We start from the raw sequence: 115,343 nt of genomic DNA, 5'->3' as shown, positions 1-115,343 counted from the left end.
TGAATGGCGGCTATTGTAGCACTATTCATGGTGCTTTTTTTCGCAAAAAAAGCATTAATTCACTAGTTCTGATTTGAAGTTTTAATTTGATAAAAAATATAAGGCTATTAGAATAAGAAGAGTTAAATGAAGTATGGTTGTCCAAATAAGAAAAGACTTTTAATAACTTAAAAAGAAAACAGGATGAATATGAAGAAAAATATTGGCTTATCACGTGCACACTATGTTGTGGCTGCGATCACGGTACTCGACGCGATTTATATGATTTACCATTACATGGCATTAAATGACCCTATTCCTACATATTTACTTGGTGGAATTATTGGAAAAGGGGTAGTTATTGGACTCCATATATATGCTGCTAAAAGAGTTTTAGATGGCACAAAAAATTCTAGATATATTTCTCTTTTTCTAACGATATTTTTACTTTTCGCGTTTCCTATTGGAACCATTCTTGGCGTGATTATGCTGTTTTTATTATATAAATGGGAGAAAGAGTTAGATTTCATTAGCGTCATTAAATAAAAGCAATAGGAGCTGTTTTACTGGATTGACTATAAGCTCCGATAAATTTCTTTGCATGGTCATCCAAAATTATCAAAAAAGTATTAAAGTACTATGCAACAAGTTGCAAAAAATTATTGGGACGCAGCATGACAAGTTACGCCAATTTATTAAAACCATTACATTTAGGCTTTACCACTATTAAAAACCGTGTGGTGATGGGATCCATGCATACGGGGCTTGAAGACCGTTTTTACAATTACCCAAAACTAGCAGCTTATTTTGAAGAGCGTGCAAAAGGTGGAGTAGGTTTAATTGTGACAGGAGGTATTTCTCCGAACCGTCAAGGGTGGTTGGCTCCAGCTGGCGGTACTATGAATAGCTTATTTGATATTCCTCAGCATCGCCTAGTAACGCATGCCGTTCATAAGCATGGCTCAAAAATTTTAATGCAAATTTTGCATGCTGGGCGTTATGGTTATCAACCATTTGTGGTGTCTTCAACAGCAATTAAATCGCCCATTTCACCATTTAAACCGCGTCAGCTTTCTGAAAAAAATATTCAGAGCACAATTGAAGATTATGCACAATGTGCCGACATTGCCAAAAAAGCAGGCTACGATGGCGTTGAAATTATGGGGTCAGAAGGATATCTGATTAACCAGTTCTTAAGTCGCCATGTAAACCAGCGTACTGATCGTTGGGGCGGTGAAATCGAAAACCGTATGCGTTTTCCGGTTGAAATTGTCAAAGCGATCCGCGCAAAAGTTGGCGAAAAATTTATTATTTGCTTCCGTCTATCGCTACTCGACCTTGTGCATGACGGTAACACCATGCAAGAGGTGGTGACTGTAGCCAAAGCTTTAGAAAAAGCAGGAGTGACTTTATTAAATACCGGCATTGGCTGGCATGAAGCTCGTGTGCCGACCATTGTAACATCTGTGCCTCGTGCAGCTTTTGTCGACTACACTGCTCATGTAAAACAATATATTTCTATTCCGATTATTGCGTCAAACCGTATTAACATGCCTGAAACTGCCGAAGAAATTTTGGCAACTGGCAAAGCAGATATGGTTCAAATGGCGCGTCCTTTATTGGCCGATGCATTTTGGGTAAATAAAACTGCGACTAACCGTGTTGATGAAATTAATACCTGTATTGCATGTAACCAAGCCTGTTTAGACCATGCTTTTAAAAATAAGCGTGTATCTTGTTTGGTTAACCCACGTGCAGGCCATGAAACTGAACTGGTCTATTTAAAGACTAAACAACCTAAGCGAATTGCAGTTGTGGGCGGCGGAGTAGCGGGTATGTCGGCGGCAACTGTTGCGGCAAGCCGTGGCCATGCAGTGACGCTGTTTGAGGCAACTTCTGATGTAGGTGGCCAATTTAACTTTGCCAAAGTTGTACCAGGTAAAGAAGAATTCCATGAAACGATTCGTTATTTTAAAGTCCAACTGGAAAAAACTGGAGTAGACGTACGTTTAAATACTCGCGTAAATCGTGAGCAGCTTGAACGTGAAGGTTTTGATGAAGTGATTGTTGCAACAGGTGTAATCCCTCGCGCATTAAAAATTGAAGGAAGCGACGCACCACAAGTCCTTTCTTATGCTCAAGTTTTAAAAGGGGCAGAAGTCGGGCAAAAAGTTGCAGTGATTGGTGCAGGTGGTATTGGTTTTGATGTATCTGAATTTTTGCTTAAACCGCCACATCAACCTCAGCCTCAACCTTTAGCCGAGTGGCAACGTGAATGGGGTGTTGACCCAGATCCAAACTACATTTCTGAAGGGGGAATGCAGCCGCCAGTTGTTGAGCCAGCAATCCGCGAAATTTATTTATTGCAACGTAAAACAACACCACTCGGTATTGGCCTTGGCAAAACTTCGGGCTGGGTCCATCGTGCACAGCTTAAAAAGCATGGGGTCCGTATGCTGCGTGGTGTGCAATATAAAGCAGTCACTGATGAAGGACTTTGGATTGAGCATAATGGTCAAGACCAACTTTTACGTGTAGACACGGTAGTGGTGTGTGCAGGGCAAGAGTCGGTAAAAGACTTGATGCCAAAAGAAGATGAGTCGACGATCGCGAACTACCATATTATTGGTGGTGCAAAGCTCGCAGCAGAGCTAGATGCGAAGCGTGCGATCAAAGAAGGAGCAGAATTGGCTGCTCAACTGTAAAATTGATGAAACAATATGCACTTGAACACAAAGCGATGATATTTTTCTTGAATAAAATGAATAAGCTTTGTATTCTTACGCACATGGAAGCGTGGCAGAGCGGTTTAATGCACCGGTCTTGAAAACCGACGAGGGTGTGAGTCCTCCGTGAGTTCGAATCTCACCGCTTCCGCCAAATTCGAAAAGCTCCTGTTAATAGCAGGGGCTTTTTTTTATTTATTGTTTATCACTCAAATCAATTTTAATTTGCAAGTCTAATATGTTGATGCTAATCAGCATGATCAACAGATAACGAATTTCTGTGAACTCGCATTCAAGTGCCAAGATGTGCCATATGCCAAAAGGAAAATAAGCTTTCCAGTCACTATATTTGCTATGACTGGTAGATAACCATCTGCTGTGTATAAGATTTTAATTACAAGCTCTAATACTCAAAATCTGACGATTTAATTCAATAACAATTAAAGCGCAGATTCTAGAGCTGTTAGAGCCTGTTTTTTTATTTAACGGTTGTGAGCAACATAATGTTGAGGAAAGATTTAGCTTTTGAGCGAAAGTGTGTACATGGGCTCTCATCAACTAGAGAGGTGGCCATGATACCTTCGAGAGAAGCAAATATGATTTCAGCCATGTCTCGCTCTGTTTCAATAGTTTGAGGTGATTCTTTTTTTGCTTGGCATAAAGTATCTTCTAACCAATCGATATTCTGTTTGGCGAATAACCTCAATTCACTTACACATGGCTCTTGTTGGAAAGAGGCTTCTCTCACCATTACCATATATAAGCATAGACGTTTTTCGTCGTTCAGCATCTCGGCGAAAAGTTCAGAATACGCATGCAGTTTTTGGGTTAAGCCATTCAGTTTTTCAATTTCCTGTAATCGGTAGAATTGCTCTTCTCTGTAGTGTTGAAGTGCAGATCGTGCCAGATCATCTTTAGACTCAAAATGGTAGTAGAGACTAGGCGCCTTTATTTGTAAGCAGTCAGCGATTTGTCGCATGCCTAGTCCGCTGAATCCATGCTGTTGAAACAGATGAATTGCGGCTCCTAGTATTTTTTCTCGCGTCAAAGGTGTATGGTTTTTTGTAGAGGATGTCATAATATTATTCCGTCAGTTCAATACCGCCATGATGAGTAATGAACAAGAGAGTGTTCTCTACGGCAAATGCCTTATGTTCGTCAGTACCTTGAACTTGTAACACATCTCCAGCCTGCATTTCGACATCATTGAAGCGAATCACACCTTCTAAAACAATGATCTGTTCCCATCCAATATGAGTGTGTTTGGGAAAACTTGTTCCAGCCTGAAATTTTGCTAAATAGCTTTCAATACCATCTTCACTAATCCAAGTTCGACAGGTTTGAACTCATGGGATATTACTATCAGTCCAAGTGCGATCTTTTTGACTAACTAAAATCATTTATAACTTCTTAGATAATTGAATTTTAAACAATCTAACTAACGTTTGTTAGAAAGTCAATGTGAACTAAATTTTTAGTGAAGAATAGTAGATATTTATGAGTGTTTTTATGGAGTGATCTCAGAGATATTTGAACAAATTGCTAGATTCTATGACTTAAGTTCGTAAAGTTTTTCTTAAATAATAGATTGAAGACTTCCAGAACTTTATACTAACAAAATTAGGGGGAGAGCGTTCTCTGGTTAATCTTAAAAAGTATTGAGATATAGTATTTTAAAATGTTGATATAAATGGCATTCAAGTTCTACTTAAGTGTAATAGGGTATTTTTTTAAGATTGTTTTGGTTCGGGAAAAGTTATATTTAGGTCTACCTAAAATAATAAGAGAATAATTTTTCATCATTGAGTTTTAATTGGTATTAATTAGTTTATATTTATAATATGCTTTTTAGTAAATTTTATCTAAAAAATTATTTGAATATATATTGTATTTTCTCATCAAATCATTACAGTAGATATTGTTAAGCTCTAATTTTTACTATTTCAGGCTCAGTGGTTTTCACTAGACCCATTTCAAATTTTTGGAATGGGTTTTTTATTATAAAAATTTTAAAAATGTCTTTTGAAAATTTATTTTGTCTCAGCCTAACTAACTGGTCAGATTAAAATCAATTCGTAAAGTATTTAGTAAGGATGAGGTGATCAGCGTTACCTATAAAGATGTGCAATATCGAGTTGATGATTGGTTATATTTGAACATGAAATTAATAAAACCAGTAGATTTACTGGTTTTACTTTAGGTAAATATTATTTAACACTTGCCGTAACCATTACTTCTACTAATACTTGCGGACGTGCCAAATCTGCTTGAATAGCCGCGCGCGCTGGTGCTGCTCCATCTGGTAACCATGCTTCCCAACATTCATTGAACACTGCAAAATCTTTGGCAATATTTTTAATCCAAATTTGTGCAGTTAAAATACGGCTTTTATCACTACCAGATTGTTCCAGTAAAGCATCAATTTTTGCCAGAACTTCTAAAGTTTGCTGCTTGGCATCAGCATCTAAATTCGTTGGAACTTGACCGGAAACATACACTAAACCGTTATGAAGCACGCAACCTGATAAACGTGCATTCGTATCAATACGTTGAATATCATGACTCATTTTATTTCTCCAGAGATAAACCATCTAATATAATTGGCGAGGTTGCTTGGCTAATTAACTGACTAATGACCATGGCACAACCAGCAGCTAATGTGAAACCTAAACTACCTTGGCCAATATTTGTCCATAAATTCAAATATTTCGTACGACCCAAAATGGGTAAACCTGTAGGGGTGGATGGACGTAAACCACTCCATTCTTGTGCAGTATTTACACCCAATAAATCGGGAAATGTTTTTCGTACCGTATCTTTCAATGCATTTATTCGCTCTTTTCGAATGTAGATATCTTGATAGCCAATATCGACCATTGCGGCAATACGAAGCTGATTCCCCAATTTTGCATATACAATTTTATTTGCATAATCGGTTACGCTCATATTGGGTACAACGTTGGCTTTTTCTGGGAATGGTAGAGTTAGGCTATATCCTTTTAATGGATAAACTGGGACTGAAATACCTACCATATTAAAAAGTGCAGTACTGCCATTGCCTGCAGCAACGACAAATTCATCTGCTTTTATACGTTCTTGATTTGTTTCAATCGCAGTAACTCTATTATTTTCTACAAAAAAATCTGTCACTTCATGTGCATATAAACATTTGAAGTTACTACTCTTTTCTAGTGCTTTATACAAAGCTAAACAAAATTTGTAGCAATCTGCTGTTTCATCATCTGGTGTATAAATTGAACCCACTAATGTAGATCCAATACCTTTCAATGCAGGTTCAAGTTGAACGGTTTCTTCCGGTGAAAGCACTTTTTGTACAGTTGGATCTATCGTTAATGCTGCTTTTTTAAATGCTTTTTCATTGCGATGAATAATCATTTTTCCTGATTTTACCCAGTCAAAATCATCAATTTCATCACGCCATTTAGACATAATACTTTGACTATATAGGGATAACCGTAAAATATGATTGCCGTTCACAATATTGTCTTTACGATTACATGCCATGAGGAATTGGAATAACCAAGACCATTGAAGAGGTGAAAAATTCAATTTAAAGTTTAAAGGCGAATGGGCTTTTCCTAACCATTGCAGCGCCTGAAATGGAACGCCTGCATCCGCTAAAGGTGCAACATAGCGATAACTGAGTTGACCACCATTTGCAAAACTTGTCTGGCAACCAATCTGGTCTTTTTCTTCAACTATTGTAACTTTATGACCTGCTTGAATAAGTGCATAGGCCGTACTTAAACCAATGACTCCACCACCAATGACAACGACATGTTTTTTCATTCTTCCATGCTATATTTGCAACACACATTTGTATTAAAGAAGAAGAAAAAGGGTTAAACAAATGAGTTTTTACATAGTACTCATAACTTTTGGTTAATTGATGGCGTCATCGAAGCAATTTCTCTTTTAATCAATTCAATAAAATCTTCAGTCGCTTTGGTCGTACTTACATTGGCATTTTTTAAAATATAAATTGTGGTATATAAACTTGGTTTTATTTCATGAATCATATGATTTGGTAAGGAGTGTGCAGCAGTATAAATATCGGTAATGCTACACCCTAAACCTTCGCGTACCAGTTCACTCGCCATATAGTAAGTTTGTACATTCACAATACTTTTATTAAATGTTCTGTACTTTTTTACGACTTGCAGGAGGGAATCTGAGTAGGGTTGAATCCACCTGTTTTCATCAATTAAATGAATATCTTGATTTGAATCAATAGGCTGAGAATCAATATAAACCAGAGGAATTTCTAGAACAGGTGTGGCAATAATGCCATGCTGAGTATGGGGCTGGAACGTCACCGCAATATCAATTTCACGTCTTAATAATTTTTGCTCTAATGCTTGAGTATGATCTGTGCCAATATTGACAAAAACATCAGGGTATTTTTTTAGAAATTTTGCAGTTAATTTGGGAATGAGGCTCAAACCTAAACTGGGTAAACATCCGAGTGTGATTTGACCTTGAGTATTTCTTGCCAAATTATCCGTCAACTTATTTAGTTCATTTATTTTTTCATAAATTGGCTTAATTTCATCATATAAAATATAGGCTTCTTTCGTGGGTTGTAATTTCCCTTTGACCCGTTTAAATAGAGCAAAACCAAGGCGTTGCTCTGCATGTTTTAGTAATTTACTGGCTGCTGGCTGTGAAATGCATAACGATGACGCTGCTTCTGTGAGTGAACCAAAAAGCATGACTAAATAGAATATTTCTAGGTGTCGAAGATTCATAAATGAGCACATAACTATTAGTTATAGGTAATCTATTAGAATTCATTATTTAATGTCAATGAACCCTTGTAAATTGGTGTGAAATTCAATGCCCAATGATCAAGGAGTGATACATATGTCAGTTGAGCAATCTTCTATAACAATACCAAATATAAGGACACCTAAAAATATTGCCCTTATCACCATTATTATTCTTAGCTTTGCTTTAGCATTTTATGCAAAAGGCCTACCAGTAGAGGAGGTCGGTTTAATTGGGTTATTGCCCATTTTTGCCTTGGCGCTCTTAACTGTTATTGGTCTCGATATTGTTCTGGCAGTTATTATTGCTATTGTCATTAGTGTGATCATGACATCCACCAGTGTATTTGAATTGGGTGGAATTCTTGCAAAGTCTACGGGCTCATTTATTGCGACTGTCGGTCTTATTATTATGTTAGGTGCTGGGGTTGGTGAAGTTGCCAACCGAACAGGTGCAGCGAAAGAATTGGTCAAATTTATTGTCAATAAAGTTGGGCTTTCAAGTATTCCTCGCGTCAAACTTGGCATCATGATTTCATCAGTTGTTATTTGTGGTTCATTGGGTACTATGGCAGGTGGTAATGCCATTATTGTTGCTGTCATTATTCCCATTGCTGCTGCAGTTGGTTTAACGCCGCCCACCGTTGCATTACTTTTGATGACAGCAGGTTCTGTCGGTCTTTTTATAGGACCTTTTACACCAAGTACAGTGACTATTTTAGAGTTGGGTGGCTTAACTTACCCGCAATATTTGAGCACTTGTGCCATACCTATGAGTGTTGTCACACTTCTCACAGGTTGGTTCATGTCTGGCTATATCCAAAAGTGGACTTTTGGAAAATATACCTATAATGAAAATTTCTCAGAACTTTCTGAAAAAATAGAAAGTGCCTCTGAATTGAAAAGAAGTAAACGTGCGGCGATTGTATTTATTGGCACAATTATCGTGATGGCAATTCTTGGAATTATTTTTAAAGCAGGCTTTAGTTTTGCAATTATTGTGATGCTTACTGTTGCCACATTAACTGGGTTAGTGGCGGGGTTTAGTCCTAAACAAATTTTGGAAGCACTCTATGAGGGATGTGGTAAATTAGTCTGGATGTTTATTCTTTACTGGTTATACAATCCAATTTTAGTTCTTGTTGAAAAACTTAATGCTTACCAAACACTATTAGATAATGCGACACCGTATTTGGTCGACTTAAGTCCTGCTATGCTGTGTTTTGGTATTTTCTTATTTAATATTGTGGGGCATATTCCAGGGGCAGCTGTTGCACAAATGACCTTTACCAATAAAATTTTTGGACCAATTTTACTGGCAAATGGCGTTCCACCTGTTGCGGTTACAGCAGTTTTATTATCAAGTTCCCAAGTAGACTGGTTTGGTCCTTTTCCATCTTCTGATATGTTTGGTCAAATGGGCTTAGCACGTTCAAGTCAACTGAAATACATGCTTTATGGTGGTTGGGCCATAGTGATCGCAAATATTCTACTCTTTGCAGTATTGTTTCAGATTTTGAATTAGCCCCTACAAATTAAAGCTATTTCTTATTTAAATAAATTTCAAAAGCCTCTTAATCTAGAAAGTTTAAGAGGCTTTATTTTTACGACGATAACAACTTAGCCCAAGCTAAGTAAGATTTCAAAATTTAATCTATTCGCTTTTAATAAGAAGAGAACTCTTTACAGTCCAATCTAATCAATATTTTTAAAAATTATAATTTCTGATATTTTTTAAAAGGTAATGATCTTTATTTTTCTCAATTATGAAATTAAAGTTAGTTTTTCGCATGGAATTTTTTTTTAAGGTTTGGACTATTTCATAGGGAATAGGAGAATATTTCTTAATACCATTAATTTCATAAAACCCTTTCGACTTTCCATTATCTGTTTTTATACCATCTAACTCTCCATAAACTATTGTGAGTTCTCTTTTATATTCCATTAAAAAACGCCAAATCGATGATGAATAAAAGCTATAAGGTTTGGAAATTTCATCCTTAAACTCATTTCCATATATTTTTTTGACTGCTTGATCTGAATATATCGCTGGACATAACAAAATCAATCGATCAATTTGAAATTTTTTAGCTAAATTAATTGCAATATAACCACCTAAGCTATATCCAATAACGATATCCACTTTTTTTAGAAGACTATAAAAAACCATACTTTCATGGATGTTTTGATATACGGATGATTTCGTTTCACTCGTGTTATTTAAGCCACTTAAATTGAATGAAAGCGTTCCAATATTTTTACTTCTAAGCAGATTTTCTAAAGGACTTAAAGAGCTCAAATCAGAGTTGCCGCCATGTATCAGTAAAGCTATTTTCTGTGGAAAACCATCACAATAATTAAATTTAGCTTCTAATTCATAAGTACCAAAATCATGGAGAAAGAAGAAAGAATTTTCATTTTCAGTAGGATCATTTTTTAGCTTATGTATTGGAAAATTTGTTAGATTAAAAATAGGATTAGAAAAATATCTATCTACAATCGATATCATGTCTTGCGTTTCCATAACTCATAATTCCTATTAATCGTGTTAATAAGATTCGTTTGTATAAAGTACAATTGAAATAATGATTACTTCATAATTTTATTTTAAAAGTATAGCTCATAGAATTTTAATAAATAAAAAATCTGCTTAAAAATTAGAAATTGAACCAGAGGCCTAGGCCTATCTAAAAGATATATTCTGTATAGATTTGCCAATGCAACCAATAAAACTCAAATGTTATATTTATTTTTGTCTCTAGGTCATTGGTTTATTTAAACTTTGCCATATTTATTAAAAGATAGAACTATGTTGATATAAAAAAACCTTGATTAAAAATCTGTTTTATAACTTTTATAGACTTATTTAATACTTAATGCTGTGAAGTTTTTACCTACATGATCTAAAAGAGTTTTTAGAAGCAATATTATATCCAAAATAGTTATTTTCGTTAAGTTTATGCAACAGCGATTTAGCTACCAAGAATATGTAAGTAATAGGATAAAAATGTTAGAAACTGATGTTTTAATTGTTGGAAGTGGTCCTGCTGGTTCTTCTGCTGCACTTATGTTAAGTACTTATGGAATCAGAAATATCATAATAACTAAATATAGATGGCTGGCGAACAGTCCGCGTGCTCATTATATCAGTCAAAGAACAATGGAAGTTATTCGAGACTTGGGGATATCTGATGAAGTAATAGCGAAAGCAGCACCCAAGGAAGTTATGGGAGATGTTGTTTATTGCACATCTTTAACGGGTGATGAAATTGGACGCTTTCCTTATGGAATGAATCATCCAGAAAGAATGTCAGAGTATGCTAAAGCAAGTCCTTGTGAACAGTGCGATCTTCCTCAACATCTATTTGAACCTATTTTACTTTCAAATGCAGCATCACGAGGGAGTCATCCAAGATTTGATACGGAATACTTATCTCATGTACAAGATGAAAACGGCGTAACCGTCACTGTTTTAGATAGATTAACTAAACAAACATACTTAATTCGTTGTAAGTATTTAATTGGAGCTGATGGTGCAAGTAGCCAAGTCGTAAAAGATTTAGATTTACCTATGGCAGGTAAAATGGGGAAAAGTGGCAGTATCAGTATTATTTTTAAAGCCGATTTAACAAAATACGTTTCACATCGACCGGGATACCTGTGGTGGATTATACAACCTGGAGCAAACATTGGTGGGATTGGCCTAGGATTGTTGCGTATGGTCAGACCTTGGAATGAATGGCAGATTGTCTGGGGATATGACATTGAAAAAGAAGAACCATCTCTTACCGATGATGAGGCGATTGCAATTTGCAAGCAGCTTATTGGTGATAACGACATTGAAATAAACATAAGTAGTAAGTCGTTATGGACAGTAAATGAAATGTATGCAGAGCAATATTCGAAAGGTCGAGTGTTCTGTATTGGTGATGCTGTCCATCGTCACCCACCTTCGAATGGATTAGGTTCAAACTCATCTATACAAGACGCTTATAACTTATGTTGGAAATTAGCATTTGTATTAAATGGCAAAGCGGGTAGTGGTTTATTAGACAGTTTTAATGAGGAAAGAGCACCTGTTGGTGAGCGAATTGTTAAACGAGCAAATCAAAGTGTTAGAGAGTTCTCTACAATATTTTCTGCTTTAGAGTTAGATGGAAAGTACAGTACAGAGACGATGCAAGGAAGTATAAATGCCTTAAGCGAAGGTAATGAAAAAGGTGCTGTTAAACGCCGTGATTTAAGATCTGCAATTGAATATAAAGCTTATGAATTTGCTGCCTTAGGCGTAGAAACTAACGTACGTTATCATTCATCTGCAATTATTGGGGCAGAACATAATATTGAAAATGAATTAGATTCTAGTAGAGATGAAGATCTTCATTATTATCCTTCATTTACCTCTGGCCATAAACTCCCTCATGTATGGCTAGTCAAAAATCATAAAAAAATATCAACCTTAGACTTAATCGGAAATGGAAAGTTTACGCTGTTCTGTTGGTTACAAGGTGACAAATGGAAGTGGGTTGTAGACCAACTTAATAACCAGCTCAACTTGGATATTAAAGTTATACAGGTAGGTCCAAAAAGAGACGTTGAAGACTCTTATGGAGAACTTTCTCGCTCTTGGGGTAATGATGAAAATGCTTGCATTATGATCAGACCAGACGGCTATATTGCTTGGCAAAGCAACAAAATTGAATCGGCGGAAAATGAATTGCACAAAGCAATGACATCAATACTTAGTTTGAATTAGGATTTCACCGCTTCCGCCAAATTCGAAAAGCCCCTGTTAAAAGCAGGGGCTTTTTTATATCTATTATTTTACCCCTCATTCTACCCCACATAAAAATTTGGATTGCGTTAGACAGATTTTGATTTCAGTTTAATTTTATATTGTGTAGTTAATGCACCATCATAATGGTCAATATCTTGTAATTGTTTGATGAATTCTTTCGGGGCAACTATTGCTGCTATATGTATAATTATGGGTAGAATAGCTCCTTATAATACTAATCCCTTTGCATCACTAACTTGCAAAGTAAAATTGACTGATATGTACCAAATTTAAATTAAGAGATATGGATAATTCATGAATTTAATAAATCACTGTAGTAAGTTATTTCTTGCAATTTTTCTTATGATAAATCTTTCAAATACGTATGCAGCAAAAATACAGGCTGTAGATGCTGAAGTACAGGAGAGTGCTGGAGACGCAATGGAAGCTGCTGGAGCAGAAGCTGTAGAGGCTGGTGGAGGGGAGACTGCATGCCGTGCTGACGAGGCGTGTGATGTTGTATCTGCTGTTTCTGAGGATGAAATGTACGGTGGTATTCAACAAGAATATGTCGTAAAAGGCTGTAAGGTAACAATCTACAACGATGGGCCTGTGAAAATGGTTAATGTAAAGACGGATCAACCATGTGATGCTCCACTTCCTAAAGACCATAAATTTTCTAGATAGACTTTGTGAGCCTATAAATTATTTTGTGCGCCTTTCTGTTTTTTCTCAAAATCATGAACCATTTGAATACGCTCTTTGGTTGCAGGATGAGAGGATAAAGTATCAAGAACAGCTGTAGATAACTTATTAGCTGAAGATTCTTCTTGAGAAGTTGGTGGGTTGGACTGATTTTTTTTATCGATACCTTCTTCTGTTGTATCGCTTAAACGCTGTAAGAAATTTGCGAAGTGCGAGACTTCGATATGTTTCCTATCCATTAGCTGTAAAGCATATAGATCGGCTTCGGACTCAAATTTACGTGAGTAATTTGCACCAATCATAGCAGCTGGTAATGACGTAAATAAGTCTGAACTATCTCCTGTCATTGCAATGTATAATATACTTAAGCCTAAACTAGTTAACCCTTGTTGCAAACTATGGCGATAAACCAAATGGCCTTGTTCATGGGCTAATACGCCTAAGATTTCCTGATTCGTATGTGCCAATTTGATCAGTTCATCTGTGATAATAATCGTATTATTGGGTAGCGCTACAGCATTTGCCCCTAACTGATTACCTTTACGGAAGACTAATTTGGCTGGTTTGTTTTCAGCAACAGTATTCAAATACTGTTTAGTAATTTGATCTTTTTGAGTTTGTGCTAATTGGCTGGTTGCAGTCCAATTATTTAATACATAATTCTCGGCTTCATCACCTAATTTCTTTAAAGTATTCTCAGGTAACTGAAAAGCAAGATAATGGGACGTTGCTGGAACCCCCCATTTGACTAGACTGATCGCAAAAGTAATCACAAAAATTACACTAAAAAGAATAAGACCCGGAGAGCGTTCAAATTTCCAGATCGAATGTTGAACCTTTTTAGTTGTGTAATTAAACCATTCAGGTAATGCACTATGAAATTCAATCCGTGCATCATCAGATAATTCAATTACTGGGTGTAACTGTCCCAGCGCACCAATCAATTTCATATCAGTATATTGATAATGACGCTGAAGTTCTAATTGTTCACCATACCGAATTAGAACTTCAGATTCAGATTGAGCTGAAATCTGAGCAGGGTATGGTTTAGACACTAGGCCATCATAGAAAGTGATATCTACTGCGTGGGACATAAATTATTAAACTCAGATTGTTATAAAGAGATGTCGATATCAAAAATATCACTGATTTCTTCAGCTAAAGCACTTTGTTCTTGTTGAGCTAGATTCATCATTTGATCTGGATCATCTAATAAAATTAAACTCATCGATTCAATCTGGTATTTATGAATACGAACTGCAGCCCAAGCAGACATTAAACCTATTGTTAAGATTTTTACAATCCAGTTCGATGCTACAATCCATGCAAAACGCCATTGGTTACAGTCTGTTTTAAATTGACTGTTTCCAACTGTAGTATTGTTCCATGTCGTAATAAAAATACGTGCAGCAATTAATGGATAAATAAATAATCCAATAAATGCATATACCGTAAATATTCCGAAGAATATAGCGTTTGGTGAGAACCCAGAAATTGTTCCTGCCATAGCAAAGTAAATGATTGAAAAAATAGCAATTATACCAATTGCAATAAAAACTGGTATATAAACTGCAGCCATATATGCAGACCATTTCGCGTTTAATTTAAAATTTAATTGTCCAGCATATAAGTTGTTAAGATAATATTTTTTATATAGCCAAATAGCTACAGGTGTAAAGATTCCTAAAGTAAAAATATATACCAATATACTCAAAAGAAAGACTTTATAAGATTCTTTTATTGTTCCACCAAAATAAAAACGTGCGTTGCCGAACTTACTATTTCTTGCAGTAAAACGCAAAGTAGCACGAATTAGCCAAGGTACTGCTGCATATAATGCAACTAGTCCAACCACAGTCGCAATCATTGAATACTGTGATGAAATTGCAAATATGACGTAAATTCCTAATGCAATTAAACGTCCAATCAAAATCTTGGTTGGAATGCCTGTAAAATCAAAGCGGCGTTCAAAAAATTCTGTATTACCATAGAAATAGCGTAAGCGACGAACTTTAGCCCAAGGCGCATATAAGCTTAAGGTAATAATAGTCAAAAGAATATTAACGATCCAGATTCCAAAATATTCTGAGGCATTCCCATGAAACTTAAAATGATGAATTCCTGAGTGTGAAATTGGTGGAGTAGTAATATTTTGCTCCTCATTTACATCTTGAGGAAGAGAGGTTAAAGCTTGGTCTTGCATTTTATTCTCTTTATTGAAAATATATGATCTTGATTGAATGTAATAGATAATTAGAAAACTATTGAGAATATTATATGTTTTTTATAAATTGAAATAAATAGAATGAAAAGCAAGCAACTATTTTACCATTATATTCTTATTGAGTTGTTTCGAGCAGAAAGCTTATCGCGAGAAGTATAAATAATAGGTTCAAAGGCATCGGTGACTTATTGTGATTGTAAATTTAGTAGTAATTCTAAGAAAAACTTTCTACATCATTAATTTCATCATTTACCATTTTTTATATTCTAATCTTACCTGTTAAAACTAATATATCTATATAAAATTCAATCCCGTTATAAACCCCAATTTAACAATAACTCATTGATTATTTATCCTTACTTTTTAATGATCTAATTTAAAACAAATGTCATTTTGTGTGCTTGACTGTAAGAGAGTTGAATACTATTCTTCGCATGCTGGCCACATTGCCAGTCGGTTGTCGCAGACCGGGAAAACAAAGTCGATATGCAAAATTCTTATTTTGTGTGTCGGGAACTCGTTCGCCCCCTTTTTCTCTACGGTAGGGCGGAAGGGGGACACCTTCGGGTGTGCTGGTTCCTTTGTTTCCAGTCTGCGAACCCCCTTTCGTTCTGCCACCATAATTTTAATGATTTGGCAGAACTCCCAAAATCAGGAGTTGGCTATGCACATCCATTATTTCTTGGTACTCAGTGCCAAAAGCTATAACGACACCACTTAAAAATTTACAGCAGCTTGGAGTCTATAAGGTTTTCAGGCTTTAGTCATTTTTACTTAAAACTTAGCAAAACAAAACTTGAGATGTGCCAAGCACCATCTTACGGCTTTGCTGTGCCTTTTTTTCTCCCAGAAAGGGCACAGGCTTTTTATCTCATTTAGAAACAACAAGAATTTATAACGGTAAAACTATGCCAACTTTAGAAATATCTTCCAAAAAATTACAGGTGGTTCAAACCGCTATCCAACTTTTTACCACGCATGGATTCCATAATGCAGGCGTAGACCTGATTATCAAAAAATCCAAAATTCAAAAAGCCACGTTTTATAACTACTTTCACTCAAAAGAACGTCTTGTTGAAATGTGCTTAATCTTTCAAAAAAGCCGACTCAAAGAAGAAGTTCTGGCAATTGTCTATTCACATCGCTACCCAACCGCAGCCGATAAACTCAAAGAAATTGTCCGCTTACATGTCGATGTTAATAGCCTTTACCATCTTTTGTTTAAAGCCATTTTTGAACTAAAACTGCTTTATCCTCGAGCTTACCGCATGGCGATTGAATATAGAAAATGGCTACTTAAAGAGCTTTTTGATTTGATATTTAGTCTAGAAAGTTGTGGCTTAAAACCTGATGCAAACATGATTTTATTTATGATTGATGGCGCAATCATCCAACTTTTAGATCCTAATAAAGCGGAGGAAAGGGAGAAGTTGTTGGATTACTTTTTAAATGCTTTGGAACGAAGTTTGGTGACTGTATGAATAGGAGTATAAAAATTATATTAGTTATATTAATAATATATTCTATATCAATAATTATATTATTTAACTTTTATTAATTTGTGCTTAAGCTCTTGTAATTGTAGTGATTTATTTTTACTTTTTTATGGAATGGTATTTTGTAAGATATTGATTTTTAATTTTATTACATACATTCTAGGAAGTTATTATTTGTAAAAGGGTAGATTTGAAAATAGACAAATCTGTCTATTTTTTATAAAATATAGTAGTTTATAACTCAGATTTATAAAAAAGTGATGTTTAATAATATCTTTCAAATTTTAGAGAATTTTGGTTTTCTCTCAAAACATCGTTCGGTATACCTTCAATTTTCAGATGCATCCCTGAATAGTCAAGTTTTTTTACAACGTATAGATGGGCAACATTATCTTAATCAGGGCATAACTGCAGATTTGATTTGTTTATCAACCAATGCTCACCTTCCACTTAAAAAATTTATAGGTGTACAGGTTGCTGTTGATCAGGTGACAGATCAAGGACAATTATTTCGTACTACAGGTATTATTACTGGAGCATCACAGGGGCAAAGTGATGGTGCTCTAACTTTATATAAGCTCACAATAAGTGATTCAACTTATCTTTGGCATAAACGCAGAAATAGCCGTGTGTTTATGAACAAGAGTGTGAAAGAAATTAGTGAAATTCTTTTTCAAGAATGGCAAGGGAAAAGCCCATTATTTGCTGCTAGCCTTACACTAGATTTGAGTGGGTTAAAACAGCAATATGATACTCGTCCTTTCGTTATGCAGTTGAACGAAACTGACTATGACTTTCTAACTCGTTTATGGCGAAGTGAAGGTATTAATTGGCTGATTGATGAAGCGGAACTGATTGTACCGAATAATACAGATCATATTCAGGCACAAAAATTACGTCTCATTGATGATAATAACCAATTTCAAGCGCTGACAAGAAGAACGGTTCGTTACCATCGAAGTCATGCAACTGAACAGTTTGATAGCATGACTAGTCTAATCGCTGGTCGTAGTTTACAGCCGACTTCTGTGTATGTGCAGCGTTGGCAGTCAGATGTATTACAACAAACAGATGGGGCTGGCAATGTACAAAGTAAACATCAACATAGCAGTAATTATGACAATCAGAGTTTAAGTCTTGAAGATGCTTGGCATTTTAGCCCAGCATGGATGCAAGATTTGAAAGGTGAAGATGGTGCAACACCAGCAAGTGGTCAGCAGCTAGAAAAGTTCAATCAAAACTTAAGTGTTTATCATGATGCTCAATCTAAGCAGTTTGTTGCTCAAACTACTGTACGGGATACACAAGTCGGCTATTGGTTTGAACTTAATGAGCATCCGGAAATTGATCTACATAGTGGAGCAGACAAAGAGTTCTTAATTATTGGTAAGAGTTACTACAATCAGAACAATTTACCCAAAGATTTAAATCAGCAAATTCAAGCTTTGGTTCAACAAAGCGATTGGCAGATGGGTAACACAGAAGAACGTCAGGGTAATGAACTGATTTTACTACGCCGCAATATTAAAATTGTGCCTGAATATCAACCATTACAAAATCGGCCTAAAGCTTCTCCTCAACGTGCGCGTGTCGTTGGTCCAGCGGGTGAAGAGATTTATGTTGATCAATGGGGACGTATTAAAGTTCGTTTCTTGTTTACAAGAAGTGATGACCATAACCACGATGGTGGAGCGGGAAGTAATGACAATGACACTGATTCGGCTTGGGTCGATGTTTTAACCCCTTGGGCTGGAAAGGGGTATGGTGTACGTTTCTTGCCACGTGTTGGAGAAATCGTTGCTATTAATTTCTTTGATGGTAATGTCGATCGCCCATTTGTAGTTGGATGCATTCACGAGGCCGAACGTCATCCAACCCGGTTTGACCAGAAAGGACAGTTACCCGATACCAAAAAACTAAGTGGGATTCGTTCAGAAGAGGTGGGTGGAAAAGGCTTTAACCAGTTACGACTTGATGATACGACTGGGCAAATTAGTGCACAGTTACAAAGTAGTCATGCTGTTAGTCAGTTAAACCTTGGTAATTTGAGCCATCCGAAAGAAAGTGCGACAAGTGAAGGTCGTGGTGAGGGGTTTGAACTCAGAACAGATCAATGGGGGGCTATTCGAGCTGGTAGTGGTTTACTCATTACTACTCATAAACAGGATCAAGCCCAAGGTGTGCATCTTGATGCAAATAATGCCGAACAACAAATAGAGGGTAGCCTCAACAATGCCAAAGCACTTAGTGAAGTTGCTAAAAATCAGCAAACCGATCCATTAGAAGTGCTTGAAAATCTAAAAACTTTTTTAGAACAAATTGAACAGCAAGATAAAGATAAAGCAGCTGTATTTAAGCAAGCTATTATGGTGTTAAGTGCACCAAATAGCGTGGCTATAGCCAGTAACGAAGATATACATTTAAGTGCAGATGGCCAATTAAGCCAAAGTGCTGGAGATAGTATTAATTTAAGCACTCAAAAAAACATAATTGCACACGCACAAAATAAGATCAGTCTTTTTGCAGCCCAACAGGGAGCTAGGCTCTATGCGGGTAAAGGGAAAGTTGAGATACAAGCCCAAGCTGACGGAGCAGACTTAATTGCACGTAAAGGCGTTCAGATTATTTCTACAGAAGATCGAATTGAAATTACTGCCTCTAAAGAAGTTGTAATCACATCTGGTGGTTCCCAAATTAAGATCAATAGTTCGGGAATTTTCCCCGTCACAGGAGGGAAGTTTGAGGTGAAAGCTGGGCAGCATTTATTTACTTCTGGAGCAAGTGTGAGTGCAAATACTCCACAGTTACCTGTGTTGGGAGAGCTAAATCAGCATAATTTGCGGTATCTTTTGAAAGATAAAGAAGGTATTCCGTTTGCTCATCATAAATATATTGCTTTTATGCCAAATGGGAAAAAGCTGGAAGGTATCACTGATGAGAATGGATATACTCAGTTAATTAAAACAGTACGTCCAGAAGAAATATCTATCCACTTGTATAACAATGAAGAAATTAATATAGATTAGCCATGACAAAATTCTATCCATACGTTGTCTTAAAAACAAATGTTAGCCCTAAGTTGTTAAAATATAATATTTATATATACAACACAGTACTTAACCAAGCTGAGACAGCTATTCTTTTTAAAGATACTGCTTTTAAGAAAATAGGTAATGAGCTCTATCAAACTAAATCGATTGAAATTGATAGTTCAAAAATAGGGTTAGAAAGACTAAGAGATTGTGTGATTATTCTTAATTTATATCGACTAAGTACTTCTGGGCAAGAAAGTTTAGTAATGAGTCGCTATATTATTCCAGATAAAATTGAATCTTATCCTTACCAAAATCATGAAAAGAATAAAAATATTCCCGTAACAAAATACGTTGAGTCTACCGCTGTCACTAAAGTTGTTAAAGGTGATGTTTCTAAAAATAATTTTGAACTCGCTTTAAATCGAAATCGAATTTTCCAGTGTATCGACCCTGGGTGTAAACCTGGAGAGCCTAAAGATCCTTTTTCTAAGGCCCAAATTGAAGCAGGTTTGCAATCGAGATTAAATGAGCCACTGCCAAACCAAGATTTTACATCATTATGTGGACCAGCAGCTTACTTTTTTTGTCTAATAAACTTAAGTCCCTCTAGATATAAATTAGCAGTAAAACAGCTATGGGAGAAAGGTCAAACAGAAATTGGGAAGCTTGTGATTAAACCATCATTGGATGGAAGCAGGCGTGTAAAGAATTATTTTCATATAAAAAGTGGTGATCCCAAAATTCCTCCAATTGATTGGATCACGCTTGCAAGCTTACGCGAGTCTGAAAATATTATTTTAACACTGAAAGATCCGTCTCAAGAAGTTGCCGGAATTACACCTTGGCCCGAATTGAGTAGCTGGTTTAAAAAAACAGGCTTTAAAGGAGTGAAAGCTTACCCCTTTTATTTTAATGGTTATAGCCCTAGTTTAATAAGTGAAATTAACCGATACGCTGGAGATGGTTATTATGTAATTACCTTAATATCGGCTAGTCTTCTTAGTCGTGGCAGTAGCTCTGGTACTCAAAGTTTTCCAGATCACTGGATTGTTTGGACTGATAAATTAAGAGATACAAAAGGACAGCCGATAACAAGTTCTTCAGATCCTTATAAATCCGAAGTTCGACTGAAAATGTTTACGTGGGGGGAGAATACCCAAAGACTCGGTGCAGGCATATCTCTATATAATTTCGAAAAGAAAGTATTTTTTGCTTTAATTGTTAAAAAGGAGAAATTCTAATGAAAATTAAACTTATCGCTATTTTCTCAATTTTATTGATGCTTACAGGTTGTGGTAAAAAATATACGATTACTCCTGATAGTTTGCCAATAGCTCACGTTAATCAAGAATACAAACAAACTATAGAAATATCAGGAGGAAAAGTTGTCGATCATTATGCTAAATTAGAAACAAATATTCCTAAAGAATTAGGAATAACAGTTCAACCTGCTAATGATCTAGATGGTTATAATGTTATTGAGGTCAAGGGAACTCCAAAGTATAAAGGTACATTTACAATTCATATTTGGGTCGGATTTTATGCTGGTGGCGATAATGAAATCGATAAAACCTATGCTTTTACAGTTCAGTAAAAAGAGACCTTAACTTTTAATAAGTGAAATTTCTATCCATTTAACAGGAAGAAGAGAGCCTAATAGTGGTGAAATCTAAAAACTATATTTGCTCTATTATTTTCTCAATTTTATTGATGCTTACAGGTTGTGGTAAGAAATATACTATAACTCCTGATGTGCTTCCAACAGCTCATGTGAATCAAGAATATAAACAACTCATTCATATTTCTGGAGGTAAGGTTGTAGATAAAAATGCTGAATTAACTACAGATATACCAGAGGATCTTGGTATCACAGTCAAGCCAGAAAATGATTTATCGAGATACAATATTATAGAAATTAAAGGAAAGCCAAAATATGAAGGAACTTACAGTATAAGTATTTATGCTGACTTTTTTGGCGGTGGTAATAATGAAATCAAAAAAACCTATACTCTTAAAGTTGAGAAATAAATATTTTAAATTTTAAGAAGTTCCAAAATTAACTTAGTACTCTTCCCAAAAAAATAGTCTATTATTTATAGGCTATTTTTATTTGTAATTTTTATCAATGCAAATTTAACAATAAATTTTAATATTTGAAAGCTTGCTTAGTCGCGGTAGTTAATTACGAAAAAAGTATTTTTTGCTTCAATTGTTAAAAAGGAAAAATTCTAATGAAAATTAAACTTATTGCTATTTTCTCAATATTATTGATACTTACAGGTTGTGGTAAGAAATATACGATTACACCTGATGAGTTACCCGTTGCTCATGTCAATCAGAGATATTATCAAGTGATTCATATTTCAGGTGGTAAAGTCGTTGATACAGATCAGCCATTGAACACAAATATTCCTGAAGATTTAGGAATAACAGTTCAACCTGCTAATGATCGAGATGGTTATAATATTATTGAGGTCAAGGGAACCCCAAAGTATAAAGGTACATTTACAATTCATATTTGGGCTGGTTTTTATGCAGGGGGGAATAATGAGATCAATAAAACTTATAATTTTACAGTTCAATAAAAGAGATTTAACCTGTAATAAGTTATATGAAATTTCTATCCATTTAACAGAAAGAAGATGGTCTAATGATGGGGAAATCTAACAACTATATTCGCTCCATTATTTTTTCAATTTTACTGATACTTACAGGCTGCGGTAAAAAATATATGATTACACCTGATGTGCTTCCAACAGCTCATGTGAGTCAGGAGTATAGACAACTTATTCAGATTTCTGGAGGTAAAGTTGTAGATAAAGAGGCTGAATTAACTACAGATATACCTGATGATCTGGGTATTACAGTTAAGCCAGAAAATGATTTATCTAAATACAATATTATTGAGATCAAAGGAAAACCAAAATATAAGGGAACATTTTCTATAAAAATTTGGGCTGGGTTTCATGGTGGGGGAAGCTCTGTAATTGAAAAAACCTATACTTTTAAAGTTGAATGAAAAGAAACATCATTTAGTATCTATACTTTTATGTGCGCTTTTATAGAAAACTTAAAAATATAGTAATACATGGTATTTTAATTATGTTTGATGGTGCTAATTTTGTAGGACTTGCAGCAACAATAAAGACTTGATAAATAATTGAATTATGGCTTCTTATTGCTGAGTTAACTATATATTCCTTTATTATTTTGAGCCAAACAACTTGTTTGGCTCATATTTTGAGGTTAATCCCTATCTATTCAGACTGAGCTAAGTCACGTTCACGGCATGATAATTCATAATAATTACCTTTTGGCAGAGAACGAATTTTAAAGCCATAGTAATCACTCGTCGACTCTATAGGAGCGACACTACATTGATTTGTTTTCGCAAATTTTTCAATCAATTTTAAATTAGAAGTTTGCTTAAATATGGCTCCCCAACCTTCACTCACACAACAGCCCACATATTCAGACATATATTCATCTGAAATGAGTACAACGTTTTGTCCCATAAATTCATAAGGCTTTTTCAGTTTGTATATATCGTTATAGTCTGCTCGTGAAATATTAGGTTTCTTGGCTAAAAAGCCTTTTTGTTTGAGTATTTGGAACTTTAAAAAATTCTGAGGCCCAGTACCAAGTCCTCTATAAACCGAATTATTATCTTCTGCAAAGCTATATGAGCTAAGCATACTGACTAAACTTAAAAATAATATTTTTCTCATTTTAAATTTCAAAAGTTATATGAGGCCGTAATTCTTTCATATCTTATGAGTAGCGTAAAGTAAATGACTGATTTTTACAGTCTACACATAAAATATAGTGTCGATAATAGTTTGTTATTAAATTAAGTTTTCTTTGAATTAGATGAGGTAAGAGAGGGAGGAAAGCAATCAAAAATGCTTACTTTCCTTACTTTAAAATAAATTAAACCTGAGCTTAATTTATATAAATATTACTTCTTTTGCTTAAAACGGTATTTACATTTTAAACAGCGATAATCTTGAAAAATATTCTTGTCGATTATTACGCCAGCTTTCTTACCAAAAATATTACCAACTACACCGCCAGTAATTCCTGCACTAATGGCACCAACAAAAGTTCCTACAGTTCCGCCAACAATTACACCTAAAGGACCAGCAACAGTACCAATAGCTGCTCCAACAGTAGCACCAGTCGCAGCACCACCTACAGTGCCTGCCGTTGTGCCGGCAGCTGTGAGTAAAACACCGCCAGTTGTTCTAAGTAATTTGTCATGGTCACGTGCTTCAATTTCTGTAGAACCACACTTAGGACATTGCAGAGCTTTTTCCATAAAATTTCCTGTCTTTCATCATTGAGTGACACAGTTGAAGGCTAAATCAGTAAAGTGGGTAAAGAACCTGTCTTGCGATACAGTATCTTTTGCCTATTGAGTGATCGTAACGATAAACTGGTCTGTTTTGATTTTAGCTGAACATTGACACAAATATTTATAGATCATGTAAACACTTGTACTTTAATAATTATCTCATTAAATACCAATGTTTAGAATGACTAAGGCTTATATATCCATGTGTCTAGTAGAGAACAATTTAATAATGATGAATAGAATGTGAATGGTTTTTCTAAAGTTACTTAGAGTGACAAGCTGATAAATGATAAAAGGCCTATTCTGTTTGAATAAGCCTTTTTTGAATATTAGAGTGCTTTTTTCCAACTCAGAAATTTATATAATCCAAACATGAATATAATCCAGATTGGAATTAAAATCACAGATTTTTCAAACCCTTTTGTCCACATGATATATAAAATCATGCCAATAAAAATCAAAACGATATAGTTACTTAAAGGTGAAAATAGAGCAGGGAACTTGGCAACTTTGTCTTCAAGTTTCATGGCACGTTTAAACTTTAAATGAGTAAAGCTAATAATTGCCCAGTTTAAAACCAGTGCAGCCACGGCCATGTACATGAGATAGCTTAAAGCTTCTTCTGGAATAAAGTAGTTCAGCAATACACAACCGAAAATCAGAATAGAAGAAAAGATAACAGCAGGTGTTGGAACCCCTTGTTTGCTGACTTTTGTAAAAATTTTGGATGCATGGCCTTGTACTGCTAGACCATATAACATACGACTGTTTGCGTACATACCGCTGTTATAAACAGACAGTGCGGCTGTTAAAATAATAAAGTTAAGCAAATGCGCTGCCCAACCAATCCCAAGCTGGCTAAAAATCATCACAAATGGACTTTTATCTAAACCACCGAGGTCAAGCTGATTCCATGGAATGAGTGACATGATGATAGCAAGCGAAGCCACATAGAAAACCAAGATTCGAAAGATGACTTGGTTAATGGCTTGTGGAATACTTTTTTCTGGATTTTCAGCTTCAGCAGCAGTCATTCCAATTAGTTCAATACCGCCAAAAGCAAACATTAAAAAGGCGAGCATATAAAATAGGCCCGAGAACCCATGCGGGAAAAATCCGCCATGCTGCCATAAGTTTGCAAAGCTAGCGATAGAATCACTACCCGCGGTGAGCAATAAATATAAGCCAAACACGATCATGGCAATGACCGCCGCAACTTTAATAATAGCTAACCAAAACTCAGATTCGCCATAAAATTTAACGTTGCCTAAGTTCAAACATGTGACCAAAACAAAGAAAAATAAGGCTGATATCCAAGCAGGAATGTGGGGCCACCAGTAATGCACATATTTAGCAACTGCTGTCAGTTCGGTCATCGCGACCAGAATATAAACCACCCAATAGTTCCAGCCCGATAAAAAACCAGGGAATTTCCCCCAATATTTTTGTGCAAAGTAACTAAAGGAACCAACCACAGGTTCTTCTACGATCATTTCACCCATTTGGCGCATAATTAAAAATGCGACCAAACCGACAATGGCATAACCTAAAATAATAGAAGGACCAGCAGACTGGATGACTTGTGCAGAGCCTAAAAATAAACCTGTCCCGACAGCACCACCCATAGCGATCAACTGGATATGGCGATTTTTAAGTCCGCGTTTTAATTGGGAAGATGAGTTGCTCAAAATATATGCGCTGAATAAAAAAGCTGGCGCTATTGTAATAGATTGGTTAGGGATAACCTAGTTTGAAAAGGATTTTACTCAGCTAAATAAAAAGGATCCGTACAAAGCTATACGGATCCCTTTTTGAAATCAGTTATTTTAATAAATTAGAAAGATACCATTTTGCCCGGATTAATCATTGCGCCAATGCCATACATACTTTTTGCGAGTGGAATAACCACGGGTGCAAGGGTACGACCAAAAATAATATTTTGATGATCAATTTTAGATAACATTTCGAAGTCGTTAGATTGCCCAACAAAGTCATTCGCGATGGCTTTACCAATACGTACCGTCTGAGCAACGCCGTGACCACTCCAACCATGAACAGCATAAATGGGGAATTTATTGCCAAACTTACGGCTATCGACTGCACCATTTACGGTTAAATCTGTCGTGCCACTCCAGACAAAATCCATCTCTAGATTTTTAATTTGAGGGAAAACAGTGTGAATTCGATGTTCTAGATAATTTAATGTTTTCTCTGGACCCCAGCAGGTTCCCGTACCTTGGCCACCAAACAATAAGCGGTTGTTAAATACGGGGCGATAGTAATCAATTTGGAACTGAGTATCATAAACTGGATGCCCAAATGGCAGTAGCTCTTTCGTATCAAGCTCTAGCGGGGCAGTCGTCGCAACATAGGTATAAAACGGAATAGTGGTATTGTTTTGTTCTGATAAAAGTTTAAACGAAGCATGGTGTACTGCTAAAACTACAGACTTTTTAGCTTTCACGACAGCATTTGCAGTTTGAACATAAATACCATCTGGTTTTTCTTCTATTGAAATGACTTCTGTTTGTTCATAGACAGAACCGCCGTTTTGGCAAAAGCCATAAATTAAGCCACGGTTCAAAGCTAAAGGATGGATTTGTCCTCCCAACTCATCAATTAAGCCACCTGTATAGTAATCCGACTTAATATAGTCCATGAGTTCATGTTTACCCACAATGCGGGTATGGTCTTCACCTAAATATTTTCGTGCGTCGGCGCCTTGTGTTAAGCCAACTAAATGTCCTTCATGAACGGCGGCAGTAATGTGACCATATTTTCGGTCAAAGTTAAGTTGGTATTTTTCCGAGATGTCATCAATGAGTTGCATCGCTTCCGTAGAGGTAAAATGCCAGAGTTTTTTGGCATCTTCATAGCCTAAGCGATCGGCCATTTCTTGAGCTTCCCAGCGAGCTAAACCAGGGGTAAGTTGTCCGCCATTTCGGCCAGAAGCTGCACTACCTACACGGTTTTTTTCTAATAAAACAGTCTCTACGCCTTTTTCAGCTAAATGTAATGCACTCGATGAACCTAATAAACCACCGCCAATAACCACGACATCACATTCAATATCAGCTTTTAAACTGTCAAAAGTATGCCAATCAGAAAGTGAGCTTTCATAGTAGTTTGCTGGATTATCTGCCGATGCACCTTCTACAGTTGTTGCGTCAAATTTTGCATGCTTTGGATTTAACCAACTCCATTCTTTGCCCACTTGTAGAGATTTACTTGGTTTATATTCCACGTCTTTTAAAAGTTGAGGTTTAGAAATAATTTTCATGACGAAGTTCCTTAAAAATTAATAAGCATTACTGATAGCAATACTTTGTTTTTTAATCGTTTTATAGATAAATAGGAGAATGCCCAAAGCTAACCAGAAACATCCAAAAATCAGTGAAGATGAGTCAAGATTAAGCCAGAGGCAAATAATGCTGAACACAGAAATAAGCGGTAAAAATAGGTTTAGAAATTTGTTTTTAAAACCTGCGCGCTGTTTATCTTTAATATAAAACTTCATAAAAACAGAGAAATTTACGGCTGTAAAAGCGACTAGGGCACCAAAGCTGATGAGGCTTACGACTTGGGCTAAATCTAGAAAAACCGCAGACATTGAAATAAGACCAACAAACAAAACCGAAAAAAATGGTGTACCTAATGAGATATGAATTGTCCCAAAATACTTTTTAGGGAAAATATTATCGGTACCCATTATATACAGTAAACGTGAAGCACTGGCATGAGAGGCAAGGCCAGAGGCGACAGTGTTCATAATTTGTCCGCATAAGAATACAGATTGGAAAAAAGCACCACCCACGTAAAGCACAATTTCAGGCAACGCTTCAGATGGATGCTGAAAGCGTAGATTGTTTGGAAAATAAAGTTGAATAAACCAAGCTGCTGTGAAGAAAATAAGTCCACCCGCAAGAGTTGTTAACATGACTGCGCGGGGAATATTTTTGGTGGGTTGTTTGGTTTCATTAGAAAGCGTGGTAACCGCATCAAAACCTAAAAATGAAAAGCACAAAACTGAGGCACCCGCAACGAGGGGGAGTAAAGATTGGTGCTCGTGCCAAAGTGGCGCCAAAGTAAGCACATGCTCATAACCTTGAGTCGAGCCAATACCCTTAATCACTAAATAAACAAAAATGACCATGAGTATGATCGGTGCAAACACAAACAACAGGCTTAAATTGGCGAGCAACCGAATGCGGAAACAATTCACTAAAGTGACTAGGCTTGCCGATACAAGCACCCAGAACCAGTAAGGCAGGCTTGGGATAAGGGCTGTGAGATAAATCGCAGCTAGCAAAACATTAATGAGGGGTAATAACAAATAGTCGAGTAGCGAACACCAACCGACAAAAAAACCACTTTTAGGCCCTAAACTTTCAGCGGTATAACTATATGCCGAGCCTGATTTTTCTGAATTTTGACTAAATCTTGCATAGCTCCAAGCGGTGAGTAGCATGGCGCCAAGTGCGAGTAAATATGCCAGTGGTACGTGTCCATTGGTAATTCCAGAGACAATACCGAAGGTATCAAATACCGTCATAGGGGTCATGTAGGCAATACCAATAATCGTGACTTGCCAAAGAGACAGTTTTTTTAAGGAAGACGTTTTATTTTCCATGTCATTTCAACCTCAAATTCGTTGTTTTGCTTTTCATCCGGAAAAGCGATGCTATTTTTGAGCCAAAACTTCCCCTAGACCTGAATAAACAAGTCTGTTTGGAGAAACTTTGAACAAAAGCTAGGGGCTGTTTCGCTTTAGTGATGCCCTAAAGCAAGATCAGATATTTATATTTTCGGCTTCACTCTAGATCACGACCAGTTGAAAAGATTGACACGGTCGTGAGAGAACCTGCTCATGGCTTTGGTCTTTAAATAATGTGCCTGTTCTGATGGTGATGTCATTTGAAGTAATCACTCGAGAAGAGTCGTTAATCACAATTGCTTTTTGCTTAATATTCTTGAGCCTCGGCATAAGAAGTTTTTCGAGTGCGGAAACTAAAATATCGGTAGCAATTACACCGATAAATTGATCACGAATCATGACCGGATGAGCAAGGGTGATGGTGTATGCACCATTGCAAATATAGTCGACATAGGGTCCATGGATGCACGGACTTTTGTTTTGAGCAGGTTTATGGAACCATTCGAAAGAGCGAAAATCTAAAAATCGCTGAGCATTTTGATAGTTTTCAAGTTTGGCTTGCTGTAACTGATCTTCTTTTTTATACCACCATTCGAGTGTCCAATAATCCTGTTCTTCTTGCGTTGCAGGGCTATAACTTGCAAAACCAATGCCTTGACTGTAATGGCTTTCCTGTAATGCCTTTTTAATTTCCTTTTGCAAAGCTGTACGTTCTGAACCTGAAAGCTTAACGTCTTTTGTTTTTTCAGGTTCATGTTTCGAAAGAATTTTGCTCGCTTTAGTTGCCAGCTTTTCTGTAATGGCTGTCGTTTCTTCAACCACCGTCTTTAACAAATTTTGAAGCTCTTCTATATCTAAATGTTGGGTCATTCCTATAACTCCTAAAATTCCGTATTTCTCACTCGATATTTTATAAGTGCTCTACTTTATTGTTTTTATTCAATAGATAACTTATATCGAAGCATTTGGTCTGTTAGCATCGAAATGATTTTTCGCGCTTGAATAACAGCATCATCTTCATTGCCTTGAACAAAAGATGATAAAAGTTGGTGGTGTTGAGCGACGACCAGTTGATGAAATTGATCATCTTGATAAAGCACTGCGATGAGCGGCGCCCATTCGGCTTGTATAGTTAACTCTTGATTTGCCAAGCGAGCTGATTGAGCAAAAGAGGTGAGTGTGAGCAAGCAACGTAAATCAAGTTGGGCACGAGTGTCTGCTTCAACGGCCTGTTCAAATTGATCGATAAGTTCTTTGATTTTGCCCAGTTCATATTCAGTGGTTCTTTGTGCTGCCAAATATGCAGCATGACTTAAAATTGCACTATGAAACTCGCCTAAATCAGCTAGATATTCATTGGAAGCTTGACGTAGAGGATGCTTATTTAAAAGTAAATCTGAGGGCAACTCACAAACAAAGCTTCCGCCGTTTCGCCCGCGTCGTGTATCAATCAGACCCTTTACGCGTAAAGTATTTAACGCTTCACGGACCGTAATGGGTGACACTCCCATTAAGCGAGCTAGATCCGCCTCGTTAGGAAGCTGTTCATTGCTTTTGAGCAATCCAGAGATAATTGCATTTTCCAAGCGTTCCACAACTTGTTCCGATCGAGTTGCCTGAGCGATAGGTGCAAAAATTATCGTATATGCTGACATGGCGAATTCTCTAAAAGCTAAGTCAGAGACTTAGCTTAATGAAACGGATAAATGATTAAAACACGCCATATTGATGGACGGCCTGTTCATCTTCAGGCACAGCTGGTATTGCATCCCAAAGTTCAACAATTTTGCCATTATCCACACGCCATAATTCAAAATAGGCATGTCGATTTCCGGCAATACTTCCTTCGGAATGTGTCAAGACAAATTGACCATCAGCAATGGAGCGATGCGTTTTGGAGTATACCAAACCTTGTCCTTCATTACGGATATTGTTCAAAAAATCAATGACTGCTTTAACACCATCACCAATGTCTGGACTATGTTGAATGAACTGATCATTGTGAGTATATTCTTTAAATGCCTCATAATTGCCATCAATTAAAGACTTCTTAAAGAACGAGGTCACAATCTCACGATTTTCCTCTGGGTCATGGTGAGTGACGATTTCAGTCGGACCATCTAATTGAGTTCTACCACTCACATTTGGCGCGGCTTCTGCCACCAGACCATCCCAGTGTTCAACAATTTTGCCATCTTTCACTCGGTAAATATCAAAACCAACTAAAGGGTTTTCATCAAGGCCCTGAAAGCGGCCATGAATTGCAACCAAGTCACCGTCTGCCAATACACGCACAGCTTCGTGTTGCATGTCGGGGCAGTCTTCTACCAGTTGGCGAAGGCCCGAAAGACCATTTGCAACGAGTGGTGAGTGCTCTATAAAGTCTTCAGAAAAATAACGATCCAGAGCAGTGGTGTCGTGCAAATTAAAAAGCTCGTGATGGGCTTTAGTCACCAAGTCTTTCATTTCTTGCTTATTCATTTTGATCTCCTTTCAAAACTCATTGTTATTATTCGTTTGAACTCATCACATGTTTAACGCGAGTATATTCTTCAAAACCGTAGCCAGATAAATCTTTACCATAACCTGACTTTTTGAAGCCGCCGTGTGGCATTTCTGCGGTTAAAGGAATATGGGTGTTAATCCAAACTGTACCGAAATCGAGTTCACGAGACAGACGAGTTGCGCGAGCATGATCTTTAGTCCAAACACTTGAAGCTAGGCCATATTCAACATCGTTGGCTTTTTCAATCGCATCATTTTCATCTGTAAATTTTTGAACGGTAATCACTGGTCCAAAAATTTCATTTTGAATGGCTTCGTCGTGTTGTTTTAAACCACTAATAACAGTTGGTTCAAAATAGAAGCCCGGACGGTCTGCTTGTTTCCCGCCTGTTTCAACTTTGGCGTGAGCAGGTAAGTTGTCGATAAACGCTTTAACGTTTTTCAATTGGTTGGCATTGTTAAGTGGGCCATAAAGTGCGTCTTGATCATCGGGTTCACCAAAACGGGTATTTTTTGCAGCTTCAACTAACTTGCTTAAAAATTCATCATGAACAGATTCAGCCACAATTACACGCGTTGCTGCAGTACAGTCTTGGCCTGCGTTGAAATAACCCGTTAAAGCAATCATTTCAACTGCTTTGTCGAGGTCAGCATCTTCAAAAACCACTACAGGCGCTTTACCACCAAGCTCAAGATGCGCTTTCGCTAGATTTGCTGCGGCAGAAGCTGCAACTTGTAATCCGGCACGAACTGAGCCTGTAATAGAAACGAGTGCAGGGGTCTTATGTGATACAACTTTTGAACCGACTTGTGCTTGGCCTAACACTACGTTAAATGCACCTTTAGGGAAAAATGGTGCAGCAATTTCTGCCAGTAAAAGCGTACTTTCAGGAGTTGTATCACTTGGTTTAAGTACCACTGTGTTACCTGCGGCTAAAGCTGGAGCAATTTTCCAAACAGCCATCATGAGTGGATAGTTCCACGGTGTAACTTGTCCAACTACACCGACAGGTTCGCGGCGAATAGAAGAGGTTAAACCTTCTAAATATTCACCTGAAGCAGTGCCATTGAGTAGGCGAGCAGCACCTGCAAAGAAACGAACCTGATCTGCTGATGCACCTACTTCCTCAGATGCGATTAAATGTTTTAACTGACCCGTATTACGACTTTGTGCTTCAATTAAACGCTCCGCATTTGCTTCAATAGCATCTGCTAAATTCAGTAATGCTTTTTGACGAGTCGAAGGTGTACTGCGTCCCCAAATTTTAAATGCTTCTTTTGCAGCGGCATAAGCTGCATCAACTTCTGCCTCGGTTGCATTCGGTGATTGTGCATAAACTTCACCAGTCACTGGGCTGACCAAATCGAAATAATCATTTCCTTTGCTAGCAACATATTCGCCGTTAATGAAGTGTTGTAGTTGAGTTTTAGCCATTTTTTATACCTTGTCCTTAGGTTTTAACATATAACATATAATACTATATGTATTATGTTTTAAATTTTCTGTCAAATGCTTTGATGAGGGGATTGAGTGAAAAAAGTTGGAATTTAAATCAAATTGTATTTTAAGTTTTTGAATTGATTATTTAAAAAATATTAAAAATTTATTGAAGATTTTTAATTGTTCTCTATTGATTCACTACTACAAGATAGTTCTGAACCTTTTTAGAGAGGGGAAGATGCAAGTTTTTGGAAAGGTAACATCATTTTCAAAAAGTTAAGTGAATTACTTCAGCTTTATATTTTAACTTTGTAGTTTTATTCAAAGGTATCTTATATTTTAATGAGGATAATGAGTTAGAGATTCATTTAAATTCATATGATAAAATAAGTTCAGTAAAGAATTCTTTCTTATTAATAATTTATTGAAAGAAAAAATATCATTTTAAATGAGAATAATATATGGAAACTATGTATTTGGTATATCATGTTAGAGATAAAATAAGAAAAGATCCTAATTATATAAAAAAAGTTCAGGCTTTAACTTTGAATGAATTAAGACCAATGCATGGATTGAAAGGCACATATGGGCTATATGGTTCGCTTGAGTGGTTAAATAATTTAGAGTCGGGGACAATTCCACGTCAAGAAATATCAGGAACAATTCGGCGTATTTATACAACTGATATGGATAATGGCAACATACCAGACACTATGGATATTGAATTAAAAGATATCGGCAAAATTATGAAGCAAGGTATTTTTTTAAATAATGAATCCGATATAAATCTTTTTATTGTAGGGAGGAGGATAGAGATTATCTATTATATAGAGGATATGAAAGCAATTGATCATGCAACTGGTGAAAATGTAAAGCATGAGTTTGTTCTTGAAATGAAAATTTCAAACTGATCATAGATAGTCTTTCAATATATTCTACAGAAAGAGATATCCTATTCTGTAGAATAATATATTGAATATGTTTGTAGGTTATTAGCTTGAAAAAATAAGAAAACTATTAATCTCAGGTCTTATGACTCGCAAGCAGAATGCTGGTTTCACTGTTATAAATACCTGAAATATTCCTGATTCTTTCTAATACTTTATCGAAGTTTTCTAAAGTGTCAGAGCGTAGCTCAACCAAAATGTCCCATTTGCCATTGGTTTTATGCAAACATTCCACGGCACTTTCTAGGCGTAATTCTTTAATCACAGACTGCGCTTTAGTGCCTTCAACCATAATGCTCATCCATGCACGGATGACGTTGCGTTCTGCATTGGGTTTAAACCGTACTGTATATCCAGTAATGATGCCCGAAGACTCTAAATATTCGATTCTCTTTTTGACCGTTGCCCGTGAAACGTGAACTTTTTCGGCTAACTCGGTAACAGACATCCGTGCGTTATCTTTAAGCAAACCTAAAATAATTTGATCAATGTTATCCATATTGTAATTGTCAATTATCAAATTGGTAAAAAATAATTCATTTTTGACTGAATTACAAATTTTGTGAATCAATTTGATTTTGGATAATAGGGTCATCAGTTAAGCCTAATAATTCAATTTAATGGACTAGATAAGATGAATAATTTTGCAGTTTCTCGTAATGACTTTAACGAGTGGATGGTTCCAGTTTTTGCACCGGCAAATTTCATTCCAGTACGTGGAGAGGGTTCACGTATTTGGGATCAAGAAAATAAAGAATATATCGATTTTGCAGGCGGGATTGCAGTAAACGCATTAGGTCATGCGCATCCAGTGGCAGTGAATGCTTTAACAGAACAAGCAACAAAACTTTGGCATGTAGGCAACGGTTATACCAATGAACCTGTTCTACGCCTTGCAAAACAACTCACTGAAAATACATTTGCCGATAAAGTGTTCTTCTGTAACTCAGGTGCAGAAGCGAACGAAGCCGCATTAAAACTGGCTCGTAAAGTTGGGCTAGACAGTGGTGTAGCTGGTAAAAGCGGCATTGTGGCATTTAACAATGCTTTCCATGGCCGTACCTTATTTACCGTTTCGGCGGGTGGTCAACCTAAATATTCACAAGACTTTGCACCTCTTCCAAATGGTATCAACCATGTTGCCTTTAATGATTTAGAAGCTGCAAAAGCAGTCATTAATGAACAAACATGTGCAGTCATTGTTGAGCCGATCCAAGGTGAAGGCGGTGTTATTCCGGCTGATATCGAATTTTTAAAAGGTTTGCGTACACTGTGTGATGAGTTCGGTGCCTTACTTATTTTTGATGAAGTACAAACTGGTGTTGGTCGTACGGGTGCACTGTATGCCTACATGAACTCTGGTGTTATTCCAGATGTGTTAACGACTGCAAAAGCACTAGGTGGCGGTTTCCCAGTCGGTGCAATGTTAACAACCGATAAGTTTGCTCCGCATTTTTCAGTGGGTACGCATGGTACGACTTATGGTGGTAACCCATTGGCCAGTGCGGTTGCCGGGGCAGTATTTGAGTTTATTAATACGCCTGAAGTACTTGAAGGTGTAAAACATCGTCATCAATATTTCCTAGATGCATTAAATAAATTAAATGAAAAATATGAAGTCTTTAAAACGATTCGCGGTGAAGGTTTATTGATAGGTTGCGCTTTAAAAGACAAATTTGCTGGTAAAGCAAAAGACATCAATAACCTTGCGGGCGAAGAAGGTTTACTGAGTCTTATTGCAGGTCCAAATGTTGTACGTTTTACGCCGTCTTTAATTATTCCATTTGCTGACATTGATGAAGGTTTGCAACGCTTTGAACGTGCGCTTGCTCGCTTTGTGGAAATTCAAAAGGATGTACAAGCAGCATGATGATTATTCGCTACATTGAACCTAAAGATGTTAATGACCTTTATATATTGGCTCAAAAAGCGGGTTTTGGTTTGACATCTTTGCAGCCAAATATGGAAAAACTTGCTGCTCGTATTGAACGGGCGTGTAAAACAGTAGCAGGTGAACTCCCAAAGGCAGATCAGGTTTACTTATTTGTTTTAGAAGATACTGAACTCAACAAAGTTGTCGGTGTTTGCGGTATTGAAGTTGCACTTGGTTTAAAAGAGCCTTGGTATAACTTTCATGTAGGAACACAAGTTCATGCTTCTGAACCCTTAAGTGTTTATAACGCTTTACCTACTTTATATTTGAGTAATGACCATACCAACTGTAGTGAGCTTTGTACTTTATTTTTAGACCCTGACTATCGCTTAAATAAAAATGGCAAATTTTTATCTAAAGTCCGTTTCTTGTTTCTCTCAGCATTCCGTCAATATTTTGAAGAAACGATTGTTGCCGAAATGCGTGGATACTCTGACGCCAATGGGCAGTCACCATTTTGGAATGCGGTAGGTCATAAGTTTTTTAATATTGAATTTACCAAGGCCGATTATTTGAGTGGAGTCGGGCAAAAGGCTTTTATTGCTGAGCTGATGCCGAGACATCCACTTTATGTCGATATGCTGCCTGACGATGCGAAAGCTGCGATTGGCATTGTTCACCCAAATACTCGACCAGCCTACAACCTCTTGCTTGAAGAGGGACTACGCTACAAAGGCTATGTCGATATTTTTGATGGTGGTGCAACGCTGCAAGCGGATATCGAAAATTTACGGGCGATTAAAGAAAGTCAGTCTGTAACGGTACAAATCGAACAGCCTCAAAATATCGCTGTAGGGGATGAGTCTTACATTGTGGCCAATGATGATTATGAAAATTATCGCGCCATTCTTGTGTATAGCAAACCTCATCAGAACATATTGCAGTTAACAAAAGAACAGGCAAAACAATTGAATGTCGAAAATGGCTCTTTAGTTCGTGTGCTAAGTGTCCATGTTAAACAGGTTTCGAGTCCAGAAGTGAATAAACTCAAAGAGGTTAAACATTTGCGAATGGTTGTTAATTAAGCGGGAATTACTATACATTTCACCAAATTTAAGAAGGAATACTATATTATCGCTAGCGCAAGATGGGTATATGGATAAATACAATCTTGCTCGCTGAGCTGAGATTAATTAGTCTGTTTTTCTTTATAAAAGTTAAATCAATAAAATATTTGATTAGTTTATATATTTTAAATGTTTATCGAAATTATGTTTTGGAAATCAGGCTAATATAATAATGAAGGAAAGGAATGATGAATAATTTTTATTGTTATAGGTGATGGCTTTTAAAAAGGAATTTATAAGGTCTTAAGTGATTTAATAATATTTTAGAATGGTTTAATGGACTAAATTAATAATCATATAATTTGTTTATTATTAAAGCATTTACGACGGTTGCTATAAATTGGAGTAAATATTACATGAGTAAGAATAACGGAAAGCAGTTCCTGGAAGGAGATCTTCTTGGTAGTCAACATATGACTGAGCAAGAAGAAGAGAAATTGCAGCGCTCATTGACAAATCGTCATATTCAAATGATCGCAATCGGTGGTGCAATTGGTACTGGATTATTTATGGGTTCCGGGAAAACATTAAGTGTTTCGGGTACTTCAATTGTTTTAACCTATTTAATTATTGGTTTCTTCTTTTTCTTTGTGATGCGGGCAATGGGCGAATTGCTGCTCGCGAACACCAATTTTAAAACATTCGCTGATTTTGCAACAGCTTATCTCGGTCCATGGGCGGGGTTTTTCCTTGGTTGGTCCTATTGGTGTAACTGGATTATTACTGCGATTGCCGATGTAATTGTAATCGGAGGGTACATGCAGTTTTGGTATCCCGATTTACCCGTCTGGATTCCAGCATTTACATCATTGGCCATCTTAACCATACTTAACTTTGTGGCCGTTCGATTGTTTGGAGAACTTGAGTTTTGGTTCTCACTTATCAAAATTACTGCAATTATTCTATTTATTCTGGCTGGTATTTATTTAATTGGTACGGGGTTCACTTCTCCAAATGGGGTTAAGGCCTCAATGAGCCATTTGTTTGAAACACAATCTATGTTTCCTTATGGTGTAACAGGTTTCTTGGCTGGTTTTCAAATTGCCATATTTGCATTTGTGGGTATTGAGCTTGTCGGTACAACTGCCGCTGAGACCAAAGACCCGCATAAATCACTTCCAAAAGCGATTAACTCTATTCCTTTACGCATTTTATTGTTCTATGTGGGCGCGTTGGTTTGTATTATTGCCGTCACATCTTGGGCAAAAGTTTCACCAGAAAAGAGCCCATTTGTAGAAATGTTTACTTTGGTCGGGTTACCAATTGCGGCAGGTTTAATTAACTTTGTTGTTGCGACTTCGGCTTTATCTTCTGCAAATAGTGGGATCTTTGCGACCAGTCGTATGTTATACGGTCTAGCGTTAGATAATGATGCACCTAAAAGCTTTAGTAAGCTGTCAAAAAGAAAAGTTCCAATTCGCGGACTTGTATTTTCAATGGCGTGCGTAACGGTTGGAACATCTATTTTATTTATTGTGCCTAATGTTATGACGGCATTTACGATTATCTCAGCGCTTACTTCAATTTTATGTATTTTTACGTTTATGTTGATTGTGCTTTCATATATTTATTATCGTAAGAAAAGTCCTGAACTACACATCCAGTCAAAGTATAAAATGCCGGGTGGGCTATTTATGGCATGGCTGACCATGTTATTTTTAGTGTTTACTATCGTCATTTTGGCTTTGGACCATGATACTTTAATTGCACTTGAGTGTTCACCAATCTGGTTTATTGGTTTATTTATTGCCTATAAATATAAAAAGAAAAAGATGTTGCAGCTTGATATCTTGAAAGCTCAAAAGGTTGATTATATTTAAGCTAGAAGATGAAACATTTTGAAAGCTAGACGGGAGTCTAGCTTTTTTATTTTTAAAATAATAATTTTTAGTTAAGATAATTTGTTTATGTTTCCAATATTTAGTAGCAAACTTACTCAGAAAATTTTTGTAAGGTCTGAAATGTTTTTCAGGATTTTAAATATAGTCATAAATATTAAAATGAATTAAATTGATTTTAAAACTAAAGATTACAAAGTAAAAGGAATAGTAATCCCATGATACTTAAGTGTAATGATAGTAATTTGTACGATTTTACTATGGGGAAAAGATATATCTGTTTTGGGATGCAATTTAATGAATATCGAAATGAAACAAAAGTATCTGTTCGCCGCGATTCAGATGGTACCCCTGTTATTGTAGAAATTTCTAAATTTGAAATAATTAATCCCAGTATACCTGAAGGTTGGGAAATTTCATTTTATAAGCAGGAAGATACTATAACTACGACTATTGAACCTAAAGAATTTAGTGGAGAATTTTGGGATGACTATCATGATGGGAACCCTAAAATGGAAAAATTATTTGAAGATACTTATTTAAAGATCTGTAAATTTCATAATTTTTCTATTACGTCCGGTTGATTAATTAAAAGCCAATAAAAAAGCCTCATTACGAGGCTTTTTTTATATTCATTATTTAATACTTGGATCACCTTTTTTCAAGAAAAAGCGAATCGCTAATTTTTGTAGGAATGTTCCATAAGGAGGGTGGAAAAGCTGAGTTGGGAAGAACCGATGGCGAATAAAAACCGTTTTAGCATGTGAAAGTTCACGGAAACCTTCCTCACCATGATATGACCCCATGCCTGAATTGCCGATACCACCGAAAGGAGCATCATGATTGACTACATGCCAGCCCCAGTCATTAATGGTCACACCACCCGAATGAGTTTCACGTAAAATTCGGTCGCGTTCTACCGAGCTATGTGTAAAGAAATAAAGCGCTAAAGGTCGTTCGTCCGATTTCACATAGGTAATCGCATCATCTAAAGAATTATAAGCCACCACAGGTAAAATAGGGCCAAAGAGTTCTTCTTTCATAATGCGCATATCTGGCGTGCAATTCAGCACAATCTGTACAGGCATCCTGCGGCCTTGTTGGTCAAAGCTATAAGTATCGCAAGGAATAATACGGGCACCTTTTTCTTGTGCATCGGTCAAGATATCTTGAATACGTTTTAAATGGCGGTCGTTCACAATGGAGGTGTAATTTTCATTATTTTCAATGTTTTGACCAAACATTTTTATAAAGCTTGATTTTGCAGTTTCAACAAATTCATCAATACTTTCTTTTGGAACCAACGCATAGTCAGGCGCTACACAGATTTGACCACTATTAGTTGCTTTACCATGGGTAATACGTTTTGCAGCATCGGCAAGCGGATAATTACGGCTCACAATGGCCGGTGATTTGCCACCTAACTCAAGTGTAACAGGTGTTAGATTTTCAGCAGCAGCTCTCATGACGACTTTGCCAATAGCTGGAGAGCCAGTAAAGACAATATGGTTAAATGGCAAAGTGGTGAATCTAGCTGGATCTGTAATTTCTTCACCAAACACGGCCACTTCATCTTCATTAAAAACTTCGGCAAGCATGCGTCGAAGCATGGCATTAGTATTCGGTGTAATTTCAGGCAGCTTAATCATGACTCGATTGCCCGCAGCCAAAGCGGCAATGAGGGGGCCAAGTGCTAAATAAACGGGAAAGTTCCAAGGCACAATCACACCAACCACACCTTTAGGTTGGTATTGCACACTTAAACGGTTTGATAAAAATAAAAGCTCGGTACGGCGTTTACTTGGGCGCATCCAGCGGCGTAAATAATGAATGGCATGATCGGCTTCCAACACAGAGCCAAGCAAATCTAGTAGTTTAGATTCATCAAATGATCTAGAACTAAAATCGGAATTAATCGCAGCAGCTAAAGCATCTTGATAACGGATAATTTGTTTTTTGAGTTGATGCAGTCTGGTGCGGCGTGCCTCAAGACTTGGATAGGGATCTGCCTCAAAATTGGCACGTTGTTTGGAAAAAATAAGCTCCATATGTTCAGTGGCAGAGCCGCTATATTCTTTTAAGGTGGACTGTTCCATTATTATTCCTTCCATACTTTTGCTTATCATACTTTATGCTTGAAGCGTCATATGGTCGATGTTAAATTGAGACAACAAGAGGTAGTTTAGTGCCATTATGCACGTCACTCTAGGGATGATGTGAATTAAATGCCTAAAAATATTTATAAAAATGCAAATAGTGTTATCGAAGGAAATTATGATAATACATCCTTAGGTGCCAATACATATTTGCTGGGTTTAACCAGTTTATTCGATGAAATGGGTTTGCAAGGCCATTCAATATCAGATGTTCTATCTGGCACAAATATTTCGCCAGATACGATGAATCAATCCTCTATATATTTCCCAAGTCCAAAAAATTCAGCTATTTCAAAATATTCAAAAACTATCTCACGATCCTTTAATTGCACTACGCGCAGGACAAAAGCAGCGATTGTCTGATTTTGGGGTATATGGTTACACGCTTTACTCTTCGCGTAATTTTAGACAAGCGGTAGATCTGGGCATCCGACACATTAAGCTTGCAGGGCCTATTTTAAAGAAGTCAATTTATATTCGAGAGGATGTTACGATTTTTGCAGGGCAGGACATTATTGCACTGAGTAAGCTTCTGTTTTTTAATATATAAGAATCGAATTTTAAATTCTAATTATTATAAAAAATTTATAGCAATTAATTTGCTGGTGTTAGTAGTTAATATGAAAAATAAAGATCTTGATATATAAAATATTCTTTCTCATTTAAGATTTTATACTAAATGTTGCAAAAATTTACCTTTTGTTATATTTTGTCAAAAAAATTTAAAAATGGAAAAATAATGAAGTTAAAATTTCTTTTTGTATCTATTTTGTGTGCCATGCATTACACAAATGCTGCTGATATTGAACTCTCCGCAAGTTTAAAAGGAAGTACATCTGTGGATGGTTTGGGAGTTTTAAATTATAACTTACCTTTGAGCCTGCCCCCTTCTATCCGTGGTTTTTCGCCAGACTTAAATTTAAATTATAACGGACAGGCAAATGATGGAATATTAGGTCTAGGTTGGGGGGTTTCTGGATTATCTGCCATTTCCCGCTGTGTAGACGATTCAGCATATAGTGAAAAAAAGGAAGGAATTTCAATTGTTAATGCATCTATAGCTGAATTGCTGGGAGGGTTAGCTAATACACCAGCTTATTTAAAATCTACACTCTGCTTAGATAATCAAAAATTAATTCGCACCAGTGCAGATACAGCAGCAAATATAGATACAGAATTTCATTTAGCAAATGATGACTTCTCTAAAGTTAAATTAGAAATTGGAAATACAGTTTCTGGCACTGTCTCAATGCCATTCATTAAAAAATTTATTGTGACTCAAAAGGATGGTACTATACGAGAATATGGTGCCAGAGTAACAATGAATAGAAAGAACTCACAAACAGGAGTATATGAAAAAATCTCTAATGCTGAAGCTTATACTTACTTGTGGGGGTTAACCTCTGTAAAAGATATAAATGGAAATTATTGGACAATAGATTATTTGGACTCAGCATCTACAGGTGCTTTATATCCATCAGTAATAAAGTATACAGGTAATGGGTCAGTTTTACCTTCAAACTCAATAGAGTTTGTTTATATAAATAGGCCGGAAAACGAAAAGAAAGTTACTTTTGTCGAAAATGGTTCTGCAACAGTAATTGATAAAAAACTATCTAAAATAAATATTAAAATAAACAACGTTTTAAAAAGTGAATATAACTTTCAATATGAAAATATTGATGATAATACTGCTAATAAAAATAGATTAAAAACAATTAAATATTGCTCTACAGTTGGTACAAATAGAGAGTGTCTTGTACCAGTAAACTTTGAATGGAGTTCATATGGTAAAGACAATATATCTTATGTTATAAATTCTAATCTTGCAAAAATCCCTAATACAGCTAAACAAGTCCAATTAGTAAAGCTTCATACAAAAAAAGGTGATAGTTTTCAGAATACAATTGGCTTGTCAGTTAATGCTGATACTTTGACAATATATGATAGTAATTTAATGAATGGCACGGGAGCAAATATTACCTTAACTCATACTACACTAAGTAAGTTTAAAGAATGGTCTCCAATTGTTTTGGATGTGAATGGAGATGAGATTGAAGATCTTGTAATTTACGGTAAAGATACAAGTAATAATATATCATTACTAGAATTTACTTCAGCATTTGATACAGATGGGAAGAGAACCTTTACTTTTTATAAAGAAATTTCAAATTTTGCAAATGTCTCAGCTCCGTTGCATAGTCTAGATGTAAAAGATGGAAATTATGATGGAGTTAATGATTTAAACTTAACTTTTATAGATTCTAGTATGGCTAGATTTTATAGTTTAAAGTTAGATCAAGCAGGGAATAAAACTTCTTTAGATACAATTGATCTATATTCTGCCACTTTATCAGATTTAAGAAATAAGATTGAGGAAGGAGATATTGGTAAAAATCTTCTTAAAGGAAGATTTAATCGTGCTGGAAGTAGTGACATTCTTATACACTATACAGATAGTGAGGGGTTGAAGTTTTGTGCATTAAATGTACAAGATTCTATTTATCAAAATAAGAGTGAAGCAATACCATGTTCTGATAATGTTGTTATAAGTGGTACAGAAGGTCAAAGTTATAAGAGTTATGATTTTTCTGTTGTTGACTATAACCATGATGGCTTGGATGACATTATCATATCAAAGGTTATAAGGGCAGATTCTACGAATGGAACTGCTACCAGATTCAAAGATAAAATTATTGTTCTTTTGTCTAAAAGTCCAGTAGCTGGGACTAGTTTCGAAGTTCTTCCAGCCTTTGAAACAGATTATTTTACAGTTGATACAACAAAATGGACTAGCGCATGGGAAGGGTATTGGTCAAAACCATTTTTTAATGATATTAATTTAGATGGTTATCTTGACTATTATCGTTATACAAAGGCATCATCTCCTAATTTAATCACTTTTTTGCAAAATTCTAATAAAAAATTTGATATTCATAATAAAGCAGTGAAAGTCTGGAAGGATGCTACTTCCTCTACAGATCAAACTTTATATACTATTTTGGGTATTCCGTATGTCATTAATGATACAAATTACAATTTTAGTTTTATATCTGAACCTAACTTAGATTTTAATTTAGATGGTTATCCAGATGCTGCTTTTTCGATTTTAGCCCGACCAAAAACAACAAGTGTTGGTTCTAATGCTTTTCTTTTATCATATGCTGCTAGAGCGTACGATAAAAATGATGTGATTGGTACTCCTGGCCTTCCATCCTCAATAATGTTAACAAAGAATAATAAATTTAATGATTTACTAACAACTATAGATATGGGGAGTGGGGAGAAAGTAAGAGTTGGGTATATGAATAAAACTCAATCTACTGATTCTATTGTTAAAAAACCATTTCCTGTTCAGGCGGTTGATAAACCAATTTTGGTGGTGAGTGGTATTAATAATTTATTAAATGATGTTAAAAAATCTAGCCTCAGTTATGATTATTTTACTCCCCGTTTAGATGTTAAAGAAAAACGTTATTTAGGCTTTGAAAAGCAAACTAAAGTTATAGAAAATTATAATAAAGATGAGGTAGGTAACCCTGTAACAAATAAATTAGAAGAAGAAATAATCTATAAACAAGATTATCCTTATGTGGGAATGCCGAAATCTATTATTCAAAAATTAAATGGCAATTTAATTTCCAAAATGTCAGTAAATGATGCTGATTTTGTGAGTGATAGTGCTTATCCAGCTACTAAAGTTAAGGTTCCACGCATTAAGTCCTTCACAACAGAAAAATATGAACAAGGTAAGTTTGTCTCAAAATCTATTAAAAGTGAAACTATTGAAACGCGTTTTGGTAATACTTTAGAGTCTAATCTGGTAACTTCAAATGCTGATAATACTTCAGTTTTTACAACGAATGTTAAAGCTGCTTATTATCCTGAAGATCTTGCTACATGGAAACCTGGTTTAGTTAAAGATCGTACAGTATTAAGTAATCGTACGGGGCAGACAGCTATTCAGACAAAAACATCATTTGAATATGATGATAAACGTCAAGTAAAAAAACAGATTGATGAGCCTGATGATACCTCTTTAAAAACACAATCTGATTTTACTTATGATGTTTATGGTAATCCTACTAGTATTACTGTGACAGGTGCTGGAAGTGGAACTGATACAAGTATAGGAACTCGTAAAGTAACCTATGCATATGAAGCTGGAACAAATTATGTAGCAGGGACGTTTAAAACAAAGCAAACAAATGCATTAAATCATGAGGAAAAGTTTACTTATGATGCTTTAACTGGTCAGGTTTTGATCTCTACAGATGCGAATGCGAAAGTCGCGACTAATACAATAGATTCTATTGGAAGAATATTAACAACAAAAAGCCCTGATGGTGTGTTAACAACAAATGCAAATGAATTGTGTAAGACCTATGTGGGTGTAGGTACAAATTCCCTTGAGTGTGAAACTGGAGAAAAATATAAATTTACTTCTACAACTACGGGTTCTGCTCCAACTATTAGTTTTTTAAATGGTTCTAATCAAGTAACTAGAACTATGACGAAGGCATATGACAATACTAATTATATTGTTGCCCGAAACGAATATGATAATAATGGACGGCTATATCGTAGTAGCCAACCTGCGCTAAGTAATGTGGCATACGCAAATTTACAATGGACATCTTTTGGCTATGATGGTTTAGGGCGTCTAATTAAAACAGTTGAGCCAGGTAACAGAGTTACTAAAACGGTTATTAATGGTTTAGAAGCTACAACTACTAATGCTAAAGGACAAAATAGAAAAGAAATATCTAATATTGCTGATGAAGTAGTTGAGGTGGTTGATCACGATTCTAAATCTTTAAAATATACAAGAGATGCTCTTGGTCGCGTCATTAAAACAACAGATGCTGCTAATAATACAATTTCTATTACTCTAGATAAAAAGGGTAATAAATTACAACAAGTTGACCCGGATGTTGGAACTATTTCTTATCGGTATAATCCGTTAGGCCAACCTGTATGGTCAAAGGATGCAAAAGGGCAGCAGATTACTTATCAATACGATGCATTAGGTCGTTTAATTAAACGAACTGAACCAGATCTAATATCTGAATGGACATGGGATACAAGTGGAAATGGTAAAGGTAAACTTGCAAAAGTAAGCTCCAATAACGGATTTGTTGAAAACTATTCTTATGATACTTTTGGTCGCCCTACTCAGGTAGTGACAGGAAAACAAATTGATCCTAAAGCTCAAGCTTCTACTGATCCTGACTTTATTATTAAATGGAATTATGATTCGGCTGGGCGTTTACTAAGTTTAGTTTACCCAACTGGAATAGGTTATAGAAATATCTATGATACCAATGGATATTTGCGAGAAGTTAGAGATTTGGCTGGTACACGTTTATATTGGGCAGCCACCGCTCGTGATGCTTTAGGTCATGTAACTTCTCAGACTCTTGGCAATGGTTTGGTATCACAATATAAATATAAAACTGATACTGGTTTCTTAGAGTCAATCAATACAGGTGGTTCTACTGTTCAACAGAATAGTTATACTTTTGATGTATTGGGTAATTTAACGAATAGGAACCAAAATATAAATGGTATTTCAATAACTGAGGCATTTACCTATGACAATATTAACCGCATCAAGAGTATTGTAAATCAGAAGGGATTAACAACAACTGCGACTTATGATGCAATTGGAAATATTGCCAGCAAAAGTGATGTGGGAACATATAACTACACAACAGGCGGGACCAGTTGTGGTGTACATAAAGTTTGTGCGATAAGTTCAACAACAGGTGGTCTTAACACAAGCTTCGCTTATGATGCTAACGGAAATTTATTAACAGGTAATGGCCGAACCAATACTTGGACAAGCTTTGATATGCCTCTGCAAATTAAGCAAGGAACAAGTACAGAAAGCTTCTTATATAATGCTGACCATGAAAGAGTGCGCAGAGTAAGTGTTGATAGCGCAGGGAAAGCAACTACAACTATTTATATCAATCCAAGAATTGATGTAGGAAATACTTTTGAGCGTAATTATTTACCAGATGGAAGCATGGAAAATACGCATTATATTTATGCTGGTAGTAACGTGGTTGGTAGTTATCTCACAACAGATAAAGGTACAGCACCGACAGCAGATCTTAGTACAACCTATAAAGATGGTGTTGCCCCAAATGCGACTCTTGGTACAACTTTAAAAACGGGACCCATTCGTTATTTCCACTATGACCATCTTGACTCACTCGAAGCTATTACTGACTCAGCTGGTAGTGTAATAGAACGATTTAACTATGATGTATGGGGAAAAAGACGTAATTTAGATGGAACACTAGCAACAGGTTTAAAGTCTACAAAAACAAATCGTGGTTATACCTTACATGAAATGATGGACAATGTTGGCCTAGTCCATATGAATGGTCGAGTGTATGACCCGCAAGTTGCAAGATTTTTAAGTGCCGATCCTAATATCGATGGTGCTGATAACCTGCAAGGTTATAACCGTTATAGCTATGTTCATAATAATCCAGCGACGCTGGTAGATCCAAGTGGTTATGGTTTCTTTAAAAAGTTGGGTCGGGAACTTATACGTCCATTTAAGCAGTTGGGCCATGCGATTGAAGATGCCATTATTACAATAAATGATGATTGGTTAGGTAACTGTTCAAGTAGTAGAGGTGATTGTGGGATGACCGTAGGTGTCACTTATGGTCCAAATAATACTGCAATCGGTAATGCGAATAGCGGACAAACGACCATCCAGCCATATATTGGTTTAACTGGTCAGAACAGTAATTATACGCTTAATTTCTCATATCAAAATGGTGGATTAGACTTTAATAGTTTTGGTTATGGATCTAATTCTTATGATGGTGTTGGGAGTGGGATTGCAAAGTTAACGCCAGCATATAGTATTGATGCTAGTCTTTTTAAGGGTTTTTCTCAATATTTATTTCCAAATGTTCAAGGGGATGAAGCTAGAGCTCTTAACTTGGATCCTGATAAAAGTAGTGTATGGCAAACTGGTTCAGATGGTAATCAATATGCCTGTGGTAATAACAACTGTAATATGGTTTCTGGTAGTACAAAGCCAAATTATTTTATCGAAGAGACTATTATTGATCGCATTACAGGGGGGATATTTTCAAAATTTGCGAAATTGGCTGCTGTAGGGCGTTCGGGTAAGCAAGCTAGACTTAGGGAGCTTTCAACAGATGATAAATTGGGAGCGGCGGATAAAGGTTGGATTAAGAATGAGTTGAATTCGATTGAACGTGGAAAACGATCTTATATTAGAAATCCCCCAGGAAAAGATCTAGCCCATGAGCGTGGACGTGAAGCTGCAAAAGGCTATGGGTATGAATATTCAAACTTACAAGATCGTATTCTTCATCGCTTGCAGCATAGATATGATAATTTTGGTAGAAAGAATAAAGAAAGACCTCCACAATAAATGGTGTAATTGGTTTGCAGGAAATAATTTATGAAAATTAGTCAGAAACAAATTGATGCTGTAAGTGCATTAGCTGGCCCTAAAAGATATGAGCATTTCATAAAGGTTGTTGCTGATAGGCAGGAAGTGTGGGGATTATATAAAGATGGTTGGGCATTAGCTGCAACAGATGATGGTCAAAAAGTATTTCCTGTATGGCCCGCTAAAGAGTATGCAGAATTATGTGCAGATAAAGAATGGATGGGATATGAAGCTGAGTCATTTTCTTTAGATGATTTTATGGGCGAGTTACTGCCAAATTTACAAAGTGATAGAGTCTTAATAGGTATTTTTTATACGCCTGTAAATAATGGAATAACTCCAGAAATAGAACAAGTATTGAGTGATCTGGAGCGTGAGTTGGAAAATTATTAAGAAGCTACTCCACCTTTTAGGTGGAGTTTTTTTATTAATTGTAATGACTATTATAATTAATGGTTATTTCTTAAGTTTAATTATAAACTAAGTAGGTATTATTATATACTTTTAGTAGTTAAAATTTAAAATAAAGATATTTCATATTTAAAAGATATTTTTATTGGTTGTTGTGTTGATTTGTTAAAATAGGTATTATTTGTTTATATAAATGACACCTAAATTTACACAATGAAATACAAAATACTTTTTATATCAATTTTTCTAGCAATTCATCATTCTCATGCAGCAGATATAGAACTCGCAGAAACCTTAAATGGTAAAACCTCCGTTAGTTCTGTAGGCGTACTCAATCATAATATTCCACTGAATATTCCTCCTTCGCTTAATGGCTTTGTTCCCCCATTATCCCTTAATTATAACGGAGAGAGTCCTGATGGTATTTTGGGGTTAGGTTGGAGTATTGGTGGAATTTCAGTAGTATCTAGATGTAGTTTTGCACCTAATAATACATTAAAAGATGCGGCATCTGCTGAGTTGCAAGAATATTATAAAGTTGGTGGTTCACCGACCTCTTCAGCTTTTAAACAATCCTGTTTTTCATTAGATGGAAAAAAATTAATTAAAGTCAGCCCTGATAGTGCTGCAATGTCTTCTACAGAGTTTCGATTTGAAGATGATGATTTTTCAAAAATCACCTTAGAGCTTGAATCCAGTGGTTCTATTAGTGGCACTATTAAAAAATTTATCGTTAAAACCAAAGAGGGGATAATAAAGGAATATGCAACTCCACTAAAATTTAACTATAAAGATGCTACAACTGGTCAATATCTGGTTAATAGTTCTACTACTGAGGTTTCTGAATGGGCGTTGACCTCTGTAAAAGATAATAATGGTAATTACTGGACAGTAGAATATGAAGATCTAAATAAAGGGGTATTCTACCCTAAAGTTATCAAATATACGGGCAATGGTGCCAATGCTCCATTAAACTCAATTAATTTTGAATATACGTCCCGCCTCGAAATAGAACGTAAAAATATAACTTTAGAAAAAGATTCTGCACGTGTATTAGATAAAAAACTCTCAAAAATAAATCTTAAGGTAAATAATACTTTAAAAGGGGAATATAGTTTTCAATACGAAGATATTAACGATACAGTGGCAAAAAAAACAAGATTAAAGTCAATCAGTTATTGCTCAATTAATGGAAGTGATAGGTCTTGTACCATTCCAACTAAATTAACATGGAGTTCATACGGCAAAGAACGTATGAGGCCACCTCACAGACCAGGAGTATTGCCAATTCCCTCAATTGCGGATAAAAGCAATGTGCGCTATGTTTCATTAAATGTGAGTAAATATCCAGGACTATTTGAAAAAACAGTTATTTCAAAGGATCTAGATGGGTTAAGTATATTTTCGATAGGAACTGAATATTCTGCTAAAATTACGCATAGTTTATTGAGTGGTTTAAAAGAGTGGTATCCAATTATTATGGATATTAATGGTGATGAAATAGAGGATCTAGTTATTTATGGAAAAGATAGCTCTAATAATGTATCGCTTTTAGAATTTTCTGCTTCTTTTAATAACGAAAATAAAAAAGAGTTTAAACCCTATAAAGATGTTATAAATATTAATGCTGTTCCATTGCCATTGGTGAATATAAAGGTAATGGATGGTGATCGTGATGGTATTAAAGATCTTATTTTAACTTATGCTGATGATAACAATATTCGTTTTGATGGTATTAAGCTCGATGGTACAGGAGCAAAGGTTTCCGTTAAAACCTCTACAGTAGATTCTGCAATTATAACGAAATTAAAAAATAGTACCGGAAGCTCAAAAATATCATCAAGGATTTTAACTGGTAATTTTCAGCGAAATAAAGAAAATGATATAATGCTTTATTATACTGATGCTACAAAAGGGCTCGGTTTTTGTCCTATTAGTGTTTATTGGGATGTGATTAATAAAGATAGAGTTTTGAGTTGTAATTACAAAATTGCTCCTGTTGATTGGGAGTGGACTGTCCAAGGTAGTGGGGCGAATATATATAAAGATTATTCATTTAATGTATTCGATTATAATAATGATGGTCTTGATGATATTGTGATGTCCAAAATCATAAGAATGGACAGTACAAATGGAACTTCTACAAGGTTTAAAGAGCAAATAGTACCATTACTTTCAAAAGATAATGCAAATAGTTTTGAGTTGTCTACTACAGTTGAAACTTCACCCTTTGTTATAGATACAACAGGCTGGGGTTCAGACTGGGAAACCACTAAAATCAGTCCACCAAATTTTGTAGATTTTAATCAGGATGGATTGGTTGATTTCTACAGATATACTTATTCCTTTAAACCAAATCTTATTACTTTTTTACAAAAGCCAACTAAGCAGTTTAATATCGACAATTTTCATTTAACTAATTGGGATAAACCTCAAGCTGGTACTGAAGAAGTTATGTTTGCAATTATGGGATATCCTGGTTTTGTAAGCCCAGAATATTTTAAAATTGATATTATCCCCACTCTTAGTGATTTTAATTCTGATGGTTTACCTGATTTAGATTTTAGAATTGTGGCATATCCGCATAAGGCTGGTGAAAAAAGTTTTTTATATTCCCTGATAACAAGCGCGACGGATACCGAACCTGACCCTTATCTTGATGGTTGGATTTATGCGGCATTTATGCCTACTTTAACTTTACCCGATATGTTGCGTTCAATTGAACCTGGTGATGGTCGCAAAGAATGGTTCGCATATTCTAGTATAAGTGGAAACCCTGAGAATCAAGAATCCAAGCTATTTCCAGTTAGGGGAATAAGTGCGCCGATCTGGACAGTTAAATATATACGTAATTATTTAAATGATGTGTTGGGTGCACAGGTAACTTATGATTATTCTACTCCTCGCCTAGATGTTAAAGAGAATCGTTTTCTTGGCTTCGAAAAACAAACAGAAAAACTGGAAAGCTATAATAAGCCATCGGATATTTATGCTGTTACCAATACTATAGAAAAAGAAACCATCTTTAACCAGAACTATCCGTTTATCGGGATGGCGAAATCTGTAGTGACCAAAGCGAATGATGCCTTAGTGTCTAAGCTAACCGTGGCTGATGCAGATTTTGTAAGTGACAGTGCCTACCCAACCACCAAGGTTAAATTCCCACGAATTAAGAAATCTACAGTTGAGAATTATGAACTGGGTACACTGGTTTCCAAGACAGTCACAGCCAATAACTACGAGAACGTATTTGGTAATTTAACCGATTCAACGGTAACCACAAGCAGTGCAGATGGCACAAACGTATTTACCACGACAGTTAAACCCACTTATGGTACAGCTGACAAGACCAACTGGATTCCGGGCCTGATCAAAGACCGGGTGATGACAGCTTCACGTACGGGTCAAACCGCGATTCAAACAAAAACCAGTTATGAATATGATATCAAACGACAAGTCATTAAAAAGATTGATGAACCGGATGACGCAGCGTTAAAGCTACAGACCGATTATAGCTATGATGCCTATGGCAATGTCACCAAAGTCAGTGTAAGTGGTACGGGCAATGGAACGGATACGGGAGCAACGCGTACGTTCAGCTCAGCCTATGAGGCAGGAACAGGTTATCCTGCTGGTGTATTCAAGACCAAAGAGACCAATGCATTATCGCAGCAGTCTACAGCAACCTATGATCCGGTTACAGGACAACTCCTGACCTCCACAGATATCAACGGGGTTGCAAGCACCCAAAAAATTGATGCACTCGGCCGTGTGATTCAGACTAAATCAGCCAGTGGCGTGCAGACGGATATAAGCTATCAGTTATGTAAGACCTTTGTTGAGGTGGGAAGTAACAGCAGTGAATGTGAAAAGGGTGAAAACTATAAGATCACCTCGACTTCAACATTAAATGCACCGGTCATTACCTATAAGGATGCTAATGGCAACGTTAAGCGAACGCTGACCAAAGCCTATGACAATGTCAATAATATTGTAGTGCGTAATGAATATACCGCATCTGGCCGTCTGTACCGAAGCAGTAGTCCAAGCCTGAGCAATGTAGCCTATGCAAACCTGCAATGGACGACCTATGAATATGATGCGCTTGGACGTGTGAGTAAATTGACAGAGCCGGGTAACCGGGTCACCAGCTATACGCGCAGTGGCTTGCAAACCACAATGACCAATGCCAAGAACTTAAAGCGTACAGAGAAGAGCAATATCGCCAATGAAGTGGTTGAAATTGTTGATCATGATAATAAATCCCTCAAATACAGCCGAGATGCGCTAGGGCGAATTACCCAGACGACAGATGCATCAGGGAACAGCATTAGCCTGACACTCGATAAAAACGGGAATAAACTGCAACAGGTTGATCCGGAACTGGGAACCTGGAAGTACCGTTATAATGTTCTGGGACAACCGGTATGGCAGCAGGATGGTAAAGGACAGCAGACGACTTTCCAGTATGACAGTTTAGGCCGCTTGATTAAACGAACCGAGCCGGACCTGACCTCGACATGGACATGGGATACTGCAACCAAGGGTAAGGGACAACTGGCTCAGGTCAGTAGTACGAATGGCTTTAGCGAAAGCTATAGCTATGACAGTTATGGTCGACAAATCCAAACCATGACCAGTAAAAAGATTGATCCTATTGCCCAAGGCACGACAGATCCGGACTTTATCACCAAGTGGAACTATGACAATGCCGGACGTATGCTGGCATTTGCTTACCCAACGGGATTTGGCTACCGAAATATTTACGATACCAACGGTTATTTAAAAGAAGTCAGAAACCTTGCGGGCACGCAGCTCTATTGGTCAGCAGATGCACGGGATGCAAGGGGTAATGTTACCGCAGAGACCTTGGGTAATGGTCTGGTGACGAAAAGAGCCTATAAGGCAGACACAGGGTTCATTGAATCGATCAGTACCGGTGATGCGAAGATTCAGCAAAACACCTATAGTTTTGATGCACTAGGCAACCTGACCAACCGAAACCAGAACTTGGCGGGTATCTCGGTGAATGAAACATTTAGCTATGACAACATTAACCGCCTGACCAGTGTTGTCAACCAGAGCGGTGGCAAAGTTACTGCGAGTTATGATGCGATAGGCAACCTGACAGCCAAGAGTGATACGGGAACATATAACTATGCAACAGGTGGGACGAGTTGTGGTGTACACAAGGTGTGTACGATCAGTTCAACAACCGGTGGTCTGAACACGGCTTTCAGTTACGATGCGAATGGAAACTTATTAAGTGGTAATAACCGCAGCTATAGCTGGACAAGCTTTAATATGCCTTTGCAGATCAAGCAGGGGACGACGACAGAAAGCTTTATGTATGATGCCAATCATGAGCGGGTAAGACGTACCAGTGTAGAGAACGGGAAAACCACAACAACGTTATATATCAACCCAAGGATTGATACGGGCGGGACATTCGAGAAGAGCTATTTACCGGACGGCACAGCTGAATACACCCACTATCTCTATGCAGGTGGTGATGTACTGGGCAGCTATGTCAGCAAGGATAAGGGAACGCCACCGACCGGAGATCTGGGCTTAACTGCTCAGGCAGGGGTTGCACCGAACAGTGCTAAGGCTGCGGTGAGTAAAACAGGACCTTACCGTTATTTCCACAGTGATCATTTGACCTCAATTGAGGTGATTACTGATGCTACAGGAGCGGTAGTTGAACGTTTGAGCTATGACCCTTGGGGCAAGCGCCGCAATGCGGATGGAACCGTGGCGAGTACTGTGCTGAAGGGAACCAAAGACAGCCATGGTTTCACCTCGCATGAGATGCTGGACAGTATTGGTCTGGTGCATATGAACGGGCGAGTATATGACCCGCAGGTGGGACGATTTACCAGTGCGGACCCGACCATTGATGGAGCGGATAATTTACAGGGTTATAACCGTTATAGTTATGTACATAACAATCCAGGAACATTGCTAGACCCGAGTGGTTATAGTTTTTTTAGTAAGTTAGGACGTGAAATTGTCCGCCCATTTAAGCAAATAGGTCATGCTCTTGAAGATGCAATCATTACGGTAACTGATGATTGGTTAGGGAGTTGCTCAAGTAGTCAGGGGGACTGTGGAGTTACAGTAGGTGTAACTTATGGACCAAATAATCAAGGATATTATTCAGCAGATAACCAAAATATTAATCAATATAATAATGGGAAAATGACGATCCAGCCTTACGTAGGATTTGGTGGTCCAAAGAATTATTATTTTGTGAATTCTTCATATCAGAATGGTGAGTTGAATTTTAATGGTGTGGGTTATAACAGCAATGGTATGGTTGAGCTGGTACCCGAATATAGAATTCATGCTAGTCATTTAAGTGGGTTCTCTCAATATTTATTTCCAAATGTTCAAGGAAGTGCAGCAAGGGCCCTTAATTTAGATCCTTATAATAATAGTATATGGCAAACTGGGACAGATGGAGCTCAATATGCCTGTGATAATAATAACTGTAATATGGTGTCTGGAAATGCTACACCTGTAACATGGGTTGAAGAATATATTTTTGGAAGAATTCAATATGTAGGAAAAGCCATTGGATTTTATAGAAGTATTACAAATGGTCAGCATGAGTCTGATTCAAAAGTCACAAGTTGGATATCTAGAAAAGTCTGGAATGATTTATCACCAAATATCCAAAAGAAGTTTATGAATGCTCAACAAAAAGGTGTTGTACCTCCTAATGGTAATCAGGGGATAATTAAATTATCTAGTACAGAGCCATTAGTAAAAGACGGATATACTCATAAATTAAAAATACTTGGAAGTGGAGGGGACTTAAGAATTTACGGTAAGCAGCAAGAAAATGGTCATATTATCTTTGATAAAATACAAGGGCATTGAAGTGAATAAGGTTTTGATTGAAAGTATCTCATTAGAAAAATTGAAAGAGTTAATTAGTGAAAATGATCCTCAAGATCTTGATATTTTTGAAGATGTTAATCGCTTAAGTTTTGTATTAAATAATATTTCAATAGATAGTAATTTATATGAGAGTTTGGTATATATTTGTAAGATTGATATTATATCTTTTAGTAATTTAAAAATAGCATACTATAAGGCTGTTCTTAATATGGATTATGAAGTCATTGATGATTTTTTTGTAACTTTAATAGATTAGTTTTTGGGCAAAATATTAAATATTTTACTATAGTCTATATTAGCCTTTTAATATAAGAAACCCTATTTTTAGGGTTTCTTATATTAAAAATAAACTTATGTGATTGATTTTATAAAAATATTAGTTATTATGGTACTTTAATTATTAATAAAGATAATTTATTATCTTTATTTTATAAATTTTATCCTATGAGGTTTTGGAGTAAAGTAGGCTGCCTCACAATTATATATTGGAATAACACTTTATCTATAGGTAAAGATTGTAAGCGATAGACTGGAGTAATTTGATATATGCATCCGTTCAATTTCTCAGCTTCATCCACTCCTTACCAGCATTATTTTTGAGTAGGATCAGTATTACCTTCCACCTATAGTTTTTATTTGGATAACTTTATATTGTCAACAATCTACTTTATTTGCACTATTTTGAGTTGAAGCTAATTAGGATAATTTTTTTAATATTTTCTTAGAAAAAATTTTTTATATTCTACTTTATAATAGGAAATATATTTTTTTATGGGTATTATATGGTAGTTTAAACTTCTGCAAACATGTATGTGCAATGTATAATAAAACTTCTAAAATTAAAGGCTTTACCCTCCTTGAGCTAATGATCGTTTTAGTTATCATTGGTTTGTTAGCAGGTATTATTGGACCAAATCTATTTAAAAATTTGGAAAAGTCTGAAAAAACTACAGCTAAATCTCAAATTGATGCATTGACTAAAGCAATCGATCAGTATCGTATTGATAATGGTTCATTTCCTGATAATGGAAATGGACTAAATGCTTTAGTGGTTGCGCCCGCAGGTGCATCTCGCTGGAATGGTCCCTATATTAAAAAAATCCCAATTGATCCTTGGGGAATGTCATATCAGTATCAGTCACCAGGGCAAAATAACCCTACCGAATATGATGTATATTCGTTTGGGAAAGATAAAGCTAAAGGTGGAACGGGCGATAATGTAGATATTGGAAATTGGTAAGACCATGCCAATCTTTAAAGCACGTATTATAAATACAAATGGGCAGCAATTAGAGAAAAAAATTGAAGGCGAAAGTCTAGATGCTGTTCGCCAGTATTTATTGCATGAAAATTTTTTTATTATTGAACTAAGTGAACAGAGAGCACAATTTAAATTTAGAAAAACTTCTAGTTTTAACGTTGTTATCTTTGTTCATGAGCTGAAAACGCTTTTACAATCTGGACTATCTATTATAGAGGGGCTAGATGTTTTACTTAGTCATCATGCTGAGACCGATAAAAATTCTCCTGTATACCGTATAAAACATGCATTACATCAAGGCATGCCCTTATCCCAAGCAATGCTGAGTTGTGGTGAAAATGTTTTTCCTCCTTTATTAGTTGCGACTGTTGCAGCAAGTGAGCGAAATGGTACGCTTATTCAAGCTTTGAATAGTTATATACGATATGATGAGCAGATTTCATCACTTAAATCAAAAATTTATAATGCATCCATGTATCCACTATTACTTGTTGGTATGGCAGTTACTGTAAGTTTATTTTTGCTTATGTATTTAGTTCCACGATTTGGAGCTATTTATGAAGGCGTTGATATGGATTTACCGCTTGCCTCTAAACTGATGCTTGAGTTGGGTGTGTGGTTAGGTGAATATCGAACGATTGTTATTGTTATTATGACTCTTAGCTTAATTTACATAGTGCGTAAAATTCTTATAAACGGAATTGAAAATACATTAATGCAATTTTTATCTGCATTTCGGCCTCTCGGAAGACGGTTAGAAATAGTTTTTCTATCCCGTTTCTTTAGAGGACTTGCTTTATTACTGGATGCTGGAGCCTCAGTTGTAAAATCATTTGATATGTTAGCCTCAATTTTAACACCAGCTCAACAGCAACAGCTTTATAAAGCAAAGGATTTAATTTTACAGGGTAATAGTTTAAGCGATTCTCTTTATAAAACTGGACTTAGCACATCAGTTTCTGCGCGGCTATTAGCAGCCGGTGATCAAAATGGTGAAATTTCGGCAATGTTAAGGCAATCGGCAGATTTCCATGATTTAGATTTAAGTCAATTTATAGAGCGTTTTTCTCGATTACTAGAACCTATTTTAATGTTGGTGATTGGGTTATTTATTGGAATGATTGTTGTTTTACTTTATATGCCAATTTTTGAAATGGCGAGTGGGTTGCAATCATGAGTTTAGTAAAGCAAAGCTTCGGTGAAAAAGAATTAAAAAACATAAAAGTTGTACAAAATATTTCACCTGATTTGGCTGCTAAGAGACAGTGCTTAAGTGTTAAATTAGATAATCAATTGTGGGTACTTTTTGCAAAAGAGGTTGAGTTAAAAGATTTAAATTGGTTGAGTTATATTATTAAAGAACCATTTAATATCGCTCAAATTGAGAATGAATACTTAACAAAATTTTTAGTTATTTTAAATAAATATACTAATGACTTAAGTAGCGAGCAACAAAATATAGAGCAAGACGTAGCTTTGCTACAGCCAAATACTATCAATGAAAGTCAAGTCGTTCGTTTAGTCAATACAATCTTATCGGATGCCTATCAATTTGGTGCTAGTGATATTCATTTCGAAAATACGGCAGACGGTTTAATTATTAAAAATCGTATTGATGGTGTATTAGTTGAAAATATAAATCTATTGATGAATGTGCCAGCAGAACAAGTAATCTCTAGATTAAAGGTTTTAGCAGAGCTAGATATTGCAGAACGGCGAATCCCTCAAGATGGACGTTTAACAGTCCATTTAGATGGTTATGAAATTGATTTACGTATCTCAATTATGCCAGGCTTACATGGAGAAGACGCTGTTCTCAGGATTTTAGATAAACAGGCATTAACCCAAGATGATGTTCCTTTAACTCTGGAGTTATTGGGCTTTGATAGTCAAACTATGATTGACATTCGCCAATTGGCTAAACAACCCTATGGTATGATGTTAGTTACTGGTCCCACAGGGGCGGGTAAAACAACGACATTATATGCGTTGTTACATGAACAACATGATGGACAACAAAAAATTATTACAATTGAAGACCCTGTTGAGTATCAAATAAAAGGAACTTTACAAATACCTGTAAATGAAAAAAAGGGTTTGACTTTCGCTAGAGGTCTTCGCTCAATTTTACGCCATGATCCAGATAAAATTTTAGTAGGCGAAATTCGTGATCACGAAACAGCGGGTATAGCAGTGCAAGCTGCACTTACAGGGCATTTAGTTTATACCTCTGTACATGCCAACCATGCTTTAGATGTGATTGGTCGTTTTCGTCATATGCAAATAGATCTATTTGGATTTGTAAGTAGCCTGAATGGCATTATTGCTCAACGACTCATTAGATTGAATTGTCCACATTGTAAACAACCCGTGCAAATTAACGAAGATGTAGCTCAATATTCTGGAATTTCTCCAAAACAGTTGAAAGAATATAATTTTTATCAAGGTGTTGGCTGTAATCAATGTCAAGGAACAGGATATAAGGGACGTCAGGCGATTGCTGAGGTCTTAATCATGGATGATGAGTTACGTGAACTTATTATTCAAAGTGCACCGATGAGTCAAATTAGAAAAAAATTGGCAGATCAAGGGATGAAGTTTTTAAGACAACAAGCTCTTGCTGTCGTTGCTCAAGGGCAATCAACTTTACAGGAAATTAATCGTGTTACCTTCGTTGAAAGATAAAAAACTTTTTTTAACTGTAAAGGATGAAAATTGTTATTGGTTTTCAGGTACAGCCACAGGATATGAAATGGGGGACTGTTCTTTAAATGATTTAGAGCAACAAATAACGGAACTAAATAAGGGCTCAAAAAAGAAATTTACATCGATTGATGTAGTAGTAGATAGTATTCATTGTAGGTTTGCAACAATACCAGCATTAAAAGATTGGCCTGAACAAGATGTTCTAGATTTTTTGATTCATCAGAAATTTCAACAAGTTGATATAAATTTTGATCCGAATAACTTTATCATATTAAATGATAGTTTGAAATTTAATCAATCTTGTGTTGTGGTTGCTTTCCAGAAGACAGTTTATGAAAAAATTATAAAAATACAATCAATATTAAAAGTTAAGAGCTTAATGCCATCTATTTTAGCTATTTGGAATTATTATGAATTTCAATTAAATCAGACATCATTAATGATTGTTGAAAATGGTTTTATATACTCAGTGATATATGAGTGTGGAGTTATTCATGAAATTAATGCTTTTCCTAGTCATTTAAAAGATGTGTTGAGCTATGATCATATATTTAATTTTTTGGAAAATGACTGTAATGAGAGGAATTCAAATATTTTAAATTTCAAACTACCTCTGTCGATACAACTTTCCAATGAAATAATAAATAATCATTTTTTAAACTTAATGAGGTTTAAAAACTATGGTTAAAGTTTATATAGCTCCCAAAAAATATAATTTAGAAAATAGATATATAAAGATCTTACTTGGTATTCTAGTAGGAGTTGCTTTTGTAACAGCTATTATTTTAGGGTATTTAATGATTGAATATAAGCATCAGTTTTCTATATTTAACCAGTTAAAGCAAAAATATTACGATCAGACAGAGATGCCGGTAGCTATTGAAAACAAGCCTCAAGTAAATTTAATTGATATTAGTATGTTGGATAAAATTATGCAGTCACGCCCAGATGGAGTGGCTTTTAATAGAATCAAGTTAACTCAAATAATGCCTTTACAAATAGAAGGATTAGCAAATAATCCAATAGAAGTTGAAGAGATCGTAAAAAATGCGTCGAGTCTTGATATGAAATTACAAATTAGTCAGGTGCAGGCTGATAATGATCAAAAAATTATTTTTGAGTTGAAGCAAAAGTGAAGTTTAAAAGTTTCGATACCTTGAAATGGTATATTAATAAGTACATCTCAAAATTAACATACTATCAATTGATTATGTATGCTATTTTGCTTTGGATTGTTGGGTGTTGGTTTTGGATAATTCCAATTTATTCTCATAAAATAAAATATCTTAAACAAGAAAATTATGAAATTGCACAATTGATTCTACCTGATAATGTTGCAAAAAAATCGCCTATCAAATTAAAAAATATTGAAAAAATAAATTATTCTGGAGTGCTGGCTGTTACTCAACAACATAATTTAAAATTAAATGAATTTCTTTTTTTAAGCGAAAAAAATTCGAGTAAAAATCAATATCAATTTTCAGTCAAAGGGAGTTGGTTACATATACGAGAATTTATATCAAAACTTACTGAAAAATATAGAGATAATTTAATTATTAATTCTCTTGATCTTCAGAGGGATGAAACAACAAATGAGGCTACTCTAACGATTATTATTACTGATGGTGATATATGATTGATTTACATCAGTGTCTTCCTGTTAAATACCGCCGTATTGGTATTTTGATTAGTTGTGTTGTGGTATTGGGGGTATGGTCACTTACACTACCGCCTACAGATTCATTGGAGTTTGAAAAATCTATTATTAATTATAAAAAAGAGGAGAAATCAGATGCGATGAGCTGGTATTCTCTTCAAGCAGAAAGTCCAAATTTAGGTTATTGGGATCTACCAGTAATTCATCCTCAAATAGAAAAAACTATTCAAGTTAGTAAAAAACCTATTCCCATTGAAAAAAAGAAAATAGTGAATAAACAGCCAGTTTTGCCTCAACAAATTATTCCTTTAGTAAATGAACAATCACCAATAGCTACAGTGAGCTTGCCTCAAGTGAAATATTTGGGGCAAGTTGTAGATAATAGTGGTTTACAGATTTTTTTATCAATTGATGACTCCAATGTAGTAATGCAGCCAAAGCGTATTTATGATCAAATTTGGCAAATTATAGGCGTTGATAAATACGAAATCCGTTTATTACATATACCTAGCAATCAAATTTTACATATAAACAAATCATGATGAATTTTTCTTTAATGAACTTACCGCAAACTAAACTAACAGTGGTTACTCTGAGTTTTCTTATGCTTGGAGGTTGCTCTATAGCACACTTATCTCAACATGAGAAAGAATTAAAAAAGTTAGATAAATTAAAAAAGGAAGCAGATAAAAAACCTGCCAGCCATCGGATAGATTACGTTTTTGAACAGCAACAGATGATCAACTATCGAATTTCACAAGCCGAAAAAGCCAGATCGCAGGGAAACTTAGAAATGGCTCTATTGCAGTATCAGCAGATATTAGAAATCGATCCGCATAATATTGTTGCTCAAGAGGGTATCCAAAAACTGAAGCAAATCGATCAAGTAAAGCCTTTATTTGACTTGGCAAAATCAAGTTATGAAAAAGGAAATTTTGAGGCTGCATTAACAATTTTAAAGGAAGTTATAAAGACAGCTCCTGATTTACAGCAAGCTGTAAATTTAAAATTCGATATTGAGAGAGAATTAAATCGCAAAATACTAAATCCTCCATTAGCAAGTGAAAGGTTAGAACAGCGAGTTTCATTAGAATTTCGTAATGCCCCAGTTCAAGCGGTGATGGAGTTACTTTCTCAACATTCTGGTATTAATTTTATCTTAGATAAAGATACTCGTTTAGAGCAAACTACTACAATCTATGCAAAAGAAACTACAGTACAAGAAGCATTAGACATGATAGTTAGAACTTCTAACTTAGGTTATAAAATGTTAAATACAAATACTTTTTTAATTTATCAAGATACGCCTGAAAAGAAAAAAATATATGAAGAGTTAATTACCCGATCATTTTATCTAGGGAATGCTGATGCTCAGAGAGCCCAAGAGATGGTTAGTAAATTATATGAACCTAAAGCTATGTTTTTTGACAATAGTTTAAAAATGTTGGTCATACGAGATACGAAGCAGGTTGTTGAAAGTATTGAAAAAGTATTGGAAGCATATGATTTACCTATGTCTGAAGTTGTGTTGGATATAGAGGTCTTGGAGGTAAACAGAGACACTTTACTTGGTTTGGGTATTACATTCCCTGATCAAGTAAAAGTAAGTGCATTAAATCCAATAGGTGAGGTTGGAAAATATACGCTTAATCAATTAAAAAATATGACATCTGATAGTCTCAGTTTGGTCACTGCCGATACTTTGGCCACTCTTAATTTTAAACAGACAAGTACTAAAACTAATTTACTCGCCAACCCTCGTATACGAGTTAAAAGTAAAGAAGAAGCTAGTTTCTTAATAGGAGATAAAGTTCCTGTTGTAACAACAACTGTTGGGCAAAACTCTGGATTTGTTTCAGAATCTGTTAACTATCTAGATGTAGGTTTAAAAGTTGAGGTCAAACCTGAAGTAAATAAAGATAGGCAGGTGCAAATTGCTATTAAATTAGAAGTTAGTAATATTGCAAAAGAAATTGCTACAAAAAATGGTCTTGTATATCAGATTGGTACGAGAAATGCGTCAACTACTTTGCAATTACATGATGGTGAGACTCAAATGCTTGCAGGTTTGATCAGAGATGATATAAAAACTTCTGCAACACATTTGCCTGGTTTTGGAAAATTACCACTTTTAGGTAGATTATTTTCTAATACAACTGACAGTAAAAATAAGAGTGAAATAGTTTTACTAATTACTCCAAGAATCGTACGCCCTTATTCATTACCAGCTCCCCATATTCAGGAATTTATTTCTGGTACAGGTAGTCAAGTCACTACTAGACCTTTAAGACTTACAGATCATTCTACTTATTTGCCTCAGGCACAAGCTATGCCAGAACAAGTAATTGAGTCGCAAAGTACGAATAAAGTAATGGAAAATAATATATCTACTATTGCTTCTCAAGCGAGTCAGCCAATAACATTTGATAAAAAAGCAGACTTTCAGTTAAGTGGACCTTCAAATGTTATACCAGGGCAAGAATTTACTTTAGCCCTCATACAAAATACCCCTGCTTTCCAATCCTTAAGTCTAGATGTTCGACACCCAGAATCGTGGGAATTGGTGAAAATCGTTAATATTGCACCAACTACACGTATTGATCAGGAGAAAAATAGTAGTGGAACGAAATTAACATTTGGCGCTACACCCCAACATCAAGGTCCTATTGCTCTTTTGACGTTTAAGGTTCCTGCAAAACAATCGAATCATAAAGAAAATATAGTAATAGAAAATGGAAAAATTAATTTAAATGATGGTAAAGGTGAGCAAGCTTTGTCGGATAAAGTTGTTAAAGAGTTTGAGCTAAATCAATGAATAGACAACAGAATGGCTTTACCTTTGTTGAGGTATTAGTTTCTTTAGTTTTATTAGCTTTACTAGCCTCTGTTGTTATACCTGTTTCTGACATTGCTTCTAGGCAGTCTAAAGAACGAGAGTTGAAACGAGCATTAGTTGAAATTCGCGATGCTATAGATGCTTATAAAGAAGCAAGTGATAAAAATGAAATACCGAAACAATTCCAAACTGCGAGTGGTTATCCGCCAAATTTAAAAATACTTGAAGGGATTCCAGAGGAAAGGGGGAAAATAAAGCATCAACGCTTTATTAGAAAAATCCCTGCTGATCCATTTTCGACACAAAAAAATATACCACCTGAACAAACATGGGGGAAGCGTTCATTTTTAAGTGAGGATAATGATCCCAAAGAAGGGGAGGATGTTTATGATATCTATTCTACTTCTAAGAAAATAGGCACGAATGGGATAGCGTATCATGAATGGTAATTATTTAAATAAAACAAAACGAGGATTTACCATTGTTGAGTTATTGGTAGTTTTATCTGTCATTGCTCTACTGCTGTCAATTGTTACTCCACGGTATTTAAATAAAATTGAAGAAAGTAAAGAAATAGCTTTAAGACAAAATTTGTCAGTTATTCGAAAAAGTATAGATCAGTATTATTCTGATCAAGGCGAATATCCAGATAAACTTAACCAACTTGTTGAAAAACATTATTTAAGAGCAATTCCATTAGATCCAATTGCTGAAAAACATGAATGGAATGTTGTAAAAGAAAAACAAATAGGAGGTATTTATGATATTAAGTCTACAAGTCAACAGATAGGTAGTGATAATCGAGTTTACTCAGAATGGTAAATAATAAACTTTATAATATAAAAACTAGATCCTCTCAGCAGGGAGCCATTTATATATGGATGCTACTATCACTTTTATTTCTATCTTTAGGAATTGGGCAGTGGTCTATAAACTATGCGACTTTAAAACAGCGTGAAAAAGAAGAGGAGCTTCTAAGAATTGGGTTAATGTATAGAAAAGCAATTTATCAATATTATCAGAATTCACCAGGTGGTGTAAAAACTTATCCTGAAAAAATAGAAGATCTATTAAGAGATCCAAGGTATTTAGAGGTAAAGCGTTATTTAAGAAAATTAGAAAAAGATCCAATGACATCGAAAGATTTTATACTTATTAAAAATAGTGAAAATCAAATTATTGGTATATATAGTGCTTCGCTACAAAAAACAATTAAAAAAACAGGATTTTTACTTTCTTTACAAAAATTTGAGAAATCTAAGAGTTATAAAGAGTGGAGATTTGAAATGTAATTAATTATTTAGATAAGACTGGTACTAAGTCAGTTTTGAAATTTTATTTAATTTTAGGTTTTAAATAAATTAAAAATTATCTCGTATTTTAAAATTTGGTTCAATCATGAATAATATATTTTCTTTAACTCTTGTTTCTTAGTTCTTGTGTTTATGCTGGATCTGAAATTCCTTACTTTAAGGGAGATTGTGGATTAAAATTAAAGGATTTTTCAGTAATAATAGCAATGTAGTTTATTGATCTAATTTAGCCTACTGGTGCTCCATCGAAAAATTTAAAAATACTGAAAATCATGGAGATTGGGTGTTTGAAGGGGAGAATTTTTATTGATTATATTTTTGATAATAATTATTATTAATTTAATGATGCTTTGTTTTAAGATGTAGTAACTTTAATTATGTATACTATAGTTTGATAGATATTGAAAATGACAATAATTGAGAATTTTATATGAGTAATAAGCCAAGGTTATCGATTTTAATTTTTATGCTACTCAATAGTGGTGCTTCTGCTGCAGGAGATAATCCGTATTTTAAAGGGGATACAGGTTTAAACTTTAATGATTTTATTGTAAACAAGGAATGGATGGGGAGTGAAACTGTTGATCCTTATTCAGGAAACTTATTTGTATTAAATACAGATGTATCGTTGTCGAGTAATAATGGTTTACTAGATATTGTCGTAAATCGTTTTTATGATATGGCTAATTATGCCTCGGGACAAGCTTCTTTTAGAAAAGACAGTTATGAGTGGAATCTATCTAATGGTTGGGTAATGAGAGTTGCTCCACGTCTAACATTTTTTAATTATTATAATGTAGACACACAGGATGGAACACCTTATTGGTTTTACGATAGGTTCAATAGTGGTTTTACATCACTTTGTAAGAAAGATCGTTTTTTATGGAACAGAACGGGTGATAAGTTGGTACTTGCACATGCTGATGGTAGGACGGAACTCTTTGCAAAAGAAGCTACATCGAATATGGCCCGTACTTCATCTAATTGGCAAGTAAGTTGTATTGCTGGAAATATTGTTTTAAATTCTCCAGAAGGTGTTCGATATGATTATGGGAACATTGATACTGATCTAAATACGGGCTTCCATGCTAGCACTGTATATTATGCAGAGTTTTTAGGACCAGATTTACCTACAGAGCATTCAGTTTATATGGATGCTAAAAAAGCAACAGACCCTTTGGGAAATGTTTTAGAATTTGAATATAAACAATTCGGAACTAAAGTTAAACCAGAAATTGATAGTTATGGTCATAGCAGTACCGAGAAGAGAACACAATATTATAATTTAGGTAATCCAAACTTACAGCTAGTATCAGTAAAAGCAAATGATGGGCGTGCTATTAACTTAGAGTATGATCCCGTAAATGGTTTTCTAAAAAGTATAAAAGATAATAATAATCGAGTATGGAAATATAATTATACTTCAGGCATAGAAGCGGTCAATTTTAACGATACTAGAGGTAATACCAATTTGGTTAAAAATGTCACAAAAGATAACTATTTTTTAACAAGTGTAACATTTCCTGATAATAACAAGATAATTTATGACTATTACCCTATTTATTGGACTGATCGAGTAAAGGTAATACAACCAGACCTCAGCCCACTTACACATTGGGCTTCCTTTGCTGATGGTGAAAAGTTAATTAATGCATTAAAGCTTAAGTCCATTGTTTATCCAACACAAGGTAAAGTCAGTTATGAATATAGTTATAAAATATTAGAATCTAGCTTTGATCCATTTGGTGAAAAAGTGATGCCGTATGTAAAAACTAGGAGTTTGTCAAGTGGTGATAAGTGGACATATGATTACCAAAGAGGTGCTGCTGGTCAGTATGCACAAACAGTGATTAAGGGACCAGAGGGAACTACGACCTATAAATTTATTGACCCTGAATTTAATTCATGGCGAGGTATCGGGGAGCCACCATATTATGGGGCACCAGTCCAAAATACGCTCTGGAAACTAGGTAAGCCGGTGGAAATAATAGATCCTACTGGTGGAGTTACAACATTTCAATGGACTAATCGATTATTATCACAACAACCACTTGTTTTTGTTGATACTGGTTTTGTAGCAGATGAAAAAACTTGGGCAGCAGATTTATCTAAAAAAACAATAACCCGTGATGGAGCTATATATACTACAGAATATCAGAATTATGACAGCTATGGTAATCCTGGTAAAGTTATAGAAACGGGACCGAATGGTGAAAACCGAACAACAATTTATACTTATTATAATGATCCAAACAAATGGATTTTATCTAAACCAAAAGATGAAACAATTTATAATGGCAGTACTTTGGTTGGAAGTATAACCAGAAACTATGATAGCAATGGTAATGTTTTAAGTGAAAATAAAGACGGTATTGTTAATATTAATACATATGATGCGCAAGGTAACATTGCTACATCTGTGAATGCAAATGGAGCAACTACTACATTTAGTAACTATAAAAGAGGTATAGCCCAAACAGAAGTTCAACCTGAAGGTGTAACTATAACTCGAGAGGTAGATAATGCTGGCAATGTAATTTCAGAGACCAATGGGGCTGGCCAAAAAACTAGTTATATTTATGATGGACTGGATCGAGTAACATCAATCATACCCCCAGTTGGTGATAAGACGACAATTACGTATACGGCGACTAGTAAGACAACGACACGAGGCAATCTTGTGGAAGTTATGAATTACGATGAATTTGGTCGTCCTAAAGATTCAAGCAAAGATGGAATTAAGACGACTTATAAATATGATGCCTTTGACAATAAAATATTTGAGTCGAACCCTAGTTCAGATAAAGGGACGACAATTAGTTATGATGCGTTGAATCGGGTTAAAACAATTACTAATCCAGATAATACAAAGCAGACCTACGAATATGGTAAAGCTAGTACAAGTATTACTGATGAACGAGGGAAAAAAACGACCTATAACTATCGTTCATACGGTAATCCAGAAGAACAACATCTGATGAGTATTACAGCACCTGTTGCAGATGCGAATGTTACGCTCACCCGTAATGGAAGGGATCAGGTTACGACGGTTAAACAAAAAGAGTTGACCCGGACCTATGGTTATAACAGCAAATACCAACTGACATCGATAGACAACCCAGAAACAGGGAAAACGATTTATGGAAGAGATAATGTTGGGAATATGACCAGTGTTAAAGTTGGATCATTAGGAACCACTACATTAACTTATGATGGGCGTAATAGAAATACGAGTATCACTTATCCTTCGGGTACACCGAAGGTAACCAAGACTTATACGAAAACAGATAAGCTGGATATGGTAGATAATACGACAGTACAGCGTAAATTTAACTATGATGCTAACGATAACTTAAGCAGTGAAACGCTGACAGTAGATAAGCAGACCTTTACGACAAAATATGGTTATAACACAAAAGACCAGTTAAGTAGCGTTACCTATCCACAATCAGGGACGGTAATTGATTATGCACCAGATGCTTTGGGCCGACCAACGAAGGTAGGAAATTACGTTACGAATATAAGCTATTGGCCATCAGGACAATTTAAACAATTGAATTATGCTAATGGTACGGTGAGTAACTACGGTCAAAATGACCGTTTATGGCCAAGTAGCTTTGATACGAAAAAAGGTACAGTAGCCCATCTAAACAGTAATTATACCTATGATGGTGTTGGTAATTTACTAAGCATAGCAGACAGTACCGATAGTAATTTTAATCGAACCGCGACATACGATGATATCAACCGATTAATCACCGCTCAAGGCCCATGGGGAGCAGGAACATTAACTTATGATGGTATGGGGAATATCACTAAGCAAAAATTTGGTTCTCAAGTACTAGACTATGTTTATAACAGTACAACAAATAAACTTAGCAGTACTTCAGGCTCCAAACTAGGTACATATAGTTACGATGTTATGGGTAATATCACAAGTGACGGGGTTAATACTTACAGTTATGATGCAGTTCCTAGCCTGATTTGTGCAAAATGTAATGATAGTAGTAAGAGAGTGGATTATAACTATGATGGGCTTAATAAACGAGTCAGTGTAACCAAAGCTGGAGTTAAGCGTTACGAAATACTAGCAACTAATGGCGATCAATTGATTGAATTTATACCAAGTCAAAATAATAAATTGACAGAGTACTTCTATTTGGGTGGAAAGCGAATTGCCCAACGTATTTCTCCTTAAAAGACAAACGAATAGAAGATAAAGGAAATCAATATGAAGCAAAGTCTAACTGTATTAAAATTTGTAATAGTTAGCATAATTAGTTTACTTAGTGTTCTTCAACTAAGCTATGCAGCAGAAGAAATTACATACTACCACAATGATGTTTCTGGCAGTCCCTTACTTGCAACGAATGCCAGTGGTAACGTACTTTGGAAAGAGAGTTATCGGCCTTATGGAGATAAACTCACTAAGAGTGCGGCAAGTCAAAATAACAAGATAGGGTTTCATGGCAAGCCGTTTGATGATGACACTGGTTTGTCTTATATGCAGGCGCGTTACTATGATCCAATATTGGGACGATTTACGGGAATGGATCCTGTAGATTACCAAGAAAACAATCTCCATAGTTTTAATCGTTATGCATATGCAAACAATAACCCTTATAAATATGTCGATCCTGATGGGAATCATCCTCTAATTTATATGTTAGGGGTAGGACTAGGAGCGATTTCTTTAGCTGATGGTGAGCCACCGCAAGCGAAAGCTTTTAAACTAGCACCTACTGCTGTGGGGGTAAAACAGGGTATGGCTACGGAAGCTAAAGCACTCTCTTCAAAATCTTCTACAATAAGGTCAAACAATGCACAAGGAAAAGCATTTGAAGATCAAGTAGAAAAAAATCTTTCAAAACAGGGGTTAAATGTAGGAAAAGAGATTACTGTAAAGACCCAGAGTGGAGTTCGCACTAGATTAGATTTTCTTACAAAAGATAAAAATGGTAATATAGGGTGTGTCGAGTGTAAATCATCGCCAACAGCACCTTTAACTCGTAATCAAAAACAAGCTTTTCCTGAGATTGGACAGTCAGGAGCAACAGTTGTCGGTAAAGGTAAGCCTGGATTTCCTAATGGTACATATATACCACCCTCTGAAATAAAGATTAAACGACCCTAATTGAAGGAAAACTTATGTCAGTTGAAGAAGTAAAAGTCATTGATTTTGTTACGATAACTGCAGGGGGGGATTATTTGCTCACTATAGCTGACCATTTGCCTTGGGAGAGTAAAGAGCATTTATTCATTTTACAAGAGAAACTTAATACTTACATTTCTTTTATAGAAAGTAATGAGATATATGATTTGTACCCTGAGGCTAGGGGATGCAAAATCATTATAAATTTAATGTATAAGTATCCCTTAAATGGCACTAATGAATTAAAATTTCTTAAAGAGGTAGAAAATGCATTGAAAAATATTGGTATAGTCTTTAAGTGGGAACACTCATCAATAGACAGCTGATCTAATTTTCGATAAAAAAGTTTTTTTAAGAGTTTAAATAATTCAAATTTTTAAAGCCAATAATTTTTTATTATTGGCTTTTGGCTTAATTTTACAGATTTAAAGAACTATAAGGATGAGTGGGAAAAATTAAACACAAAGCTAATTAGGAGAAAGGGGGAGATTCTAGCAACATATGGATAGAGTAATTTAAACTTAAGCTCTTTAACTAATAAAATATTTACTAACTCATATTGAAAAATTACATGTTGATGATTTTTTAACTTTAAATTTTTATTAAAACTATTAAGATTTGATAAATTTATTGAATTAAATACTAGTTGTAAGGCTTTAAAAATAAAAATAATGATTTACATAGACAAACATTGGATCCTTTGAGGCATGTAAGACCATGAAAAATGTTGATTATTTGATTGTAATACCAAAGCTAGGTTTGTGGAGTTCAGAGAATAACGCCAGAGTAAGGGATGAATTTAGGAGTCTTTGCTACTTTTTGGGGATGAAACTTCATGAGGCTAAAATTAAGTCTAATAATTTTAGTGGGATATATTTTATAGGAGAAGAAGAGTTAAGAGAAGTTTACTTTATGAATAGCCTAATGGTGATCAGTGTAAAATTCATAGAAAGTTTGTATCCCTCAAAAGGTGATGTCATTGCTATAAATGAATATTTAATTGAACGAATTAATGATGGTTTATTGAAAGTTAAAGAAAAATATTCTGAAATTTTTAATGTAATAATTCAAGGGATAGAAGAATTCAGAAAAGCAGATTATAAATGCATCTGGATACACAAGAAGAAAAAAATAAAGAAATATTTATTTAGACTTAGGTGTGAAATGAATATAGATTATTTTCATCTTTATTTAGAGATTTTAGATAAAGATCTGTGTGTTATTTTTTCTAAAATAATATTAGAAACACCGCCAAATGAATATTCTTTCAAATATAGATTTAAAGACCTCAAGATAGATGATGAGGGTAATGTTGTGGTAACAGATTGTGCTAATGAGGTTTGGTATAAGTTTAATCCTAAAGATGAAGTGGAGGAATATTTAGATTAATTTATTATAGAATCTACTTGAAAATTTACGTTTTTCCTTCTCTTTTTTTATGTGATCATGATTAGAAATGCTATATAACACCTCTTAATTAAGGGATTTACGTAGTTTTTTAGAGTGATGCATAAGAAAAGAGGCTTTACCTTTTAGAGCTAATGATTGTTTTAGTTATTATTGGCTTGTTAGCACGTCTTATTGGGGGTAATCCCATTAAAAATAATAGGACTTAAACTTAGAAATTTATAGATTTTAATACGTTATTAACGGGATACCTTGAATATGAGTAAGCAGTTTCAAAGAGATTTTGGAGTTTACTGCTGTCCCCATATATTTCATAAGGAAAAACCTGTTTTATTGGTAGTCCGTGATGAAGATGGAGATTGGCAGTTCTTATGTGGGAATGATGCTGATGATGAATGTCACTATGTTGGAGTCGGTCATCTTTTAGATAGAGATAATTCCTTAGAAGTATTAGTTAATCTTGAAAAAAATACAGGTGCTGAACTTGATGATACTAATCAGGTTTGGAAATATTTTAATTTGGACTAAATAAATGAAAATGTGAATGCTATTATTTATAGTGTTCACAGTTTTAAGTATTTATAAAAATTCTCTAAGTTCTTGAAGAGTTGATGAATAGAAATATATTTAAGAAAAACACCCAAAACTCTTATTTTTACACTTTAAAATAAATTAAATGAGCTTACTTTAGAAAAAATTATATCTGCATTGCAAGGATTGCAGTGGGAAACAAGCTGGACAAGTTACACAGGAACAAAGGCGTATGTTTTTGGAGTTTAAGAATCGATGAAAGATATTTTGAAAGTTCAGAAAGAATGTTGTGATCATTATGAAGAAAAATTTTTTCCTGTAGAGTTAGATCAGTTGGTTGTAGTATCTGATGATGTTTTAGAGGGAGAAATACCTATAGAGGGTGTTAGGTATAGATCACCTAAACATATGAGTGGTTGGTGGTTAACGGCTGATAAATATGATGGTGATATAGAAACTCTCAAGAATGTTCATTTTACACATATATTGGAAAAAAGACCTGATTTAGCAATTTATATGGCATTACCTTACGGATATAGATTTATATTGGGAGGAGAAGAGGAGCATGTTTGGTTTGATGAGAATACTTTAGATGAATAATTTATATTTTATTGTGAAATAAGGTTGTTTTAGGTTTAATAGCCATTTGTTTTAAGTGGCTATTAAGTCTAATTCGATTTTATTTAAAGTGAATTTGGTAGTCTTTTTGGTTAATTAAAAATTAATAAATATAATTGGTTTTTAGGTTTAAATAATATTATATATTGCTTGTGATATGTTGTAGAGATTAATTTATAATATTTAATTTTAATATAGGTTTTAAAATATTTGTTATGATGCTTTAATATTAAGCTACTCTAGGGTAAGTTAAATTTAAAATCATAATAAATTTATTTTACTTAAATCGAGAGAGTAACTTTTTCTGCAAAAATGGATTACAGAGCAAAATCGCAAATAAAATAATAAATATACCGATAATGCTAAACAGATCCGGTAATTCATGCCAAAAAACAAATCCCCATATTCCTGCAAAAATAATGGCAATGTAGTTCATTGGGCCAATTTGTCCCGCTGGTGCTAGGCTGTAAGCATAAGACATAAACAGTTGGCTAATGTTTGCTAAAAGTCCTGCGGCAATGAGTAGAGCTAGTTCATGCCAAGTGAAAATACGCCAATGCCAGAACATTGGAATAGAGGAAATTAAACTACCGAAAACACAGAAATAAAAAACGATACGTTCAGGCGGCTCTGTACTGGTTAAAGCTCTTACAGTCACAAAGGCCATGGCTGATAAAAAGCATGCACCCAGTCCAATAAAAGACAACGCATTCAATAAGCCTTGGTCAGGTTTAGCAACAAATAAAACCCCAATTAGCCCAATAACGGCGGCAAAAATCATCGATTTGGTAATTTTTTCTTTTAAGAAAAGCCATGCAATGAGTGGAATAAAAATAGGAGATGAATAACTAAAAACCATGGCATTTGATAGTTTTAAGTTCGCAATGGCATAGAAAAAACCATACATTGCAGCAAGTCCCACTAGACTTCGCCACGTGTGCATCCAGAGTTTATCGGTTTTAATAAAGTCTAAACCCTGTTTAAACAGCATCGGAATAAAAATAAATAAACCCACTGCATTTCTAAAAAATACGACGGTCGCATTGTCCACTGTTTCTGAAGCAAAACGAATGCACACTCCCATAATGGAAAATAATAATGCCGATGTCATAAGACAAAGCAGTGCTTTTCCAAGTTGATTTGAGGGGAGGTTTGGAGCAGTCTGATTTTGCATATCGAAATGAGTTTTTGGTTTTCGGTGTTATCTTAGCAGCGATGCAGGCATTGGATGAAATATCATTTAATAATGATTCAATACTGATGCTTAACAAAATAAAAAAAGAGAGCCTATTTAGCTCTCTTTTTATCTTATTGGATGTTATTTACAGCTAAAGTTTTCAGCTTTTTCGCTATCACCTTGACCATTGTAACGAGCAATGAGTGGGTAAGGGCAAAGTGGGCGGGTACGGTCTGGTGCCCAATCTTGCGGAAGTTCAGTATTCACTTGACCACTTGGGTTACCTGCGCCGCGTGCGGTCGCAATGATTTTGTCAGGTGCTTGCCCGTATTCAACCCAGCTGACTAAAGCAGTCAATGCATCAAATTGGTCAGTCGCAATGCCATCACGGGTATGGTTCATGCCCGGAACTCTAAAGAAACGTGCAAATTCAGGTGCTGTACCTTTTGCATCATTTTTATAGTGTTGTAGCAGTTGATCGTACCAATTTTGAGTGTCATCTACAGAGAAAACGCCATCTGCTGTGCCTTGTACCACAATCATTTTTCCACCGTGATTACGGAGTTTATCTAGATTCAATTCATCGGGTGGCATCATGAATGACATCGAGCTTTCAGTGTATACATCATTGGTTGCCGATAGTTTTGGATAGTCGGTATCGAAGTTAAAATTAAAGGCAAATTGTCTAGAGTTTTGAGTCACAGTTGGGTCTGGTGGGACTTGAAAAAGAATGCCGACTGCAACGGGGTCACGCGCTGTTCCCACCGAAGATTCAAATTTCCAGCTTGCCCAGTTACTTCCCACTAAACCGGGATCGAAAGGTTGGGTTGCATAGAGCGCTTGTCCAGCCGAATTTACAGGACCACGGTAAATGTTGGCTAATACATCAATTTGTTCGGTACTTAAACAAGTACCATCTCTTGTGCTTGAGCAAACAGGTACATCCTTGTGAATATCAAAAGCTGTACGGCAAGCTTCGACATCTTGAACCAAGCCATCTGTAATACCGTCTAGAGCATCGCATTGATCTAAAATCGCTTTTGCTAATACTTTGCGTTCCGAAAGAGTAAGAGCGGTACTTAAATCATTTTCATCTGTTGCGACACGACGAAGCTGTTGTGCTGTGTAGAGTTGAGCTGCGGCCGCACGAGGTAAATGAAAACCCGGTGTACTTGCTAAAATTCCATCATATTGGTCACCCAAACGGGTTGCGGCAATCATGGCATGACGACCACCATTTGAAGTGCCACCTGCATAGGAGCGATCTGGTAATTTGCCATATGCGGCTTTAATTAGGTTTTTTGCCATAGGCGTGAGTTTGGTAATTGCACCATAGCCATAGTTGATTCTGGCTTGAGGGTCTAAACCAAACATTGGATTTTGTGAAGCATTATGTCCAGCATCGGAGGAAATAACCGCAAAACCATCATGTAGAGCATTGGTGAGTGGTCCACCGCTACCAACCTGACCTGTTGCAGGGACTAAATTACCATCGGTTCCACCATTGCCTTGATAGAGAAAACGGCCATTCCAGTCTATTGGTAAGCGCATTTCAAAACCAATTTGATAGGTTTGTCCATCGACAGGGCTTATGCGTTGATCCATATAACCTTTAACCAAACAATGAGCGCCAATCGGTTTATTGGCGACAGTCAAGGTGCCTGCCTCTTGAAGAGTGGAGGAGCTAATGACCGTATTGTTGTATTGAAATCCGAGTAAGTCCGTACAGCTTCCTGTCATTTTTACGCCTACAGCAGGAGATAACTGCGGTGGTTCGTTTGTAGAAGGAACCGATGTGTCATCACTATCACTTCCACAGCCTGCCAAAGAACCAAGCATGGCAAGCACTACAGCGGAATGCATCAAAATTCGTTTATTTTTGGTGTAATTCATTTATTCATATCCTTATTGAATGCATGGTTGTAATTAATCTAAAACCAGAAAATTCGCTGTACTTCGTGCAATCATTTTGTTGTTTTGCCAAGCTTCACTTTCGAGATTCAGTACGGTTTTGCCTTGTTTAATGAATCGGCATTTTGTAATGACTTCACCCACAGCACAGGGCCTTAAAAAATCCATTGTTAAGTTGATGGTGGTAGCTGGTTTACGGTCATTGGCGAGATATGCAAAAAGTCCCATCACATCGTCAAGCATGGCGCAGATCATGCCGCCTTCAACGGTGCCGCGTGGATTGGTAAAGCTTTCTAGGGCTGTGTAGTGGATGGTGAGTTCAGTGTTTTTGTCATTCCAATGGATATTGTGTCCGCCCAAATGGTGATGGATGGGCGGTAAGTGTTCTAAAGTTTTTTGATCCATAATGAAGGCTCCATCCTTTTTGTAGGTGTTATAAAAATTATTATTTCAGGGTATAGGCATCATAAATAACTGCTTTACCCAAACGCATTGCACTACCTACCGCAACGGTCTGGTTAAGCCATGAATATTGAGGTGAGCTGGTTTCAAACTGCATGGTAATTTTGAAATAGTAATTTTTCGGGTCGACATCTTTGCCTTGGGCAAGCTGTTTTAGTGTTTCTGCCGAGCCATGTCGGTAACCTTTGGTTTGAAGGTAAATAAGCGCACCATCATTGGTTTCTAATAGATATCGCGTATCAATAATGGCTAGCCCTTTACTGTCGACAATTTGCCAATCTGCGCCATTATTTAAAATACGACCTTTAAGTGATTTCCCTTCAAATGTCCCACCTGTAATGGGAATAATTCGGCGTTTACCTGCATCACTGGTCGTGCCTAATTCCCAAACAGGCGCATTTAGATCAACACTAAATTTTGCTAAAGGTTCAAGCTGAATAGGTGGCGGGCTATATTGCGTTTCTGCATGAGTCAGGCCAATAAAATAAATTCCGCAGAGTAGAGCTACAACTTTCTTCATGATGAATTTCCCGAAATAAAAAGAGGTTCTATTTGTGACAGAACCTCTGGTTTTGAATTATTTAAATTTCCATGTGTAGTCGATGTTGAGACGGGTTTCGTTTACAGGTTTGATATTGGCTGTAGAGAGCATGTTGTTGTCATAAATGGCGTAGCGTGCGCGTAACCCTAGATTTTTTAACCAGCCACTTTGAACGGTGTAACCTAAATCAAAGTCCGTTTCGCGTTCTTTTAGATTAGTTCCGCCTAAGTTGGGTGCATAAATATTGTGACCTGTGGTGTAACGAGTCATAAAACGTAAACCCGGTACATAATCTTTAAAATCATATTCATAACGGAAGCTATAGGCCTTTTCTTTTGGATTTAAAAACTCGCCCGGCCATGTATCAATGAGTAGACCCGTTTCACCTCCCGTCAAATATGGAAAAGCGGTGTCGCCATGATGTTGGAAGGTTCCAAAAATAAATTTATGGTTTTGATGTTTAAGTTCGAAATGCGCATGATATAGGTCATTATCGACTAAGCCTGCTTTTGCTTGTCCATCATCGCGGCTGCGGTAGTAACGTAATTGCGAGCTAAAGTTAGTGGTGTCATTAATTTTATGTTGATGTAAAGCACCGACCATGGTTTGGTTATAAAGATCATCAACATCCATGTAGAAAGCGGTGAGTTTGAGTGCAGGATTAAACTGATAGTTTCCACCTAAATAATAGAGTCCATCCGTTTCAGCACTTTTAAAGCGTCCATTTACGCCTGAAATTTTAATTTTTTCATAGTTGGTCGAATCCCGATGATTCACTTTATCGAGGTAGGCTGCCTGTAAATCAAAATCTTTAATATCTTTACTGGTCAGTGAAATTCCTCGATAGGTTTGAGGAAGCAAACGAGCAGGTGAAGCTACTAAAACTGGGTTCATCGGCATGAGTGTACCAATGCGTAGCTCGGTCTGGCTCATTTTCGCTTTTGCTGTGACCCCAATTTCCCCATAAGAGTCAGCAGGTTCATTGGTACGCGTGTCTCTAGGTAAGTTTCCTGTACCGCCATGCTCTGCGTCGGCATCGAGTTTAAAACCCGCCGTCGCAAGTACATCCAGTCCAAAACCGACAGTCCCTTCGGTATAACCTGAATTGGCTTTAAGAATAAAACCTTGTGTCCAGTCCTTGGCAGCAGGGTAAGCAGATTGCTCTTGATAGTCGCGGTCAAAATAGAAATTTCGCGTGGTGAGTTCTACTGAACTGTTGTCAATAAAATTGCCAGCCCACACTGAACCAGAGAGCATGAGGGTAGAGTACATCCATAATTTCGACATAGCATTTCTTCCTGAAATAACATTTTTTTGTTTTCAACAAGGCATAGTTGTTGTGTCTGCCTTATTCGGTTTTTTAAATCGAATTATTTTCCGAGCAGTTCTCGGGCGACGATTTCTTTCATAATTTCATTGGTTCCCCCATAAATTTTTTGTACCCGTGCATCCACAAAAAAACGTGAGATTGGGTATTCCTGCATGTAACCGTAGCCACCAAAAAGCTGGAGTAATTGGTCAATCACTTCACATTGGACATCGGTAATAAAGCACTTCAACGCGGCAACTTGGGTTACGCTTAACAGGTGTTGTTGATATAGCGCCGCACATTGGTCTACAAAGGCTTGGGCGGCTTTCGCTTTGATTTGCGCGTTTGCGAGTACAAAGCGTGTGTTTTGCATTTGGCTTAAAGGTTGTCCAAAAACTTTACGCTCCAGCACATAGTCTTTGGCGAGTTCTATGGCACCTAAAATTGACCCTAAAGCCATCATTGAAATGCTTAAACGTTCACGAGGTAACTCTTGCATTAAATAAGCAAAGCCTTGTCCTTCTTGACCCAAACGCTGAGTTGTAGGCACATAAACATCATCAAAAAACAGTTCGGCTGTATCTTGGGCATGCAGCCCGATTTTTTGTAATGAACGGCCTTTTTTAACGCCGTCTAAAGCAGCATCGACTAGTAAAATCGAAATACCTTTTGCTTTGGCTTGCGGATCGGTTTTTGCTACCAGAATGATCAGATCGGCATGCAAACCATTTGAGATAAACGTTTTTGAACCATTCACATGATAATGATCATTTTCTAAAATGGCTTGAGTGCGTATGGCCTGTAAGTCTGAACCAGCATTCGCTTCGGTCATGGCAATTGCAGTGACGACTTCACCTGTCACCATTTTCGGTAACCAATAACGTTTTTGCGCTTCAGTTCCAATATTTTGCAGGTAAGGAGAGACCAACTCATTTTGCCCACCAATGGCAACCGCCAAAGATGCAAAACCAGCTTGAGCAGTTTCTTGAACCAGCATGAGTGAGTAATGAACAGGAGCACCATAGCCGCCATATTCCTCGGGTACATCGACGCACAAAAAGCCATTTTCCCCAAGACGAAGCCATAGATCACGTGGAATCAGGCCATCGTGTTCCCATTGTTCGTAGTAAGGAGCAACCTGTTCTTTTAAGAACCTGCGATAGCTGTCCCGAAATAGTTCAAATTCTGTATCGTGTGGCATGTTGAACCTTTTTTTGGCAAAAGTGAGGCTAAGGCCCAAACCGAAGTTTGAGCTTCCTTTTTTATTTCAATTGCTTATTGCTTTAAGGTGGGCACCCGAATAATCAGCGGGTTATCAGTCTGCTTTTGATAAAGCTCATCAATTAAAGCGGCACGACGTTTCGTAATACTGCTTTGATTGAGGTTGCCTTTATCGGTCACTTCGCCGGCATCGAGTTGAGGTGGTTCGGTCATTAAATAAAGCATTGAGACTGTATTTGAACTGCCAGTCGCATCTTTATTAAAGGTCGTTAAAAATTGGCGGAACCATTGCTGAACCTTAGGGTGTTGTAATATTTCTGTTGCAGAATGTTCACCAAGCTTAAGACCTGCATGTTGAGCACACGCTTCTAATTTTGGAAAAATCAGAAAACCAATAGCATTCAGGTTTGAACCAGTAATACAAACATCTTGGATGAGTAAATTACCTTGAATAAGCACTTTGTTGCGTAATGTGCCCACATTCACAAAAGTACCTGTATTGAGTTTAAAGTCTTCGGCAATTCGTCCGTCGTACATTAGGCCTTTGGTGGGATCATTGACATCGACTAAACGAACGGCATCGCCCGTATGGAAAAAGCCTTCATTATCAAACACAGTGCTTTGCTGGTCTGCTTTTAAGCGCCAATAGCCTTTCATGACGTGTTTGCCACGAACACAGAATTCAAGTTTGTCACCACATGGAACTAGCTTAATTTCGCATCCCGGAGCAGGATATCCAATAAAGCCAGCCATTACGCGTGGGCCAGTTGTAAAAGCACAAGAGGGAGCAGTTTCAGTCATGCCCAATCCACTCATAATGCGAATTTTTTCTCCACAATGTTGCTGAGCAATTTTATCGAGTCTGTTCCAGCCCGCTTCTGAAAGTGCTGCACCTGCAAAGAATAGAATTTTTACTTTGGCAAAAAAGCGGTCTCTTAATTCCTCATCTTTTTCTAAAGCTTCGGTGAGTTCTTCCCAACCTTTTGGCACATTTAAATAAACGGTTGGAGAAATTTCTTTGAGATTACGAATGGTTTCATCAAATTTTCCTGCAACGGGTTTGCCGTCATCAATGTAAATGGTACCGCCGTTATAGAGCGCGATGCCGACATTGTGACTACCACCAAACGTGTGGTGCCAAGACAGCCAGTCGAGTAGGACAGGCGGCGTTTCTTCAAACTCAGGGAAAGTCTGCAATAACATTTGCTGATTAACACACAACATTAAATGTGTGGTCGGCACAGCTTTAGGCAATTTAGTTGAACCTGATGTAAATAAGAATTTGGCAATTTGGTTTTCATCAAGGGTTTGATAAAACTCTTGAACATTTGAAACAGGCGTATCTAATAGCGACTGAAAAGACGTACAGATCTGATCGCCTACAATCCCTTTATTGGTCACCACTTCAATATTAGGCGTAATACATGCCTGAATCGCTTTGGCAAAAACTTGTCCATCGCTGGCATAGACCATACCAGGTGTGAGCACTTCAAACACATGTTTGAGTTTGCCAAAGTCTTGAGAAATCAGAGAGTAGGCAGGGGAAATAGCCGAGAAAGGCACACCTGCCAACATAGCACCCATAGACAGTGTTAAATGTTCGAGATCATTACCACTTAAAATGACGAGTGGTCTTTCTTGGCTTAAATTACGATCATGCAAAGCTTGAGCAATGTGCCATGCACGTTGTAGAACTTCTGCATAACTCAGTTTGACCCATTCGCCTTGAGCATTGCGTTTTGCTGCAAAAATATGGTCTGGTTTGGTTTGTGCAAAATGAATTAACCGATCTGTCAGTTTTTGTGGATACGGTTTTAATTGCTCTTTTGGGCTGATATAGAGCGTGTCATCTTTATGGTGATAATGAATATCATGTTGCCCTAATTTTACGAACCGTTCGCGGTCTTGTGATTGAGTGGCATTCATTTGCATTTCTTTCACTCCATGGAAAGCGCATCACTGCGCTTTATTTTTTGCATCATGCAATTTTTATTTAATATGTTGTTGTCCGCATTAGCCTGACTAAATCGGGTAATGACGTGATTGGGTTTGAATGGTAATCCAGCGTAGTTCGGTAAATTCGGCAACAGAGACTTTACTACCAAAACGTCCGTAACCACTCGATTTTGTTCCGCCAAATGGCATTTGAGCTTCGTCATGTACGGTTGCGCCGTTAATGTGACAAATACCCGAATCAATCTGTTTAGCCACTTCCAATGCTTGCGGAATATTCTGGCTAAACACTGCCGCAGAAAGGCCGAACTCGCTGTCATTTGCCAATGCTATGCCTTCGTCAATGCTTGAAAAACGTTGAACTGTGCATACTGGGCCAAATGATTCTTCACGGTAAAGCAGCATGTCAGGTTTAATATTGAGCACCAGCGTCGGTTGCATGGTGGTGTCTTCAATATGAATGCCTAAAGGTAAGTCAGCACCTTTTTTTTGAGCATCTTCCAGCAAATGCTGAATACGGTTTGCAGCACGTCGACTTTCTAAAACACCGAGTACATTGTCTTTTGAGGTTGGATTACCTGCCCGAATAGCGCGGGTTTTTTCAATCAGTTTTTCAATAAATTGGTCGGCAATATTGTTTTGAACCAAAACACGTTCGGTCGACATACAGATTTGACCCTGATTAAAGAACGCTCCAAAAGCGACTGCATTTACGGCTTCATTAATGTCAGCTTCATTTAAAACCACAACAGGGGCTTTACCACCGAGTTCAAGTAAAACAGGTTTTAAATATTTAGCAGCAGTCTCGGCAATAATTTTCCCGACTTTGGTTGAACCCGTAAAATTAATGCGCTTCACAGCTGGATGAGAGACTAAACGCTCTACGATTTGTGGTGCATCTTCGGCGGCATGCGTAATCACATTGACCACACCTTCACCTATACCTGCCTCATGTAACACTTCACCAATTAAACGATGTGTTGCTGGGCAGGCTTCTGAGGCTTTTAATACAACAGTGTTGCCACAAGCCAAAGGCATAGCAAGTGCACGTGTTGCCAAAATCACAGGGGCATTCCAAGGTGCAATTCCTACAATCACACCACAAGGAACTCGCACACCCATCGCAAGATTGCCCGGCACATCTGATGGAATCAGGCTTCCGTCAATTTGTGTGGTCATGGCTGCGGCTTCACGTAACATGTTGGCAGCAAGGTGAACGTTAAACCCATACCATGTTGCAGTTGAACCTGTTTCTTGCATTCCAGTTTCAATGAATTGCTCGGTTTTTTGGTCCATTAAATCGGCTGCTTTTAATAAACGTAAGCGACGTTCGGTAGGCGAGAGTTTCGACCATACTTTAAAAGCTTGTTGCGCCGATTCGATTGCACGGTCAACATCTTCCAGTGTTGCGGCAGCAGCTTTAGTTGCCACTGATCCATCAATTGGGCTAATACGCTCAAAAGTTGCCTGATTTGATGCATCAACAGATTGACCGTGAATAAGTAACTGTACATTTTGCATGGGTTGCGTCCTTACATTGCCATTAAAGAATCAAAAGTTAACCAGTACGTTTATAGCTCTGTAAACCCGGTTTAATTGATTTTTCATCTAAAAATTGTTTCAAACCTTCTTGGCGACCATTTTCTGTATCGCGGTGGATACATTGATCAAGTTTGGCATATAAGTAGTCTTCGTTTTGATCCCAAGTCAGTTCACGACAACGCTTAAATCCATTTTTAGCGGTACGAAGAACCACAGGGTTTTTCTCAAGTAAGCAATTTGCAAGTTCAGTCACTTCTGCTTTTAATTGGGCAAGCGGTACGCTTTTATTCACAAGGCCCATGGTTTCAGCTTCTTTACCACTAAAGGTTTTACCCGTCATGATGTAGTACAAAGATGCACGATGACCTACGGTATCTGCCATTGCTTTACTTACAAGGTTGCCCGGTGGAATGCCCCAGTTAATCTCAGATAAACCGAAAGTTGCTTCATCTGCTGCAATTGCTAGGTCACACGCCACTAAAGGTGAGAAACCGCCTCCAAAGCACCAGCCGTTGACCATAGCAATCGTTGGTTTTGAATACATGCGAAGAAGTTGCCACTGCCAGCGACAAGAGTCACGGCGAATACGTTCTTGGAAAATTTCAGGCTGAGTGTCGACTTCACGGAAATATTCCTTCAAATCCATACCCGCTGTCCAAGAGTCACCAGCACCCGTCAAAACTAAAACACGCGCATCTTGATCAAGCTCAAGAGTTTCGAGCACATCAATCATTTCACGATTGAGTGTTGGGCTCATGGCATTTTTCTTTTCTGGGCGGTTTAGTGTTACCCATGCAATTCCATCTTCAACTTTGACATCTACTGTTTCCCAGCGGTTTTCATAACTCATCTTCATACTCCTTGAATGATTTTTAGCTGTTCTGGGATTTAATTTAATATCAGTTAAACTTACATTCAAGTCTTTTTTATAAAATTTCATAAATATTTTTTAATTCATTGTATTTTAATTAATAATTATTTTTTAAATTAATTTAATATAAAAATATGTTGATTTTTTAGTAAGTTTAACTGATATTTTTGGTGTGTTTAAACAACAATACACAAAGGGCTAAATGGAACGACTAGTCAATAAAGGACAACACAATGGAAAAAATATCAGGACAGCCTTCAAGGGCAAAAATCACGTTGCTACTGTGCTTTGCCATAGCAATTTTTGAAGGGTTTGATCTTCAATCAATGGGGGTAGCCGCTCCACGAATGCGGGCTGAGTTTATGTTGGACAATGCCCAGATGGCGTGGGCGTTTAGTGCTGCAATTTTAGGGACGTTACCAGGTGCAATATTAGGCGGTCGGTTTGCTGATATTGTCGGGCGTAAGAAAATTCTGATTTTTAGTATTTTACTTTTTGGAATTATGTCTTTGCTAACGGCCTATGCTGCTAACTTTAGTTTGCTATTGCTCATTCGTTTTTGTACAGGTTTAGGAATGGGTGGAGCACTTCCGATGATGATTACACTTGCCTCTGAAGCTGTACCTGACCAGCACAAAGGTACTGCTGTCAGCATCATGTATAGCGGCATTCCTTTTGGCGGATTACTCACTTCTGTTGTCGCCATGTCGTTGGCAGGTGATGCAGAGTGGCGTCATATTTTCTATATTGGTGGGATTGCACCTATTTTACTCATTCCACTGATTATGCGCTTTTTACCTGAGTCAAATGATTACCTGCAACGTAAAGTTCAAGCGCAAAAAACGACACCATTCTTGGAGGTTTTATTTGCTAAAGAACGTCGTATGTCGACCATTCAGCTTTGGGTCAGTTTTTTCTGCACGCTAGTGGTACTTTATTTCTTGTTGAACTGGTTACCGTTGCTGATGGGCGCGCAAGGCCTATCAAAACTACAGGCAAACTATGTACAGATGGGCTACAACGTTGGCGGAATTTTAGGTTCAATCCTCATGGGTGTATTGCTTGATAAATTACGCATGAGCTTTGTGATTAAGCTAATTTATCTCGGCATTTTATTCTCACTGTGCTGTTTAGCAATTTCTCCGACAGTGGCTTTACTTGCACTTTCGGCAGTGGGTTGTGGCCTATTCATTGTGGGAGGACAATCGGCGCTGTATGGTCTGGCTGCTATGTATTATCCAACTGAAATGCGTGGAACTGGTGTAGGTGCAGCAGTTGCAATTGGGCGTATCGGTTCTTTTGCAGGACCTTTAATGGCTGGTTTTTTACTCTCGCTTGGACAAAGCTCGACCATCGTGATTGGTTCAAGCATTCCAGTGATTTTAATTGCAGCGATCTCTGCATTACTTCTTGTCAAAAAACCTAAACAGCCTGTACATTTAGTACAAAGCTCAGGTGCTCGCTAAGTTTTAACGAAAGTATGGGGTTAGTGCCTCATACTTTCACTACAGATTTTCTTATGATGATTGAAAGGTTATGGTACGTTCGAATTTAGTTCCAAAAAAAGTAGAAGATGAGCCTAAGTTAAGTTACATGATTGCTCGTGTTGACCGAATTATTAGTAAACATTTAACAGAACATTTAAAAGAGCTTGAAATTACCTTACCGCAATTTACTGCACTTTCTGTTTTAGCTTCAAAAAGTAATTTATCCAATGCCAAGCTTGCTGAGCGCTCTTTCATAAAGCCGCAATCTGCCAACAAAATTTTGCAAGATTTACTGGTGAATGGCTGGATTGAGAAAAAACCTGATCCAACACATGGCCGCCGTATTTTAATTACACTGACAGACAGCGGTATTGATAAGCTAAATAAATGTAATGAAGTGGTTTTGAAAGTTGAAGAAAAAATGCTTGAAGGCATTGATATTAACTTGGCTTATTTAATCCGTAATAATCTCGATATTATGGTCAATAATCTTAAAAATCTTTAATTGAATGTGGTTTGTAAATTAATTTTTTAAAATCTACAGAAATGCTTAAGCACTGATTCAAACAGAAAATTTATTTCATTTTACAAATGAACTTGCTAGCATCGAAGTGACGTTTTTGGTGATGTGTGGCAGCGAATGTCTTCAGGACAACAAGTTTTACTTAAACTAAGAAAAATGATTATTTCAGGGGAACTTGAGGGCGGTGCCAGAATTGCCGAAATTCCGACTGCCGAGTTACTTGGCGTTTCAAGGCAGCCTGTTCGTATTGCCTTTCGGTTGCTCGAGCAAGAAGGCCTCCTCATTAAAAACCCAACTCGTGGTTATACAGTTCGTGAAATTTCAGAGCAACTTGTTCATGATGCGCTCGAAGTTCGCGGTGTGCTTGAAGGGTTGGCTGCAAAAACTTTGGCAGAACAAGGCTTAAGCGAAGAGCAGAAAAAGACGCTGCAACATTGTATTCAAGAAACTGAAAAACTTTTTAATGAAACAGACGAGTTTGGCGATGCTGAACTGGAACGTTATCACCATTTTAATGTCATTTTTCATGACACGATTATTGAGGGTGCACAAAACGTCGCCCTCATCCAAGCCTTAGCAAAAAATAATCAATTGCCGATGGCTTCTGCTCAAGCCATTACCTATGACCAGAATCAAGCTTTGTCGGAATATCGCCGTTTGCATTATGCACATTTGCAGCATTGCTCGATTTTCGATGCGTTGGTACATCGTCAGGCAGGGCGTGCTGAAACTTTAATGCGTGAACACAGTAGTGTGGTGATTTTGGGTGAAACGCTAAGAAATGTTCTCAGCGCTTAAGGTGAAAGAAGTTCCTTTATTTTTGAATAAAGGAACTTGGGTATTAAAGCTCAATCACAAGATGTTTAGTTTTTGCACGAGAACAGCAGGGCGTAAACTGGTCATTCAATGCATGTTCCTCATCGGTCATAAACATATCTCGATGATCTGGAGTGCCTTCTACCACACGGGTAATACATGTACCACAAATACCTTGTTCACACGAAACAGGAATATCAAAACCATTTGCAATTAATGCTTCTGTTGCGGTTTGCTCTGGTAATACTTCAATTCGGCGGTCCGTACCTTTCACTTCAATGGTGAAAGCTTCATCGTTGGACGTATCTACCTTTTGAGCAACAAAATGCTCTTGATGTAACTGTTCGCTATGCCAACCCGCTTGTTCGGCCGAGCTCATGACAAACTGCATAAACCCTGTAGGTCCACATACATATAAGTGTTTATCAGGTGAAGATTGGCCCAAAGCTTCTGCCATATTACATTCGGTGTCTGGTTGGTCTTGAATGTGAAAATGAACTTGCTTACCAAAGTACTCGGTTAAATTGCCATAGAAGGCAATCATTTCATGACTACGAACGAAGTAGTGCAATTCAAAAGGAATATTGGCCGACTTAAGCCGATATGCCATCGACAAAATAGGGGTAATACCGATACCACCCGCAAATAAAATCGCTTGTTTGGTTTGAGGGTGAATCTCAAATAAATTACGCGGCTCACCAATTTTTAAATGATCGCCTTCACGATATTCGGTGTGGATGCAACGTGAGCCACCGCGTGAATTGGCATCATGTAAAACGCCAATCACATAACGATGCTTTTCAGTGCAGCAGTTTGAAAGTGAATATTGACGGGTGAGGCCATTTTTTAGATGTACATCAATATGTGCACCTGCTTCAAAATTCGGTAGCTCTGTACCATTTGCTGCAACCAATTCAAAAGCACGAATGGTTGGGGTGAGCTGATGAATTTTTTGAATAATAACGTCCATGTTCATACTCCTTTAAATAATCCGAATGTTTGGAAACTTCTGTGCGGATGTTTCAGGAGGTGTTTTATTTTCTTCGGCAAGTAGTCGCTCAATCACCTTACGAGACTGCACACCACCTGCGTCGATATTGAGCATCAGTAATTTGCGATGCGGATTATTTAAAATATTTTGTTGCTGTTGCTCAAGCATTTCTAAATCTTCAGTAAATATTTTGCCTTGGCCTTCACGAATTTGATCGGTGAGTTCAGCATTATCTGGCTGGAAGTTACGTGCCATTCCCCAGAAATACCAATGTGAAGTTTCAGTCTCCGGCGTAATAAAATCGACCACGATTGAGGAAACTTTTTTGTCTTTTGGTGCGTGATAACCACCATGTCCAGCATGCGCTACACCCACTTCAATGTGAACATTACTTGGCGCAAAGAAGTGACAACGTTGCCAACGGTCAACTGGTACATCATCTGCTAAGTGGTTACCACGAAGAGCCATTTGCCAAAATGGAGGTGCGATCACATTTTCCATATAGCGTTCGGTAATGACATGGTCGCCGTCAACTTTAGTGACAGGTAATGATTCATCAATCTCTTTTTGTCCGATGCTGCTTGAATGAACATAGGTCTCGTGGGTTAAATCCATTAGGTTGTCGATCATTAGGCGATAGTCGCACTGAATGTGAAACAAGCCTCCGCCATAGCTCCATTCGGGATGATCTGCCCATTCTAAAGTTGGGAGTTTTGCTTCATCTGCTAAAGCCTTTTCACCTGGCCATACCCAAATAAAGCCGAACTTTTCGACAACTGCATATGCTTTGTTGCAAGGAAAACCATTTATACGTTGAGCTGGCATTGAGACGGTCTTTCCGTCACAACCCATGACTAAGCCATGGTAGCCACAGACAAGGTTGCCATCTTCGACATAGCCAAGTGAGAGTGGGGCACCACGATGGGGACAAAAATCTTCAACGGCTGCAACTTGGTTTTCTTTACCACGATAAAAAACGATTTTTTCACCACAGATGGTGCGACCTAATGGTTTATCTTGGATTTCTTCTGGACGGCAAGCGACATACCAAGCATTTTTAATAAACATTTGTGACGACTCCTTATCACTTATTGGATCCAATTTATAATAAATAAAAATATTGGTCAATTGATAAGCAATATATTTATTCAAAAATATTGTTCTTTAAAGTTGGTTAATTTGTATATTTTTAACTATTGTTAAGGACTTATACGTTTCTTTGGAGTTTTTGGGAAATTTTTTTTATTTGTTTTAATTTGGATCCATAATGGCTGTAACTATAGCCATTATGGGCCGTGAAAATTTAGAAATTAAAAGTGTAATGAAGCATCATGCGCTGTTCATCCAGACTTTTGCCATGTTTGGTGTCGTAGTTAATATTTAAGAAAAGAAATTTAAGATTTTTAATCCAAGCATTTAGATCGTACTGAATCAACACATCACTTTCTTGCTCAAAATCGTTTTGATTCATGGTCTGAAAAGAGTCGCCATAAATATATTTATAGGTCACTTTTAAACCCTTGATATAGTTTTTAAAGTCATAGGAAGTAACGAAATGATAAGACTTTTCATCTGCTTTGGTAAACGCGCCTAAGGTCCAGTTCACCATGTGAGGAATGGGCATATTATCGAGTTTTGGAATACCATCTTTCCCAAAGTTTTCTTGATAGCCAATTCCGGTTGTAAAGTTGCCATGTTTGATGAAATGCATAGCGCCTATGGATGTATTATCATATTCACCAAGCTTTGATTTACCGACATCATCGTGGCGAAACACACGTAATTTTGTGGTGTGCTGCTTTGTCCATTGATAATCAAAAGCAAGGTAACTTTGATTGATGAGATCTGTTAAGTAACCATTATAAAATTTCCAGTGGTACCGCGGTGTTTTGCCATCCCATTGAAAGAAATAGAGTCCGTCAGATTCATGTTTTGATATGGCGAGTTTGTGGTAGTCCTCCTCATTTTTAGATGAATAACGGTTAATCAAACCCAGCTCGAAATTTTGTTGGGGTGTCTTATATTTTAATTCCAAGCCTTTGTAGTTCACTCGTAATTGATGTGTGTCGACTTGTGGGGTAAGTGGTGAGTCGGGAATAATTTCACCTACATTCATACGAAAGTTTTGATATTCAACTCCAGCACCTAAGCCATATTTAACTTGGTCTTGTGCTTGTTTCTTGGTATTAGGGTCAAAGGGTATGACCATATCATTGGTGTGTTGGTCGCTACTTAGGCGATAAGCATATTGAATGCTTGGATTGAGGTGTAGCTGAACCTCATTAAGTTTGGTTGACCAGTCGCCACGATAGATCAGACCTTGGCTCAAGCTATGAGTATCGGGGCTGGTCCCATTTTCATATTGTCTGTCGAAGTTGAATGTTTTTAGTGTGAGTGTATTTTGAAAATTAACATCGACTGCACTATGAGCTAAACAGCAGGCAAGGGTCGTCCCTGAGAAGAAAATCCCATAAATAAAAATATGCTTCATTTTTAAATCCGTTTAAAAGCGTTTTACTGTTCTAAATCCGACATGGCTGGTGGCAAGGTCGAGTTCTTGTGGATGCCTCGCGGCAGCGCGATAACGTGCGCAATAATTGGTTGCGCATAAATAAGATCCACCTTTAATCGTATATTGCAAAATCTGTTCGTGACTTTGCCGATATTTCGATGGATCTCCCATATGATGGTCTCGTGGTCCTGTATAGGGTGTTTGCGTCCATTCCCATACATTGCCAATCAGGTCATACAAACCAAAGGGGTTTTTACTAAAACAACCCACAGGGGCAATATCCTTAAAACCATCTTCCTGAATGTTTTTATAAGGAAATTCGCCTTGCCAGAAATTGGCTACAATATGGCCTTCGTGGGTCGGGCCAATATCGGAATTTTGCTGAAAACCTTTGGCTGCATATTCCCACTCAAGCTCAGTCGGTAAGTCATGACCTAGCCAGTTTGCATAAGCGTAGGCATCATTCCATGTCACCATACGAACAGGCTCATGAGGCGCGGGTTGTTTAGGATTGTTTAAGCCCCATGGATGTTTCCAATTGGCCCCTTTTTCAAATTTCCACCATTGTAATTCTTCAACTAGATGATCTGGTTGTACAAACATAGCTGCGCCGCCTTGCTTCTCTGCATCGGTGACATAACCCGTTTGTTTAACAAACTCTTGAAATTGAGCATTAGTGACTTCAGTCGCATCAATTAAAAAAGCGGGAACGGAAGTTGCCTGTAAATTTAAGGGGCGTTCATCTTCATAACCTTGTGTGGTGCCTAAAACAATTTTTCCTTGCGGAAGCTTGACCATGCCTGCTTCTTTATTTTTAGGCCAACCCGAAGGAAGGCCCGAATAAGAATTACATTTAGCTTTGCTGCCTAAGTCGGGCAAGGTGGTCTGTTCTAGTTGAGGCGTGGTTTTTTGGCATGCACAAAGTAAGAGGAACGATGAAAGCATCATGATCTGTTTCATCTGGTTTTCTCTACTTTTTGTTATATTGCTCAAAATCCACAACACCATTTTCGTCTGCATATCTTAAATATTTATCATTTAAGACTTTGACGATCTCAGGATGGGCTGCATAAAGATTATGTTGCTCATTAAAATCTGTTTTTAAATTGTAGAGTTCCCAACCATGGCTCTTAAATTTAGAAGGTGAGTTTTCAACAAGTTTCCATTCGTCAGTTTTAGCGTAGCGGCTGCCATGTAGTTCTTTAAAGTCATAATAATTAACAGGACGAATACGGGCAGTATTATCTTTAAACGCAGGGATCAGACTAAAACCAGATGGTTTAATTTTGGTGCTTGAAGTTGGATAAACCTGATTATTTTGAATCCCCGCTAGCTCCATCACAGTTGGGAATATGTCTCTGACTGTCGCAAAGTTATTGTTAATTCCATGTTGTTTGGAAATCTGCACAGGTGACTTAACAATAAATGGAACTCTTACTCCGCCTTCTGAAGCGGCTGACTTCCAGTACGTAAATGGTGTGCTGCTCACTTCGGCCCAGCGTGGTCCCATGTAAACATATGAGCTGGCGTTACCTATATTTTCATAGCGATTGTCGGCATCACCCATTGGGAAATTATGATCACCACCTTCAGCGCCGTTATCTGACATAAACACAATCAAAGTATTGTCATATAAATGATGCTTTTTAAGATATTGAATGACATCGCCCACACGGTCGTCTAATTGGGTAACCATGCCCGCATAAACTTCCATTTTGCGCGCTTCATATTTGCGCTCTTGTGGGGTGAGTTCATTCCAGCTTTTGGTGCCTAAAGCTTGGTTACCACGCTCGACTGGATATTCTGCATTTGCAGGAATCAATCCTAATTGCTTTTGTCTCTCAAAGCGTTGTTTACGAATTGCATCGTAGCCTTGATCGTATTTACCTTTATATAGGTCTCTATAATGAGCAGGTGCTTGTAGTGGCCAGTGTGGAGCGGTATAGGCTAGGTAGGCAAAAAATGGTTTTTGCGCTTTATTTTTGTCTAAATATTCAAAAGCTTTTTGTGTAAAAAAGTCGGTCGAGTAGTAGTTATCAGGCAGTGTGACTTTTTGACCATTTTCAGTATATTGAGTATTGCGCGGATAGTTTTTAGGCTGGTCTTTAAAATGTAAATCAAAGCCATCGAGCAGAGCAAAAGATTGATCAAAACCACGGGCTTTAGGGTTTTGTTCGGGAGCATAGCCTAAGTGCCATTTACCAACCATGAAGGTGTAATAATCTTGTGTCTTTAAAATCTCTGCGAGTGTATAAGCATTTTGCGTTAAATGACCTGAATAGCCATCAATTTTGAGGAGTGCACGCGGGCTATCTGCTCCAACCAATTTTTCTTGTCGTTTTGAAGTTTCATACATGGCACCTAAACCTACCAAGTGGTTATCTGCACCTGTCATAAGCTGTGCACGAGTAGGTGAACACATTGATGAAGCATGAAAATTAAAAAGCATTTTTCCTTGCTTTAACAGACTATCAATATGAGGGGTTTTAATTTCGCCACCATAAGCACCAATATCTGAAAATCCAAGATCATCGGCCAAAATAATCATGATATTAGGTGGTTGTTGATTTTTGGGAGGTGCTGCTTGCGTTGTGTAAAACAATTGGCTGGCAAAAAAAAGTCCCAATGTAAGCTGGCTTACTCTTTTGAGTTTCATAACAACAATCCTTTGAAGTTTTAAAAATGCATCTTGCATTCCATAAAAATGAACTGAGCTTTTTTGGCTAAAAAATGCTCTGGAATCGATCATAATAGATTTTTTAATATGGATCCATAAAAATATTCAAGCATTCTAATTTTATGTTTTTAATAATTTTATACTTATATAATTTATGTGTTTATATACTTTTTAATAATCTGTTTATAATTTTAGTTGATTTTTTGGATCCAAATATTCAGTATAGAAAAAGAGCAGGATGCTCAAAAAACAAATATTCCTCTAGGTCATTATGGATACGGATGTGCATAACCACCCAATCGCTTATATCAGCAATGTCGTGTGTATGTCTTATCCAAGGGAGATACACAAATGGAAAGAGACGTTCTAAGTGAGATCAATCAAAACAACATGAGCCGCTATCAATGGTTCGTCATTTTGATCTGTATTTGTCTCAATATTATTGATGGCTTTGACGTGATGGTAATGGCTTTTACTGCTCCATCCGTGTCAGCAGAATGGTCACTTTCAGGCGCACAAATTGGCTTGTTGTTAAGTGCTGGCCTTTTTGGAATGGCTGCCGGTTCAATTTTTCTCGCGCCTTTAGCCGATAAAATCGGTCGCCGTTTACTCATCTTAGTTTGTCTTGTAATTGCAGGTCTTAGCATGCTGGGCTGTGCTTTTGTACAAAGCCACGGCATGTTAGCTGCACTTCGGTTTATTACTGGAATTGGGGTGGGGGGCATCCTTGCGAGTAGTAATGTATTGGCAAGTGAATATGCCAATGCTCGCTGGCGCAGTCTTGCTGTTAGTTTAATGTCTACTGGTTATGGAATTGGCGCGACACTTGGCGGGGTACTATCACTGGCATTGATTGAGCATTTAGGTTGGCGCTCAATCTTTTTAGCAGGAGGGGTTACTACCATCGCAATGCTGCTGATCAGCGCATGGTTATTACCTGAATCTTTAGATTACTTACTAGCGAAACGACCAAAACAGGCACTAGAACGAATTAATGCAACTGTAAATCGTATGGGGTTAAACGAATTACCAGTTATGCCGCGTTATGAAAAAATTAGCACGCAAAATGGCAGTGAGCTGGGCAAATTATTTGCTGGACAACTTGGATTTCAAACGCTTTGTTTGTGGTTTGCATTCTTTTTAGTGATGTTTGGCTTTTACTTTGTCATGAGCTGGACACCAAAAATTCTAATTTCAATGGGAATGTCACCAGAGCAAGGCGTAAGTACTGGTATTTTAATTAGTATTGGTGGGATTTTCGGGGCAGCCATTATTGGTTTATTGGCATCACGTATGAAAATCTTCTATGCCTTAAGCCTGTTTTTAGGACTAACCTCGGCATGTGTTTTCCTATTTGTCGCTGTCTCATCTCAAGTGAGCATTGCACTCATGGTGGGGTTATTACTTGGCACACTCATTAATGGCTGTGTGGCAGGTTTATATTCTATTTCTCCAACAATTTATGATGCTGAAATCCGTAGTCGCGGCGTGGGCTATGCAATTGGTTTTGGACGAATTGGGGCAATTTTATCGCCAACGGTTGCAGGCATCTTCCTGGATAAAGGTATAGCACCCGCAACGCTTTATGCCTATTACGGTGTGGTGTTTATTTTGGCTATTTTCCTGATTTTAAGTTTGGGTAGTGCTTTTTATCGAAGTAAGAAAGAGCAGAACTACTCGCTTAAAACAGCACCTTAATCCATTAAAAATTAAATAGTTGAGATAAAAAATGAAAAAGACACCAGTATGGGTGGGGGTATGCTTGTGCCCATTATTTAGTCAAGTTGTGCATGCCGAATTTCTTGCAGACAGTAAAGCTGAGCTAACACTACGTAATTTTTACTTTGACCGAGACTATAAAAAAGACCCATATCCCTATACAGCAGGTAGAGATTGGGCGCAGGGTTTAATTTTTAAAGGACAGTCTGGTTATACTGAAGGTGCGGTTGGGTTTGGTGTTGATGTACTGGCAATGGCAGGTTTTAACCTGATGGGAAGCCGTGCTGATGACTATGCGCGTAGTGGCTTATTACCAGTGAATACCGATAACTCGCGTGATGATTATTATGGAAAAATCGGCATTACAGGAAAGGCTAAATTTAGGAAAAATGAGCTTTTTGTGGGGGACTTAGTTCCACAATTACCGACCATTTTTTCATCGCCAGCGCGTTTGTTCCCTCAGACTTACCGTGGTATCCGTTTTGTTTCAAATGAAATTCCAAATCTTCAACTCGAAGGCTTTTATGTCGACGAAGTACGTCAGCGCGACTCAATTCGTTATACCGATGTTGGAACAGACAATATCAACCATCGTTTTGACAAAGCGGCAACTACTGATTCTTTTTATACATTAGGTGGAAGCTATCAGTTAAAGGATTATCGTCTACGGGCTTACCATGCTGAACTCAAAGACATTTATCAGCAACAATTTTTAGGTTTTAACGGCAAACAACCTTTAAATGATCAACTTAATTTTTTAAGCGACGTGCGTTTTTTTAATAGTGAAGAAACTGGAAGTAAAAAAATAGGAGAGGTCGATAACCGACATATTAGTGGCTTATTTGGTTTGAACTATCAAAACCATACGGTTTCTTTGGGCTACATGCAGTCATTTGGCTCGACTGGTTTACCATTTTTGTCAGGAACTGAAAGTCCGGTTGTGCTTGATTTTATGAGTTCTGACTACTCAAATAAAGATGAAAAAGTCTATTCGATTCGTTATGAATATGACTTTAAAAATGCACGACTAGGTGATGTTTCGTTAAACGGTCTGCGCTTTATGACCCGCTATGCAAAAGGTGAAGACATTGATTTGTTGCAATATGGCGATCAGCGTTTTAAAGAAGAGTCGATGGAATTTGATTTAGGCTATAAAATTCCTGAAGGTAAGTTAAAAGGTTTGGGAGTACGAGCACGTTTTTCTCACTATCGCAACGATATGCCTACCAATATGACCTTTCATTCGACAAATGAAACGCGGTTAAATGTCGATTACACTTTTAAGTTTTAACACTCAATATTTATTAAATTAAAGACAAGTTAAAACATTGTGAGCAGCAATGTTTTAACTTTAGTTATCAACTTCACAAAATCCCTCTATAATACCGCCAATCTTATTAAAGCCACTTGAGTCGTTCATTAAACACATGGCTTTAATCTCTCATTTTTTTAAGTCAATTTCTTCGCTGTGATTCGGCTTATTTTTCAATATTTAGAATTTTATGTGTCTGTGCTGACACATAAAAATATTTAGGTGCCAGCATGGAAATCAAGGTTAATTATCTCGACAATCTTCGACAGGAAGCTAAGTTCGATGACTTTACGGTAATTGCCGATCAACCAATTCGCTACAAGGGTGACGGTTCGGCACCGGGCCCATTTGATTATTTTTTAGCATCGTCAGCATTGTGCGCAGCGTACTTTGTAAAAGTGTATTGTGCCGCTCGAGATATCCCGACCGATAATATTCGTTTATCGCAAAATAATATTGTTGACCCTGAAAACCGCTATAAGCAAACATTTAAAATTCAAATTGAATTACCAGCCGATATTTCAGAGAAAGATCGCCAAGGGATTTTACGTTCGATTGACCGTTGTACTGTTAAAAAAGTGATTCAAACGGGTCCTGAATTTATTATTGAAGAAGTTGAAAGTATCGATGCAGATGCGCAAGCATTGTTATTGCCAAGCTTAACTTCAGAAAGCCATACCTATATTCAGGGTAAAGACCTGCCATTAGAAGAAACCATTGCCAATATGTCTGCCATTTTGGCAAATTTGGGCATGAAGATTGAAATTGCATCTTGGCGTAATATTGTTCCGAATGTATGGTCGCTACATATTCGTGATGCCCAGTCTCCGATGTGCTTTACCAATGGTAAAGGTGCAACGAAAGAAAGTGCTTTGGCATCTGCATTGGGCGAGTTTATTGAGCGTTTAAACTGTAACTTCTTCTATAACGACCAGTTCTGGGGTGAAGATATTGCGAATGCTGAATTTGTGCATTATCCAGATGAAAAATGGTTTAAACCGGGTCCAAATGGTGAATTACCTAAAGAAATCTTAGATGAATATTGTCTTGAGATTTATAACCCAGATGATGAGTTGCTTGGCACACATTTATATGACACCAACTCAGGTAATGTAGAGCGTGGTATTTGCTCGTTACCTTTTGTGCGCCAGTCTGACGGTGAAGTTGTCTATTTCCCATCAAATTTAATTGAAAACTTGTACTTAAGTAATGGTATGAGTGCGGGTAATACTTTGGCAGAAGCCCAAGTTCAATGCTTGTCAGAAATTTTTGAACGTGCTGTTAAACGTGAAATTTTAGAAGGTGAAATTGCACTTCCAGATGTTCCTGAAGACGTATTAGCAAAATACCCAAGTATTGTTGCTGGTATTAAAGGTCTAGAAGAGCAAGGCTTCCCAGTATTAGTTAAAGATGCATCGCTAGGTGGTCAGTTCCCAGTAATGTGTGTGACTTTAATGAACCCGCGTACGGGTGGGGTGTTTGCATCTTTCGGTGCGCATCCAAGTTTTGAAGTTGCGTTGGAACGTAGTCTGACTGAATTACTTCAAGGCCGTAGTTTTGAAGGCTTAAATGATTTACCTCAACCGACTTTCCAAAGTAATGCGGTCACTGAGCCGAACAACTTTGTTGAGCACTTTATTGACTCAAGCGGTTTGGTATCTTGGCGCTTCTTTAGTTCTAAATCTGACTATGACTTTGTTGAATGGGATTTTTCTGGCGAAGGCGAAGAGTCGAATGCAGAAGAAGCTGCAACATTGTTCGGCATTCTCGAAGAGATGGGCAAAGAAGTATATATGGCAGTCTATGAGCATTTAGGTGCGACCGCTTGCCGTATTTTAGTACCAGATTATTCGGAAATTTATCTCGTTGAAGATTTGATTTGGGACAACACCAATAAGGCACTTTCATTCCGTGAAGACATTCTAAATCTACATCGTTTGGATGATGAACAGCTTGAGGCATTGGTTGAGCGTTTAGAGGAATGTGAGCTAGACGATTACACTGAAATCACCACACTCATTGGCATCGAGTTTGATGACAATACAGTTTGGGGACAGCTCACCATTTTAGAACTGAAATTGCTAATTTATGTGGCTTTACAACAGTTTGAAGAAGCAAAAGAGCTTGTAGAAACTTACTTGCAATATAACACCAACACCGTTGAGCGTGGCTTGTTCTATCAGTGCATGAACGTGGTGCTTGAAGTGATGTTAGATGAAGAACTAGAGCTTGAAGACTACCTTATGAATTTCCGTCGTATGTTTGGTGACACGCGAATGGATGCGGTATTAGGTTCTGTCGATGGTAGCGTTCGTTTCTATGGTTTAACACCAACAAGCATGAAACTAGAAGGACTTGATCGCCATTTACGTCTGATTGAGAGCTATAAAAAATTGCATGCAGCTCGTGCTAAAGCCGTGGCGATGTAATTTAGAAAGCGAAAGAAAAAAGCCTATTTTTTAATAGGCTTTTTTTTATAAAACAAATTTCTATTTTAGGCAGAAGCTTTAGTGATCTCTATGGTTTCTGCATCTGCTCTATAACCTTGTTGCTCATCCAAAGTATGTTTAGCCGGAATATAAGACATTGCGCGTTCTGCAAGAGCTGTAATGGTGAGACTTGGATTAACGCCCAAATTTGCACCTAACATTGAACCATCTACAACATATAAGTTTTTATAGTTAAACACGCGGTTTTGTCCATCTACCACGCCACGTTCTGGACTTGAAGCAATTGCACAACCACCCATACAGTGGGCTGTAAAAGGTACGTTAAACAAAATTTCGGTAATGGTCGTCATCGGGTGACCATTAAACATTTTGGCAACTTTTTCGGTAAATGCATTGGCCTGTGGAATATACACAGGTAGCTTTTTACCTTCGCTCGATAACACCTTACCAAAAGGCCAGAACCAATTACGTTTCAAGCGCATATTAATTGAGGCATCAGCTGTTTGCATCACCAAGAAAATTAAAGTCTGACGTGCAAAACTGACTGGATTACTCATGCGAAGAAAAATAAATGGATGGCAAATAAGTGCCCATAACCAAAAGAAAATACGTGTCCAACCCGGTTTGCCTTTCGCCATGTAAGTACACATGAGACCCATGGCATCTGAACCAGTTTGGTAACGAGTCGCTTCAATGTGAGTGTCATGGTCAATGTAAATACTTGAACCAATGGCAACACCTTTGCTCATGTCGACATCTTTACCAAAAAAGCGAACACCTAAAATCGACTCGGCATTAGTACGAACCCGATTACCCAAATCATCAGAAATATTTGGCAAAGAACCGGACTGTTTTAAACGGAATAACATTTCTTGCGTACCCAAAGAAGATGCAGAGAAAATCACGTTACGAACACGCCATGTACGACGTTGTTTGTTAAACCATGAGCTCGAACATTCAGTCGTAACTTCATAGCCATCGCTGCCATCGGCTTTACCATTGAGTGGTTTAACGTCAACGACTTTGGTTTCTTCGTAAACCTTGGCGCCATTTTTTTCGGCAAAGTACAAATAGTTTTTATCTAAGGTATTTTTTGCGTTGTGTTTACAACCTGTCATACAACCGCCACATGCCGTACAGGTTCCGCGGTCTGGACCATCGCCGTTAAAGTACGGGTCAGGGTAGGTCTTGCCGCCTTGTTCACCTTCGGGTGGAAAGAAAGTTGCAACGCGCGTCGGTTTAAACGTATGTCCAACCCCAACTGCATCGCCCATTTTTTTGAGCATGTGGTCGGCAGGACCGAAAATTTTATTATCCGTCACACCAAGCATGCGTTCGGCTTCAGCATAGTGCTGTGGCATTTCATTTTTCCAGTCCGCTGCATCTGCCCACGTGCCTTCATCCCAAATATGTTCAGGTGGAACCAGTAGGGTATTGGCATAGGTAATTGAACCGCCACCTACGGCGTTCCCGCAAATAATGGTGACATGGCGAAAAAAACGCATGTTGAAATAACCAAAAAGTTTCATGCCCGGGCGCCAAATCCAGCGACGGGTATTCCAGTTATTTTTAGCAAAATCTTTAGCTTCCCAGCGTCGCCCCATTTCCATTACAGCAACAGAGTAGCCTTTTTCGGTTAGACGGCAAGCAGAAACACTACCACCAAAGCCTGAACCAATAATGAGGTAATCATAGTCATAATTGTTTGTTGTCATGCCGAGGACTCCTCTCTGGCGATATTTTTATATTGACTGTGTATGTTTATCAATGAATTGCCCAATGCGCTCAATCGAGTCATTAGATTCGTTTAGTATACCTGCGTGGAATTGAAAAACATGTCCGACTCGGTCATAAACCCTTAAGTTCGTCGGAATACCATATTTTTCGGTTTGTTCAGCGAGACGTTTTGCATCGTCCAATAAGACTTCTTCGGTACCGACGTGAATTAAAACAGGTGGTAATCCAGTTAAGTCGGCATAGAGTGGGGAACAGGTAGCATCGGTTGCCGATTTTTGTCCGCAATAGTTTTTTGCACACCATGCTAACCAGTCCTCTGACAGCATCGCATCTTGAGCTGCATGAGTTTTAATCGTGCTTCCAGATAGGCTTAAGTCAACCCACGGTGAAAGTAAAACTAATGCTGCTGGTAACGGTAACCCTGCATTTCGTATTGCAATTGCAGTACTTAAACTCAGTCCGCCGCCCGCAGAATCGCCAGCAATCACGAGTTTTTTCGGGTCTTGTCCTTGAGCAAGTAAAGCTTTATAAACTGCAATTACATCTTCAATAGCAGCAGGGCTTGTGTGCTCTGGGGCTAGGCGATATTCAGGTAACCAGACTTGTGCTTGAGCTGGATGTCCGATTTGAGCAGCAAGCTTAGTGTGACTTTTTGAGCTACCCACCACATAGCCTCCGCCATGTAAATACAAAATGCCGCGTCCTGATTGAGTCGTTTTGGGCTGAATATGGACTGTCGGTATTTGCGCAATGGTTTGCTTTTTTGTTTTATAGCCACGTGGCCCAAGCACAATTGCACTGGCTGCATCGCTACAAAAACGTTGTAGCTTTAGTGGTGTTTTAGGGGATAAAGCTGGACGTAGTGTGGTACGGATAGTCCATGCAAGAAGCTGCTTCATAATAAGGACTCATACTAAGCATTTAATATCAGTCAGCATCTCTTAAAATGAAGAGTATGCTGACCACTGTTTTTATTTTGCTGATTTGTTGAGTAGACGGGTTTGAAAGGCAGTGGCAGTTGCAAAAATCTTTTGGTAACCCTGTGGAAGAATACGTTGAATCACATCAACGGCTTTCGCATCGGCTCCGATTAGTAAGCGGCGGCGGTCCTTACGAACAGCTTCTAAAATTTGTTGAGCTGCATCATCAGCAGGGGTGCGAAGTAATTTATCGAAAGCATCCTGACTTTTTAGCGGGTCCATTCCTAAAGACTGGACGCTATTATTCATGCGGGCAGCTTTGGCAATATTGGTACGAATACCACCCGGATGCACACAGGTCGCACTCACTCCAGCATTTTGTAGATCGAGTTCTTGGCGCAATGATTCAGTAAAGCCACGAACGGCAAATTTACTAGCGTTATAAGCACTTTGAGTTGGTTGAGCTGTTAAGCCGAACATACTGGAAATATTAATAATATGCCCATCACCACTTTGCTTTAAGTAAGGTAAAAACTCTTTGGTGCCATAAACTACGCCCCAAAAATTAATACCAATGAGCCATTCAAGGTCTTCGTAGCTCACACCTTCAGCCGTACTACCAATTGCGACACCAGCATTATTAAAAATCAGGTTAACTTGGCCATGTTCATCTACTACTGCCTTTGCCCAAGTGGCCACTTCATCACGCTTAGCTACATCAACTTTTTGAGTGGTGACTTTGACAGAATAAGGTGCCAAAAGCTCGACTGTTTTAGCTAATCCAGCTTCACTAATATCGGAAAGTGCCAGATGGCAACCTTGTTTTGCGAGTGCTATGGCAAGTGCTTGTCCAATACCAGAGCCCGCACCTGTCACAGCTGCGACTTTATTTTTAAAAGACTTCATAAAATTCTCCGTTTATTTTTCTCATTTCCTATGGTGAAGCTTGTTTAAGAAATAGCCGAAACCTGTGTGTAGTTTTCAATGTCAAAGCGACGAGTGCGTTGGCGATATTCAAGGGTAAAACCTGGCCAGTTATTGGTATTTTTACCCTCAGCAGTTTGATACCAACTGGTACAACCTTGAGCCCAGACAGTTTTTTTCATTTTTTCTTGAATGCTTTGATTAAACTCATGTTGAACTTCTGCACGAACATTGGTAAACAGAAGTTTGTTTTGTAGGGTGGTCTGGATGGCATCTAAAATATAGTTCACTTGGCTTTCAATCATATACACAATTGAGTTGTGCCCAAGATTGGTATTTGGACCATAGAGCATAAAGAAATTTGGAAAGCCGCTAACAGTTAAACCGAGATAAGCTTCTGCACCATCTTTCCATGTGTCTTTTAAGGTGCGACCATCAAGACCTGTAATCTGCATTGGCGCCATAAATTCTGTTGCGGCAAAGCCTGTACCATAAATAATGGTATCGATTTCACGCAGATTTCCTTCCGTATCTAAAATCCCATTTTTAGTAATTTCTTGAATGCCCGTATTAATCACATCAACATGAGGTTGGGTCAGCGTTTCATACCAGTGGTTAGAGATTAAAATACGTTTACAACCAATTGGATAATCCGGCATTAAGCGGTGGCGTAACTTCCCATCTTTAATGACTTTACGGATGTGGCGCTGGAATAAATATTCCACCAACGGCATTTCATTGAGTGAAGTTGTAAAAGCAAGTAGGCGAATTTCATGGTGTCCATATTGCAAGGCGCGGTCTAGACTTTGCAAAATCGGTAGTTTGCGGAAAGCTTTTTTCTCTAAAGGTTGATAAATCCGATCCGGTTTGGGAATAACATACGGCGCTGAGCGTTGATAAACGTCTAGGTGGGCAACCTGTTTAGCAATTTCAGGTACGAACTGAATTGCACTTGCACCTGTGCCAATAACTGCAACACGTTTGCCAGTTAAATCATAGTCGTGATCCCAACGTGCTGAGTGAAATGCCTTACCTTTGAAGTTTTCAATGCCTTTAAGTTTTGGATAAGCAGGACGGTTAAGTTGGCCTACCGCGCCCACTAAAAATTCAGCTTCAAACTGTTCGCCAGTCGTGCTTTGAATGTGCCATACACCTTGCAGGGCATCAAATTTGGCACTGGCTATTTCAGTATTAAATTGAACATGTGGACGAATGTCATATTTATCGGCACAGTGGCGTAAATATTGATAAATCTCTTGAGATGTACCGTAGCGATTTTTCCAGCCTAGCTCTTGTTCAAAAGAAAAAGAATACAGATGAGAAGGCACATCACATGCACCACCTGGATACGTATTGTCACGCCAGACACCACCAACATCGCTAGCTTTTTCAAAGAGCGTAAATTGTTCAAAACCTGCTTGTTTGAGACGAATGGCAAGTCCTAGACCACCAAAACCTGTGCCAATAATGGCGATGCGTACATTTTTATTTGAATTAGACGACGAATTAAACATAGGCTGCTCTAAAATCCTTAAAAACAGTGAGCGAAAAAAATCGCAATTTCCTGTATGCAGAATAGACGTTTATTTGCTTGATTTAGAGGATGGATGAGGACAAAATATTGTGATTCGAGGACATTCTGAGCAATACAGTGAAGTATGCATGGGCTTTTGAACGCAGTGTACATAGTGTTCGGTTAATGGCTGATTTTGCGGTGGAATCAGGCATTTCTTATCAGACGATTTTGCAAGGGACAGGGCTTAGCAAACAACAATTACTCGACCCTAATATGGTGGTGACAGGCCATCAGGAATTACAGCTGATTCATAACTTGGTTGAGCAACTAGGAGGCAGACCGACATTAGGCTTAGAAGTGGGCACACGCTATCATTTCACCACATTTGGGCCATTAGGCATGGCTCTGATGAGTAGTGCTAGCATTCGTGAAGCACTAGATTTGGCTTTAAACTATTTCACTTTAACTTTTGCTTTTACTCGCTTTGATGTGTCGGATACACCGCAAGGGATCCGTATCGAAATTGATGAGCAAGATATTCCATCTTCAGTGCGTCAATTCATTATTGAACGCGATGCCGCTGCACTCATTACGGTACAGCGAGATTTGGTGCAGGACAGTTTTTGCCAGTATTTGGCTTTTTCTTTTCAACTCAAAGGTGATGCCGAGCCATATCGGAATTTATTTGGAGTCATGCCTGAATTTGGTGCTGCGAAAAGCTTTGTAATTCTTGATCCGCAAAAAGTAGACCAAAAGTTGCTTATGGCAAATGAATTGGTTTTACATACAGCTGAAGAACAGTGCCGACAAATATTAGAGAAACGCCAATCACAAAATAAATTTACAACTTTAGTGCAACAGCAATTGATGAACGTGCGAGGGGAAATGCCTTCTATGGAAATCGTGGCTGACCGACTGCATTTAAATGCACGAACCTTACGCCGTCATTTGGCATTAGAGGGGATGACTTTTATTCAGATACGTGAAGAAGTCAGGCAAGTTCTAGCTGAGCAATATTTGGCATTACCAAAAGCTTCGGTTGAGCAAATAGCCGAGTGGTTAGGTTATGCAGAACCTGCCAGCTTTATTCATGCTTATAAAAGATGGCATGGGAAAACACCTCATGCCATGCGTTTAGTACAAAAATAAAAAAATGAAGGGTGCTTTTGCTTTCCCTTCATTAAAGAGCAGTTTATTTAATAAAGCTTAGTTGCTTACTGATTTTTTCTAAAATCGGTGCTTTCTTGGCTTGAAATTCAACTTTGTTTTGTTGAATCAGGTTGTTGCCTTTGGTGTCGATAGAAATAATGAGAGGACCAAATTCTCTCACACGGTTAATCCAAAGGGTTTCTGGCATACCTAGGTCTTGCCATTCAGCGCCTTCAATCTCTTCAACTAAGGTTGCTGCGAGAACTGCGCACCCACCTGGGAAAATGGCATGAACGGCAATATTTTCCTGACATCCAGCAGCTGTTTCTGGTCCCATGCCACCTTTACCCACAATAAGCTTTACGCCAGTTTGCTTGATAAATTCCCGTTCGAATTTTTCCATTCTCATACTGGTTGTTGGACCAATCGAAACCATTTCGAAGTCGTTTTCACCTTTCTTACGCACAATAGGGCCAGCGTGAAAAATCGCTCCGCCTTCAAGGTTAACTGGTAGTTCTCGACCTTGTTCGATCAGTCTGCGATGGGCAACATCGCGACAAGTCACTAAACGGCCAGTCAAATAAACCACATCACCGACTTTAAGGTCTAAAAGATCTTCATCTTTGATTGGCGTTGTCAGAATTTTTTTCATAGTACAACTCCTTCATGAGACAAGATTTCATACGACATATCTGGGTTAATCTTAATTTTGCCACGGCGATGTGCCCAGCAACCTGTATTTACGGCAACCCCAATGGTTGATGGGTGGCGCGCAGAAGATTCAATATTGACTCCCATCACACTGTTATTGCCTGTTAGTCCCTGAGGACCAATACCAATTTCATTAAGACCTTGTTCTAACAGTTGCTCCATCAAGGCAGCGCGTGGGTTATCACTTGTTGAGTCAACCGGACGCATAATCGCGAGCTTAGAAAGGCGAGCCGCTGTTTCAACTGAAGTCGATACGCCAACACCAACCAGTAAAGGTGGGCAGGCATTAACACCGCGTTCGGTAATAACATTCATCACAAATTCAGCAACGCCTTCGTAGCCTTGACCTGGCATTAAAACTTTTGCCGCACCCGGTAAGGTACAACCGCCACCAGCCATATAGACATCAATGGTACAAGTGTCGAGTTCAGGTACAATACGCCAATCTAACCATGGAATTTGAGTACCTGTATTTGTGCCCGTATTTTTTTCATCGAAGGTTTCCACAGCGTTGTGACGTAAAGGACCTATGCGAGTTGCCTCAGCAGTTGCTTCGCTCAAAATATCTTGAAGTTCACCAAGCAAAGGGAAGTTGGCACCTGCTTCAACAAAATATTGAATGACACCCGTGTCTTGGCAGCTTGGGCGGTTGAGTTTATCGGCAGCTTGCTGATTTTCTTCCATCGAGTCATAAACTGATTTAGCCAATGGATTGGTTTCTAAAGTACGCAGTTCAATTAACTTGCTTTTCACATCTTTCGGTAGGCGTTTTCCAATATAAGCCGTAAATTTGGCCATGGTGTCCGTAAGGGACTGGACTGCAATATCTTTGTCCATGTTGTGCTCCTTGAAGAAACTTGTTCAGATCTAATTGATATAAATAGGGTTATTGTGTGGCTTTGGCAGTATTTACTTTCACTTTTTGGGAGAAGCTCAGCACTAGTGTTAGTAAGGTCGAGATAATCAGTAAGCCCGCAACAAAATAGAGCCCACCTGTGAAATCTCCAGTTTGATCTTTAATCCAGCCGATCATGGCAGGGCCTGCAAACCCACCTAAATTTCCGATTGAGTTAATAGTGGCAATGCCTGCCGCTGCGGCTGATCCTGACAAGAACATGGTTGGCATGCTCCATAGCGGTGGCTTGGCACAGCTAATACCGACATTCACAATGGTAAGTGCTGCAATTAATCCAATGACGTTGTGTGTGCCTGCTGCAATTGCGAGACCAACTGCTGCGGTTAAACATGCAAGAGCAACATGCCATGTACGTTCATTGGTGCGGTCAGAGTGTCGAGACCATAAAACCATGGCAATGACAGAAACAATTGGTGGAATGGCATTTAAAAGCCCCACAGTCATAGACGTTACGCCAAGCTGTTTAATAATTTGTGGTGCCCAGATACCGAGGGTATAAAGCCCAGCCGATGTTCCGAAATAAATCAACGCAAGGGCAAGTACCCGTGGGTTAGCAAGACCGCGAAGAATGCTGTGATGCTGAGGTGCATTTTTCCCGACATCTTCTTCTTTCATCGTTTTTACAAGCCATTCGCGTTCATCCTGTTTTAACCAAGTGGCTTGTTCAGGACGGTCAGTCATATATTTAAAAACCACAACGCCTAAGATGAGTGCTGGTATAGCTTCAATAATGAACATCCACTGCCAGCCAGCGAGACCCCAAATTCCATGCATTTCAAGTAACGCGGCAGAGATTGGTGAACCAACTGCTGTGGCAATTGGGGCGGCTGCCATAAATAAAGCAATCACACCAGCGCGATGTCGTGCAGGAAACCAGTAAGTTAAGTACAGAATAATGCCGGGAAAGAAGCCAGCCTCGGCAACACCGAGTAAAAATCGCATAACGTAAAAGCTAGTTGAGCTTTCTACAAAGGCCATACCGGCTGCAATCAAACCCCATGTCACCATGACTCGAGCAATCCAGATACGGGCACCGACTTTATGCAAAATAATGTTGGATGGGACTTCAAATAAGAAATAGCCCAAAAAGAAAATTCCTGCACCAAAACCGAGAACCGAGGCGGTAAAGCCTAAGTCTTCTTTCATGGTGAGTGCGGCAAAACCAATATTGACGCGGTCGATATAGGCTATAAGGTATAACAACATAATAAACGGTACGATTCTCCAAGTAATTCGACGTAACGTTCGCTTTTCAATATCCATTTCCATGTCATGACTCCATATTCATGACTACCAATCCTGATTGGTAGTTTTCGCTTTCTTTACCGCTATTGATTCGGCTAGATGGCTTTTTCCCGTTGATCCACAGCATTCCTTCTGCGGACATTGTTATGCTCTTAAATAAGAGATGGCTTATGTCGGGAAACATTGAAATGGATGTTAAACCCTTTAAAAAACTGATGAATCGATATAAAGTTAAATCACTATTGCAAAAAACTTAATAATCATGAATGCAGATACGGAATTAGCTTTCTTTTGTTTATTGGTCAAACAAGGAAGTCTTGTCGCGACGGCACGAGAGTTAAACTTGACTCCACCTGCGGTTTCTAGACGTTTAACTCAACTTGAAGAGCGTTTAGGCGTAAGACTTTTAAATAGAACAACACGGCGAATTAGTTTAACCAGTGAAGGTGAGGTCTACTTTGAAAATGCAGTTCGTATTTTAAAAGAGATCGATGAAATGGAGCGTTTGGTTTCAAGTAGTCGGGCAGCGCCCAAAGGGGTATTGCGTGTGAATGCTCCTTTAGGCTTTGGTCGTTCTTATATTGCTCCAGCGATTTCTACGTTTGCCAAAATCTATCCTGATGTCGATGTCCAACTGCATTTAACAGACCGCCCGATTAATCTGCCAGATGAAGCCATTGATGTCTCAATCCGCTTTGGCGAAATACCCGATTCACGTCTAATTGCAAAAAAATTGACAGCCAACCGCCGTTTATTATGTGCATCACCTAGCTATTTAAAAACGGCAGGGCAACCACTCACACCTCATGATTTAACACAGCATCAGTGTATTGTGATTCGGCAAAATGATTCTGCTTATGGTAATTGGCGGTTAAGTCATGGCAAACAAGTTGAAACCGTTAAAGTTCATGGGCAACTGAGTACCAATGATGGTGCAGTCGCATTAAATTGGGCCTTAGAAGGCTATGGTATTTTGATGCGAGCAGAGTGGGACGTAGCAAAATATTTAAGAAGTGGTAGATTAGTTCAAGTGCTAGCGGACTATGAAACACCACCAGCAGATGTCTATGCGGTGTATTTAGAGAGACTGAATCTGTCGCCTAAAGTTGCGCACTTTTTAGATCATTTACGCCAATTTTTAAATCAGCATGTCGATGGGCCAGAGCCTCGTTCAAGTTGGTAACGATGGTATTAACCTCAATTAAAAAAGCCAACTTAAAGTCTAAGTTGGCTTTTAACATTAGTTTTTATTTAAACGCAAATGCAATAACCGTGTTGCTGAGGTGTGGCGAATTTCATCAATTCGTGCATTAAAATATCGTTCAGTAATGGCTTCGCCTGATAAGTCTTCGACCACTTCAAATCCCATCTGCTCCACTGCATGATGTAAATCTCTTGGTTTAAATTGGCCCAATAAAGGCTCTTTCAGCAAATGAGTAAACTGCGCAACCCCCATACTTCCAAGTCGCTCAATACCGTTTAATTCCTGAAAATCGGTCGAATAGTCGAGTACTACTTCGCTACCGTTTGCAGCAAATTCAGCAATACTTTTTAAAGTTTGCAAGGTCGTTTGCGGGTTTAAATAGTGCGTTGTGCCTAACCATGAAAAAAATGCAGGAGCAGATGAATCATAGATACTTCTGATCAGAGCTTCCGAAATAGACTCTTTTTCAAAGTTAATCGCGACAAACTCAACGGTAGTAGGAATATTTCCTAACTTTTTTAGCTTGGCTTGTTTGGCCGTTTGAGTATCAGGATGATCGACTTCAAAAATTTTCAAAGTAGGGTAATGGTGTGATTCACGTAGTGCAAAAGAGTCTAGGCCAGCACCCACTAATACATATTGTTGAGTATTTTGTTGAACTGCCTGAGCAAGTAAATCTTCGGCATAACGAGAGCGTCCGACCACTTGTCCAGTAAGTAAACCTAAAGTGCGGTTTAAAACCGCAGAATTCATCACTTTAACAATCAGTGAATTAGAGAGAAGTTTTTTCCAGCCTTTACTGGTCAGCTCAAAAGCATAAGGATCTGAAAATACAGGGTCCTGTGTATTTTGAAAATGATTGGCTCGTAAGGCAGCAGCGGCTTCAGCAGTACGACTTGATTGTCCTTCTTTCATCTTTATCCTGTTTTTTTATTTCTTGAAGATATTCAACGAAGAAGGCAGTGTATTTCATGGAAATCTAAAATACACTGCCTATTTCTTACAACTGATTTGATCGAAAATACAAATTAGTGAGTTTTTGTCGTTTGATACGTCACTTCATAATCTTTCAAATCTACTTTTTTCAAACGTTGTTTAAGTTTTTTCAGTGACCAAGGCCATGCAGCAAAGTTACGCCCGTTGGCATCAAGGTAGTAACTCTTACATCCGCCGCTATTAAATACGGTTGTTTGTAAGTGCTTTTGTACTAAATCATTATGCTTTTTAATCACATCAGATTTAACATTTAATTTGCTAATTCCTTTGTTTTTAATTTTCAATAAGCCATCTACGATATAGTCAAGCTGTGCCTCTGCTAAACCAATGAAAGAATCATAAACCAGTACGTTAGGTCCTAAAATTAAAAATGCATTTGGTACATTTTCAATGTTGGTTCCTAAATAAGCCTCTGGTGAACTATCTTTCCAAATATCTTGTAAACATTGACCTTTTTCATTGTGGACACGTTTACCAATTGGTGGATGAGATACTTCAAAGCCTGTACCCCAAATAATCACATCAACTTCGTGGCGTTCACCATTCGCAGCAACCACTGTGTTGCCTTCAACTTTCACTAAACCATGAGGAATGAGTGTGGTGTTCGGTGCTTGTAGTGCAGGGTAGTAGTTGTTAGCGAATAAAATACGTTTACAACCAATGTCAAAGTTCGGCGTTACGTTTTTACGTAGCACTGGGTCATTAATTTGCAATTTAAGTAATTGCTTACCCAATACATTTACTGGTTTTAGCGCAAGAGGATTACGTAAACCAAAGTTAATTGCATTTAGCGTTAACGCTACACTTTTACGCCAGCTCGCCTGAATAGCCGGATATTTAGCAATGATTGATTTACTAAACTCGCCCAAGTCTGTATCTGGTTTTGGTAATACCCAAGGTGCTGTACGTTGGAATACAAAAAGTTCTTTCGCTTTTGGTTGAATTTGAGGCACAAACTGAATAGCAGATGCACCAGTACCAATCACGGCAATGCGTTTACCTGTCAAATCATAATCATGGTTCCATTTCGCTGAATGGAACATTTCACCTTTAAAAGTTTCTAAGCCTTCAAGACGTGGAATTTGAGCTTCGGTAATTGGACCTGTGGCAAAAATAACGGTTTTAGATAAATATTGACCAGTGGTGGTGTCAAGTACCCACACATGACGTGAGTCATCCCATGCGGCATTCAGCAATTCATTATTAAATTCGATTTTAGAGGTAACATTAAATTCGTTACTTACATCTTCCAGATAACTTAAGATTTCTGGTTGGCGCGCAAATAAATGGCTCCATTTTGCACTTGGTGCAAATGAGTAAGAATAAAGAGCAGAAGGTACATCGCAACCACAACCCGGATAGGTGTTCTCACGCCATGTTCCACCCACGCGGCTAGCTTTTTCAATAATTTTATAATTGGTATAACCAACTTGATCTAGGCGAATGGCAGCAGCGATCCCTGAAATGCCCGCACCCACAATAAAAGTATCGAAAATATGGCTTGGTGATTTGACAGCTTTTTTTGCTGATGCATTTGTTTTCATTTGCGCAGTCATATGTGTACTACCTATAAATTTTTTATTTAAATAATTTGTACGATGTACCAAGGAACTTGGTATACAAGCTTGGGGATGCGCGTTTCATGAGCCAGAATAACTTCGCATCAATTTGAGGAATGGTATACATCTCATCCTGATCAAGGCGATTAAGGGTTAATCTTGCAACATCATCACTTGTGGTCAGCGCATAGTTCATCAGTGCATGGTCTGCCAGCTTTGAATAGCGCCCCGGAATTCGACCATTTTTAATGATATTGGTAGGTACCAGCGTCGGGCAGAGCACGTTCACCTTAATGTTAAACTTACGCAGTTCGGCAGAAAGCGTTTCTGAAAGCGCACGCACACCCGCTTTAGTCACGTTATAAGCAGTCATTTCTGGGGCAGCCGTGTAAGATGCCGCAGATGCCACATTAATAATCGCGCCGTAACCTAACTTTTTAAACTTGGGAACAAATGCATGACAGCCATGAATAACTCCCCAAAGGTTAATATTCATGACCCAGTTCCAGTCTTCTAGGCTGAGTTCGTCAAATTTACCGCCTAAACCTACTCCAGCATTATTAATGACAAGAGTCACAGGATGCCCAAGTAAGATTTCAGCAGTTTCAGCGAGATGGTTAACCTGTTCAGCATTACCCACATCACAGCGCATAGCAAAAGCTTTTGCACCTTCTTGTTCAAGAAGTTTTACTGTTTCTTCAGCAGCTTCCAGATTAATATCTGCACACACTACGCTGCCACCACGTTTCGCAAGTTCAATTGCAAAACTTCTACCAATCCCACTGCCTGCACCCGTCACTACAGCATAAGCTTTTTGGCTTGGTTTAACTTTCTTTTTGCCAAATAAAATCATGATTCATCCATAAATAGCTTGAAGAGATACCAGCTACCTCTTTGATAGCTGGAAATGCAGGACGATTAAGACATGCGTACTGGTGGGGTAAATTCTTTAACAAAGTAAGGAGCAATTGCGCCGCCTTCGGTCAGCAATTTCTTTTTGTAATACTCAAGATATTCAGTTGTATCATGATCATTTGGATGAAAATCTGGGCGTAAGTAGTCAAGAATTTGACCAATCGTACTGCCGAAAACTCCATCTTTTGGACCAAAGATTAAGCCTACACCGCGACGAGCATCTTTCCAGAATTTCAAAGTCAGCATCTCTTGTGGCTTTCTTAACACAGGCACAAATAATGTAGTCGCAGGGATTAAACCTAAAATGGTAAATAACGCGAGGAAGAAACCAGACGCGCGTAGTGCATAGCTACCATTTAAAAGTTGATAGACATCGTAGGCAATATCTTTATGCTCAGATTCTTCAAGCATATGCCACATCCACAATGCACGGCTTTTCTCGTCATCTGAATAATAGAAGTTCTTTTCGTGCTTCATCATGTATTCAGCAAGTACCGCAGTAAAATGCTCAATACCTGCCATCATTGATAATTTGAGTGGCTGGGGAAACTTTAAGAAAACATACTTAAAGAAGTTTGAGCCAAGAAAACGATATAGCGCAACAGGATATTCAGCATCTTGAAGGGCATCGTTATATTCATTGTGCAATTTTGAGTGAATTGCTTCTTGGCCAATCAACGAAGTTACTCGCTGCTTTAATATTGGATCTTTGATAAATTCACGGTGATGGCGAGCGGTTTCAATCACCAGATCTTCACCGTAAGTTAAAAACACTGAGAGTGTGGCAAAAAACAAAGTAGCAAATTGATTGTCCATATAGAATCTGACATCAATTTCTTTACCATCAAAACCAATATTTAAATGTCTGATTGGAATTGAGCTTTTGCTAGCAAAATCTGGTAGCTCAATTTCACGCTGAAATTTAAGTTTGTTGAATGATTTTTTAACTGCGGTCGAGATCATGGCGACACCCTGAGGCAAAGTAGTGGTGCATTTTGATGAAAATCAATAAACTCAATGATCAACAAAGCACTGTAAAATTCCATTTTCAAAAACAGATAGTTCTCTGTATTGACTACGGTGTTGTTGCTCCGTTATTTGTTTGATTATTTGGCTGAATAACGGAAGAAGAACCGAGGCAGGCAAGAGCTGCTGAATGACTCTTCTTTAATTTTTTCATATTAATCTGACATTATGTTCGGATTCAATTCGGGTAAATTTTTAAATATATAAAAGTATTTTATAGACATTCTTTGTAATAATAATTTTAAATAAATTAGACTCATCTTTTTGAAAAATAATAAATTAAATTTATTCCTAATCTCTGGAAATAATAAATTAAAACATCAATTGATTGATAAATTGAGATCTGTTTTTCTCAGTTTTCTCACTTAAGTTTGACAACTATTCGGATTTTGTTTTTTTATTTCTACCTAGTCAGATTACATGCTAATCTGACTTTATGTTCGGATTATTAATTAGATCGTATGACTACGCGTAAACCACGTCAAACTCGAGCTAAAGTCACTGTCGACACAATTATTGAAGCAGGTTTTATTGCGGTGGCACTTCACGGACCGAGTGGAACCACGACACGTCATATCGCAGAAATTGCAGGGGTGAGTGTCGGGTCTTTATACGAATATTTTAAAAATAAAGAAGAAATTTATGATGCGATGAATCACTTTTTTGTTCGCGAAATTCTGGACATGATTACAGAGCTTACACCGACAATTTTACAGTTGGAGTTAGAGCCTGTCATCGAAATGATTTTTTATACTTTTAGTGATTTATTAAAGAAAAATAATGACCGTTATTTGACTGTTTTACGTTATGCAGGAGAGTTGCAGTACGACAAATACATTCCCAAAATTGAACAGGCTTTAATGGAAGTCATCATGAAATATATGATGCATAATCCAAAATACCTAAAAATCAATAATTTGCCTGTAATTACCTATATCTGTATTAATAGTGGAATTTTTAATGTCGCACGGCATCTTATTTTGCCCAACCCTTATATTAGTTTTGATGAAATGGTGCAGGGGCTAACTACTATGATCATGAGCTATATCAATACAGAGATGGCTCGTTCAGAAGAGCACTGATATAAGTCCAAGTAACGATAAAAAGCCCTCACATAAAGTTTATGTGAGGGCTTAATTGATTTTATGGCATGGTTGGAACTTCTTCAGGACGCATATCGAAAATCAAAATTTCGGCGTTATCACCATTGGTAAACGATAAGCTTCCACCTTCACGAATACGTGCAGCATCGCCGGTGTTAAAGGTTTTACCATTTACATCAACACGACCTTTAGCAACGTGTAGGTACACATATCGACCATCAGGAATCACAAAGTCAGCAGTTTCTTCACCATCAAAAAGACCTGAGTAAATATTAATATCTTGTTTGATCGATAAAGTTTTCTCGCCACCTTTTGGTGAGATGATCAAATGCAATTTACCGCGTTTGTCTGCTTCATCAATATGAACTTGTTGATAGCCTGGCTCTGTATTCACTTCATTTGGAACAACCCAAATTTGCAAGAAATGAACGCCTTCTTGAGCTGAGTGGTTAAATTCACTATGAGCAACACCACGACCTGCACTCATCAGCTGAATGTCACCCGGCACAATCACAGAGCCTGTACCCATCGAGTCTTTATGCTCTAATGCACCTTCAAGTACATAGGAAATAATTTCCATATTACGGTGAGGGTGAGTACCAAAGCCTTTAGATGGAGCAACGTTATCATCGTTAATTACAAGCAGATCCGAAAAACCAACTTGTTTAGGATCCCAATAGTTAGCAAATGAAAAGCTATGTTTTGATTGTAACCAACCATGATGTGCTGCACCACGCTCGTGAGATAAACGCATATCAAACATGATGTATTCTCCTGATTTAAATTTTTATCTGAGTACAGTTTATCGTAGCGTTTATTGGAATGAAGCTATGAAAATAGAAAGCTTGGTGCGATTTATAGAACGATGAAACTTGGACGTAATTTTGCTAGTCATCCAATAGCATCCATGGAGAAAATATTTTTAAATAAGATGAAGATTTCTTTGAGCTGAATTTTTACTTTAAAAGCTAAACATGCAACATAGAAATTAGTCGCTAAAGAAACAATTTTAAAGAAAAGTACATTAACGAAAATAGCTCCTTTTTATCTCATTTAAAGCTTAGCAAATAAAAAGA

At 37.4% G+C, this 115,343-nt stretch carries 92 protein-coding genes, 1 tRNA gene and 1 pseudogene; 49 read left to right on the top strand and 45 right to left on the bottom strand.

Annotated elements, in window-relative coordinates:
• Window positions 1-183 precede the first annotated feature (183 nt).
• The 3 genes from ACYU0V_RS12855 to ACYU0V_RS12845 all read left to right on the top strand — a co-directional run bounded on the left by ACYU0V_RS12855 (window position 184) and on the right by ACYU0V_RS12845 (window position 2,859).
• Window positions 184-525: a hypothetical protein gene (locus ACYU0V_RS12855; RefSeq protein WP_228149114.1), complete on the top strand. Its 342-nt coding sequence runs from the start codon at window positions 184-186 to the stop codon at window positions 523-525.
• A 128-nt stretch (window positions 526-653) separates the two neighbouring features.
• Window positions 654-2,684: an oxidoreductase gene (locus ACYU0V_RS12850; protein ID WP_461847736.1), complete on the top strand. Its 2,031-nt coding sequence runs from the start codon at window positions 654-656 to the stop codon at window positions 2,682-2,684.
• 85 nt (window positions 2,685-2,769) lie between these two features.
• Window positions 2,770-2,859: transfer RNA gene (locus tag ACYU0V_RS12845), tRNA-Ser, on the top strand.
• A 324-nt stretch (window positions 2,860-3,183) separates the two neighbouring features.
• Here ACYU0V_RS12845 and ACYU0V_RS12840 read toward each other — a convergent pair.
• The 5 genes from ACYU0V_RS12840 to ACYU0V_RS12820 form a co-directional block, all read right to left on the bottom strand.
• Complete coding sequence (locus ACYU0V_RS12840) at window positions 3,184-3,783, bottom strand: TetR/AcrR family transcriptional regulator (RefSeq protein WP_104075189.1); 600 nt, start codon at window positions 3,781-3,783, stop codon at window positions 3,184-3,186.
• Between the two features lie 4 nt (window positions 3,784-3,787).
• On the bottom strand, window positions 3,788-4,015 hold the full coding sequence (locus tag ACYU0V_RS12835; RefSeq protein WP_461849947.1) for a cupin domain-containing protein: 228 nt from the start codon (window positions 4,013-4,015) through the stop codon (window positions 3,788-3,790).
• Between the two features lie 897 nt (window positions 4,016-4,912).
• The gene (locus ACYU0V_RS12830) at window positions 4,913-5,272 is read right to left on the bottom strand and encodes a RidA family protein (RefSeq protein ID WP_174725527.1); all 360 of its coding nucleotides are present in this window, start codon (window positions 5,270-5,272) and stop codon (window positions 4,913-4,915) included.
• 1 nt (window position 5,273) lies between these two features.
• Window positions 5,274-6,515, bottom strand: coding sequence for a D-amino acid dehydrogenase (locus ACYU0V_RS12825; RefSeq protein WP_461847734.1), 1,242 nt, complete (start codon window positions 6,513-6,515; stop codon window positions 5,274-5,276).
• A gap of 80 nt (window positions 6,516-6,595) precedes the next feature.
• Window positions 6,596-7,474 carry a LysR family transcriptional regulator gene (locus tag ACYU0V_RS12820; protein WP_334377896.1) on the bottom strand — a complete coding sequence of 293 codons (879 nt, stop codon included), beginning with the start codon at window positions 7,472-7,474 and terminating at the stop codon, window positions 6,596-6,598.
• Window positions 7,475-7,589: 115 nt separating this feature from the next.
• Here ACYU0V_RS12820 and ACYU0V_RS12815 point away from each other — a divergent pair, with 115 nt between their 5' ends.
• Window positions 7,590-9,017, top strand: a complete 1,428-nt coding sequence (locus ACYU0V_RS12815) for a Na+/H+ antiporter NhaC family protein (RefSeq protein WP_461847732.1) — start codon at window positions 7,590-7,592, stop codon at window positions 9,015-9,017.
• Between the two features lie 183 nt (window positions 9,018-9,200).
• Here the strand turns inward: ACYU0V_RS12815 and ACYU0V_RS12810 are convergent, their stop codons facing one another.
• On the bottom strand, window positions 9,201-10,016 hold the full coding sequence (locus ACYU0V_RS12810) for a YqiA/YcfP family alpha/beta fold hydrolase (protein ID WP_461847731.1): 816 nt from the start codon (window positions 10,014-10,016) through the stop codon (window positions 9,201-9,203).
• Between the two features lie 435 nt (window positions 10,017-10,451).
• On the opposite strand from ACYU0V_RS12810, the gene ACYU0V_RS12805 reads away from it, so the two are divergent.
• Both ACYU0V_RS12805 and ACYU0V_RS12800 read left to right on the top strand, forming a co-directional pair.
• Window positions 10,452-12,248: an FAD-dependent oxidoreductase gene (locus ACYU0V_RS12805; protein ID WP_461847729.1), complete on the top strand. Its 1,797-nt coding sequence runs from the start codon at window positions 10,452-10,454 to the stop codon at window positions 12,246-12,248.
• 384 nt (window positions 12,249-12,632) lie between these two features.
• Window positions 12,633-12,956, top strand: a complete 324-nt coding sequence (locus tag ACYU0V_RS12800; protein WP_461849946.1) for a hypothetical protein — start codon at window positions 12,633-12,635, stop codon at window positions 12,954-12,956.
• Window positions 12,957-12,967: 11 nt separating this feature from the next.
• On the opposite strand, the gene ACYU0V_RS12795 is transcribed toward ACYU0V_RS12800, so the two are convergent.
• Window positions 12,968-14,068, bottom strand: coding sequence for a M48 family metallopeptidase (locus tag ACYU0V_RS12795; protein ID WP_447512095.1), 1,101 nt, complete (start codon window positions 14,066-14,068; stop codon window positions 12,968-12,970).
• A 20-nt stretch (window positions 14,069-14,088) separates the two neighbouring features.
• Entirely contained in the window at window positions 14,089-15,177 is a 1,089-nt protein-coding gene (locus ACYU0V_RS12790; protein ID WP_461847727.1) for a YjgN family protein, read from the bottom strand.
• A gap of 929 nt (window positions 15,178-16,106) precedes the next feature.
• Here ACYU0V_RS12790 and ACYU0V_RS12785 point away from each other — a divergent pair.
• The 7 genes from ACYU0V_RS12785 (at window position 16,107) to ACYU0V_RS12755 (ending at window position 22,748) form a co-directional block, all read left to right on the top strand.
• Window positions 16,107-16,679, top strand: coding sequence for a TetR/AcrR family transcriptional regulator (locus ACYU0V_RS12785; protein WP_069031566.1), 573 nt, complete (start codon window positions 16,107-16,109; stop codon window positions 16,677-16,679).
• A 275-nt stretch (window positions 16,680-16,954) separates the two neighbouring features.
• Window positions 16,955-19,720: a type VI secretion system Vgr family protein gene (locus ACYU0V_RS12780; protein WP_461847725.1), complete on the top strand. Its 2,766-nt coding sequence runs from the start codon at window positions 16,955-16,957 to the stop codon at window positions 19,718-19,720.
• A 2-nt stretch (window positions 19,721-19,722) separates the two neighbouring features.
• Window positions 19,723-20,970, top strand: a complete 1,248-nt coding sequence (locus ACYU0V_RS12775; protein WP_347745562.1) for a hypothetical protein — start codon at window positions 19,723-19,725, stop codon at window positions 20,968-20,970.
• A complete protein-coding gene (locus tag ACYU0V_RS12770) occupies window positions 20,970-21,323 on the top strand; it encodes a hypothetical protein (RefSeq protein WP_309171505.1) in 354 nt (117 codons plus the stop codon). The genes ACYU0V_RS12775 and ACYU0V_RS12770 overlap by 1 nt, the downstream gene beginning before the upstream one ends.
• 116 nt (window positions 21,324-21,439) lie before the next feature.
• Window positions 21,440-21,757 (top strand): hypothetical protein, encoded by a 318-nt coding sequence (locus tag ACYU0V_RS12765; protein WP_347745574.1) that lies wholly within the window; start codon window positions 21,440-21,442, stop codon window positions 21,755-21,757.
• 203 nt (window positions 21,758-21,960) lie between these two features.
• Complete coding sequence (locus tag ACYU0V_RS12760; protein WP_461847723.1) at window positions 21,961-22,314, top strand: hypothetical protein; 354 nt, start codon at window positions 21,961-21,963, stop codon at window positions 22,312-22,314.
• A gap of 65 nt (window positions 22,315-22,379) precedes the next feature.
• Complete coding sequence (locus tag ACYU0V_RS12755) at window positions 22,380-22,748, top strand: hypothetical protein (protein ID WP_227602349.1); 369 nt, start codon at window positions 22,380-22,382, stop codon at window positions 22,746-22,748.
• Between the two features lie 238 nt (window positions 22,749-22,986).
• Here ACYU0V_RS12755 and ACYU0V_RS12750 read toward each other — a convergent pair whose 3' ends face one another.
• From ACYU0V_RS12750 to ACYU0V_RS12710, 9 genes are all read right to left on the bottom strand, one after another.
• Window positions 22,987-23,457 (bottom strand): hypothetical protein, encoded by a 471-nt coding sequence (locus tag ACYU0V_RS12750; RefSeq protein WP_063098376.1) that lies wholly within the window; start codon window positions 23,455-23,457, stop codon window positions 22,987-22,989.
• Window positions 23,458-23,687: 230 nt separating this feature from the next.
• Window positions 23,688-24,047, bottom strand: a complete 360-nt coding sequence (locus ACYU0V_RS12745) for a hypothetical protein (RefSeq protein WP_002120526.1) — start codon at window positions 24,045-24,047, stop codon at window positions 23,688-23,690.
• Window positions 24,048-24,412: 365 nt separating this feature from the next.
• A complete protein-coding gene (locus ACYU0V_RS12740; protein ID WP_081325663.1) occupies window positions 24,413-25,771 on the bottom strand; it encodes an amino acid permease in 1,359 nt (452 codons plus the stop codon).
• A 146-nt stretch (window positions 25,772-25,917) separates the two neighbouring features.
• On the bottom strand, window positions 25,918-27,363 hold the full coding sequence (locus ACYU0V_RS12735) for an NAD(P)/FAD-dependent oxidoreductase (protein ID WP_461847720.1): 1,446 nt from the start codon (window positions 27,361-27,363) through the stop codon (window positions 25,918-25,920).
• Between the two features lie 18 nt (window positions 27,364-27,381).
• Window positions 27,382-28,713 carry an APC family permease gene (locus tag ACYU0V_RS12730; RefSeq protein WP_174755632.1) on the bottom strand — a complete coding sequence of 444 codons (1,332 nt, stop codon included), beginning with the start codon at window positions 28,711-28,713 and terminating at the stop codon, window positions 27,382-27,384.
• A gap of 186 nt (window positions 28,714-28,899) precedes the next feature.
• Window positions 28,900-29,607 (bottom strand): cache domain-containing protein, encoded by a 708-nt coding sequence (locus ACYU0V_RS12725; protein WP_461847718.1) that lies wholly within the window; start codon window positions 29,605-29,607, stop codon window positions 28,900-28,902.
• Window positions 29,608-29,672: 65 nt separating this feature from the next.
• Entirely contained in the window at window positions 29,673-30,392 is a 720-nt protein-coding gene (locus ACYU0V_RS12720; protein WP_046813644.1) for a FadR/GntR family transcriptional regulator, read from the bottom strand.
• A gap of 55 nt (window positions 30,393-30,447) precedes the next feature.
• Window positions 30,448-31,218, bottom strand: coding sequence for a nuclear transport factor 2 family protein (locus ACYU0V_RS12715; RefSeq protein WP_014206134.1), 771 nt, complete (start codon window positions 31,216-31,218; stop codon window positions 30,448-30,450).
• A gap of 28 nt (window positions 31,219-31,246) precedes the next feature.
• Complete coding sequence (locus tag ACYU0V_RS12710; RefSeq protein ID WP_033848716.1) at window positions 31,247-32,677, bottom strand: gamma-aminobutyraldehyde dehydrogenase; 1,431 nt, start codon at window positions 32,675-32,677, stop codon at window positions 31,247-31,249.
• A 467-nt stretch (window positions 32,678-33,144) separates the two neighbouring features.
• On the opposite strand from ACYU0V_RS12710, the gene ACYU0V_RS12705 reads away from it, so the two are divergent.
• A complete protein-coding gene (locus tag ACYU0V_RS12705; protein ID WP_317810491.1) occupies window positions 33,145-33,594 on the top strand; it encodes a hypothetical protein in 450 nt (149 codons plus the stop codon).
• Window positions 33,595-33,706: 112 nt separating this feature from the next.
• Here ACYU0V_RS12705 and ACYU0V_RS12700 read toward each other — a convergent pair whose 3' ends face one another.
• On the bottom strand, window positions 33,707-34,129 hold the full coding sequence (locus ACYU0V_RS12700) for an Lrp/AsnC family transcriptional regulator (RefSeq protein ID WP_002120489.1): 423 nt from the start codon (window positions 34,127-34,129) through the stop codon (window positions 33,707-33,709).
• A 135-nt stretch (window positions 34,130-34,264) separates the two neighbouring features.
• Here ACYU0V_RS12700 and ACYU0V_RS12695 point away from each other — a divergent pair, with 135 nt between their 5' ends.
• From ACYU0V_RS12695 to ACYU0V_RS12680, 4 genes are all read left to right on the top strand, one after another.
• Window positions 34,265-35,500, top strand: coding sequence for a bifunctional succinylornithine transaminase/acetylornithine transaminase (locus tag ACYU0V_RS12695; RefSeq protein ID WP_461847716.1), 1,236 nt, complete (start codon window positions 34,265-34,267; stop codon window positions 35,498-35,500).
• A complete protein-coding gene (astA, locus tag ACYU0V_RS12690) occupies window positions 35,497-36,588 on the top strand; it encodes an arginine N-succinyltransferase (RefSeq protein WP_347745567.1) in 1,092 nt (363 codons plus the stop codon). Before ACYU0V_RS12695 ends, astA begins: the two co-directional genes overlap by 4 nt.
• Window positions 36,589-36,986: 398 nt before the next feature.
• Window positions 36,987-38,450, top strand: coding sequence for an amino acid permease (locus ACYU0V_RS12685; protein WP_461847714.1), 1,464 nt, complete (start codon window positions 36,987-36,989; stop codon window positions 38,448-38,450).
• A 236-nt stretch (window positions 38,451-38,686) separates the two neighbouring features.
• Window positions 38,687-39,052: a hypothetical protein gene (locus ACYU0V_RS12680; protein ID WP_461847712.1), complete on the top strand. Its 366-nt coding sequence runs from the start codon at window positions 38,687-38,689 to the stop codon at window positions 39,050-39,052.
• A gap of 51 nt (window positions 39,053-39,103) precedes the next feature.
• Here ACYU0V_RS12680 and ACYU0V_RS12675 read toward each other — a convergent pair whose 3' ends face one another.
• Complete coding sequence (locus ACYU0V_RS12675) at window positions 39,104-40,564, bottom strand: coniferyl aldehyde dehydrogenase (RefSeq protein WP_461847711.1); 1,461 nt, start codon at window positions 40,562-40,564, stop codon at window positions 39,104-39,106.
• 129 nt (window positions 40,565-40,693) lie between these two features.
• Between ACYU0V_RS12675 and ACYU0V_RS12670 the strand changes: the two are divergent.
• The 22 genes and pseudogenes from ACYU0V_RS12670 to ACYU0V_RS12565 form a co-directional block, all read left to right on the top strand.
• Window positions 40,694-41,159 (top strand): annotated as a pseudogene (locus tag ACYU0V_RS12670) (AraC family transcriptional regulator ligand-binding domain-containing protein); the annotation flags it as partial.
• A 204-nt stretch (window positions 41,160-41,363) separates the two neighbouring features.
• The gene (locus ACYU0V_RS12665) at window positions 41,364-48,053 is read left to right on the top strand and encodes an RHS repeat-associated core domain-containing protein (RefSeq protein WP_461847709.1); all 6,690 of its coding nucleotides are present in this window, start codon (window positions 41,364-41,366) and stop codon (window positions 48,051-48,053) included.
• A 30-nt stretch (window positions 48,054-48,083) separates the two neighbouring features.
• On the top strand, window positions 48,084-48,467 hold the full coding sequence (locus ACYU0V_RS12660; protein ID WP_317810476.1) for a DUF2750 domain-containing protein: 384 nt from the start codon (window positions 48,084-48,086) through the stop codon (window positions 48,465-48,467).
• A 231-nt stretch (window positions 48,468-48,698) separates the two neighbouring features.
• Window positions 48,699-55,370, top strand: coding sequence for an RHS repeat domain-containing protein (locus tag ACYU0V_RS12655; protein WP_461850280.1), 6,672 nt, complete (start codon window positions 48,699-48,701; stop codon window positions 55,368-55,370).
• Between the two features lies 1 nt (window position 55,371).
• Entirely contained in the window at window positions 55,372-55,647 is a 276-nt protein-coding gene (locus ACYU0V_RS12650) for a hypothetical protein (RefSeq protein WP_461847707.1), read from the top strand.
• A gap of 561 nt (window positions 55,648-56,208) precedes the next feature.
• Entirely contained in the window at window positions 56,209-56,631 is a 423-nt protein-coding gene (gene gspG, locus ACYU0V_RS12645; RefSeq protein WP_461847706.1) for a type II secretion system major pseudopilin GspG, read from the top strand.
• Between the two features lie 4 nt (window positions 56,632-56,635).
• Entirely contained in the window at window positions 56,636-57,829 is a 1,194-nt protein-coding gene (locus ACYU0V_RS12640; protein ID WP_461847704.1) for a type II secretion system F family protein, read from the top strand.
• Window positions 57,826-59,337: a GspE/PulE family protein gene (locus ACYU0V_RS12635; RefSeq protein WP_461847703.1), complete on the top strand. Its 1,512-nt coding sequence runs from the start codon at window positions 57,826-57,828 to the stop codon at window positions 59,335-59,337. Before ACYU0V_RS12640 ends, ACYU0V_RS12635 begins: the two co-directional genes overlap by 4 nt.
• Window positions 59,315-60,046, top strand: a complete 732-nt coding sequence (locus tag ACYU0V_RS12630; protein WP_461847701.1) for a hypothetical protein — start codon at window positions 59,315-59,317, stop codon at window positions 60,044-60,046. The genes ACYU0V_RS12635 and ACYU0V_RS12630 overlap by 23 nt, the downstream gene beginning before the upstream one ends.
• Window positions 60,039-60,494, top strand: coding sequence for a hypothetical protein (locus ACYU0V_RS12625; protein ID WP_347747392.1), 456 nt, complete (start codon window positions 60,039-60,041; stop codon window positions 60,492-60,494). The genes ACYU0V_RS12630 and ACYU0V_RS12625 overlap by 8 nt, the downstream gene beginning before the upstream one ends.
• Window positions 60,495-60,568: 74 nt before the next feature.
• Window positions 60,569-60,994 carry a hypothetical protein gene (locus tag ACYU0V_RS12620; RefSeq protein WP_347747390.1) on the top strand — a complete coding sequence of 142 codons (426 nt, stop codon included), beginning with the start codon at window positions 60,569-60,571 and terminating at the stop codon, window positions 60,992-60,994.
• The gene (locus ACYU0V_RS12615) at window positions 60,991-61,557 is read left to right on the top strand and encodes a hypothetical protein (protein ID WP_461847699.1); all 567 of its coding nucleotides are present in this window, start codon (window positions 60,991-60,993) and stop codon (window positions 61,555-61,557) included. The genes ACYU0V_RS12620 and ACYU0V_RS12615 overlap by 4 nt, the downstream gene beginning before the upstream one ends.
• 14 nt (window positions 61,558-61,571) lie before the next feature.
• Window positions 61,572-63,830 carry a secretin and TonB N-terminal domain-containing protein gene (locus ACYU0V_RS12610; RefSeq protein ID WP_461847697.1) on the top strand — a complete coding sequence of 753 codons (2,259 nt, stop codon included), beginning with the start codon at window positions 61,572-61,574 and terminating at the stop codon, window positions 63,828-63,830.
• Window positions 63,827-64,300, top strand: coding sequence for a prepilin-type N-terminal cleavage/methylation domain-containing protein (locus ACYU0V_RS12605; RefSeq protein ID WP_017389148.1), 474 nt, complete (start codon window positions 63,827-63,829; stop codon window positions 64,298-64,300). Before ACYU0V_RS12610 ends, ACYU0V_RS12605 begins: the two co-directional genes overlap by 4 nt.
• Entirely contained in the window at window positions 64,290-64,673 is a 384-nt protein-coding gene (locus ACYU0V_RS12600) for a type II secretion system protein (RefSeq protein ID WP_461847696.1), read from the top strand. Before ACYU0V_RS12605 ends, ACYU0V_RS12600 begins: the two co-directional genes overlap by 11 nt.
• Window positions 64,667-65,143 carry a type II secretion system protein gene (locus tag ACYU0V_RS12595; RefSeq protein WP_461847694.1) on the top strand — a complete coding sequence of 159 codons (477 nt, stop codon included), beginning with the start codon at window positions 64,667-64,669 and terminating at the stop codon, window positions 65,141-65,143. The genes ACYU0V_RS12600 and ACYU0V_RS12595 overlap by 7 nt, the downstream gene beginning before the upstream one ends.
• Before the next feature lie 451 nt (window positions 65,144-65,594).
• The gene (locus ACYU0V_RS12590) at window positions 65,595-69,362 is read left to right on the top strand and encodes a hypothetical protein (protein ID WP_461847692.1); all 3,768 of its coding nucleotides are present in this window, start codon (window positions 65,595-65,597) and stop codon (window positions 69,360-69,362) included.
• Window positions 69,363-69,395: 33 nt separating this feature from the next.
• Window positions 69,396-70,298, top strand: a complete 903-nt coding sequence (locus tag ACYU0V_RS12585) for an RHS repeat domain-containing protein (protein WP_461847690.1) — start codon at window positions 69,396-69,398, stop codon at window positions 70,296-70,298.
• A gap of 14 nt (window positions 70,299-70,312) precedes the next feature.
• The gene (locus tag ACYU0V_RS12580; RefSeq protein ID WP_347747374.1) at window positions 70,313-70,642 is read left to right on the top strand and encodes a DUF6572 domain-containing protein; all 330 of its coding nucleotides are present in this window, start codon (window positions 70,313-70,315) and stop codon (window positions 70,640-70,642) included.
• A gap of 391 nt (window positions 70,643-71,033) precedes the next feature.
• A complete protein-coding gene (locus ACYU0V_RS12575) occupies window positions 71,034-71,705 on the top strand; it encodes a hypothetical protein (protein ID WP_461847688.1) in 672 nt (223 codons plus the stop codon).
• A 276-nt stretch (window positions 71,706-71,981) separates the two neighbouring features.
• Complete coding sequence (locus ACYU0V_RS12570; protein ID WP_461847687.1) at window positions 71,982-72,251, top strand: hypothetical protein; 270 nt, start codon at window positions 71,982-71,984, stop codon at window positions 72,249-72,251.
• Window positions 72,252-72,509: 258 nt separating this feature from the next.
• Complete coding sequence (locus tag ACYU0V_RS12565) at window positions 72,510-72,854, top strand: immunity protein Imm33 domain-containing protein (RefSeq protein WP_060465488.1); 345 nt, start codon at window positions 72,510-72,512, stop codon at window positions 72,852-72,854.
• A 295-nt stretch (window positions 72,855-73,149) separates the two neighbouring features.
• Here ACYU0V_RS12565 and ACYU0V_RS12560 read toward each other — a convergent pair whose 3' ends face one another.
• The 9 genes from ACYU0V_RS12560 to ACYU0V_RS12520 all read right to left on the bottom strand — a co-directional run bounded on the left by ACYU0V_RS12560 (window position 73,150) and on the right by ACYU0V_RS12520 (window position 83,844).
• Window positions 73,150-74,046, bottom strand: coding sequence for a DMT family transporter (locus tag ACYU0V_RS12560; protein WP_461847685.1), 897 nt, complete (start codon window positions 74,044-74,046; stop codon window positions 73,150-73,152).
• Between the two features lie 144 nt (window positions 74,047-74,190).
• Entirely contained in the window at window positions 74,191-75,942 is a 1,752-nt protein-coding gene (locus tag ACYU0V_RS12555; RefSeq protein WP_461847683.1) for a tannase/feruloyl esterase family alpha/beta hydrolase, read from the bottom strand.
• Between the two features lie 33 nt (window positions 75,943-75,975).
• Window positions 75,976-76,365, bottom strand: a complete 390-nt coding sequence (locus tag ACYU0V_RS12550; protein WP_000372406.1) for a PaaI family thioesterase — start codon at window positions 76,363-76,365, stop codon at window positions 75,976-75,978.
• A gap of 40 nt (window positions 76,366-76,405) precedes the next feature.
• Window positions 76,406-76,942: a DUF3237 domain-containing protein gene (locus ACYU0V_RS12545; RefSeq protein WP_461847680.1), complete on the bottom strand. Its 537-nt coding sequence runs from the start codon at window positions 76,940-76,942 to the stop codon at window positions 76,406-76,408.
• Between the two features lie 57 nt (window positions 76,943-76,999).
• Window positions 77,000-78,250, bottom strand: coding sequence for an OprD family porin (locus tag ACYU0V_RS12540; protein ID WP_017400398.1), 1,251 nt, complete (start codon window positions 78,248-78,250; stop codon window positions 77,000-77,002).
• Window positions 78,251-78,333: 83 nt separating this feature from the next.
• Window positions 78,334-79,473 (bottom strand): acyl-CoA dehydrogenase family protein, encoded by a 1,140-nt coding sequence (locus tag ACYU0V_RS12535; protein ID WP_461847678.1) that lies wholly within the window; start codon window positions 79,471-79,473, stop codon window positions 78,334-78,336.
• A gap of 74 nt (window positions 79,474-79,547) precedes the next feature.
• Window positions 79,548-81,434, bottom strand: coding sequence for a feruloyl-CoA synthase (locus tag ACYU0V_RS12530; RefSeq protein ID WP_461847676.1), 1,887 nt, complete (start codon window positions 81,432-81,434; stop codon window positions 79,548-79,550).
• 81 nt (window positions 81,435-81,515) lie between these two features.
• A complete protein-coding gene (locus tag ACYU0V_RS12525; protein ID WP_017386393.1) occupies window positions 81,516-82,967 on the bottom strand; it encodes an aldehyde dehydrogenase in 1,452 nt (483 codons plus the stop codon).
• Between the two features lie 37 nt (window positions 82,968-83,004).
• Window positions 83,005-83,844: a p-hydroxycinnamoyl CoA hydratase/lyase gene (locus ACYU0V_RS12520; RefSeq protein WP_169538806.1), complete on the bottom strand. Its 840-nt coding sequence runs from the start codon at window positions 83,842-83,844 to the stop codon at window positions 83,005-83,007.
• A 248-nt stretch (window positions 83,845-84,092) separates the two neighbouring features.
• On the opposite strand from ACYU0V_RS12520, the gene mhpT reads away from it, so the two are divergent.
• The 3 genes from mhpT to ACYU0V_RS12505 all read left to right on the top strand — a co-directional run bounded on the left by mhpT (window position 84,093) and on the right by ACYU0V_RS12505 (window position 86,667).
• Window positions 84,093-85,325, top strand: coding sequence for a 3-(3-hydroxy-phenyl)propionate transporter MhpT (mhpT, locus tag ACYU0V_RS12515; protein ID WP_017386392.1), 1,233 nt, complete (start codon window positions 84,093-84,095; stop codon window positions 85,323-85,325).
• A gap of 70 nt (window positions 85,326-85,395) precedes the next feature.
• Window positions 85,396-85,851, top strand: a complete 456-nt coding sequence (locus ACYU0V_RS12510) for a MarR family winged helix-turn-helix transcriptional regulator (RefSeq protein ID WP_017386391.1) — start codon at window positions 85,396-85,398, stop codon at window positions 85,849-85,851.
• 123 nt (window positions 85,852-85,974) lie between these two features.
• Complete coding sequence (locus tag ACYU0V_RS12505; protein WP_005802836.1) at window positions 85,975-86,667, top strand: GntR family transcriptional regulator; 693 nt, start codon at window positions 85,975-85,977, stop codon at window positions 86,665-86,667.
• 43 nt (window positions 86,668-86,710) lie between these two features.
• Here the strand turns inward: ACYU0V_RS12505 and ACYU0V_RS12500 are convergent, their stop codons facing one another.
• From ACYU0V_RS12500 to ACYU0V_RS12480, 5 genes are all read right to left on the bottom strand, one after another.
• The gene (locus ACYU0V_RS12500) at window positions 86,711-87,655 is read right to left on the bottom strand and encodes a PDR/VanB family oxidoreductase (RefSeq protein ID WP_461847673.1); all 945 of its coding nucleotides are present in this window, start codon (window positions 87,653-87,655) and stop codon (window positions 86,711-86,713) included.
• Between the two features lie 12 nt (window positions 87,656-87,667).
• Window positions 87,668-88,744, bottom strand: coding sequence for an aromatic ring-hydroxylating dioxygenase subunit alpha (locus ACYU0V_RS12495; RefSeq protein WP_163048299.1), 1,077 nt, complete (start codon window positions 88,742-88,744; stop codon window positions 87,668-87,670).
• A gap of 235 nt (window positions 88,745-88,979) precedes the next feature.
• Complete coding sequence (locus tag ACYU0V_RS12490) at window positions 88,980-90,167, bottom strand: OprD family outer membrane porin (RefSeq protein WP_225545731.1); 1,188 nt, start codon at window positions 90,165-90,167, stop codon at window positions 88,980-88,982.
• 12 nt (window positions 90,168-90,179) lie between these two features.
• Window positions 90,180-91,133, bottom strand: a complete 954-nt coding sequence (locus ACYU0V_RS12485) for a formylglycine-generating enzyme family protein (RefSeq protein ID WP_262441424.1) — start codon at window positions 91,131-91,133, stop codon at window positions 90,180-90,182.
• 25 nt (window positions 91,134-91,158) lie between these two features.
• Window positions 91,159-92,844 carry an arylsulfatase gene (locus tag ACYU0V_RS12480; RefSeq protein ID WP_461847671.1) on the bottom strand — a complete coding sequence of 562 codons (1,686 nt, stop codon included), beginning with the start codon at window positions 92,842-92,844 and terminating at the stop codon, window positions 91,159-91,161.
• A 372-nt stretch (window positions 92,845-93,216) separates the two neighbouring features.
• On the opposite strand from ACYU0V_RS12480, the gene ACYU0V_RS12475 reads away from it, so the two are divergent.
• The 3 genes from ACYU0V_RS12475 (at window position 93,217) to ACYU0V_RS12465 (ending at window position 98,325) form a co-directional block, all read left to right on the top strand.
• A complete protein-coding gene (locus ACYU0V_RS12475; RefSeq protein WP_199112041.1) occupies window positions 93,217-94,563 on the top strand; it encodes an MFS transporter in 1,347 nt (448 codons plus the stop codon).
• A gap of 31 nt (window positions 94,564-94,594) precedes the next feature.
• Window positions 94,595-95,875 carry an OprD family outer membrane porin gene (locus ACYU0V_RS12470; RefSeq protein WP_199112043.1) on the top strand — a complete coding sequence of 427 codons (1,281 nt, stop codon included), beginning with the start codon at window positions 94,595-94,597 and terminating at the stop codon, window positions 95,873-95,875.
• A 251-nt stretch (window positions 95,876-96,126) separates the two neighbouring features.
• On the top strand, window positions 96,127-98,325 hold the full coding sequence (locus ACYU0V_RS12465) for an OsmC domain/YcaO domain-containing protein (protein ID WP_342370749.1): 2,199 nt from the start codon (window positions 96,127-96,129) through the stop codon (window positions 98,323-98,325).
• Between the two features lie 65 nt (window positions 98,326-98,390).
• On the opposite strand, the gene ACYU0V_RS12460 is transcribed toward ACYU0V_RS12465, so the two are convergent.
• The 4 genes from ACYU0V_RS12460 to ACYU0V_RS12445 form a co-directional block, all read right to left on the bottom strand.
• The gene (locus ACYU0V_RS12460) at window positions 98,391-100,061 is read right to left on the bottom strand and encodes a GMC family oxidoreductase (protein WP_342370748.1); all 1,671 of its coding nucleotides are present in this window, start codon (window positions 100,059-100,061) and stop codon (window positions 98,391-98,393) included.
• A gap of 27 nt (window positions 100,062-100,088) precedes the next feature.
• Entirely contained in the window at window positions 100,089-100,982 is an 894-nt protein-coding gene (locus tag ACYU0V_RS12455; protein WP_280585259.1) for an alpha/beta hydrolase, read from the bottom strand.
• Between the two features lie 72 nt (window positions 100,983-101,054).
• Window positions 101,055-101,909: an SDR family NAD(P)-dependent oxidoreductase gene (locus ACYU0V_RS12450; RefSeq protein ID WP_202732776.1), complete on the bottom strand. Its 855-nt coding sequence runs from the start codon at window positions 101,907-101,909 to the stop codon at window positions 101,055-101,057.
• Between the two features lie 44 nt (window positions 101,910-101,953).
• Window positions 101,954-103,441: a flavin-containing monooxygenase gene (locus ACYU0V_RS12445; RefSeq protein ID WP_461847667.1), complete on the bottom strand. Its 1,488-nt coding sequence runs from the start codon at window positions 103,439-103,441 to the stop codon at window positions 101,954-101,956.
• A gap of 137 nt (window positions 103,442-103,578) precedes the next feature.
• On the opposite strand from ACYU0V_RS12445, the gene ACYU0V_RS12440 reads away from it, so the two are divergent.
• Complete coding sequence (locus ACYU0V_RS12440; RefSeq protein WP_081274123.1) at window positions 103,579-104,592, top strand: AraC family transcriptional regulator; 1,014 nt, start codon at window positions 103,579-103,581, stop codon at window positions 104,590-104,592.
• A gap of 43 nt (window positions 104,593-104,635) precedes the next feature.
• Here ACYU0V_RS12440 and ttdB read toward each other — a convergent pair whose 3' ends face one another.
• The 3 genes from ttdB to ACYU0V_RS12425 are packed head-to-tail and all read right to left on the bottom strand — an operon-like array spanning window position 104,636 to window position 107,488.
• A complete protein-coding gene (gene ttdB, locus ACYU0V_RS12435) occupies window positions 104,636-105,244 on the bottom strand; it encodes a L(+)-tartrate dehydratase subunit beta (protein ID WP_000722967.1) in 609 nt (202 codons plus the stop codon).
• Window positions 105,241-106,140, bottom strand: a complete 900-nt coding sequence (gene ttdA / locus ACYU0V_RS12430) for a L(+)-tartrate dehydratase subunit alpha (RefSeq protein WP_064784993.1) — start codon at window positions 106,138-106,140, stop codon at window positions 105,241-105,243. Before ttdA ends, ttdB begins: the two co-directional genes overlap by 4 nt.
• Before the next feature lie 49 nt (window positions 106,141-106,189).
• Complete coding sequence (locus ACYU0V_RS12425) at window positions 106,190-107,488, bottom strand: MFS transporter (RefSeq protein WP_420285820.1); 1,299 nt, start codon at window positions 107,486-107,488, stop codon at window positions 106,190-106,192.
• Between the two features lie 238 nt (window positions 107,489-107,726).
• On the opposite strand from ACYU0V_RS12425, the gene ACYU0V_RS12420 reads away from it, so the two are divergent.
• Window positions 107,727-108,647 (top strand): LysR family transcriptional regulator, encoded by a 921-nt coding sequence (locus tag ACYU0V_RS12420; protein WP_461847663.1) that lies wholly within the window; start codon window positions 107,727-107,729, stop codon window positions 108,645-108,647.
• Window positions 108,648-108,704: 57 nt separating this feature from the next.
• Here the strand turns inward: ACYU0V_RS12420 and ACYU0V_RS12415 are convergent, their stop codons facing one another.
• The 4 genes from ACYU0V_RS12415 to ACYU0V_RS12400 all read right to left on the bottom strand — a co-directional run bounded on the left by ACYU0V_RS12415 (window position 108,705) and on the right by ACYU0V_RS12400 (window position 113,101).
• Window positions 108,705-109,583: a class I SAM-dependent methyltransferase gene (locus tag ACYU0V_RS12415; RefSeq protein ID WP_461847661.1), complete on the bottom strand. Its 879-nt coding sequence runs from the start codon at window positions 109,581-109,583 to the stop codon at window positions 108,705-108,707.
• A 113-nt stretch (window positions 109,584-109,696) separates the two neighbouring features.
• The gene (locus tag ACYU0V_RS12410) at window positions 109,697-111,220 is read right to left on the bottom strand and encodes a flavin-containing monooxygenase (protein WP_078220410.1); all 1,524 of its coding nucleotides are present in this window, start codon (window positions 111,218-111,220) and stop codon (window positions 109,697-109,699) included.
• A 22-nt stretch (window positions 111,221-111,242) separates the two neighbouring features.
• Window positions 111,243-112,076 carry an SDR family NAD(P)-dependent oxidoreductase gene (locus ACYU0V_RS12405; protein ID WP_017386375.1) on the bottom strand — a complete coding sequence of 278 codons (834 nt, stop codon included), beginning with the start codon at window positions 112,074-112,076 and terminating at the stop codon, window positions 111,243-111,245.
• 65 nt (window positions 112,077-112,141) lie between these two features.
• The gene (locus ACYU0V_RS12400; protein ID WP_005070390.1) at window positions 112,142-113,101 is read right to left on the bottom strand and encodes a metal-dependent hydrolase; all 960 of its coding nucleotides are present in this window, start codon (window positions 113,099-113,101) and stop codon (window positions 112,142-112,144) included.
• A 524-nt stretch (window positions 113,102-113,625) separates the two neighbouring features.
• Here ACYU0V_RS12400 and ACYU0V_RS12395 point away from each other — a divergent pair.
• Window positions 113,626-114,246: a TetR/AcrR family transcriptional regulator gene (locus tag ACYU0V_RS12395; protein ID WP_002163161.1), complete on the top strand. Its 621-nt coding sequence runs from the start codon at window positions 113,626-113,628 to the stop codon at window positions 114,244-114,246.
• A gap of 61 nt (window positions 114,247-114,307) precedes the next feature.
• Here the strand turns inward: ACYU0V_RS12395 and ACYU0V_RS12390 are convergent, their stop codons facing one another.
• Window positions 114,308-115,030 (bottom strand): pirin family protein, encoded by a 723-nt coding sequence (locus ACYU0V_RS12390; protein ID WP_014206180.1) that lies wholly within the window; start codon window positions 115,028-115,030, stop codon window positions 114,308-114,310.
• Window positions 115,031-115,343 lie beyond the last annotated feature (313 nt).

The sequence above is a fragment of the Acinetobacter sp. X9 genome (assembly GCF_054889255.1).
Note: the sequence above shows the minus strand (reverse complement) of the source record. Positions and strands in the feature narration are given on the sequence as shown.

What these genes read in the sequence shown, in the direction of transcription:
- ACYU0V_RS12520 (WP_169538806.1), bottom strand. Translation starts at nt 83,844, where the DNA reads ATGAAGATGAGTTATGAAAACCGCTGGGAAACAGTAGATGTCAAAGTT.
- astA (WP_347745567.1), top strand. Translation starts at nt 35,497, where the DNA reads ATGATGATTATTCGCTACATTGAACCTAAAGATGTTAATGACCTTTAT.
- ACYU0V_RS12580 (WP_347747374.1), top strand. Translation starts at nt 70,313, where the DNA reads ATGTCAGTTGAAGAAGTAAAAGTCATTGATTTTGTTACGATAACTGCA.
- ACYU0V_RS12830 (WP_174725527.1), bottom strand. Translation starts at nt 5,272, where the DNA reads ATGAGTCATGATATTCAACGTATTGATACGAATGCACGTTTATCAGGT.
- ACYU0V_RS12500 (WP_461847673.1), bottom strand. Translation starts at nt 87,655, where the DNA reads ATGGACGTTATTATTCAAAAAATTCATCAGCTCACCCCAACCATTCGT.
- ACYU0V_RS12605 (WP_017389148.1), top strand. Translation starts at nt 63,827, where the DNA reads ATGAATAGACAACAGAATGGCTTTACCTTTGTTGAGGTATTAGTTTCT.
- ACYU0V_RS12725 (WP_461847718.1), bottom strand. Translation starts at nt 29,607, where the DNA reads ATGACCCAACATTTAGATATAGAAGAGCTTCAAAATTTGTTAAAGACG.
- ACYU0V_RS12390 (WP_014206180.1), bottom strand. Translation starts at nt 115,030, where the DNA reads ATGTTTGATATGCGTTTATCTCACGAGCGTGGTGCAGCACATCATGGT.
- ACYU0V_RS12805 (WP_461847729.1), top strand. Translation starts at nt 10,452, where the DNA reads ATGCAACAGCGATTTAGCTACCAAGAATATGTAAGTAATAGGATAAAA.
- ACYU0V_RS12720 (WP_046813644.1), bottom strand. Translation starts at nt 30,392, where the DNA reads ATGTCAGCATATACGATAATTTTTGCACCTATCGCTCAGGCAACTCGA.
- ACYU0V_RS12555 (WP_461847683.1), bottom strand. Translation starts at nt 75,942, where the DNA reads ATGAATTACACCAAAAATAAACGAATTTTGATGCATTCCGCTGTAGTG.
- ACYU0V_RS12780 (WP_461847725.1), top strand. Translation starts at nt 16,955, where the DNA reads ATGTTTAATAATATCTTTCAAATTTTAGAGAATTTTGGTTTTCTCTCA.
- ACYU0V_RS12815 (WP_461847732.1), top strand. Translation starts at nt 7,590, where the DNA reads ATGTCAGTTGAGCAATCTTCTATAACAATACCAAATATAAGGACACCT.
- ACYU0V_RS12775 (WP_347745562.1), top strand. Translation starts at nt 19,723, where the DNA reads ATGACAAAATTCTATCCATACGTTGTCTTAAAAACAAATGTTAGCCCT.
- ACYU0V_RS12790 (WP_461847727.1), bottom strand. Translation starts at nt 15,177, where the DNA reads ATGCAAGACCAAGCTTTAACCTCTCTTCCTCAAGATGTAAATGAGGAG.
- ACYU0V_RS12405 (WP_017386375.1), bottom strand. Translation starts at nt 112,076, where the DNA reads ATGATTTTATTTGGCAAAAAGAAAGTTAAACCAAGCCAAAAAGCTTAT.
- ACYU0V_RS12460 (WP_342370748.1), bottom strand. Translation starts at nt 100,061, where the DNA reads ATGACAACAAACAATTATGACTATGATTACCTCATTATTGGTTCAGGC.
- ACYU0V_RS12550 (WP_000372406.1), bottom strand. Translation starts at nt 76,365, where the DNA reads ATGGATCAAAAAACTTTAGAACACTTACCGCCCATCCATCACCATTTG.
- ACYU0V_RS12575 (WP_461847688.1), top strand. Translation starts at nt 71,034, where the DNA reads ATGAAAAATGTTGATTATTTGATTGTAATACCAAAGCTAGGTTTGTGG.
- ACYU0V_RS12470 (WP_199112043.1), top strand. Translation starts at nt 94,595, where the DNA reads ATGAAAAAGACACCAGTATGGGTGGGGGTATGCTTGTGCCCATTATTT.
- ACYU0V_RS12625 (WP_347747392.1), top strand. Translation starts at nt 60,039, where the DNA reads ATGGTTAAAGTTTATATAGCTCCCAAAAAATATAATTTAGAAAATAGA.
- ACYU0V_RS12415 (WP_461847661.1), bottom strand. Translation starts at nt 109,583, where the DNA reads ATGAAAGAAGGACAATCAAGTCGTACTGCTGAAGCCGCTGCTGCCTTA.
- ACYU0V_RS12765 (WP_347745574.1), top strand. Translation starts at nt 21,440, where the DNA reads ATGCTTACAGGTTGTGGTAAGAAATATACTATAACTCCTGATGTGCTT.
- ACYU0V_RS12675 (WP_461847711.1), bottom strand. Translation starts at nt 40,564, where the DNA reads ATGGAACAGTCCACCTTAAAAGAATATAGCGGCTCTGCCACTGAACAT.
- ACYU0V_RS12680 (WP_461847712.1), top strand. Translation starts at nt 38,687, where the DNA reads ATGATACTTAAGTGTAATGATAGTAATTTGTACGATTTTACTATGGGG.
- gspG (WP_461847706.1), top strand. Translation starts at nt 56,209, where the DNA reads ATGTATAATAAAACTTCTAAAATTAAAGGCTTTACCCTCCTTGAGCTA.
- ACYU0V_RS12600 (WP_461847696.1), top strand. Translation starts at nt 64,290, where the DNA reads ATGAATGGTAATTATTTAAATAAAACAAAACGAGGATTTACCATTGTT.
- ACYU0V_RS12410 (WP_078220410.1), bottom strand. Translation starts at nt 111,220, where the DNA reads ATGACTGCGCAAATGAAAACAAATGCATCAGCAAAAAAAGCTGTCAAA.
- ACYU0V_RS12490 (WP_225545731.1), bottom strand. Translation starts at nt 90,167, where the DNA reads ATGAAGCATATTTTTATTTATGGGATTTTCTTCTCAGGGACGACCCTT.
- ACYU0V_RS12820 (WP_334377896.1), bottom strand. Translation starts at nt 7,474, where the DNA reads ATGAATCTTCGACACCTAGAAATATTCTATTTAGTCATGCTTTTTGGT.
- ACYU0V_RS12800 (WP_461849946.1), top strand. Translation starts at nt 12,633, where the DNA reads ATGATAAATCTTTCAAATACGTATGCAGCAAAAATACAGGCTGTAGAT.
- ACYU0V_RS12770 (WP_309171505.1), top strand. Translation starts at nt 20,970, where the DNA reads ATGAAAATTAAACTTATCGCTATTTTCTCAATTTTATTGATGCTTACA.
- ACYU0V_RS12715 (WP_014206134.1), bottom strand. Translation starts at nt 31,218, where the DNA reads ATGAATAAGCAAGAAATGAAAGACTTGGTGACTAAAGCCCATCACGAG.
- ACYU0V_RS12450 (WP_202732776.1), bottom strand. Translation starts at nt 101,909, where the DNA reads ATGAAGTCTTTTAAAAATAAAGTCGCAGCTGTGACAGGTGCGGGCTCT.
- ACYU0V_RS12545 (WP_461847680.1), bottom strand. Translation starts at nt 76,942, where the DNA reads ATGAAGAAAGTTGTAGCTCTACTCTGCGGAATTTATTTTATTGGCCTG.
- ACYU0V_RS12610 (WP_461847697.1), top strand. Translation starts at nt 61,572, where the DNA reads ATGAACTTACCGCAAACTAAACTAACAGTGGTTACTCTGAGTTTTCTT.
- ACYU0V_RS12615 (WP_461847699.1), top strand. Translation starts at nt 60,991, where the DNA reads ATGATTGATTTACATCAGTGTCTTCCTGTTAAATACCGCCGTATTGGT.
- ttdA (WP_064784993.1), bottom strand. Translation starts at nt 106,140, where the DNA reads ATGGACAAAGATATTGCAGTCCAGTCCCTTACGGACACCATGGCCAAA.
- ACYU0V_RS12665 (WP_461847709.1), top strand. Translation starts at nt 41,364, where the DNA reads ATGAAGTTAAAATTTCTTTTTGTATCTATTTTGTGTGCCATGCATTAC.
- ACYU0V_RS12760 (WP_461847723.1), top strand. Translation starts at nt 21,961, where the DNA reads ATGAAAATTAAACTTATTGCTATTTTCTCAATATTATTGATACTTACA.
- ACYU0V_RS12655 (WP_461850280.1), top strand. Translation starts at nt 48,699, where the DNA reads ATGAAATACAAAATACTTTTTATATCAATTTTTCTAGCAATTCATCAT.
- ACYU0V_RS12855 (WP_228149114.1), top strand. Translation starts at nt 184, where the DNA reads ATGAATATGAAGAAAAATATTGGCTTATCACGTGCACACTATGTTGTG.
- ACYU0V_RS12585 (WP_461847690.1), top strand. Translation starts at nt 69,396, where the DNA reads ATGAAGCAAAGTCTAACTGTATTAAAATTTGTAATAGTTAGCATAATT.
- ACYU0V_RS12705 (WP_317810491.1), top strand. Translation starts at nt 33,145, where the DNA reads ATGGAAACTATGTATTTGGTATATCATGTTAGAGATAAAATAAGAAAA.
- ACYU0V_RS12785 (WP_069031566.1), top strand. Translation starts at nt 16,107, where the DNA reads ATGCCAACTTTAGAAATATCTTCCAAAAAATTACAGGTGGTTCAAACC.
- ACYU0V_RS12595 (WP_461847694.1), top strand. Translation starts at nt 64,667, where the DNA reads ATGGTAAATAATAAACTTTATAATATAAAAACTAGATCCTCTCAGCAG.
- ACYU0V_RS12810 (WP_461847731.1), bottom strand. Translation starts at nt 10,016, where the DNA reads ATGGAAACGCAAGACATGATATCGATTGTAGATAGATATTTTTCTAAT.
- ACYU0V_RS12560 (WP_461847685.1), bottom strand. Translation starts at nt 74,046, where the DNA reads ATGCAAAATCAGACTGCTCCAAACCTCCCCTCAAATCAACTTGGAAAA.
- ACYU0V_RS12570 (WP_461847687.1), top strand. Translation starts at nt 71,982, where the DNA reads ATGAGTAAGCAGTTTCAAAGAGATTTTGGAGTTTACTGCTGTCCCCAT.
- ACYU0V_RS12795 (WP_447512095.1), bottom strand. Translation starts at nt 14,068, where the DNA reads ATGTCCCACGCAGTAGATATCACTTTCTATGATGGCCTAGTGTCTAAA.
- ACYU0V_RS12565 (WP_060465488.1), top strand. Translation starts at nt 72,510, where the DNA reads ATGAAAGATATTTTGAAAGTTCAGAAAGAATGTTGTGATCATTATGAA.
- ACYU0V_RS12445 (WP_461847667.1), bottom strand. Translation starts at nt 103,441, where the DNA reads ATGTTTAATTCGTCGTCTAATTCAAATAAAAATGTACGCATCGCCATT.
- ACYU0V_RS12535 (WP_461847678.1), bottom strand. Translation starts at nt 79,473, where the DNA reads ATGCCACACGATACAGAATTTGAACTATTTCGGGACAGCTATCGCAGG.
- ACYU0V_RS12750 (WP_063098376.1), bottom strand. Translation starts at nt 23,457, where the DNA reads ATGAGAAAAATATTATTTTTAAGTTTAGTCAGTATGCTTAGCTCATAT.
- ACYU0V_RS12485 (WP_262441424.1), bottom strand. Translation starts at nt 91,133, where the DNA reads ATGCTTTCATCGTTCCTCTTACTTTGTGCATGCCAAAAAACCACGCCT.
- ttdB (WP_000722967.1), bottom strand. Translation starts at nt 105,244, where the DNA reads ATGAAAAAAATTCTGACAACGCCAATCAAAGATGAAGATCTTTTAGAC.
- ACYU0V_RS12425 (WP_420285820.1), bottom strand. Translation starts at nt 107,488, where the DNA reads ATGGAAATGGATATTGAAAAGCGAACGTTACGTCGAATTACTTGGAGA.
- ACYU0V_RS12685 (WP_461847714.1), top strand. Translation starts at nt 36,987, where the DNA reads ATGAGTAAGAATAACGGAAAGCAGTTCCTGGAAGGAGATCTTCTTGGT.
- ACYU0V_RS12850 (WP_461847736.1), top strand. Translation starts at nt 654, where the DNA reads ATGACAAGTTACGCCAATTTATTAAAACCATTACATTTAGGCTTTACC.
- ACYU0V_RS12840 (WP_104075189.1), bottom strand. Translation starts at nt 3,783, where the DNA reads ATGACATCCTCTACAAAAAACCATACACCTTTGACGCGAGAAAAAATA.
- ACYU0V_RS12475 (WP_199112041.1), top strand. Translation starts at nt 93,217, where the DNA reads ATGGAAAGAGACGTTCTAAGTGAGATCAATCAAAACAACATGAGCCGC.
- ACYU0V_RS12395 (WP_002163161.1), top strand. Translation starts at nt 113,626, where the DNA reads ATGACTACGCGTAAACCACGTCAAACTCGAGCTAAAGTCACTGTCGAC.
- ACYU0V_RS12660 (WP_317810476.1), top strand. Translation starts at nt 48,084, where the DNA reads ATGAAAATTAGTCAGAAACAAATTGATGCTGTAAGTGCATTAGCTGGC.
- ACYU0V_RS12735 (WP_461847720.1), bottom strand. Translation starts at nt 27,363, where the DNA reads ATGAAAATTATTTCTAAACCTCAACTTTTAAAAGACGTGGAATATAAA.
- ACYU0V_RS12635 (WP_461847703.1), top strand. Translation starts at nt 57,826, where the DNA reads ATGAGTTTAGTAAAGCAAAGCTTCGGTGAAAAAGAATTAAAAAACATA.
- ACYU0V_RS12480 (WP_461847671.1), bottom strand. Translation starts at nt 92,844, where the DNA reads ATGAAACTCAAAAGAGTAAGCCAGCTTACATTGGGACTTTTTTTTGCC.
- ACYU0V_RS12495 (WP_163048299.1), bottom strand. Translation starts at nt 88,744, where the DNA reads ATGTTTATTAAAAATGCTTGGTATGTCGCTTGCCGTCCAGAAGAAATC.
- ACYU0V_RS12745 (WP_002120526.1), bottom strand. Translation starts at nt 24,047, where the DNA reads ATGGAAAAAGCTCTGCAATGTCCTAAGTGTGGTTCTACAGAAATTGAA.
- ACYU0V_RS12525 (WP_017386393.1), bottom strand. Translation starts at nt 82,967, where the DNA reads ATGCAAAATGTACAGTTACTTATTCACGGTCAATCTGTTGATGCATCA.
- ACYU0V_RS12590 (WP_461847692.1), top strand. Translation starts at nt 65,595, where the DNA reads ATGAGTAATAAGCCAAGGTTATCGATTTTAATTTTTATGCTACTCAAT.
- ACYU0V_RS12730 (WP_174755632.1), bottom strand. Translation starts at nt 28,713, where the DNA reads ATGGAAAATAAAACGTCTTCCTTAAAAAAACTGTCTCTTTGGCAAGTC.
- mhpT (WP_017386392.1), top strand. Translation starts at nt 84,093, where the DNA reads ATGGAAAAAATATCAGGACAGCCTTCAAGGGCAAAAATCACGTTGCTA.
- ACYU0V_RS12640 (WP_461847704.1), top strand. Translation starts at nt 56,636, where the DNA reads ATGCCAATCTTTAAAGCACGTATTATAAATACAAATGGGCAGCAATTA.
- ACYU0V_RS12695 (WP_461847716.1), top strand. Translation starts at nt 34,265, where the DNA reads ATGAATAATTTTGCAGTTTCTCGTAATGACTTTAACGAGTGGATGGTT.
- ACYU0V_RS12465 (WP_342370749.1), top strand. Translation starts at nt 96,127, where the DNA reads ATGGAAATCAAGGTTAATTATCTCGACAATCTTCGACAGGAAGCTAAG.
- ACYU0V_RS12700 (WP_002120489.1), bottom strand. Translation starts at nt 34,129, where the DNA reads ATGGATAACATTGATCAAATTATTTTAGGTTTGCTTAAAGATAACGCA.
- ACYU0V_RS12755 (WP_227602349.1), top strand. Translation starts at nt 22,380, where the DNA reads ATGATGGGGAAATCTAACAACTATATTCGCTCCATTATTTTTTCAATT.
- ACYU0V_RS12455 (WP_280585259.1), bottom strand. Translation starts at nt 100,982, where the DNA reads ATGAAGCAGCTTCTTGCATGGACTATCCGTACCACACTACGTCCAGCT.
- ACYU0V_RS12510 (WP_017386391.1), top strand. Translation starts at nt 85,396, where the DNA reads ATGGTACGTTCGAATTTAGTTCCAAAAAAAGTAGAAGATGAGCCTAAG.
- ACYU0V_RS12710 (WP_033848716.1), bottom strand. Translation starts at nt 32,677, where the DNA reads ATGGCTAAAACTCAACTACAACACTTCATTAACGGCGAATATGTTGCT.
- ACYU0V_RS12540 (WP_017400398.1), bottom strand. Translation starts at nt 78,250, where the DNA reads ATGTCGAAATTATGGATGTACTCTACCCTCATGCTCTCTGGTTCAGTG.
- ACYU0V_RS12620 (WP_347747390.1), top strand. Translation starts at nt 60,569, where the DNA reads ATGTATGCTATTTTGCTTTGGATTGTTGGGTGTTGGTTTTGGATAATT.
- ACYU0V_RS12400 (WP_005070390.1), bottom strand. Translation starts at nt 113,101, where the DNA reads ATGATCTCGACCGCAGTTAAAAAATCATTCAACAAACTTAAATTTCAG.
- ACYU0V_RS12825 (WP_461847734.1), bottom strand. Translation starts at nt 6,515, where the DNA reads ATGAAAAAACATGTCGTTGTCATTGGTGGTGGAGTCATTGGTTTAAGT.
- ACYU0V_RS12420 (WP_461847663.1), top strand. Translation starts at nt 107,727, where the DNA reads ATGAATGCAGATACGGAATTAGCTTTCTTTTGTTTATTGGTCAAACAA.